At 38.4% G+C, this 115,343-nt stretch carries 97 protein-coding genes (1 of these 97 cut by a window edge); 52 read left to right on the forward strand and 45 right to left on the reverse strand.

Annotation, left to right across the window (positions count from 1 at the left end; translation table 11 throughout):
• From AC1DNH_RS10955 to AC1DNH_RS11000, 10 genes are all read left to right on the forward strand, one after another.
• Positions 1-811: the 3' portion of a fasciclin domain-containing protein gene (locus AC1DNH_RS10955; RefSeq protein WP_477608361.1), read on the forward strand. 299 nt of this gene lie to the left of the window's left edge; 811 of the gene's 1,110 nt are visible here — the last part of the coding sequence; its start codon lies off the left edge, out of view; the stop codon is at positions 809-811.
• 35 nt (positions 812-846) lie between these two features.
• Complete coding sequence (locus AC1DNH_RS10960; protein ID WP_477580360.1) at positions 847-1,938, forward strand: DUF5007 domain-containing protein; 1,092 nt, start codon at positions 847-849, stop codon at positions 1,936-1,938.
• A 21-nt stretch (positions 1,939-1,959) separates the two neighbouring features.
• The gene (locus AC1DNH_RS10965; RefSeq protein WP_477625378.1) at positions 1,960-5,106 is read left to right on the forward strand and encodes a SusC/RagA family TonB-linked outer membrane protein; all 3,147 of its coding nucleotides are present in this window, start codon (positions 1,960-1,962) and stop codon (positions 5,104-5,106) included.
• A gap of 11 nt (positions 5,107-5,117) precedes the next feature.
• Positions 5,118-6,638, forward strand: a complete 1,521-nt coding sequence (locus tag AC1DNH_RS10970) for a RagB/SusD family nutrient uptake outer membrane protein (RefSeq protein WP_477580365.1) — start codon at positions 5,118-5,120, stop codon at positions 6,636-6,638.
• Positions 6,639-6,657: 19 nt separating this feature from the next.
• Positions 6,658-7,401, forward strand: a complete 744-nt coding sequence (locus AC1DNH_RS10975; protein WP_477580367.1) for a hypothetical protein — start codon at positions 6,658-6,660, stop codon at positions 7,399-7,401.
• A 34-nt stretch (positions 7,402-7,435) separates the two neighbouring features.
• Positions 7,436-9,055: a DUF5008 domain-containing protein gene (locus tag AC1DNH_RS10980; protein WP_477580368.1), complete on the forward strand. Its 1,620-nt coding sequence runs from the start codon at positions 7,436-7,438 to the stop codon at positions 9,053-9,055.
• A 36-nt stretch (positions 9,056-9,091) separates the two neighbouring features.
• Positions 9,092-10,789, forward strand: coding sequence for a DUF4983 domain-containing protein (locus tag AC1DNH_RS10985; protein WP_477625379.1), 1,698 nt, complete (start codon positions 9,092-9,094; stop codon positions 10,787-10,789).
• Between the two features lie 31 nt (positions 10,790-10,820).
• Positions 10,821-12,257: a PA14 domain-containing protein gene (locus tag AC1DNH_RS10990; RefSeq protein ID WP_477580372.1), complete on the forward strand. Its 1,437-nt coding sequence runs from the start codon at positions 10,821-10,823 to the stop codon at positions 12,255-12,257.
• 13 nt (positions 12,258-12,270) lie between these two features.
• On the forward strand, positions 12,271-13,104 hold the full coding sequence (locus AC1DNH_RS10995; RefSeq protein WP_477580374.1) for a PKD domain-containing protein: 834 nt from the start codon (positions 12,271-12,273) through the stop codon (positions 13,102-13,104).
• Positions 13,105-13,307: 203 nt separating this feature from the next.
• Entirely contained in the window at positions 13,308-15,782 is a 2,475-nt protein-coding gene (locus tag AC1DNH_RS11000; protein WP_477608476.1) for a glutaminase family protein, read from the forward strand.
• 1,024 nt (positions 15,783-16,806) lie between these two features.
• Here AC1DNH_RS11000 and dinB read toward each other — a convergent pair.
• Complete coding sequence (dinB, locus tag AC1DNH_RS11005) at positions 16,807-17,907, reverse strand: DNA polymerase IV (RefSeq protein ID WP_477608474.1); 1,101 nt, start codon at positions 17,905-17,907, stop codon at positions 16,807-16,809.
• A gap of 65 nt (positions 17,908-17,972) precedes the next feature.
• Here dinB and AC1DNH_RS11010 point away from each other — a divergent pair, with 65 nt between their 5' ends.
• Complete coding sequence (locus AC1DNH_RS11010) at positions 17,973-18,326, forward strand: DUF6717 family protein (RefSeq protein ID WP_477608472.1); 354 nt, start codon at positions 17,973-17,975, stop codon at positions 18,324-18,326.
• A 243-nt stretch (positions 18,327-18,569) separates the two neighbouring features.
• Here the strand turns inward: AC1DNH_RS11010 and AC1DNH_RS11015 are convergent, their stop codons facing one another.
• Positions 18,570-18,929 carry a response regulator gene (locus tag AC1DNH_RS11015; protein ID WP_477578171.1) on the reverse strand — a complete coding sequence of 120 codons (360 nt, stop codon included), beginning with the start codon at positions 18,927-18,929 and terminating at the stop codon, positions 18,570-18,572.
• 294 nt (positions 18,930-19,223) lie between these two features.
• On the opposite strand from AC1DNH_RS11015, the gene AC1DNH_RS11020 reads away from it, so the two are divergent.
• The 18 genes from AC1DNH_RS11020 (at position 19,224) to AC1DNH_RS11105 (ending at position 51,134) form a co-directional block, all read left to right on the forward strand.
• The gene (locus AC1DNH_RS11020; RefSeq protein ID WP_477578170.1) at positions 19,224-20,237 is read left to right on the forward strand and encodes a LacI family DNA-binding transcriptional regulator; all 1,014 of its coding nucleotides are present in this window, start codon (positions 19,224-19,226) and stop codon (positions 20,235-20,237) included.
• 433 nt (positions 20,238-20,670) lie between these two features.
• The gene (locus AC1DNH_RS11025; protein ID WP_477625380.1) at positions 20,671-23,646 is read left to right on the forward strand and encodes a SusC/RagA family TonB-linked outer membrane protein; all 2,976 of its coding nucleotides are present in this window, start codon (positions 20,671-20,673) and stop codon (positions 23,644-23,646) included.
• A 14-nt stretch (positions 23,647-23,660) separates the two neighbouring features.
• On the forward strand, positions 23,661-25,250 hold the full coding sequence (locus AC1DNH_RS11030) for a RagB/SusD family nutrient uptake outer membrane protein (protein ID WP_477578167.1): 1,590 nt from the start codon (positions 23,661-23,663) through the stop codon (positions 25,248-25,250).
• A gap of 20 nt (positions 25,251-25,270) precedes the next feature.
• Entirely contained in the window at positions 25,271-26,287 is a 1,017-nt protein-coding gene (locus AC1DNH_RS11035; RefSeq protein WP_477578165.1) for a SusE domain-containing protein, read from the forward strand.
• Positions 26,288-26,350: 63 nt separating this feature from the next.
• Positions 26,351-28,267, forward strand: a complete 1,917-nt coding sequence (locus AC1DNH_RS11040) for a glycoside hydrolase family 13 protein (RefSeq protein ID WP_477578163.1) — start codon at positions 26,351-26,353, stop codon at positions 28,265-28,267.
• A gap of 91 nt (positions 28,268-28,358) precedes the next feature.
• The gene (pgmB, locus tag AC1DNH_RS11045) at positions 28,359-29,057 is read left to right on the forward strand and encodes a beta-phosphoglucomutase (RefSeq protein ID WP_477578161.1); all 699 of its coding nucleotides are present in this window, start codon (positions 28,359-28,361) and stop codon (positions 29,055-29,057) included.
• A gap of 123 nt (positions 29,058-29,180) precedes the next feature.
• Entirely contained in the window at positions 29,181-31,499 is a 2,319-nt protein-coding gene (locus tag AC1DNH_RS11050) for a glycoside hydrolase family 65 protein (RefSeq protein WP_477578159.1), read from the forward strand.
• Positions 31,496-33,340: an alpha-amylase family protein gene (locus tag AC1DNH_RS11055; protein ID WP_477625381.1), complete on the forward strand. Its 1,845-nt coding sequence runs from the start codon at positions 31,496-31,498 to the stop codon at positions 33,338-33,340. The genes AC1DNH_RS11050 and AC1DNH_RS11055 overlap by 4 nt, the downstream gene beginning before the upstream one ends.
• Positions 33,341-33,446: 106 nt before the next feature.
• Complete coding sequence (locus tag AC1DNH_RS11060) at positions 33,447-34,823, forward strand: MFS transporter (RefSeq protein WP_477578155.1); 1,377 nt, start codon at positions 33,447-33,449, stop codon at positions 34,821-34,823.
• Positions 34,824-34,930: 107 nt separating this feature from the next.
• Complete coding sequence (locus AC1DNH_RS11065; protein ID WP_477607561.1) at positions 34,931-36,814, forward strand: alpha-amylase family glycosyl hydrolase; 1,884 nt, start codon at positions 34,931-34,933, stop codon at positions 36,812-36,814.
• Between the two features lie 193 nt (positions 36,815-37,007).
• Positions 37,008-37,562 (forward strand): RNA polymerase sigma factor, encoded by a 555-nt coding sequence (locus AC1DNH_RS11070; RefSeq protein ID WP_477578152.1) that lies wholly within the window; start codon positions 37,008-37,010, stop codon positions 37,560-37,562.
• Between the two features lie 752 nt (positions 37,563-38,314).
• Positions 38,315-39,382, forward strand: a complete 1,068-nt coding sequence (locus AC1DNH_RS11075; protein WP_477578150.1) for a FecR family protein — start codon at positions 38,315-38,317, stop codon at positions 39,380-39,382.
• A 186-nt stretch (positions 39,383-39,568) separates the two neighbouring features.
• Positions 39,569-42,847 (forward strand): SusC/RagA family TonB-linked outer membrane protein, encoded by a 3,279-nt coding sequence (locus tag AC1DNH_RS11080; RefSeq protein WP_477578149.1) that lies wholly within the window; start codon positions 39,569-39,571, stop codon positions 42,845-42,847.
• Positions 42,848-42,865: 18 nt separating this feature from the next.
• The gene (locus AC1DNH_RS11085; RefSeq protein WP_477607557.1) at positions 42,866-44,461 is read left to right on the forward strand and encodes a SusD/RagB family nutrient-binding outer membrane lipoprotein; all 1,596 of its coding nucleotides are present in this window, start codon (positions 42,866-42,868) and stop codon (positions 44,459-44,461) included.
• Positions 44,462-44,689: 228 nt separating this feature from the next.
• The gene (locus AC1DNH_RS11090; protein ID WP_477584839.1) at positions 44,690-47,029 is read left to right on the forward strand and encodes a family 20 glycosylhydrolase; all 2,340 of its coding nucleotides are present in this window, start codon (positions 44,690-44,692) and stop codon (positions 47,027-47,029) included.
• A 429-nt stretch (positions 47,030-47,458) separates the two neighbouring features.
• Positions 47,459-47,860, forward strand: coding sequence for a hypothetical protein (locus AC1DNH_RS11095; protein ID WP_477584838.1), 402 nt, complete (start codon positions 47,459-47,461; stop codon positions 47,858-47,860).
• A 158-nt stretch (positions 47,861-48,018) separates the two neighbouring features.
• On the forward strand, positions 48,019-49,578 hold the full coding sequence (locus AC1DNH_RS11100; RefSeq protein WP_477625382.1) for a S10 family peptidase: 1,560 nt from the start codon (positions 48,019-48,021) through the stop codon (positions 49,576-49,578).
• Between the two features lie 593 nt (positions 49,579-50,171).
• Positions 50,172-51,134 (forward strand): acetyl-CoA carboxylase carboxyltransferase subunit alpha, encoded by a 963-nt coding sequence (locus AC1DNH_RS11105; RefSeq protein ID WP_477607972.1) that lies wholly within the window; start codon positions 50,172-50,174, stop codon positions 51,132-51,134.
• 360 nt (positions 51,135-51,494) lie between these two features.
• Here AC1DNH_RS11105 and AC1DNH_RS11110 read toward each other — a convergent pair whose 3' ends face one another.
• On the reverse strand, positions 51,495-54,536 hold the full coding sequence (locus AC1DNH_RS11110; RefSeq protein WP_477607970.1) for a glycosyltransferase family 117 protein: 3,042 nt from the start codon (positions 54,534-54,536) through the stop codon (positions 51,495-51,497).
• Between the two features lie 216 nt (positions 54,537-54,752).
• A complete protein-coding gene (locus tag AC1DNH_RS11115; RefSeq protein WP_477607968.1) occupies positions 54,753-57,779 on the reverse strand; it encodes a protein O-mannosyl-transferase family in 3,027 nt (1,008 codons plus the stop codon).
• A gap of 370 nt (positions 57,780-58,149) precedes the next feature.
• On the opposite strand from AC1DNH_RS11115, the gene AC1DNH_RS11120 reads away from it, so the two are divergent.
• The 3 genes from AC1DNH_RS11120 (at position 58,150) to pth (ending at position 60,617) form a co-directional block, all read left to right on the forward strand.
• Positions 58,150-59,091 carry a ribose-phosphate pyrophosphokinase gene (locus tag AC1DNH_RS11120; RefSeq protein ID WP_029278327.1) on the forward strand — a complete coding sequence of 314 codons (942 nt, stop codon included), beginning with the start codon at positions 58,150-58,152 and terminating at the stop codon, positions 59,089-59,091.
• A gap of 157 nt (positions 59,092-59,248) precedes the next feature.
• On the forward strand, positions 59,249-59,833 hold the full coding sequence (locus tag AC1DNH_RS11125; RefSeq protein ID WP_029278329.1) for a 50S ribosomal protein L25/general stress protein Ctc: 585 nt from the start codon (positions 59,249-59,251) through the stop codon (positions 59,831-59,833).
• A 223-nt stretch (positions 59,834-60,056) separates the two neighbouring features.
• Entirely contained in the window at positions 60,057-60,617 is a 561-nt protein-coding gene (gene pth, locus AC1DNH_RS11130) for an aminoacyl-tRNA hydrolase (RefSeq protein WP_029278331.1), read from the forward strand.
• An 828-nt stretch (positions 60,618-61,445) separates the two neighbouring features.
• Here the strand turns inward: pth and AC1DNH_RS11135 are convergent.
• Together AC1DNH_RS11135 and AC1DNH_RS11140 are read right to left on the reverse strand one after the other, a co-directional pair.
• On the reverse strand, positions 61,446-62,111 hold the full coding sequence (locus AC1DNH_RS11135) for a tetratricopeptide repeat protein (RefSeq protein ID WP_108197625.1): 666 nt from the start codon (positions 62,109-62,111) through the stop codon (positions 61,446-61,448).
• A gap of 123 nt (positions 62,112-62,234) precedes the next feature.
• On the reverse strand, positions 62,235-62,627 hold the full coding sequence (locus AC1DNH_RS11140) for a hypothetical protein (protein ID WP_477625383.1): 393 nt from the start codon (positions 62,625-62,627) through the stop codon (positions 62,235-62,237).
• A gap of 120 nt (positions 62,628-62,747) precedes the next feature.
• Between AC1DNH_RS11140 and recF the strand changes: the two genes are divergently transcribed.
• On the forward strand, positions 62,748-63,851 hold the full coding sequence (gene recF, locus AC1DNH_RS11145) for a DNA replication/repair protein RecF (protein ID WP_477579393.1): 1,104 nt from the start codon (positions 62,748-62,750) through the stop codon (positions 63,849-63,851).
• Positions 63,844-64,134 carry a DciA family protein gene (locus AC1DNH_RS11150; protein ID WP_276900801.1) on the forward strand — a complete coding sequence of 97 codons (291 nt, stop codon included), beginning with the start codon at positions 63,844-63,846 and terminating at the stop codon, positions 64,132-64,134. Before recF ends, AC1DNH_RS11150 begins: the two co-directional genes overlap by 8 nt.
• A gap of 141 nt (positions 64,135-64,275) precedes the next feature.
• Here the strand turns inward: AC1DNH_RS11150 and AC1DNH_RS11155 are convergent, their stop codons facing one another.
• The 3 genes from AC1DNH_RS11155 to AC1DNH_RS11165 form a co-directional block, all read right to left on the reverse strand.
• Complete coding sequence (locus AC1DNH_RS11155; RefSeq protein WP_477579395.1) at positions 64,276-64,449, reverse strand: hypothetical protein; 174 nt, start codon at positions 64,447-64,449, stop codon at positions 64,276-64,278.
• A 318-nt stretch (positions 64,450-64,767) separates the two neighbouring features.
• Positions 64,768-65,541, reverse strand: a complete 774-nt coding sequence (locus tag AC1DNH_RS11160; protein ID WP_477579397.1) for an FKBP-type peptidyl-prolyl cis-trans isomerase — start codon at positions 65,539-65,541, stop codon at positions 64,768-64,770.
• A gap of 202 nt (positions 65,542-65,743) precedes the next feature.
• The gene (locus tag AC1DNH_RS11165; RefSeq protein WP_477579399.1) at positions 65,744-66,163 is read right to left on the reverse strand and encodes a nucleoside-diphosphate kinase; all 420 of its coding nucleotides are present in this window, start codon (positions 66,161-66,163) and stop codon (positions 65,744-65,746) included.
• 242 nt (positions 66,164-66,405) lie between these two features.
• Between AC1DNH_RS11165 and AC1DNH_RS11170 the strand changes: the two genes are divergently transcribed.
• The 4 genes from AC1DNH_RS11170 to AC1DNH_RS11185 all read left to right on the forward strand — a co-directional run bounded on the left by AC1DNH_RS11170 (position 66,406) and on the right by AC1DNH_RS11185 (position 70,779).
• A complete protein-coding gene (locus AC1DNH_RS11170; protein ID WP_477579401.1) occupies positions 66,406-67,416 on the forward strand; it encodes a DHH family phosphoesterase in 1,011 nt (336 codons plus the stop codon).
• Positions 67,417-67,461: 45 nt separating this feature from the next.
• Entirely contained in the window at positions 67,462-68,457 is a 996-nt protein-coding gene (locus AC1DNH_RS11175; protein ID WP_215125285.1) for an FKBP-type peptidyl-prolyl cis-trans isomerase, read from the forward strand.
• Positions 68,458-68,655: 198 nt separating this feature from the next.
• The gene (locus AC1DNH_RS11180) at positions 68,656-69,624 is read left to right on the forward strand and encodes an FKBP-type peptidyl-prolyl cis-trans isomerase (RefSeq protein WP_477579403.1); all 969 of its coding nucleotides are present in this window, start codon (positions 68,656-68,658) and stop codon (positions 69,622-69,624) included.
• Positions 69,625-70,143: 519 nt separating this feature from the next.
• Positions 70,144-70,779, forward strand: coding sequence for a response regulator (locus tag AC1DNH_RS11185; RefSeq protein ID WP_477579405.1), 636 nt, complete (start codon positions 70,144-70,146; stop codon positions 70,777-70,779).
• A gap of 51 nt (positions 70,780-70,830) precedes the next feature.
• Here AC1DNH_RS11185 and AC1DNH_RS11190 read toward each other — a convergent pair whose 3' ends face one another.
• From AC1DNH_RS11190 to yiaA, 15 genes are all read right to left on the reverse strand, one after another.
• A complete protein-coding gene (locus AC1DNH_RS11190) occupies positions 70,831-71,253 on the reverse strand; it encodes an SH3 domain-containing protein (protein ID WP_215125288.1) in 423 nt (140 codons plus the stop codon).
• Between the two features lie 7 nt (positions 71,254-71,260).
• Entirely contained in the window at positions 71,261-71,725 is a 465-nt protein-coding gene (locus tag AC1DNH_RS11195) for a BON domain-containing protein (protein ID WP_477579407.1), read from the reverse strand.
• Between the two features lie 279 nt (positions 71,726-72,004).
• Complete coding sequence (locus tag AC1DNH_RS11200; RefSeq protein WP_477579409.1) at positions 72,005-72,475, reverse strand: CYTH domain-containing protein; 471 nt, start codon at positions 72,473-72,475, stop codon at positions 72,005-72,007.
• A gap of 15 nt (positions 72,476-72,490) precedes the next feature.
• Positions 72,491-74,440, reverse strand: a complete 1,950-nt coding sequence (locus AC1DNH_RS11205; RefSeq protein ID WP_477625384.1) for a beta-N-acetylhexosaminidase — start codon at positions 74,438-74,440, stop codon at positions 72,491-72,493.
• Between the two features lie 335 nt (positions 74,441-74,775).
• Positions 74,776-75,420: a hypothetical protein gene (locus tag AC1DNH_RS11210; protein ID WP_477579415.1), complete on the reverse strand. Its 645-nt coding sequence runs from the start codon at positions 75,418-75,420 to the stop codon at positions 74,776-74,778.
• Between the two features lie 33 nt (positions 75,421-75,453).
• On the reverse strand, positions 75,454-76,056 hold the full coding sequence (locus AC1DNH_RS11215; RefSeq protein ID WP_477579417.1) for a hypothetical protein: 603 nt from the start codon (positions 76,054-76,056) through the stop codon (positions 75,454-75,456).
• A complete protein-coding gene (locus tag AC1DNH_RS11220) occupies positions 76,053-76,661 on the reverse strand; it encodes a hypothetical protein (RefSeq protein WP_477579419.1) in 609 nt (202 codons plus the stop codon). The genes AC1DNH_RS11215 and AC1DNH_RS11220 overlap by 4 nt, the downstream gene beginning before the upstream one ends.
• Before the next feature lie 115 nt (positions 76,662-76,776).
• Entirely contained in the window at positions 76,777-77,157 is a 381-nt protein-coding gene (locus tag AC1DNH_RS11225; protein WP_477579421.1) for a SpoIIAA family protein, read from the reverse strand.
• Between the two features lie 36 nt (positions 77,158-77,193).
• Positions 77,194-77,661 (reverse strand): hypothetical protein, encoded by a 468-nt coding sequence (locus AC1DNH_RS11230; RefSeq protein WP_477579423.1) that lies wholly within the window; start codon positions 77,659-77,661, stop codon positions 77,194-77,196.
• A 4-nt stretch (positions 77,662-77,665) separates the two neighbouring features.
• Positions 77,666-79,030, reverse strand: a complete 1,365-nt coding sequence (locus tag AC1DNH_RS11235) for an aldehyde dehydrogenase family protein (RefSeq protein WP_477625385.1) — start codon at positions 79,028-79,030, stop codon at positions 77,666-77,668.
• Between the two features lie 110 nt (positions 79,031-79,140).
• A complete protein-coding gene (locus AC1DNH_RS11240; protein WP_477608249.1) occupies positions 79,141-79,854 on the reverse strand; it encodes a gamma-glutamyl-gamma-aminobutyrate hydrolase family protein in 714 nt (237 codons plus the stop codon).
• Between the two features lie 115 nt (positions 79,855-79,969).
• Positions 79,970-81,118, reverse strand: coding sequence for an iron-containing alcohol dehydrogenase (locus AC1DNH_RS11245; RefSeq protein ID WP_477579426.1), 1,149 nt, complete (start codon positions 81,116-81,118; stop codon positions 79,970-79,972).
• Between the two features lie 126 nt (positions 81,119-81,244).
• Positions 81,245-82,606: a glutamine synthetase family protein gene (locus tag AC1DNH_RS11250; protein WP_477579428.1), complete on the reverse strand. Its 1,362-nt coding sequence runs from the start codon at positions 82,604-82,606 to the stop codon at positions 81,245-81,247.
• On the reverse strand, positions 82,606-83,919 hold the full coding sequence (gene eat / locus AC1DNH_RS11255; protein WP_477579430.1) for an ethanolamine permease: 1,314 nt from the start codon (positions 83,917-83,919) through the stop codon (positions 82,606-82,608). The genes AC1DNH_RS11250 and eat overlap by 1 nt, the downstream gene beginning before the upstream one ends.
• Positions 83,920-84,115: 196 nt before the next feature.
• Positions 84,116-84,523, reverse strand: a complete 408-nt coding sequence (gene yiaA, locus AC1DNH_RS11260; RefSeq protein WP_029278495.1) for an inner membrane protein YiaA — start codon at positions 84,521-84,523, stop codon at positions 84,116-84,118.
• A gap of 168 nt (positions 84,524-84,691) precedes the next feature.
• Between yiaA and AC1DNH_RS11265 the strand changes: the two genes are divergently transcribed.
• Together AC1DNH_RS11265 and AC1DNH_RS11270 are read left to right on the forward strand one after the other, a co-directional pair.
• On the forward strand, positions 84,692-86,188 hold the full coding sequence (locus AC1DNH_RS11265) for an NAD(P)H-hydrate dehydratase (protein ID WP_477579432.1): 1,497 nt from the start codon (positions 84,692-84,694) through the stop codon (positions 86,186-86,188).
• Between the two features lie 134 nt (positions 86,189-86,322).
• On the forward strand, positions 86,323-87,024 hold the full coding sequence (locus AC1DNH_RS11270; RefSeq protein ID WP_215125302.1) for an AIM24 family protein: 702 nt from the start codon (positions 86,323-86,325) through the stop codon (positions 87,022-87,024).
• Positions 87,025-87,574: 550 nt separating this feature from the next.
• Here the strand turns inward: AC1DNH_RS11270 and AC1DNH_RS11275 are convergent.
• The 4 genes from AC1DNH_RS11275 to AC1DNH_RS11290 all read right to left on the reverse strand — a co-directional run bounded on the left by AC1DNH_RS11275 (position 87,575) and on the right by AC1DNH_RS11290 (position 90,619).
• Positions 87,575-88,432, reverse strand: coding sequence for an anti-sigma factor (locus tag AC1DNH_RS11275; protein ID WP_477581765.1), 858 nt, complete (start codon positions 88,430-88,432; stop codon positions 87,575-87,577).
• 2 nt (positions 88,433-88,434) lie between these two features.
• On the reverse strand, positions 88,435-88,986 hold the full coding sequence (locus tag AC1DNH_RS11280; protein WP_131027860.1) for an RNA polymerase sigma factor: 552 nt from the start codon (positions 88,984-88,986) through the stop codon (positions 88,435-88,437).
• A gap of 113 nt (positions 88,987-89,099) precedes the next feature.
• The gene (gene lipA, locus AC1DNH_RS11285; protein ID WP_029278501.1) at positions 89,100-89,993 is read right to left on the reverse strand and encodes a lipoyl synthase; all 894 of its coding nucleotides are present in this window, start codon (positions 89,991-89,993) and stop codon (positions 89,100-89,102) included.
• A 194-nt stretch (positions 89,994-90,187) separates the two neighbouring features.
• Positions 90,188-90,619, reverse strand: a complete 432-nt coding sequence (locus AC1DNH_RS11290; protein WP_477581767.1) for a GNAT family N-acetyltransferase — start codon at positions 90,617-90,619, stop codon at positions 90,188-90,190.
• Positions 90,620-91,069: 450 nt separating this feature from the next.
• Here AC1DNH_RS11290 and cysS point away from each other — a divergent pair, with 450 nt between their 5' ends.
• The 6 genes from cysS (at position 91,070) to AC1DNH_RS11320 (ending at position 96,994) form a co-directional block, all read left to right on the forward strand.
• A complete protein-coding gene (gene cysS, locus AC1DNH_RS11295; RefSeq protein WP_477607481.1) occupies positions 91,070-92,530 on the forward strand; it encodes a cysteine--tRNA ligase in 1,461 nt (486 codons plus the stop codon).
• Between the two features lie 44 nt (positions 92,531-92,574).
• Entirely contained in the window at positions 92,575-93,255 is a 681-nt protein-coding gene (locus AC1DNH_RS11300; protein WP_477581771.1) for an aspartate/glutamate racemase family protein, read from the forward strand.
• Between the two features lie 215 nt (positions 93,256-93,470).
• Positions 93,471-93,860, forward strand: coding sequence for an endonuclease domain-containing protein (locus tag AC1DNH_RS11305; RefSeq protein WP_477581773.1), 390 nt, complete (start codon positions 93,471-93,473; stop codon positions 93,858-93,860).
• Between the two features lie 141 nt (positions 93,861-94,001).
• Positions 94,002-94,970 carry a M28 family peptidase gene (locus tag AC1DNH_RS11310; RefSeq protein WP_477625386.1) on the forward strand — a complete coding sequence of 323 codons (969 nt, stop codon included), beginning with the start codon at positions 94,002-94,004 and terminating at the stop codon, positions 94,968-94,970.
• 89 nt (positions 94,971-95,059) lie between these two features.
• Positions 95,060-95,917, forward strand: a complete 858-nt coding sequence (locus tag AC1DNH_RS11315; protein WP_215125308.1) for a nuclear transport factor 2 family protein — start codon at positions 95,060-95,062, stop codon at positions 95,915-95,917.
• A gap of 192 nt (positions 95,918-96,109) precedes the next feature.
• The gene (locus AC1DNH_RS11320) at positions 96,110-96,994 is read left to right on the forward strand and encodes a glycerophosphodiester phosphodiesterase family protein (protein WP_477585333.1); all 885 of its coding nucleotides are present in this window, start codon (positions 96,110-96,112) and stop codon (positions 96,992-96,994) included.
• 227 nt (positions 96,995-97,221) lie between these two features.
• Here AC1DNH_RS11320 and AC1DNH_RS11325 read toward each other — a convergent pair whose 3' ends face one another.
• From AC1DNH_RS11325 to AC1DNH_RS11370, 10 genes are all read right to left on the reverse strand, one after another.
• Positions 97,222-97,410, reverse strand: a complete 189-nt coding sequence (locus AC1DNH_RS11325; RefSeq protein ID WP_029280597.1) for a hypothetical protein — start codon at positions 97,408-97,410, stop codon at positions 97,222-97,224.
• A gap of 139 nt (positions 97,411-97,549) precedes the next feature.
• Entirely contained in the window at positions 97,550-98,071 is a 522-nt protein-coding gene (locus tag AC1DNH_RS11330; protein ID WP_029279989.1) for a hypothetical protein, read from the reverse strand.
• A gap of 260 nt (positions 98,072-98,331) precedes the next feature.
• Entirely contained in the window at positions 98,332-98,835 is a 504-nt protein-coding gene (locus AC1DNH_RS11335) for a hypothetical protein (RefSeq protein ID WP_477625387.1), read from the reverse strand.
• Positions 98,832-99,437, reverse strand: a complete 606-nt coding sequence (locus AC1DNH_RS11340) for a class I SAM-dependent methyltransferase (protein WP_477578256.1) — start codon at positions 99,435-99,437, stop codon at positions 98,832-98,834. The genes AC1DNH_RS11335 and AC1DNH_RS11340 overlap by 4 nt, the downstream gene beginning before the upstream one ends.
• Positions 99,430-99,915 carry a DinB family protein gene (locus AC1DNH_RS11345; RefSeq protein WP_477578258.1) on the reverse strand — a complete coding sequence of 162 codons (486 nt, stop codon included), beginning with the start codon at positions 99,913-99,915 and terminating at the stop codon, positions 99,430-99,432. The genes AC1DNH_RS11340 and AC1DNH_RS11345 overlap by 8 nt, the downstream gene beginning before the upstream one ends.
• A 49-nt stretch (positions 99,916-99,964) precedes the next feature.
• The gene (locus tag AC1DNH_RS11350) at positions 99,965-100,261 is read right to left on the reverse strand and encodes a hypothetical protein (RefSeq protein WP_477578260.1); all 297 of its coding nucleotides are present in this window, start codon (positions 100,259-100,261) and stop codon (positions 99,965-99,967) included.
• Between the two features lie 121 nt (positions 100,262-100,382).
• Positions 100,383-100,772: an RDD family protein gene (locus tag AC1DNH_RS11355; protein ID WP_477578262.1), complete on the reverse strand. Its 390-nt coding sequence runs from the start codon at positions 100,770-100,772 to the stop codon at positions 100,383-100,385.
• Between the two features lie 215 nt (positions 100,773-100,987).
• On the reverse strand, positions 100,988-101,950 hold the full coding sequence (locus AC1DNH_RS11360; RefSeq protein ID WP_029279992.1) for an AAA family ATPase: 963 nt from the start codon (positions 101,948-101,950) through the stop codon (positions 100,988-100,990).
• 5 nt (positions 101,951-101,955) lie between these two features.
• Positions 101,956-103,314 carry a peptidylprolyl isomerase gene (locus AC1DNH_RS11365; RefSeq protein ID WP_215125317.1) on the reverse strand — a complete coding sequence of 453 codons (1,359 nt, stop codon included), beginning with the start codon at positions 103,312-103,314 and terminating at the stop codon, positions 101,956-101,958.
• Between the two features lie 54 nt (positions 103,315-103,368).
• Positions 103,369-103,956 (reverse strand): hypothetical protein, encoded by a 588-nt coding sequence (locus AC1DNH_RS11370; RefSeq protein ID WP_477607485.1) that lies wholly within the window; start codon positions 103,954-103,956, stop codon positions 103,369-103,371.
• Between the two features lie 104 nt (positions 103,957-104,060).
• On the opposite strand from AC1DNH_RS11370, the gene AC1DNH_RS11375 reads away from it, so the two are divergent.
• Both AC1DNH_RS11375 and AC1DNH_RS11380 read left to right on the forward strand, forming a co-directional pair.
• Positions 104,061-104,714, forward strand: a complete 654-nt coding sequence (locus tag AC1DNH_RS11375; RefSeq protein ID WP_477578267.1) for a hypothetical protein — start codon at positions 104,061-104,063, stop codon at positions 104,712-104,714.
• A 71-nt stretch (positions 104,715-104,785) separates the two neighbouring features.
• The gene (locus tag AC1DNH_RS11380; protein ID WP_477578269.1) at positions 104,786-105,367 is read left to right on the forward strand and encodes a non-canonical purine NTP diphosphatase; all 582 of its coding nucleotides are present in this window, start codon (positions 104,786-104,788) and stop codon (positions 105,365-105,367) included.
• On the opposite strand, the gene AC1DNH_RS11385 is transcribed toward AC1DNH_RS11380, so the two are convergent.
• Genes AC1DNH_RS11385 through AC1DNH_RS11395 form a run of 3 tightly spaced genes read right to left on the reverse strand, consistent with a single transcriptional unit; the run spans position 105,362 to position 108,340 of the window.
• On the reverse strand, positions 105,362-105,664 hold the full coding sequence (locus tag AC1DNH_RS11385; protein ID WP_477578271.1) for a type II toxin-antitoxin system RelE/ParE family toxin: 303 nt from the start codon (positions 105,662-105,664) through the stop codon (positions 105,362-105,364). The two genes, AC1DNH_RS11380 and AC1DNH_RS11385, sit on opposite strands and share 6 nt — an antisense overlap.
• Positions 105,664-105,885 (reverse strand): hypothetical protein, encoded by a 222-nt coding sequence (locus AC1DNH_RS11390; protein ID WP_477578273.1) that lies wholly within the window; start codon positions 105,883-105,885, stop codon positions 105,664-105,666. Before AC1DNH_RS11390 ends, AC1DNH_RS11385 begins: the two co-directional genes overlap by 1 nt.
• A gap of 37 nt (positions 105,886-105,922) precedes the next feature.
• On the reverse strand, positions 105,923-108,340 hold the full coding sequence (locus AC1DNH_RS11395; RefSeq protein WP_477578275.1) for an OstA-like protein: 2,418 nt from the start codon (positions 108,338-108,340) through the stop codon (positions 105,923-105,925).
• Between the two features lie 65 nt (positions 108,341-108,405).
• Here AC1DNH_RS11395 and tilS point away from each other — a divergent pair, with 65 nt between their 5' ends.
• The 4 genes from tilS (at position 108,406) to AC1DNH_RS11415 (ending at position 112,208) form a co-directional block, all read left to right on the forward strand.
• Positions 108,406-109,737 (forward strand): tRNA lysidine(34) synthetase TilS, encoded by a 1,332-nt coding sequence (gene tilS / locus AC1DNH_RS11400; protein ID WP_477578277.1) that lies wholly within the window; start codon positions 108,406-108,408, stop codon positions 109,735-109,737.
• Positions 109,738-110,226, forward strand: a complete 489-nt coding sequence (locus AC1DNH_RS11405) for a hypothetical protein (RefSeq protein WP_029282618.1) — start codon at positions 109,738-109,740, stop codon at positions 110,224-110,226.
• 135 nt (positions 110,227-110,361) lie between these two features.
• Positions 110,362-111,504: an N-acetyl-alpha-D-glucosaminyl L-malate synthase BshA gene (gene bshA, locus AC1DNH_RS11410; protein ID WP_057931188.1), complete on the forward strand. Its 1,143-nt coding sequence runs from the start codon at positions 110,362-110,364 to the stop codon at positions 111,502-111,504.
• 257 nt (positions 111,505-111,761) lie between these two features.
• The gene (locus AC1DNH_RS11415) at positions 111,762-112,208 is read left to right on the forward strand and encodes a KTSC domain-containing protein (protein ID WP_029279950.1); all 447 of its coding nucleotides are present in this window, start codon (positions 111,762-111,764) and stop codon (positions 112,206-112,208) included.
• Positions 112,209-112,262: 54 nt separating this feature from the next.
• On the opposite strand, the gene AC1DNH_RS11420 is transcribed toward AC1DNH_RS11415, so the two are convergent.
• The 4 genes from AC1DNH_RS11420 to AC1DNH_RS11435 form a co-directional block, all read right to left on the reverse strand.
• A complete protein-coding gene (locus AC1DNH_RS11420; protein WP_477578280.1) occupies positions 112,263-112,451 on the reverse strand; it encodes a hypothetical protein in 189 nt (62 codons plus the stop codon).
• 680 nt (positions 112,452-113,131) lie between these two features.
• The gene (locus AC1DNH_RS11425) at positions 113,132-113,425 is read right to left on the reverse strand and encodes a GIY-YIG nuclease family protein (protein ID WP_477578282.1); all 294 of its coding nucleotides are present in this window, start codon (positions 113,423-113,425) and stop codon (positions 113,132-113,134) included.
• Positions 113,426-113,647: 222 nt separating this feature from the next.
• Positions 113,648-114,142 carry an SRPBCC family protein gene (locus AC1DNH_RS11430; protein WP_477578284.1) on the reverse strand — a complete coding sequence of 165 codons (495 nt, stop codon included), beginning with the start codon at positions 114,140-114,142 and terminating at the stop codon, positions 113,648-113,650.
• A gap of 18 nt (positions 114,143-114,160) precedes the next feature.
• Positions 114,161-115,270, reverse strand: coding sequence for a lactonase family protein (locus AC1DNH_RS11435; RefSeq protein ID WP_477578286.1), 1,110 nt, complete (start codon positions 115,268-115,270; stop codon positions 114,161-114,163).
• Positions 115,271-115,343 lie beyond the last annotated feature (73 nt).

Consider the following 115,343-nt stretch of genomic DNA (forward strand, 5'->3'; position numbering starts at 1 on the left):
TGATAAAGATCCACTTTTTTTGGCCAATATTGATGCCGTTCAGTTAGATACGATGACCTCGTACTACATTATTAGAGGTAAGAAAACAACCGATTCATTAAAACTTCAAGATGGTTTAGACTTGAAAAGTGTACATATTGGTTATCCAATGCATGCGAGTGTAACCAAAATATCGGCTTCTGGTCAGGTTGGTGCCGGACCGGAGGTTATTAATTTCGATAATACCAAAAAAAGCAAATTCGTTCGCAACTGGGCAACCAGTACAACATCATCAAATAACATTAAAACCAAAAATGGGGTCGTACACGTTATCAGTGCCGATCACGTATTTGGCTTTAACGAATTCGTTACCCGGTTAACTTTTGTACCACCACCACCAAACCTTTACCTTGAAATTGGCGGTATATTTTCATCAAACCGCGAAAATGGTGGAGGTATAACCAGTGGGGAAAATTCGAGAAAAGTAATCGATGGTGATGATCACACTAAATTTCTGGCCGACTTACAAGGCGAACTATGGATGAGGTTTGAGCTTAAAACACCTGCTGTTTCATCCGTATATACCTTAACATCTGCAAATGATGCCAACGAAAGAGATCCAAAAGCATGGACTTATGAAGGCTCGATGGATGGTTCAAGCTGGGTAGAATTGGATAGAAGGTCTAACTTCTTCTTTGAAGAAAGATATCAGCAAAAAGTATTTAGGTGTACAAATACGGTTGCCTACAAATTTTACCGCGTTGTTATTACCGAGCTCAGAAACAGTGGTACATTCCAGTTGGCTGAGTTTACCATAAACAAAACGAAATAGTGATGCGAAATAGAAACATTAAAATAAATAGCCCGATGAAATCGATCATATATAAATATTTTGCGCTCCTTTTACTTGCTGTAACCCTTTGCAGTAGCTGTAAAAAGGTTTTCGATTTACCCGATGAGAAAGATTATATCAGTAATAATGTGAATTTTAGCAATAAAATTCTGGAGCCAATAATTGGAAGAACCAATCTTATCGGTGGCTTTAATAGCGATAACTCAACCAATCCTATTACGTTCGAAATTGTAAACGTTAGGTTTGGAGATGGAAAGCCCGTGAGCGATCTTTTTACAACCGCGCCAACTTACGTATGGACAGCCCCTTATACCGGTTTGGAAAAAAGCCTGGCTGAAATTGAGGCCAAAAGAAAAATCGAAACACATCCAATATTTGAAATACGTTCATCAGGTGAATTCATCTTATGGCCATCAGCAACCAACCAGATATTAAAACCCCGTCCGATTGATAGTACCAACTTTTCTCAGGATACACGGTTTTTTGATGTAAAGGTTAAAAATACCGGTGGCGAGCGCCTGATCAGAGATTTTCAGATCAGACCTTTTAGAGAGCGCCCTTACGAACCATCGAATGATTTTAATGCTTATACAGGTTTGCCTGCCCCTGATCCGAAATTTCCGTTAGACAAAAAACTGAGAGATTACATCCGTCCTTATCTGAATAATGTTATCGGTGCTACTTCTAATTTAAACCTGGTGAGCAACAATGATAAAAAGGATGCAATTGTTTACATCCGTCCACTAACCTCAGGAGGTAATGGACATTCGTTACGCATTGTGGTTTTGGGTAAAGATTCTTTACCAATCGATCCTAAGTTTTTCAATGAAACGGTTTGGGATAAAATGATCCATGGTTTCAATATCCAAAAAACCGATAAATATGTTCAGTATGATGTTGCTTATCCAATTCCATTGGTAGAAATCCCTACATCTTATGCTAAAGGCGGATCGAGGGCAAAAGCAGAGTTGAGTTACTCCCGGATTGGTTTTGGGGGTGCGCGCACGGTGGCCAATTTCGGTGTCGATTTCGCTATTTATAAGGCTGGCGACTGGGAAATCGTCTTTTATTTCAAAAATGAGAACCCAAAATTTGCTAACGAATAGTTAATCAATAAAGCTAATATTATGAAAAGAAATATACTTTTATATACATTACTTATTGTATGTATAATATGTGGTACAAATGCCTATTCGCAAGAAAAAAATATTATTGTAAATGGCAGGGTTCTGGATAAAGATACCAAACAGGGGGTGCCAGGCGTATCTGTTATTCTGCAAAGCACAAATAAAGGCTTAACGCAAACAAATGGCGATGGAAAGTTTTCGGTTAACGTACCTGTTGGAGGAACACTTTTATTTAAATTTTTAGGATACAATACCTCATCAGTTAAAATTACCAATCAAACCAATATCACAGTAACCATTAGCGAGGATCGTAAAGATTTGAGTGAGATTATTATTGTAGCTTATCAAAACAGGCCAAAGGAAACTTCTACTGGCTCTTCAACTTCACTCTCAGCTAAAGATGTAGCAGATGTTCCTGTATCAAATATTGAAACCCTTTTACAGGGTAAAGTACCGGGGTTAAATATCCAAAACAATACTGGTGCCCCTGGTTTTAGGGGATCGGTACAGCTTCGTGGTTTATCAAGCTTAAGTATTTCGGGTAGTGGTAACGATTCATTTTTACAACCTACATCGCCATTGTATATTATTGATGGTGTGCCTTTAGATGCAGATAAGGCAGCAGAGTTTGGTTTTCAAACGCAAGGTCCTGGGGTAAGTCCGCTTTCGCTAATCCCTCAGGAGGACATCGAAAATATCCAAATCCTGAAAGATGCACAGGCAACTTCCATGTATGGATCCAGAGGTGCTTATGGGGTAATCATCATTACCACAAAAAGAGGTAATTCTAAAGTGCCGCGTATTAAATATGTAACGAACTTTTTCGTTAATGCTCCGCCTAAATTACGCGAAACATTAGGAGGTAATTCAGAACGCCAATTAAAAATTCAGCAAATTATTTTAAACGCAGAGACCATTAATCAGATCAGGGGAATTAGCAATACACCTTTTCTTGCCGATAGTTTAAATGCGTACTATAATAACTCTACCGATTGGCAGGATGTATTTTATCAAACTACCTTTAACCAAAGTCATAACCTGGCTTTAGATGGTGGCGACCAAAAATTTAATTACAAAGCCAATATGGGTTATTATGCCGAAAAAGGTGTAATTAAAAACACGGGTTATAACCGTTACAATTTAAACATGAACATGGAGTTTAAACCGAACGATAAATTTAGATTTTTCGGTTTCGTTAATGGTTCGGTAGGTAAGCAGAATAAAGGTAACGGTGCAGGCTTACTTCAATCCGGTGTAGCTTCAAACGGTCAGGCGTCAACACTTTTGCCTCCTCCGTCTTTTTATCAGGCATCTGGTGGGGTATTATCTGCTTTGCAAACGCTAAACGATAATAATTCCAGAAATTTAAGAGCAAATATCGATGCCCGTTACGAATTTATACCAGGTTTCGCAGCATCTTCTACCTTGAGTTATGATTATACCTCAGATACTGAAACTACATTTACACCAGCTGCGGCCAATGGATCATTTGCGAAACTTTATGATTATAATGGCAGAAATTTCCAGTTATATAATAGAAATGCAATCACCTACGCCAAAACATTAGGTGAAAAGCATAATTTCTTTATCAATACATTTAACGAAATTTATAAACAAGGTTCCCAATCATCAATAAGCCGGCAGGAAAGAATTCCAAACGATCAGCTTCAGGGGCCAGTAGGGTTCGATGGTTATTACTCAAGAGGTGGCGGGGTTTTAAGTAGCTATAAAAATGCTACAATTGCCTCTTTCGCTGGATCGCTGTCTTACGATTACGACAAAAAATACGTAGCCGAGTTCTCTTACCGTTTAGATGGTACCTCATCAAGCGGTTTGGAAAATCCATATTCTAAAAACTCTTCAATAGGTTTAAGATGGAATTTCAACAAAGAAAACTGGTTGACCGATCAAAAATGGTTAGACTATGGTAGTTTAAGGTTAACGTGGGGCCAAAATATTGTGCCAACAGGTAATCTTCAAAGTATTTATGGTATTTATAACCTAAATGGAAATTACAACAATACGCAAACCATTGGTATCAATTACGATTTAATTCCAAATCCGGCCTTAAAGCCAACCACTACAAGCCAGTATAACCTTGGTTTCGACATTGGTTTCTTAAACAGATTTTCGATCGTTGTGGATAGTTATTTTAAAAAGGTAGATAATTTATTGTTCGATCGTATTTTATCAAATATTACAGGTTTTAATAAACTATCGAGTAACGATTTGGGTATCGCCAACTATGGTACCGAGATTAGCTTAAATGTAAAAGCCATTACCAGCAAGGATTTCGATTTATCTTTTTCGATAAACGGTGCTTATAACCGCGATGTGCTGTTAAAATTGCCTGAAGAGTATAATGGGCAATATATCCGCTTTGATGGTTCTGGTTATCTGCAGCATAATGTTTTCCGAGTAGGCAGAAATACCCTATCAAACTATTTAAGAATTAACCAAGGGGTTTACAAAACAGATGCGGATGTACCTGTAGATCCGGTTACCGGAAAAAGATACCAAACAAATAATACGTTCTTTTACGGAGGAGACCCGATCTTAAAGGATGTAAATGGCGATTATATTCTGGATGGCAGAGATTACGAAATTACCGGAAACTCACAACCATTGTTAACAGGTGGTTTATCGTTCACCGTGAGGTATAAAAAATGGGGCCTAAACATGTACGCCAGTTATACAGCCGATAGAACAATCTTAAATAATGCGCTTGCAGATCGTATTGCCATCATGAGAGATCCTTATGCACTAAATGCTGTAGTACCATTAGGCGATTTAAATATCTGGCAGAAACCTGGCGATGTTGCTAAATATCCATACCCTTATGATTTTAGCCGTTATGGAAATATTCAACCATTAAGAGCCGATCAAACCTTATGGCAGGAAACGGGTACGTATCTGAAAATTAACAACTTAACGCTTTCTTATATGTTCGATAAGAAGTTGATACGCAGATTCGGACTGGCTAATTTAAGGATATTTGGTTCTACCAATAACTTAATTACATTTTCTAAGTATAGTGGCCCTAATCCAGAAAACGTAACCGCATTAGGTCGCGATATTTCTAACGGATATCCTGTACCACGTACTTATAATATAGGTTTAAACTTAGAACTTAATACAGGCAACTAAAAATATTTATTATGAAAAAAGTTATCATTTATACTTTAGTTATTGCAGCATCCTTTTGCTTGCCTGCATGTAAAAAGTTTTTAAACGTACAACCATTAGATAAGTTGACTGGAAATAATTTTTTCCAATCCAAAGAGGATGTTGTTGCTAACATTTATGATCTATCGAGGATTGTTTTTAGCAAAATTAATGAAACACATTATGTTGGTGCGGTTGGAGAATACAGATCGGGCGAGGTATTGCACGAAAGCCAGTCTGACAATGCCGCATCCCGCGAATATGTGGAGTTCTTAGGTCGAAATGATCTATTAAACCTGATCAGAAGAGGGCAGCCTTGGGACTATTATAATTTTGATAGAATAACAGATTGGACCGGTTATTACAGGGCAATTCAAGGTGCCAATATCTTGATCGCGAAATTAGATGAGGGTGTTCCAGGTGTTACTGAAACAGAAAAAGGACAGTTTAAGGCCGAAGCCGCATTTATTCGCTCACTTTGCTACTTTACCATGGTGCGGTTATTTGGCGATGTAGTGTATTATACTGATGCATTTCATTCTACACCCTTACCCCGCGAAAATTTTGTATCCGTATTAAATAAATGTATTGCCGATTTAAATAGTTATAAAAATCAAATTCCATTTACCTATAGCGATCCTGCTTTAAAAGGCGTTCGGGCAAGTAGAGGCAGCATCATTGCCTTAATGATGGAGATGAATATGTGGAACGCAGGCTTTGACGGCGCTAACGCAAGAAAATATTATCAGGCTACTGCAGATCTGGGTAAGGAATTGGTTGCAAGTAATGCCTATCGGTTATTGCCACTTTCAGACTGGTCCACAGTGATCAAGGGGCGTTCGGATGAAAGCTTATTCGAATTTTATCAAAGTATAAATTATGGAGATGCCGTATTGAATGTTGCACCAATTGCCGATATGTTTTTGCACTACCCATACAAAAGACCCGAATATACCCACCGCGTAAGTTTTGCTTATTACAGGGGCGAATATATGCAGAAACTTTTTCAGGATGGAGGCGACAAAAGGATCACAACCTGGTTTAATGAAGATATTTTTGCCGACAATGGCAAGTTCATGTTATTAAAATATGCAAAGAACTCATTCATTGTAGGTGAGGAAGATGCCAATCCGGATAATACCTTTATGATTTTTAGATATGGTGGAGAACTCCTGCTGGCGGCAGAAGCGCTTGCAAATATAGATGAAAATACAGAAGCCATAAAACTGGTAAATATGGTAAGAGGCCGTGCTGGCGCATCTCCATATACATCTTCAAATGGAGATCTTAAAGAATTTATTTTTTACGAACGTTCAAGAGAACTTATCGGTGAGGGGCACCACTACTTCGATTTGGTTAGAACGAAGAGAATTTTAAATAGTCAGTATTCTTACAACGTGCTTACATCTGATAAATTTAGTCGTGGTGCCTGGACCTGGCCAATTAGCTCGGGTGCGCTAAACAACAACCCATTTATGAAATTGAATGATTATTGGGTTAACGGTGGTAATTAATTATTATAACAAAAGATATATGAAAAAGCTAATTTTTGCTTGTGCTGCTGTACTGCTGATATTAAATGCTTGTAAACGCGATGAGTATTACCGTGATGGAGGCTTGGCTAATCCTAACTTTGAAGGCAATATGCTTCAATATTTACAGGCTAAAAAAGTACCTTTTGATACCATAGCCAAAATTGTAAAGCTGGCGGGTATGGAAGGCACCTTTTCTAATGAGGACTTTACTTTTTTTGCACCCGATGATGATGTAATCAAAAGAACAATTGGAACAATTAGAACAGATGGTGGGTTAAATAATTTTCTTTTTTACGCAGGAAAAGATACCGTTAAAACACTGGATCAGATTAGTCCGTTAATTTGGAGGAAATATCTGCAGCGCTACATGTTTAAAGGTGTGAACAGATTAAAAGACTATCAGCAAATAGATTTTGATGTTAAAAGTGTTTATCCGGGTGGTTTGTATTATTCTCTTGGTGGTAATATCTCAAACATCGGTGTAACCTATGCTACTGCCAACAACATCAAATATATTGGTTACCGCCAATTGGTTTTAACTTACATTCCAGATGCCTCAAAACCGAATGATAATTGGTACATCAATAAGGTATCATCATCTGATATAAAACCCACCAACGGTGTAGTACATGCTTTGGCCTTTAACGATTTGATAGGTGGTGCTTATTTTGGATTTAACCGAAGTGATTTTTTTAGTGATGTGTATTATAGCGGGTTATTGCCTTCTGATTCTTCGAAATAAAATCACATCTGGTGTTACCTCAAGAAATTAAACGATGAAAAAAATTAAATTAATATTCGCAATAATCACTTTGATTGCTTTTAGCTTTCAAGGATGTAAAAAGGCAGATGATGTGATCCCTGATCCTTATGCTGATGCTAAATCACCCTTAGGTGTGGCCATTTCGCAAACTGATGTACCTGTTCCTACTGTTGGAATTGTAGGTACATCTGTAGTCATCAAAGCTGCAGGCTTTGATAAATATAAAAATCAATTAACCTTTATGTTTAACGGCGAAAAGGCTGAGGTAGTTAGTGTAACTGCCACAGAGATTACGGTTAAAGTTCCAGAAACCGGAAGTACGGGTGTAACATCAATCGCCATTGGCGACCAGTTATTTATTGGTCCAACCTTTACCGTAACGGGGCTGATTCAGATCGACCCTACTTTCAAAGCTATAGCAGGTACCAACGGTTATGTAAGTCAGGTATACGAAATGCTTGATGGAAGGAACATTGTGGTTGGTAATTTTACAAATTTTGATAACAAAGGAGGTGTCGTTCCCATCAATCGGATCGCTAGAACATCATTAGACGGAGAATACGACCGTACTTTCCGTACAGGAAGAGGATCCAATGGTCCCCTAGCCAGGATTGTAGAAATTGGTGGCCGTTTTATTATAGCAGGTGGCTTTACCGGATTTAACCAACGTACCGAAAATATCAGCAACATTACCAGTTTGTTCACCAGCGGCGCAATTGACACTATAAAAATTCAAACAAAAAGGAAGCCAACACTCACCGATACCGTTACGCAGAAATGGTTTCCGAGGTTTAACGGTGGTACAAATGGTTTTATTAACCGTGTATACCCGCACCAGGGAAAAATTTTAGCAACCGGTGATTTTAGGTATTATGTAAAAAGAACTTACGATAAGTTTAATTACGATTTATCAAGGGATACTGTAATATTGGACAGTACAGAAATCCGACAGATTTTGCGCTTTAATTTAGATGGTAGTCTCGATAAAACATTCCGTTTTAACACCGCTACCAATAAAGGAAAAGAAAGTGCAAATGGACGTGTAGACACTTACATGCATACTGATGCAGAAAAGTTAGAAAAACTGGTTGTGTTTGGTAATTTTACCACATTCGACGGTCAGCCGGCCAATCGCATTATTAGGCTAAATCCTGACGGAAGCGTCGATCCAACTTTTACGCCAGGTTCGGGGACAGATAATGTGATTTCATCATGTACTTATAACACCACTACAAAAAAATACGTAATTACAGGAAACTTTACGCAATACAATGGCAAATCTGCGCTCGGTGTAGCTGTTTTAAATGATAATGGCACTTTAGATGAAACATTTGTTTCCAAATCATTTGAAAGTGGCATACCAGGTTTTGCTAAACAGCTTAATAATGGGTTAATTGTAGTAAGCGGCTATTTTATTAAATATAATGGCATCACCAGAAATGGTTTTATGGTTTTAACGCCAACAGGATCATTGGCAAAAGGATACAATTCTACAGGTCCTTTTAATGGTAGCCTATCTGATGTAATCGAAACCAAATCGGCAGATGGTAAAAAAGCACTATTGTTAATCGGCGACTTTAACCGTTTTGATAATTTACCATTATACAACATTATTAGAGTAACTATCGAATAAGAGATTAAGCTAACCAGGATATAAATTAAGATGAGTATGATTAAAAAATATAAATTATTGATTGGCTTAGTCGCAACAATAATTACCACGGCCATATTTTCTTGTAATAAAGAATTCGAAAGAACAATTGGAGATAAGAATGCCAGCGACACAACAACTGTTAAATACGGTAACCGTAAGGTACTTTATTTAGTTGTTGATGGAGCAAGGGGGCAATCGGTTTTAGATGCGAATACACCAAATATCGATGCGATTTTACCGCACGCTATCTACTCATGGGTAGGTTTAAGTGATCCCGAGGCAACCGCAAATGCAACCAATTGGGCAAACATGTTAACCGGCGTTAAAAAGGAGAAACATAAAGTTACCACTGATGCATTAACGAATAACAATCTGCAGAATTACCCAATTATCTTCAACAGGATCAAAGAGGCAAGTGCAAAATCGAAAATTGTTACCTATACCTCATCGGCGGTTTTTAAATCATTAAATACAGGAGCTGATGTGAGTAGCCTGGTGGCAGATGATGATGCTGTTAAAGCTGGATTGATAAGCAATTTAACAAGTGATACTTCAACGGTTGTTGTAGGCCATTTTACAGGGGTTAATGCGGCAGGTGCAGCCTCTGGATATGATGTTTCTTTTCCGGCCTATAAAGCAGCTATCGAAAAATTCGATACTTCTGTAGGTGAAATCCTCGCGGCACTCAAAAAACGTCCTAATTATAACAATGAGCAATGGCTTGTTGTTATTGCATCAAGTGCAGGTGGGCAATATACCTTACCCTCAAATGCCGATGACCAAACTATTTTTAGCCAGCCAAAAGTAAATTCATTTGTAATTTATTATGCGCCAACCTACAACAAACGAATTTTAACAAAGCCATTTACAGGTAACAGGTATTTAGGCAAAACAATCCGTTTTAAAGGGGAAGATGTGAGGGCACAGGTTGATGCTGCTGACGCAAATGTTTACAATATAGATGACACGACAAAAGTGACCATAGAACTTAAGGTTAAAAAGAACGAAGACAAATTTTTCTGGCCGAGTGTTTTAGGTAAACGTAACGAGTGGTCTGGTGGCCACCCAAGCGTAGGTTGGGTAATTTATTTAGAAGAAGACTATTGGTATTTTGAGTGGCGAGGTACCAAAGATGGAGATTACCACCAATGTAGGGGGGGGAGCTTTGGCAAGGGGAAATGGACAAATTTAACTGCAAAAATAGAGGTGCGTAATGGCCAAAGATTTGTTCGTACCTATACCAATGGTAGCTTTAATAATGAACTCGAAATTACGGGTTCAGGGTCGTTGGCAAATTCGAATCCTTTAAAATTGGGATTTTTAAACGGAAATGGACACGGAGTACCAGATGTATATGTAAGTGACATCCGCTTTTTTAAAATTTCTGTTCCAGATGGAATGATCGGCAATTATGCCTGTCAAACTTCAATCGATCAAAGTCATCCATACTTTAATTTTCTGGTGGGGTATTGGCCCGCAACGGATGGTAATGGTAATATCATGGCAGATATAAGTTCTCAGGCACATGATTTTAAATTTCAGGGGACCTATGCCTGGGAGAATTTTAACGATTTAATCTGCCCTCCGGCGCCAGAAACACTGGCCATATTTGTTCCTCAAACATCAGATATACCCGCACAGATTATAAACTGGTTAAAGATTGCCAATAAACAAGCATGGGGGCTTGACGGACGGGTTTGGTTAGATCAATAACAGATTTGCTGATCATTTAAAATATCATAAAATGAAAAAAATTATATATATCGCATTGATAAGTTTAGCCATAGTGGGTATTTATTCTTGTCGCAAATCACAAATAGATGATTTAAAATTGCCAGATCCTAATACCAGGAGTATAACAGGAGAAGGTATTGTTGCCGGAAATGTTTCCATAGATAACGAATACATTAAAGTTCCTTTTAAAATTTCTTTAACTGGCGTTGCAGAAGAGGCCTTTCAGGTAGGTTTAACTTTAAATAACGATACCGTTACGCAGTTAATTAATAAAGGAACCATTACAAATGCAATCCTAATGCCATCTGCGGGGGTAGAGTATCCCAATGTGATCAATGTGGCTTATGGGACCGATAACAGCGAAGGTATCGCTATTGTTCGCCGGTCAGTATTGGAGCGTAATTATGGTAAAAAAGTTGTTTTTGCCTTAAAGCTTTCAGCTCCTGGTAAAGGAAATAAAATTGCTGCTGGCAAATCTACCATTATGGTTATTATCAATACTGCCGATCTGTTAAAACCTACCGATCTACACTATTTAACTTTAAATGGCGGTGGTACCTATAATGTAGTGTACCAGGGCGATTACATTGTGGGCCCTGCCGGGGTAACGATTCCACTTATTGTAAGTTTAGAAAACCAACCATCAACAGCTTTCAATATTAAAATCAAAGAGAACATAGATACCATTGCTACTTTAGTTGGCAACGGAACTTTGCCTGCAGATGCAATACATTTGGCTGCCAAAGATTATAGCATTGATACTTTGGTTCGGTTTGCTACAGGAGCTTCGAGTGCGATCGTCAGACTTCAGATCCCATGGCCGGTTTTTGATGCCAACATTGTTGCAAATAAGAAATTTGCATTCGCCTTCAGTATTGGTGAGGCAAGCAATCATGTTATTCACCCAACTAAGAGTAAATTAATAGTGGTTGTAGATCCTAATGTAAATTTGGATAATAACTCTTACATCACCGGGAACGGTACTGGCTTAACAGCAAAATATTATACCAATACGCAATTGGATCCGGACGACGGACGTGCTCCATTTGTGACAAGGATTGATGAAACCATAAACTTTAGTGGCGATGGATGGCCAGACAATGTAAAAAATGATAGCGGAACTAAGTTAAGCAGGGATAACTTTGCAAGTAGATGGAAAGGCGAATTTTTAGCTCCGGTACGCGGCACATATACTTTCTACCAAACCCGTTGGGATGATGGATCAAGATTATATGTAAACGGAATTCCTTTGGTGAACGATTATACCACCCAGTGGGATAAGGATACGCGTAAGGGTACCATATTTTTAGAACGCGGAAAACGTTATACCATTGAAGCACATCATCGCGAAAACGTAGGTGGGCAACAAGCCTATCTGGAAATTGAAGTGCCAAATATTTTATCAAAAAGAGTAATACCAAAATCTCAATTATTTCCAACACCTTAAATATTAATAAGATATGAAAAATAACACAAAAAGATTATTCAGTATTCTATCTCTTTTAATACTTATTGTAATTACAACAGTAAAGTGTAAGAAAGATGCAGAAGAGATTATTCCTGTGGTAGACGAACCTAAACCAACTGCAGGTTTTTCATTTGCAAGGCCGGATACGGTAAAGTTTTTAGAATACCAGTTTACGGGTTCTTCTACAAACTATAAAACTTTGTTATGGCAATTTGGCGATGACAGTACATCTGTAGCGGTTAATCCAAAACACGTGTATCGTTTTCCAGGTAAATATAAAGTTACTTTAACAACCAGAAATGGGCAGGGCTATTCTGCTGCAAAAGAAGTCTTGTTAAATATTGTAGATCCTAATTTTGACCCAACCAAAATTGGAGAGAATTATATGCAAACCATTGGTGGAATATTCTCTGTAAATTTGGAAGCTGGCGCTGGGCCTAACTCTGATGAAGGATCGAAAAAGCTGGTTGATGGCGATATTACCACCAAATTTTTGCAGGCAGGTTTTGATGGTACGCAGAGATGTACTTTCGAACTTGCAACACCACAGGTAGTTGGCGCCTATACCTTAACTTCAGGAAACGACGCTGAGGATAGAGACCCTAGGTACTGGATTTTACAGGGATCGGTAGATGGTATTCAGTATACCGATTTACATACTGTAACCACTTGCCCATGGGCAAACTCAAATGAAAGACGAGTGACCAAAAGGTATTATTTTGACAACTTTGTAGCCTATAAATTCTATCGTCTTTATATTAAAGCAAACAGGGGAAGCAGGGTTTTCCAATTATCTGAGTGGACCATCAACAAAAAACAGCCTTAGTTTATAAATCTTATACACCCTTTGAAAATACATGGAGCTAATCACTTCATGTATTTTTTTGAGGATCGATTTTAAATGTCACTTAGACAATTAAAAAATCGGCTTCTCTTGCAAAAAGTAAATTATATTTTATACTTTAGTAAAACGTTTAACTAACGTTAAATCTAACCAAAATATACGATCAGATTTCAACACACACAATTATGAACAAAACCAACATTTTAAAATTCTTAGGCATACTGGGCTGCATGTTTGTAGGCGGTTTGCTAAAGGCACAGGAGCGGAAAGCCCCGGCTTATCCCTTAATTACGCACAATACCTATTTTAGCATCTGGTCTAACACCGATAAATTAAACGAATCTGCTACCCAACATTGGACGGGTGCCGACCATTCACTACTGGGTTTGATTAATGTTGATGGTGGTATCTATCGTTTTTTAGGTAAAGAGAGTACCAGTTATAAAACAGTTGTGCCTACTTCTGATGAGAAAGGGTTCGAAGTTAACTATACAGAAACCGAGCCTCAGGGCGATTGGAAAGCTGCAAACTATGCGGCAGGCAACTGGCAAACAGGTAATGCACCAATAGGAGATGATGCTAAAAATGTGAAAACATTATGGAAATCGCATGATATCTGGGTAAGAAGAACCTTTAACGTAGCTAATCCCGCATCAATAAACGAACTGTTTTTAAAAATAAACCACGATGATAATATTGAGGTTTACCTAAATGGGAAGAAAATCTATACCAAAGAAGGCTGGACCAATAATTTCCAATATATTGCCTTAAGTAATAGTGATAAAAGTGCTTTAAAATCCGGACCGAATGTAATCGCCATCCACCTCATTAATACTGCAGGTGGCCGTTTTCTCGATTTTGGTTTAGTAGAAAAGCTAAAAGACAATGCAGAAAAAGTACAGATAGCCAAACAGAAAAGCGTTGATATTAATGCCACACAAACCATTTATAACTTTACCTGCGGGAAGGTTGATTTAAAATTAACTTTTACCTCTCCCTTGTTAATGAACGATTTGGGTTTATTTGCCCGTCCGGTTTCTTACGTTTCCTATCAGGTAAAAGCAAATGATGGTAAAACCCACCAGGTAAAAGTATACCTCAGTGCATCGTCAAACATTGCGGTTTATCGTCCTACGCAAGAAGTTACAGCAAGCAAATACAGCACGGCCAAATTATCGGTATTAAAAACGGGAACGGTTGAGCAGCCGGTTCTTCAAAAAGCAAGTGACGATATGCGGATCGATTGGGGTTACTTTTACGTAGCTGCACCAAAAACCAGCAACGCCATCCAGTTTGTAACAGCCGAAAAAGATGCTGCCGATGCTTTTAGAAAAGGAAATTCAGCTTCAACCGCTAAGCAGGGCAAAATGCTCGCATTAAATACTGTTATCCCGTTTGGAACAGTGGGTAAAGCTGCGGTAGAAAAATATGTTGAACTGGGCTATGATGAAATTTATGCTGTTCAATACTTCAATAAAAATTTAAGGCCATGGTGGAATACCTCAGGTAAAGAAACCATCGAAGCGCAACTAACCGCGGCTGCAGACGAGTATAAAAACGTGATTCAGAAGTGTGAAGCTTTTAACAAAACTTTGTATGCCGATGCCTTAAAATCAGGTGGTAAAGAGTATGCCGATTTATGTGTTTTAGGTTATCGCCAGAGCATTGCTGCACATACCTTGGTAAAGAGCCCGCAGGGTGAAATTTTATGGTTATCTAAGGAAAACAACAGTGGTGGTTTTATCAATACGGTTGATGTAACTTACCCTTCGGCACCATTGTACCTGATTTATAATCCTGAACTGTTACAGGGCATGTTGAATGGTATTTTCTATTTCAGCGAAAGCGGAAAATATCCTCACCCTTGGGCAGCTCACGATCTGGGAACCTATCCGTTAGCAAACGGACAAACTTATGGCGAGCCAATGCCTGTAGAAGAATCGGGCAACATGATTATTTTAACTGCAGCAATTGCCAAAGCACAGGGGAATGCCAATTATGCCAAAGCGCATTGGAAAACCTTAACCACCTGGGTTGATTATTTAACCAAAGAGGGCTTAGATCCAAAAACGCAGTTATGTACCGATGATTTTGCTGGTCATCTGGCCCGTAATGCCAACTTATCGGTAAAAGCGATTGTAGGTATAGCCTGTTATGCGCAGATGGCCAAAACATTAGGTTATGATGATGTAGCCCAAAAATATAGGGCTATTGCCGAAAGTATGGTGCCAAAATGGATAGAAATGGCCGATGCTGGCGATCACTACGCCTTAACTTTTGATAATAAAAATACATGGAGCCAGAAGTATAACCTGGTTTGGGATAAGGTGCTGAAGTTAAACCTGTTTCCGCAAAAGATATACGAAACCGAAACCAAATATTACCTGACTAAACAAAATAGATATGGTATTCCGTTGGATAGCAGAAAGGCCTACACTAAAAATGACTGGATCTTGTGGACTGCTACTTTTGCACCTACACAAAGAGAATTCGAAGCTTTGGTTCACCCGGTTTACAAACACGCTATCGAAACTGAGTCGAGAGTGCCTTTAAACGATTTTTATGATTCAAATACCGGTATCCGCGATAATTTTAAAGCCCGGAGTGTAGTAGGCGGTTTTTACATGAAAATGCTTGCCGATAAATTAGCTGGCAAATAAATTTTACCCCTTAAAATTAACAATTAAAGGCTCTGCATTTTTGTAGGGCCTTTTTTATGTTTGATAAGAGCGCGATCGTCATGCTGTCCCGAATGTTCGGGATCAGCATCTTTCCCGCTATAAAGATCCTGAAATGAATTCAGGGTGACGGCACGAATGGAAAAATGCATAAACTTAATGTAGGGTTGGCCATAGCAATCTATTCCTTAGTCTGTGTTCTCACAAACCGAATAAACAGCTTATGTATACAAGCAAAAAAAGCTATTTGAGTAGCTATTAGAATTAGAAAATGACTGGCCTGTGGTTCTTGGAGGCGGTTAGTCCTGCTTTACGCTTTACTCCGTTGCAATCGTGTTCGCTCCAATCAGGTTTAGGAACAAGGGTTTCTGCACCCAACAACCCCGAAAATGAAATGCTGTTTTGGCCCAATAGCCCCGGTTGCAGCGTTACCCTGCAGCAACGAGGCACGAGGAAGCGAAGCGTATAAGCGTAAAACGGGAAGAAACTTATTGATTTGTACTGGCCTTGCGCTCCAAATGAAAATTGGTGTTTTTAAACTAGGAAATTATCCTATCGGTTGGTGTCTCACCGACCGAAATAAATTCAGACTGACAAATTATAAGAGAGATCTATTAAATTAGGAAATGAGTGGCTTGTGGTTCTTGGAGGCCATTGGTCCCGCTTTACGCTTTACTCCGTTGCAATCGTGTTCGCTCCAATCAGGTTTAGGAACAAGGGTTTCTGCACCCAACAACCCCGAAAATGAAATGCTGTTTTGGGCCAATAGCCCTGGTTGCAGCGTTACCCTGCAGCAACGAGGAACGAGGAAGCGAAGCGTATAAGCGTAAAACGGGAAGAAACTTATTGATTTGTACTGGCCTCGCGCTCCAAATGAAAATTGGTGTTTTTAAACTAGGAAATTATCCTATCGGTTGGTGTCTCACCGACCGAAATAAAATCATAGCGTTTGTTGTAAGATTACTTCTTCGGCTGAAATAGCTCATCACAATAATGATTTATCTGATCAAAACTCAAACTCCAGCTGATTACTTTCTGGCTTTTCAATCTCTACATCATCATAAAAACGCGATAAGGTAATGCCCAAAAGCCTCACCTGCGTTGTGCCGATAGCGGCCTCTTCCAAAAGTTTAATCGCTTCAGCATAAATTACCTCTGCTTTGTTTATCGGTTGGGCAAAAGACCGGCTGCGCGTAATCAGTTTAAAATCGGCAAACTTGATTTTTAGGGTTACCGTTTTTCCACTGAGTTGATATTTTTCCAAACGTTTGGCCACGGTTTCACTGATCTGTTTTAACAGATCGTGCATCACCGAATCTTCATTGGTATCTTCCGAAAAGGTATCTTCTGCACCAACTGATTTGGTTTCGCGATTCGACTGAACGGGGCGTTCATCAATACCACGAACAATTTTATAATAAAATCTTCCCGATTTCCCGAATTGGGCAACAAGCTGGGCTTCAGTTAATTTTTTTAAATCTGCACCTGTATTAATCTGCATGGCCTTCATTTTGGCGCCGGTAACTTTGCCTACCCCAAAAAATTTTTCAACCGGGAGTTTTTCCATAAAAGACTCAATTTTCGATGGGCCAATAAAAGTTAAACCATCCGGTTTGTTCATATCTGAAGCTACTTTGGCCACAAATTTATTGATCGATACGCCTGCCGAAGCCGTTAAGTTTAACTCATTTTTAATCGCATCTTTAATGGATTGAGCAATATCAATAGCCGATCCGATTCCGAGCTTGTCTTCCGTTACATCAAGGTAAGCTTCATCCAGCGAAAGGGGTTCTATAATATCGGTGTACCGGCTAAAAATTTCCCTAAGCGCTTTCGAAACCGCGGTATAGGCATCAAAACGGGGGTATACGAAAATTGCTGTCGGGCAAAGCTGGTAAGCTTTACTGCTCGACATTGCAGAGCGGATTCCATATTGCCGCGCTTCGTAACTGGCTGTAGAAACTACGCCTCGGCTATCGGGCTTGCCACCAACTACTAAGGGCTTTCCCCGGTATTCAGGAAAATCGCGTTGCTCTACAGATGCATAAAAAGCATCCATATCGATATGAATTATTTTTCTTAAAACCGGTAGAGTTGAATCAGACATGCAATGATCTAAATTTCGTGATTTTTATCAGGATTATTGATCTAGATTTTTTTTCTTTACAAAATATGGAGAGAGCAATTCGTTTTTATAAAAATGCAAAGCACGAATGGTATGCCGATATACCGGAATGGGGAGGAGATATAGCCGATCTGCAAATGGTAGAGGGTGCCGATGAATTATTGAACTGGATAGCGATTGCCGGGGATGAATGCAAATTACTGATGGCTGATGTGCCTATTGAAAATGCCGAAATTTTAGATCTTGTTTATGTCCGGGAAGAGAATTTGGGCGGTGGTGGCGACTATCTGTTAGAAAAATTTAGAGGAGAATTTAAGAACCATAAACTTTGGCTTTGCCAGGTAACGGAATTTGTTTTTAAGCAATTGCCTGAACGGATTTATTTTAAGGAGATTAGTTAAGTGTGATCATTAAGATTCTATTATGTAAACCTCCCTTACGTTCGTCATCCTGAACTTGTTTCAGGATCCATTTAACTGCAATTCTTTTAATATTGATTCACCATTATTAATTTTTCCCTAACAGGATCATCATGCAAAAGACCCTGAAATAAATTACCTTCGGTGAGCTAGCTTAAGGCTCGGTTTACTCAGTAGCTTTCCGCTTCGCTACAGGTCAGGGTGACGGTTCTAGGTAATATCAAACTAATCTAACAATACCTCTACTTTATTAAGTAAGGAGTCCATCTCGAATGGTTTTTCCATAAAATCATTGGCACCGGCATCTAGCGCAGATTGTCTGATGTCTCTACTGGCCGAGATCATTAAAATAGGGATTTCCTTAAACTGAGGGTCGTTTTTAAGCTGTTTGCATATATCCCTGCCATCGTGTCCACTCATCCAGATATCGAGCATAATTAGATCTGGCTTATTTTTTACTGCATCTATTACCGCCCCGCCATCATATGTAAATTCAACATCATAACCCATCACTTCTAAAATCATCGTCACAGCATCAACAATTCCTTCGTCGTCATCGGCTATGAGTATTTTCTTATTTGCCATTTTGTAAATTTTATTTCATATTGTTTTGTTTTTCAATCGGTAAATGAGAAGATGGTTAAGAGCGTATAATTATTAAAGCGGTAAAGATGCTTTTTGTTTTAAAAAAAATGAATATTTATTTAAACAATTTTACCATTGGCCGATTAAAGATTTTGAGGCTGAATTTCACAGCCGATTATCTGGCCATATAAATTGGACACGAAATGTATAATTTTAAAGCTTATAAAATATTTCGGATATTTAAAGTTTATATTTACAGCATTAATTCAAATTAATTGGGTTCAATGGCCAAAAATGGATAGTATTAATATTAAGAAGTTAGCAGAAGCTTTAAAATTATCTACTTCTACAATTTCGAGGGCTTTTAGGGATAATAGTGACATTAATGCGGCTACCAAAGCGCGTATATTAGCCAAAGCAAAAGAATTAAACTATCAGCCCAACCACTACGCCAGTAATTTAAGGGAGCAAAAAAGTAAAACCATTGCCGTTATTGTACCCGAATTGGCCAATAATTATTTCTCACAGGCCATTCACGGTATTGAACGCGTAGCCAGAGAAAATGGCTACCATATTCTGATTTACGTAACGGATGATGATTATAAAAAAGAAGTAACTTTTATCCGCCATTTGCACAATGGTAGGGCCGATGGTATTGTAATGTCGGTTTCAGGAGAAGCTAACGATCATAATTACCTTAATAAATTTGGAAGTAAAAGGCTGCCTTTGGTGTTTTTCGATCGGATTTACGAAGATATTGATACGCCAAGGGTAATTACAAATGATTATAACAGCAGTTTTCTGGCAACTGAGCATTTAATAGAGCAGGGCTGCAGTAGAATTGCCTACCTGGTGGTGAATAAAAGTTTATCGATAGGTAAAACACGCATGCAGGGCTATCTTGATGCATTGGCTAAACATCAGATTCCTTTCGAAGAAAACCTGATAGTTGATTGCAGTAACAGTTACGAAGAAAATAGCATTATCATTAAAGAGGCGTTAACGCAATTGAAACCGGATGGTGTTTTTACCTCAGTAGAACGTTTGGCCTTTGCCACTTACTATGCGTGTTACGATCTCAATATCAACATCCCAAAAGATTTAAAGGTGATCAGTTTCTCCAGTTTGGAAATTGCTCCTTTGTTAAATCCCTCACTCACTACAATCACTCAACCCGCTACCGAAATAGGAGAGGAAGCGGCTAAATTACTGTTTACTATTTTAGATGATCATGCCGATAAGAACCTACCAAATGAGGTGGTTTTAGAGTCTAAAATTATCAAGCGGAATTCGACCGTAAACGGGTAAAAAAAGCCCTTAAAAAGGGGGTGATTTTCAGCTTAAAATTTTCAAAAATTTTTGTCACTTAGTGTAAAATACGCAGAATTCTGACTTATTTTCGGGAACGTTCCCGAAAGATGTTTGAATTTCGCTCCAATTTTTTCGGGAACGTTCCCGAAAAAAGCTTCAAAAATGACTTAGTGTAATATTTACACTTTAAATTAAAATTTAACATTTTTAATTTATTGATTATCAGATTATTGGAAATTTAAAAATTATTTAATATAGATTTTTATTTGGGGCGAAAAGCTGATTTTTACATTGATTTTCTTGTTGATATTTTGGCCCGAAATATATTTTTTAAATAAATTTTGAAATATCATTAACAGCTGTAAATTAGGCCTATGTGTAAATCACTATAATATTTAACCAAATTTTTATACTTAAACGAGCTTCAAATATGAGAGTATTTTACCTGTTAAAACAGGGGCTTTTGGTGCTGTTAGTTTTTTCAGCATTAATGGTAAAAGCACAAACCGGATCGGTATCTGGTAAAGTGCTTGATGAAACCGGCCTGCCATTACCTGGCGCTTCTGTAGTTGTAAAAGGAACAACAAGAAGTACATCAACAGATGCTAATGGTAATTATAAACTAGCAGGTTTATCGAATGGTTCGATAACGCTATCTGCAAGTTTTATCGGTTATCAAACCCTTGATAAAGCTGTAAGCATTTCAGTAAATGCTACTGTTAATTTTCAATTGGCCCCCGATGCACAAAAACTGAATGAAGTTGTGGTAATCGGTTATGGTACTGCAGAAAAGAAAAACCTAACCGGGTCTATTACCACAGTAAACTCGAAAGATTTTCAGAAAGGTACCATTACTACGCCTGAACAATTGATCCAGGGTAAGGTAGCAGGGGTGAACATTATCTCTAATAGTGGTCAACCTGGAGTAGGTAGCCAAATCCGTATCCGTGGTGGGGCATCATTAAATGCAAGTAACGATCCTCTTATCGTAATTGACGGGGTTCCCTTCAGTGGTAACGCTATTGGTAATGCGCCAAGCCCTTTATCATTGGTCAACCCGAACGATATCGAAACCTTTACCGTTTTAAAGGATGCAAATGCAACAGCTATTTATGGTTCGAGGGCATCGAACGGGGTAATTTTAATTACGACCAAAAAAGGTGCATCAGGTGCACCGGTGTTTAATTTTAGCACCAACAATTCTATCGCCACGGTTGCTAAAAAGGTGGATATCCTTTCTTCAGGCCAGATCCGTGATTTCGTAAATGCGAACCCCAATGCCAGTTATGACGATGGTAAAAAATTTACTTCGTTACTGGGCAGTTCAAATACCGATTGGCAGGATGAAATTTATCAGAACGCATTTTCTACCGATAATAGTTTAAGCATTGCAGGCTCATTTAAAGGGGTTCCTTACCGTGTTTCTGCTGGTTATTTAGATCAGCAAGGCCTTTTGATTACCGATCATTTTTCTCGTGGAACCGGTGCAATCAGCATTTCGCCAAAATTATTCCAGGATCATTTAAAAATCGACTTAAACTTAAAAGGTGCGTTAACCCAGTCGCATTTTGCCAATGCCGGTGCTGTTGGTGCTGCTATCCAGTTCGATCCAACACAATCAGTAAACGCAAGTAATAGCTTTGGTAACTACTTCGAATGGTTAAGAAGCGATGGTACGGTAAATCCGAATGCACCTCGCAACCCGGTAGGTTTAATCAGGCTGAACGATAACAATGGTAATGCCGAAAGAAGTTTTGGTAACGCACGTTTCGATTACTCTTTCCACTTTTTACCAGAATTGCACGCTAATTTAAATTTAGGTTACGATCTGTCTAAAGGTTATGGTGATGTGCGTATTCCGGTTTATGCTGCACAGAGCATTTCAACTTTAGGATCATACACCCATTCTTTGAATACAGAAACCAACAAACTTTCTGAGTTTTATTTAAACTATGCACACACTGTAGAGAGCATTAAAAGCCGTTTTGATGTAACTGCAGGTTACGGATATTACGATAACTCGAAAACCGGTTTCAACTTTACTTCTTACAAAGGCACCGGAGAGGCGTTGGTAACACCTGTTTTCCCTTTCTCTACCGATCGTGATAAATTACTTTCTTACTACGGAAGGTTTATTTATACTTTGGCAGATAAATATATTTTATCTGGAACATTAAGGGCTGATGCTTCTTCAAAATTTGCAGCGCAAAACCGTTGGGGCTATTTTCCTTCAGCTGCTTTTACCTGGAGAATTTCAAACGAGAATTTCTTGAAAAACAGCTCATCGGTTTCTGATTTAAAACTCCGTTTAAGTTATGGTCAAACAGGTAATAAAGATGGTATTGGCTATTACGATTACCTATCTAAATATTATGCCAATAGCAATACCGGCCAATACCAGATCGGTAATACTTTTTATAACTATTATACTCCGGCAGCTTACGATCCTGATCTGAAATGGGAAACTACTACCACCTATAATGCAGGTTTGGATTATGGCTTTATGAAAGGCCGTTTATACGGAAGTATCGATGTGTATTACAAAAAGACTTCTGATCTTTTAAGCAAAATCAATATTCCCGTAGGTACGAACTTTAACAACGAGTTAACAACGAATGTGGGTAATATGGATGTTAAAGGTGTTGAGGGAAGCTTAAACTTCTCGGCAATCAAAACCGAAAATACYAGCTGGGATTTTGGTGTAAACATTGCATACAACAAAAGAAAAGTAACCAATTTAACCTTAAATCCAGATCCTGCTTCGAAAGTTGGTGCAGGCGATATTACAGGTGGTACCGGTGTTACCTTAAAATACAATGCCGTTAACCAAATCCCCGGATCTTTTTTCGTATACAAACAAGTGTATAACACAGATGGAAAACCTTTAGAAGGTGTTTATGAAGATCTAAACAAAGATGGCGTGATCAATACCAGCGATCAGTATTTTTATAAATCACCTGATCCAAATATTACCCTGGGTTTCAATACGTCCTTTTCGTACAAGAAATGGAGTTTTACCACGTCGCTTAGGGCTAACTTTGGTAACTACATATATGATAACGTTTCATCAAACTTTGGTGTCAGAGCGAATATCTTAAGTCCGGCAGGTGTAATCAACAATGCATCAACAGATTTTCTGGCAACCAATTTCCAGAACAACCAGTTCTTAAGTGATTATTATATTAAAAACGCTTCATTCCTGAAAATGGACAATGCAGGTATTTCTTACAACGCCGGCAAGTTATCTAAAACCGGAACAGCATCGTTAAGGATATCCGCAAACTGCCAAAATGTTTTTACCGTAACCAAGTACAATGGTATAGATCCTGAGTTGAGCGGTGGTATTGATTATAACCTATATCCGCGTCCGCGCACGTATACTTTAGGTTTTAATGTTGGTTTTTAATAAGGAGACAAAAAATGAAAAACTCATTTAAAATAATATTGGCATCAGGTGTTTTATTGTTGTCATTAAATTCATGCAAAAAAGGAGATTTAAACGTATTGCCCACCAATGATGTTACTGCGGCAACCGTTTATGCTACTCCGGCAGGTTATAAACAAGGTTTGGTTAAATTATATGCGGCTTATGCATTAACCAGTTCTACAGGATCGGATAATAGTGATATCGGTGGATTGAACTCGGGTTTTGCAGATTTCCTGCGTTTATTCTGGACTTCACAAGAGTTGGTAACCGATGAGGCGATCTGTGCCTGGGGAGATACCGGTATTCCGGAATTAGATTATGGTACACCAAGTGTGGATAACCAATTTTTAAGAGGATTATACTCGAGAAGTATTTTACAGATTACGGTTTGTAACGAATTTATTCGCGAAAGTACAGCCGATAAATTGGCTTCACGCAACATTACAGGTACCGATGCTGCAGATATTACCAGATATCGTGCAGAAGCCCGTTTTTTACGTGCTTATCAATATTGGGTGCTTTTAGATGCCTTTGGTAATCCTCCTTTTGTTACCGAAAATGATGAAATCGGTAAAGTAGCCCCAAAGCAGATCCAAAGGGCTGCCCTTTTTAGCTATATCGAATCAGAACTTAAAGCAATTGAGGGTGATTTAGCCAATGCGCGTGGCAACGAATATGGCCGTGCAGATAAAGGCGCTGATTGGGCTTTATTGGCCAGGTTATATTTAAATGCACAGGTGTATACCGGAACTGCAAAGTATACAGAAGCCATTACTTACTCGGGCAAGGTGATTGCTGCGGGTTATAGCTTAAAATCCAATTATATGGATCTTTTTAAAGCGGATAATAACATTAACAATACCGAGAATATTTTAACCATTAATTACGATGGAGTAACAGGTACCAATTATGGAGGCACCACATTCCTGATCAACGCAGGTATTAATGCCGATATGGGTACAGCATCATATGGTGTGCCGAACGGCGGTTGGGGCGGCAACAGGACCCGTCAGAATTTGCCTGCATTATTTCCAGATGCAAATGGAACTTTAGATAAACGCGGTACTTTCTTCGGTGCAAAAAATACAGTTGATGAAATTGGCGTATTTACAGATGGATTGCGTGTTACAAAATTTAAAAACATCATTGGTAACAGCACCATACCTCCATCATTAAACGGAACATTCAGCTCTTTGGATTTTGCCATTTTCCGCTTGGCTGAACAGTATTTAATTTACGGAGAAGCAGTTGCCCGTGGTGGTTCAGGTGGTGATGCAGGGAAAGCGCTCGAATATGTCAATGCCTTACGTCAACGTGCTTATGGCAATGCATCAGGTAATCTGACTCCAGCTGCATTAACCGTCGATTTTTATTTGGATGAGCGTGCCCGTGAATTATACTGGGAAGGTCACCGCCGTACCGATTTGGTGCGTTATGGTAAATTTACCGGTGGTACTTACTTATGGCCATTTAAAGGTGGAGTTAAAGCCGGAACATCTATTCCTGCCTACCGCAACATTTATCCGATTCCAGCGGCAGATTTAATTGCCAATCCGAATCTGGTTCAAAACACAGGTTATTAATCTTAATATTTTAATAAGATATGAAATCAATATTTTTCAAAACCTTGGCCTTTTGCTTTGTAGCACTGTCGCTTTGGTCGTGTAAAAAAGACGAAACACAAACGGTTTCAATTATTGGGGCAGCAGGCACACTTACCGCTTCTACCAATACATTGAGTTTGGTACAGGCAAATGGTGCGCAGGCCGCATTAACATTAAGCTATCCACTGGCTACGTCATCAGGTTATGTGGTGCCAGTAAACTCAACCTTACAGTTCGCGTTAAAGGGCACTAACTTTGCTGCTCCAAAAGAAGTAGTGGTTACCGCAAAAACTTATGCACCAACCGTAACCGAAATCAACAACATGATTTTGGCTTTAGGTGGAAAAGTTGGCGTTGCCGCCCAGGTTGAAGTAAGGTTGAAATCGGGAGCAGCCGTAAACGATTTAACTTACTCAAACGTGATCACTTTAACAGCTACACCTTATTTGGCTTCAGCATGGATTTATGTTCCAGGGGCTTATCAAGGATGGGATCCTGCTACTGCTGACAGTTTAATTTCGCTATCAAGCAATGGTATTTATACCGGAATGATTGCTTATACCGCCGGAAACCTGGAGTTTAAAATCACTCCTGCCAAAAAATGGGATATTGCCTATGGCGATGCTGGTGCGGGTAAAATCAGCAGTAGTGCAGGCGATAACTTAAAATCGCCAGATGCCATAGTAAAACAGGTAACCGTTGATTTAAATGCCAAAACCATAGCTTTTTCAACACCGAACGAATGGTCGATTATTGGAGACGCAACTTTGGGTGGCTGGAACAATGATACCGACATGAAAGTGGTAAATGATGGAAAATCAAATAATTACTCCGTTAAAACAACCTTAACCGCTGGTGCATTGAAATTCAGGTTCAAACACGATTGGACAGTTAATCTCGGTGGTAGTATAACTGCTTTAACCAATAATGGCGATAACATTGCCGTAACCGTTCCCGGAACTTATACCATTACTTTAGATGTAGCCGCTAAAAAAGCTACAATGGTTAAAAACTAATCCTTATTATCTGCCCTGCAGTTACATACTGCGGGGCTTTTTTAAAATCTTTAAAGTTTTAGCATGAACAGATCTCATACCCATCCAAATTATCCGTTTCCAATTCATAATCATACTAATACTTCCTTTTTTAAAAGGATAACAACCATTTTTACCCTACTGGTTGTTTTTCTAACAAACAATCTATTTGCCCAAAAGCTGGAGCGGATAGAACCAATGTTCTGGTTTACAGGCATGCACAACCCTAAATTACAACTGCTGGTGCATGGCGATAATATTGCCAATACCACAGTGGCCTTAAGTTATCCAGGGGTTAAGCTCATTAAGGTAAATAAAGTAGAAAATCCAAATTATCTATTCCTCGATTTAACAATTGCTGCGGCAGCCAAAGCCGGCAAATTCCCGATTAACTTTGTCGTTAATGGAAAAAAAATATTCAGTTACACTTACGAATTAAAAAACCGCGATAGAAGTGCGGGAAGGATTCAGGGCGTAACCAACAAAGATTTAATTTACTTGCTTATGCCCGATCGTTTTTCGAACGGCGATAAAAGCAACGATGTGGTTCAGGGTTTAACCGAAACTGCATTAAACCGCGATAGCATGTACTACCGCCATGGCGGCGATATACAAGGTGTAATCAACCACCTCGATTACCTGAAAGATTTAGGCGTAACTACAGTTTGGATGACACCAGAGGTAGAAAACGATATGCCACAAGCTTCATATCATGGCTACGCAGTAACCGATCATTATAAGATAGATCCACGTTATGGAACAAATGCGCTTTATAAAAAGTATGTAGAGATTGCCCATGCCAAAGGATTAAAAGTGATTAAAGATATTGTACATAACCACATTGGCACCCAACATTGGTTTTATAAAGATTTACCGATGAAAAGCTGGTTAAACCAATGGCCAAAGTATACGCAAACGAGTTACCGCGATCAGACCGTTATGGATGTACACGCCGCTGCGGCAGATCGTAAACAGATGTTAGATGGTTGGTTTGTACCTTCAATGCCCGATTTAAACCAGACCAATCCTTATGTACAGAATTACCTGACTCAAAATCACATCTGGTGGATCGAATATGCTGGTATTGATGGTTTACGTTTGGATACTTATGGATATAACGATCCGGTTTATATGGCCGATTGGGCTGTAAAAGTTCAGGCAGAATTCCCACATTTATCCGTTTTTGGCGAAACACTGGTAACTGCTGTGGCGAACCAGGCCTTTTTTACTGGTGGCAATACGGTTAACCGCGGTTTTGATACCCATTTGCAAGGAATTACCGATGCCACTTTAAAAGATGCAATTTACGAAGGAATAAACGGCAAAAACGGTTGGGTAGACGGAATTAACCGTTTGTATGCCACCTTAGCGCACGATTTTCTCTATAAAAACCCAAATACCAACTGCATCTTTTTAGATAATCACGATATGAGCCGCTTCTATTCGATGGTTGGCGAAGATTTCGATAAATACAAAATGGGAATGAGCATTCTCTTAACCATGCGGGGCATTCCCGAGATGTATTACGGAACAGAAATTTTAATGAAAAACTTTTCCAATCCCGATGGACTGATCCGTTCCGATTTTCCCGGTGGCTGGGAAGGTGATAAAAAGGATAAATTTATAGCCGATGGCCGTACAGGCAAAGAAAATGAAGCTTTCAATTTTGTTAAAACATTGGCCAATTTCCGCAAGAACAGCGCAGCATTACAAACCGGTAAATTGATGCAGTTTGTACCGCAAGATGATATTTACGTTTATTTCCGCTACAATACAGAACCAAAAGGGACAGTAATGGTTATTGTAAACAACACTGAAAAAGAAAAAACATTAAATACCGATCGTTTTGCCGAAAGAACGGCAGGAATTACAACTGCCAAAAATGTAATTACCGGCGAAAACATCAATTTTCAAAATATAACAGTGCCAGCCAAGACCACTTTGGTGCTCGAATTAAGGTAGAAGGTTGAGGGTTTAAGGCGGAAGGTAATTGCCACTTGCCAAAAAAATGCTACGCCTTGAAACCTGATACGTACTAAAAAATATAATAAAGATGCAAAATAATAGTCATATAGAACCTTCTGCCTTCAACCTTACGCCTTCTGCCTCAATAAAGGCCTGTCTCTTCGATTTAGATGGCGTACTTGTAGATACTGCAGTTTACCATTATAAAGCCTGGAAACGTTTGGCCAATACCATGAGTTTCGATTTTACAGAAGAGCAGAACGAACAGTTGAAAGGCGTTAGTCGGGTAGAAAGTTTAAATAAGATTCTCGTTTGGGGTGGTGTAGATAAAACCGATGCCGAAAAAGAAGAGCTTGCCAGTTTAAAAAACAGCTGGTATGTAGATATGATCACTAAAATGACACCGGCCGAAGTTTTGCCCGGAACGGTTGATTTCTTAACAGCGATTCACAAGGCCGGTTACAAATTGGCCTTGGGCTCGGCAAGTAAAAACTCAGGGATTATTTTAGAGAAGACAGACCTTGCTCATTTCTTCGATGAAATAGTTGATGGAAACATGGTCACCAAATCAAAACCTGATCCGGAAGTATTTTTAAAAGGAGCCGAACTTTTAGGTTTTGCACCTGATGAATGTGTGGTTTTTGAAGATGCTGTTGCGGGTGTAGAAGCTGCAAAAAGAGGCGGAATGAAAGCCATCGGTATCGGCGAAAAAAGCGTGCTTAGCCAGGCAGATGTGGTAGTAAGCGGATTAGACAAATTAACAGTTAAAGATTTAGAGAATTTATAGGCCTATGGCCGTCATTGCGAGGTACGAAGCAATCTTAAAACGAAAGAAATTCAAATCAATTGTGAGGATGAAAGCGCTGAAAGGAGATTGCTTCGTGCCTCGCAATGACGAAAGTAAAAAAGGATGAAAAATTACATTAAAGCAGATGAGTGGAATATTATCGAAGAAGGCTTTGATCCACATTTAAATAAAATTTCGGAAAGTATTTTCAGTTTGGGTAATGGCCGTATGGGCCAACGCGCCAACTTTGAAGAAACTTATACTGGAGATACTTTACCTGGGAATTACGTTGCAGGTGTTTATTATCCAGATAAAACCCGTGTGGGATGGTGGAAAAACGGATATCCGGAATATTTTGCAAAAGTATTGAACGCGGCTAACTGGGTAGGTATCGAAGTAAAAATAGATGAGGAAATCCTTGATCTGGCAACAGCTGAGGTAAGCGATTTTAAACGTGTGTTGAATATGCATGCCGGATACCTGGAGCGTACCTTCACTGCAAAATTAAAAAGCGGTAAAACCTTAAAAGTTAAATCAACCCGTTTTTGCAGCATTGCTGAGGATGAAGTTGGCGCCATCCGTTATAACATTACGCCATTAAATTTCGATGGTAAATTAACATTAACGCCTTTTATTGATGGCGATGTTAAAAATCAGGACAGCAACTACGACGAAAAATTCTGGGATAAGGTAGCGGACGAAATTTCTGGAACAGAAGCTTACATTAAATTAAGAACTAAGAAAACTGAATTTGAGGTTTGTACCGGGAGTAATATTGAACTATATAAAAATGCGGAGAAATTAGACATCAACCCTGAGGCTGTCCACAAAGAGAAATTTGTGGGACAAACTATCTCTCTTAATGTTAAAGCAAATGAAGAGATCACTTTGGTTAAAATCGCAGCGAATTTATCTTCAGAAAATTACCCGAAAGAATCACTTTTAAAAGAAACAAAATCGGTAATTGCCAAAGCATCTGGTAAAGGATTCGATACCTTGTTAAAAGAACAAACTAAAGCCTGGGCGAGCAAGTGGGAAGAAAGCGATATCATTATCGAAGGTGATGTTTCGGCTCAACAGGCCATTCGTTTCAATATTTTTCAGCTTTTTCAAACCTATACTGGTAAAGATGACCGGTTGAACATTGGTCCGAAGGGTTTTACGGGCGAAAAATACGGGGGCTCAACCTATTGGGATACAGAGGCTTATTGTGTGCCGTTTTATCTGGCAACTGCTCCACAGGAAGTGAGCAAAAACCTGTTAGTTTATCGCCATAAGCAATTGGGTAAAGCGATTGAAAATGCAGCAAAATTAGGTTTTAAAGACGGTGCAGCATTGTATCCTATGGTAACGATGAACGGTGAGGAATGCCACAACGAATGGGAAATTACCTTCGAAGAAATCCACCGTAATGGCGCCATCGCTTTTGCCATTTTCAATTACATCCGCTATACTGGTGACGAAAGCTACCTGACTGATTTTGGTTTAGAAGTGTTGATCGGTATTGTCCGATTCTGGAAACAACGCGTTAACTGGAGCAATGATAAACAGCAATATGTAATGCTTGGGGTAACCGGACCAAACGAATATGAGAACAATGTAAACAACAACTGGTACACCAATATTTTGGCTACCTGGTGTATGAAATATGCTACCGAAGCTGCCGGAATCGTGAAAACGCAGCAGCCCGAAAAATACAACAGTCTGTTAAAAAGCTTAAATTTCGATCAAAAGGAATTTACTGACTGGGCCGATATCATCGAGAAAATGTATTATCCACAAGATGAAAAACTGGGCATTTTCTTACAACAGGATGGATATTTAGATAAAGAACAAACTTTGGTGAAAGATCTTCCTGCCAGCGAACGTCCAATTAATCAAAAATGGAGCTGGGACAGGATTTTACGCTCGTGTTTCATTAAACAGGCCGACGTTTTACAGGGATTATATTTCTTTGAAGAAGATTACGATCTGGATACATTGAAACGCAACTTCGATTTTTATGAGCCACGTACCGTACACGAAAGTTCATTGTCTCCTTGTGTGCACAGTATTTTAGCGGCAAAATTAAATGATGAATCACGTGCATACGAATTCTACTTGCGTACCGCCCGTTTAGATCTGGATGATTATAACAATGATACCGAAGATGGTTTACACATCACTTCGATGGCTGGAACCTGGATGAGTGTGGTAGAAGGTTTTGCGGGCATGCGTGTGCGTGATGGTAAATTGCAGTTTAATCCTTTCTTGCCAGGCAAATGGAAATCTTTTTCGTTTACCATCGGCTTTAGGGGAGCTACCTTAAAGATTAATATTACCGAGAACGGTATCAGCATCAAAAACAATGCAGCCATTGATTTAGAAATCGGTATCAGAAACCAGTTTTATAAATTGGCCGGAAATACCGAAATTGAAGTAAATAACGCAGCGTTGGTATGATTGTAGAGGTAAAATGTAAAATGGAAAACGGATGGAGATTTGCCTCGACTGATCGTCATTGCGAGGAACGAAGCAATCTTAATGCGGTAGCCTATATTGTGGCAATTTTCTTTTTACTTATTTCATCACCATCCTTTGCACAAAAACAGCGTACAAAAATGAACGATAAACAGATCGTTATTTATCAGTTATTACCCCGTTTATTTGGGAATAAAAACAGCACAAATACGCCCTACGGTACCATTGAGCAGAACGGTTCTGGTAAGTTTAACGATATTACCGATAAAGCTTTAGATGGTATAAAAGAGCTCAGTGTTAATTATGTTTGGTACACAGGTGCACTTGCCCACGCAAGTTTAACCGATTATTCTGCCTATGGGATTAAACCTGATGATGCCGATGTGGTAAAGGGTAGAGCGGGCTCGCCTTATGCCATCCGCGATTATTACGATGTAGATCCCGATCTGGCTGTTGACGTTAAAAGTAGAATGAAGGAGTTTGAAGCACTGGTGAAAAGAACACATGCCAAAAACTTAAAAGTGCTGATCGATTTTGTGCCCAATCACGTAGCCAGAAGTTATCACTCTTATGCAAAACCAAAAAATATAATCGATTTTGGTGCCCAGGATGATGTAACCAAAGCTTTTAGTGCCAGAAACGATTTTTATTATAACCCTGGCCAGCCATTTGCAGTGCCAACAAGTGGTGCAAAGCAAACACCTATTTCTATTTTACAGGATGGTAAGTTTAATGAAAACCCTGCAAAAGCTACCGGTAACAATGTATTTTCTGCACAGCCTAAATATGACGACTGGTATGAAACCATTAAGCTGAATTATGGCGTAGATTATCAGAATGGCGAAAAGCAATATTTCGATCCCATTCCGCCGGTTTGGCTAAAAATGCGCAATATTTTAACTTATTGGGCCAATAAAGGGGTGGATGGTTTTAGGTGTGATATGGCCGAAATGGTGCCTATTGCTTTCTGGAACTGGGTAATTCCACAGGTTAAAAAAGTGAATCCTGATTTAATTTTTATCGGAGAAGCCTACAACCCAAAAGTTTACAAACAATATTTAGACGAAGGTAAATTCGATTATTTGTATGATAAAGTGGGTTTGTACGATGGACTTAAAAAACTGATCAGAAATGAACCAACTGCAGATGTGGCTGCGATTAAACAGGTGTGGCAGGTAGAAAGTGCTGGTTTTGGCAAACACATGTTGCGCTTTTTAGAAAACCACGATGAAGAACGCATTGCATCAGCAGGATTTGCAGGGAAAGCCGAACTCGCTTTACCTGCAATGGTTGTTTCGGCAACATTAGGCTCGGGGCCGGTGATGCTTTATTTCGGTCAGGAAGTTGGCGAACCTGGAAAAGGTCAGGAAGGATTTGGCGGCGACGACAACAGAACCACTATTTTTGATTATTGGGGTGTTCCCAATCACCAGAAATGGATGAATAATGGCGCTTTTGATGGTAAGCAATTAAGTGAAAACGAGCAGAAATTACGTGCTTACTACCAACAGTTATTAAAAGTTACTTCAACCAGCGATGCCGTAATGAATGGCGAAATTTATGAGGTGCCGGTTACAGGTAATATGAATAAGCACATGTATGCTTTTATCCGTTACTCTGGCAAACAGCGTTTATTGGTAGTGGCCAATTTTGATCGGACACAAACCTTAACCGCCAATATCGAAATCCCTGATCAGGTTTTAAAAGTTAAACATTCAGTTCCGGTTACAGATCTGTTAACAGACAGAAAATTAAATATCCCGGCAGGAACAAGTATACCCGTAACCGTTACGCCCGTTAGCGCACAGGTAATAGCGTTTTAACCACTAGTGGTGCGTCAAGCGGCGTGCGGTTAGCGATTGAACATTAATTGTATAATCAAAATATATAACGCCATGCGCCCTGCGCTTAGCGCTTAAACAATGCAAAATGAGCTTAAAAACAGTATTCGAGAACCCGAAATTAACACTCGTACAGATCATCAACATGAGCGTTGGTTTTTTTGGGATTCAGTTCGGTTGGGATTTACAGCGCGCAAACATGGGCCGTATTTACGAAAACCTTGGCGCTAATCCCGATCAGGTTCCGTTATTGTTTTTGGCCGCGCCCTTAACCGGCTTATTGGTACAACCTATTATTGGTTACCTGAGCGACCGTACCTGGCACCCAAAATGGGGTAGAAGAAGACCCTATTTTATGATCGGGGCCATTGTAAGCAGTATTGCATTAATTTTTATGCCACATAGCAGTGTGTTGTGGATGGCCGCTGGTTTACTTTGGATTCTGGATGTTTTTGGGAATATTGCAATGGAACCTTTCCGCGCTTTTGTTACCGATAAATTACCCGATAGTCAGGTTAACCGCGGGTTCATTATGCAGAGTATGATGATCGGTTTAGGTGGAAGTGTAGCATCAGCATTGCCATGGATTATGAACAACGTATTCCACTTAACCAATACTGCAGAACAGGGGAGTATTCCTGAAAATGTAAAGTTTTCTTTTTATATCGGTGCATTTTTCTTTTTCGCCGCGGTATTGTGGACGGTTTTTACCACTAAAGAATACCCACCTCAGGATGTAGATTTTAAAGAAAAAGTAAAAGAAAGCAATAAAGGTTTTGGTGGTGGTGCGAGAGAAATTTTTCATGCCTTAAGGAATATGCCAAAAAGAATGCAGATTGTTTCTTTGGTGCAGTTTTTTACTTGGCCAGGTTTGTTTTTAATGTGGTTTTATTATACCACAGCCGTTGCCGTGAATGTTTTTGGTGGAAAAGATGCTGCTGATCCGGTTTATGCGCATGGTGCAGATTTTGGAAGTTTAACACTCGCGTACTACAGTGTTATTACTTTTCTTTTCGCACTGGTGCTGCCAAAAATTGCCGATGCGCTGGGCCGTAAAATCACACATGCCCTTTGTTTAATCTGTGGAGCCATTGGTTTAATCAGCGTAGCCTGGGTGCACGATAAAAATATGCTGTATTTATGCATGACTGGTGTGGGGATTGCCTGGGCCAGTATACTTTCTATGCCCTATGCCATGCTGAGCGGTTCTCTGCCCAAAGATAAAATCGGGATCTACATGGGCATTTTCAACTTTTTTATCGTACTGCCAGAGATTATGGCCTCATTAGGCTTTGGTTGGTTAATGCGTAATGTGTTAAATAACGATAGGCTTTTGGCAGTTCAATTGGGTGGGGGTTTAATGATTCTGGCTGCTGTAATCTGTTTTGTATTTATCCGTGAACCAAAGAAAACAGACGAGGTCTTGGCTTCTAAACTTGGGTTAGAAGAAAATAGATCGGTGTAATATTCCGTGGTCTGTGTCCCCACAGACCACTATAATAGTATTTCGGTCTGTGGGGACACAGACCGAGGAGATAAACTGTGCCTGGAAATTGTAAAATCCCTAACCAAATGAAAAAAATAATTTACCTATTGTTATTGGTAGTAGCGTTTAATAGCGCCTGTAAAAAAGCATCTACAGATGTTAGCCTAGAACCAACGCCAACAAATCAAACAGCGGCTTTACCTGCCGGGGCGAGAGATGGCGTGGTATTTATCAACAACGGAACATCGGCGATAGTAACATTATATGCACCAGGTAAAAAGTCAGTCTCGCTAATTGGAGAGTTTAACGATTGGTCTACCACAACGCTAGCTATGAAAAATACACCAGATGGGGGTTATTGGTGGATTCAGGTAGATAATTTAAACCCCAATACAGAATATGCCTACCAGTTTTATGTAGATGGAAACTTAAAAGTTGCCGATCCTTATTGCGAGAAAATACTCGATCCAGATTATGATAAATACATTACTGCAGCAACGTACTCAAACTTAAAAGCCTATCCAGCGGGTAAAACAACCGGTATTGTAAGTGTAATGCAGGCCAATCAGTCAACTTACACCTGGAAAAACACCAGTTTTTCCCGCCCGGCTAAAGATAACCTGGTGATTTATGAATTGTTGATTCGCGATTTTACCACCGATCATAACTACGCCTCAACACTGGCCAAACTCGATTATCTGATCGGTTTGGGCATAAACGCAATTGAGTTAATGCCAGTAAACGAATTTGAAGGTAATTTGAGCTGGGGCTACAATCCGTCGTTTTATTTTGCCCCTGATAAATATTATGGGACTAAAACCGCGCTACAAAACTTTATTGATGAATGCCACGGAAAAGGAATTGCGGTAATTATGGATATGGTGCTAAACCACTCTTTCGGTCAATCGCCTATGGTGCAATTGTATTTTGATGGCGCTAAGCCAACCAATGCTAGTCCATGGTTTAATGTTGATGCAAAACATCCATTTAATGTGGGGTATGATTTTAACCATGAAAATTTGGCTACTAAAAAGTTCTCGAAAGATGTGATGAAATTTTGGATGCAGCAATATAAAATTGATGGTTTCCGTTTCGATCTGTCGAAAGGATTTACACAGAAATCGTCAACTAGTGATGACCAGTTTAGATTGTACGATGCCGGGCGGATTGCAATTTGGAAAGATTATAATGGTTTTATCAAAAGTTTAGATCCTAATTTTTATGTGATTTTGGAGCACTTTGCTGAGGAAGCTGAAGAAAAAGTTTTGGCCGATGAGGGTATGATGCTTTGGAACAACATGAATTACAACATGAACGAAGCAACCATGGGCTGGTTAGATAATTCTAATTTTCAGTGGGGTTTTTATGCCAATCATGGGTTTGCCAAGTCAGAGAATTTGGTTGGCTATGGCGAAAGTCACGACGAAGAGCGATTAAATTTTAAGAATATTACTTATGGAAATGCTTCAGGCAGTTATGTAATTAAAGGAAATTTAGCCACTTCATTAAAAAGAGAAGAATTAACAGCCGCATTTTTATTTAGTATCCCCGGACCAAAAATGATCTGGCAGTTTGGAGAATTGGGTTACGATGTAAGTATCGATTTTAATGGAAGAACAGGCGAAAAACCAATTAAATGGGATTATTACGCCGATCCGAATCGTAAAGCATTATATGATGTTTACGCTAAATTTATCAGATTGAAAAAGAACAATACCATTTTTAATTCAACAAGCTCAACCTATAGTCTTGCTGGTGGAATCAAGTTCATTAAATTAACAGAAGGTGCGAATACGGTTGTAGTGGTTGGGAATTTTGATGTAGTGCACCAGATAGCCAATATTGATTTTGGTTCATCAGGAACTTGGGTGGATGCGGTTGGAAGCAGCATAAACCTTTCATCAAATAGCTATAACAGAACTTTAGCACCGGGAGAATATCACATTTTCAGTAAAACAGCTTTAAAGTAAAATCGTTGGTCGGAATTTGTAATCCCGTCCTCCTTAGAACTAAGGATTTTTAATCCTTTGGCAGATTGTCAATAAACTGTAATAAAATCGAGATTATAAATCTCCACCAACAAACTTTTTTCACATTGATAAAAATCGGCGCGTAATAATCTTGTTGTTTTTAGTTAATATTGCGATAACAACTAACAGGCTAATGAACAGTAAACTAGCGCATCACTTATTATGGGAACGGTTACGGGTTGGCGATAAAGATGCGTTTTTTGACCTTTATTCAGCACTTTATTACTCGCTCGTAAATTTCGGGATCAGGGTTTGTGCCGATGCCGATACTTCAAGTGAAGCTACCGACCTTGTTTTTACCACCATTTGGGAGAAACACGAAAGCCTAACCCGTGTTGATAATGTTGAAGCCTATCTGCGTACCTTCCTTAAACGCAAACTGCTCAGAATATTAGAAAGAAAGCGTAAAATTAACGATGCACTTTTTAATGCAGGGGCCGATGGCGATTGGATGGAAATGAGCTACGAAGAGTTTATTGTTAAGGTACAAAGCGACGAACTGGTACAACATCAGCTCAAAAATGCGCTAGAAAAATTAACCTTCCGTCAAAAACAGTTGATCCATTTAAAATTTTTTGACGGACTAAGCTACGAACAGATTGCCGAGCAGAGCAACCAAACCATAAAAACGGCATATAATACCATCTACGACGCCCTTAAAATCCTAAGGAAAGAATTTAATGCGTAAATCTCCGCATTTCGTCATCTCGATCGCAGCGCAGCGGAATAGAGAGATCTTTTGCAGTTAGTTCAATTCCTTTATAAACTTCTGATTTGGGCAGAAAATCTGCGTTAACGATAGGAGCGGCATCCTTTTGGTGTCATCCTGAGCCCGTAAAAGGAAAGCCAAAAGATACAGCGGATAGCGTGTTAAAACGTCCAAAAAATTAATACTTAAAACTTCTGAAGCCTTTCTATCCTCACAGTCTGCCAGTTTGAGATAGTGGATTTTATATTTTGAAAAACGAACATTCCTGTCTCCGTAGGTGCTGTAGTCCCGTTATGCACTCCAATCTTTTTATTGCAAATAAACGTTATAGTTAATATGGTTTTTAAGCAATAAAAAGGATTTCCGTTACTACCAGGTTTAGGGAACTGGGTGTGTGGTTCTTGGCATTTAATCCTTCTGCTCCCTGCAACCTTCAATAGTAATACAGCCTCGGCCACCTAAACCTGATAGGAGCGATATGAAATAAAGCGGATAGCAGGACTATCAAACCCAAATGCTTCTGTAATTGCTTTCGCAGAAAAAAAACATAAAAACTGCTTGAACCTTGAGCGGATTAACTCCTTTGTATTTCTTAATCGGCATTCCTACAAATTAAATTTCTTCGTTCTATCTATATTCAGGGCACATATTCCGCTATCTTAAAAAAAAGTTAAAATTTCCTTAGGAAAAAGTAAAGCTTTTGGGCACTGATATATAAAAGGCAAATTAGAATGGTTGATAGAAGTAAATTCAATGCAGAAGATTTTCTTGTCGATAGTACTTTTCAGCAGTATTGTGCTGAAACAGATAAGCTTTGCGTTGGATATTGGGAGAAGTACATTAATGCCCACCCTGAGCAGGCTGTAGTAATTGCAGAAGCAAAAAAACTTTATGTGATATTGAGCGGGAATAAACGCCCATTAAATAAACAAACAGAAAGCCTGAAGGAAAGTATGTTTCCAGCAGAAAAAGTAGTTAAACTGAACCGTTATTTATGGCTTAAAATAGCTGCAGCATTAGCTTTAGTGCTTGGCTCAGTATTGGTTTATAACACATACTTTAAGTATAACAATACAAAAAATGCTGTAACGGAGGTTTACACCTTTACCACAAAAAGTGGTGAGCGTAAAAAAATTAAACTTCAGGATGGAACATCTGTATTATTAAACGCAAAAAGTTCTTTATCTATAACCAAAGGTTTCAACGATCAATTCAGAGAGGTTACCCTAAGGGGTGAGGCTTTTTTTGATGTGGCTCACGATAAAAATAAACCTTTTAAAGTGCACACGGCCGATTTTAACATCAATGTACTGGGTACTGCTTTTAATGTGAAAGCATATCCCGATGAAACAACTTCAGAAGCAACTTTAATCCGTGGCTTAATTACCATGGAAGCCGTAAATGGAAATGGCGGAACCATTACTTTAAAACCAAGTCAGAAAGTTACTTTTTATAAGAGCGTTGCTCCGCAACAAAAAAGCAAATTGCTTAAACCTACTGCTTTACAGCCCGAAATTACCATTAACCATTACACAAAGATTAAAGACAGCACCATTGTAGAAACCGCCTGGACGCAGAACCGGATCGAAATATACGATCAGGATTTTGATGAGATTAGGAATGTTCTAGAAAAATGGTATAACGTAGAAATCAGATTTACAGATCCTTCAATAGAAAAATACCGCTTTACAGCGACCATAACAAACGAAAGTATCGAACAGGTTTTACAAGCTTTAAAAGACACTGAAAATAATTTTAAATATGAGATAAAAGGAAAACAGGTAACCATCTCGAAATAGAAAGAAAAAAGGACGGTGTTGGAGCACCGCCCTTAACAATTTCTCTTTTGATTAATTAATGGCAGTTTATGCGCAAACAGATTGCTGCCAAGAACTTTATGCAACCAAAAAAACAAAAATATGATTTATTATTACTTACTGCAAGGGCGCCCAAAATATAAAGCGCTTCTAAAATTCATTATGCTAATGAAACTAGCCTGTATTATGGTTTTCATTACCTGTCTTAATGTTTCGGCATCGGTTTTTTCTCAGGAAAAAATTTCTTTGGATGTTAAGAAAACAAAACTGGCCAGGGTATTACAGATTATTGAGCAGCAAAGCAGTTACCATTTTGTTTACAGCTCTTCTTACGTACCGGTAAACAAGGATGTAAGCATTACTGTAACCAATACTTTGGTAACAGATGTATTGGCAGCCATTTTAAACAGAACCAACCTGAAATATTCTGTTTCGGATGGTGGCTTAATTGTAATTAGCAAAAATAAAGAAGTCCCGATTTCAGGAACCGTTAAAGATGCCCTTGGAGGGGTTTTGCCTGGCGCAAGTGTTAGGGTAAAAGGAACAGGCATTGGTACTTCTACCGATGTGAATGGTAAATTTGCATTAAATGCGCCTGAAAATGCAATTCTGGTAATTTCTTATGCTGGTTTTCAAACCAAGGAAATTGCCATCGGTTCGCAGACCAATATCGATATCGTATTATCAGAAGATACCAAACAGCTTACCGATGTGGTGGTTACTGCTTTGGGTATCAAAAAAGAAAGAAGGGCCTTAGGTTACTCTGTTACGCAAGTTAGTGGTGAAACGCTAACCCAGGCAAGGGAAAATAATGTGGCCAACTCTTTGGTTGGTAAAGTGGCTGGTCTGGATATCAGTTCTACCTCTGGTGGCGCGGGAGCAGCAACCAGTGTAACCATCCGTGGTGTTTCTAGTTTAAGTCAAACTAATCAACCCTTATATGTAATTAATGGGGTGCCGATGGAGAATAAACCGGTGGGTTTAAATAATCTCAATGGCAATGGTAACTCTGGCGGCCAATACGATAATGCTCCAGATTTAGGAGATGCTGTTGGGAACTTAAATCCTGACGATATTGAAAGTATTTCAGTGCTGAAAGGTGCAGCAGCATCGGCATTGTATGGCTATCGTGCAAAAGCAGGTGTAATTTTAATTACCACAAAAAGTGGAAAGGGAAACAGCATAGAATTTAATAGTAATTATGTAGCAGAACAGGTTATGGACAGAACCAACTGGCAATATGTTTATGGACAGGGAGCCAATGGTGTAAAGCCCGTTGATGCCGCTGCAGCGGCACAGGTGGGTGGTTCCAGCTGGGGAGCAAAATTAGATGGATCTAATGTAATCCAGTTTGATGGTGTTTCCAGACCTTATACTGCACAGAAAAACAACATCGAAGATTTTTACCGTACTGGGGGTACATGGTCTAATACTGTGGCATTGAACAAAAGTTTTGATGGCGGTACCATCCGCTTATCAGCTAACGATGTTCATAATAATTCGGTTGTTCCAAATTCAGGTTTAAGTAGGCAGTCTTTTAATTTTACAGGTACTTTTAATCCGGTTAAACGCTTAACTATCGATGCCCGCATGAATTACATTTTAGAGCAGGCGAAAAACAGGCCAATGGTTTCAGACGGTGCAGGTAATGCCAATTATAATGTTGCTTTTTTACCAACAAGCGTAAGCGTAAATGATCTTAAGCCATGGAAAGACGCAAATGGCAATGAAATCCAATACAATAAAGGCAATGCTTATGCAACCAATCCTTGGTTCGCTGCAAACGAGTTTGTAAACGATACCAAACGCGACCGTTTAATCAGTTCGTTCAGTGCTAAATATACTTTTGATAGTGGGCTGTTTTTACAGGGGCGTGCCGGACGTGACGCCTATACTGACAGCTATAAAAACGTGGTACCATCAGGTACCGCTTATTATGCACCCGGTAAAATTGTAGAACAGGCAACTAAGTTTGCCGATGTGAATGTGGATGTTTTAGTAGGTAAACCTTTTAAAATAGATGAAGATTTTGCTGTTACACCGAATGTTGGAGCGAGTTATCGTAGAACAAACGTTAATCAGACAACAAACAGTGGGGCAGATTTTGCAGTTTTCGGTGTTTATAATATTCTAAATGCCAAGAATAAATCTGTGGCATATGTAGCATCCGTAGCCGAAACCCAATCTGTATATGGTACTTTAGAACTTGCCTATAAAGACATTTTTTATTTAACAGGAAGTGGTCGTACCGATTGGTTCTCTACGTTGGCAACGCCAGGTAAAGACAATAAATTGAGTGTATTTTACCCGTCGGTTAGTGGCTCATTTGTTTTCTCCGAACTTTGGAAACCATCTTTCTTAACTTTTGGTAAAGTGAGGGCTGGCTACGCAGTTGTTGGTCAGGCAACAGATCCTTATCAAACTTTATTAACTTACAGTTTAAGGAGTGAAGTGTTAAATGGTTTGCCGTTAGGCACTATTTCTAATGTAAATATTCCAAATTCGGCATTAAAAGCATCAAAAGCAACCGAATTGGAAGTTGGTACCGAAATGCGTTTTTTAGGAGATCGCTTGAACCTCGATCTCACCTGGTATAAAAAAACCTCTAAAGATGAAATCACCTTTGTTACTACATCGACATCAACCGGTTATAGTGGAGCCGTTTTAAATTCTGGTAAGATCGAAAACAAAGGTGTTGAATTATTGCTATCCGGACAGGTGTTAAAAAGTAAAGATTTTGTGTGGACATCATCTTTAAACGGATCTTACAATGATAATAAAGTAATTTCTCTTGCTGATGGTGTAACCTCAAACCTTATTGCAACCTCACGGCCAGGTGTTGGCTTTTTACAAAACATTCCAGGCAAAGCCGCCTCGCAGGTAATGGCATATGATTACAAATATGATGCGGCAGGAAAAGTCATGCTTGGTGCAAACGGTGCACCTCAACGAGGCGATCTTGTTGCATACGGTTCTGCTTACAATAAATGGTTTGCCGGTTGGAACAACGAGTTTAATTATAAAGGTGCAACATTATCATTTTTGATTGATGGTAAATGGGGAGGAAAAGTATTCTCTGCTACTGATTATTATGGCTATGTGTTCGGTTTGCATCAAGCTACACTGGAAAACCGTGAGGCCTTGGGCAATACCGCAGCAACTTACTATCAGCTGTCAGCAGATAATGTTTCAAATAAATTTGTACAGGATGCCAGTTTCATTAAGCTCAGACAGATGACCTTAGGTTATAACTTTCCAGCCAAAATGTTCAAGAACAAAATACATGGTTTAAATGTAAGTTTTGTCGGTCGAAATTTATTTATCCTGATGAAAAAGACGGATAACATCGACCCTGAGTCCAGTTACAATGCTACTTTTCCAGGATTGGAACTAGGTGGTGTGCCGCCGGTTAGAACATTTGGCGTAAACCTTAGTGTGAAGCTTTAATTTTAAACAGACAGAACAATGAAAACAAACATATTAAAAAAATATAGCCTGTTACTTTGTATCGGCATGTTAATAATCTCTGGTTGCACCAAAGATTTCGAAGATATCAATACCAACCCTTCTGCATATGGGGCAGCTACTTTCGATCCTAATTTTACCTTAACTACCGCTCAGCTTACTTACACTGGGAGCATCGATTTCGCTTACGATACCTGGAGAGGGAATTTGATTTATTCATCTACTATGATGCAGGGGCTTTCTACTGTTGTAAGCTATTGGGCAGGAGATAAGTATCTGCTTAATGAAGGTTATACTGCAGCTTATTGGGGCAGTACCTCCGTTGGTGCTTATGTAGAACAAGTTAAACCTATTGTTGATATTGTTGAATTTACAAAAGGATCTTCCAAGTATAATAACGTACGCCAGGTTGCACGTTTATGGAAAGCTTTAATTTTTGAACGTATTACCGATCTGTATGGTGATGTGCCTTATTCGGAAGCAGGACAAGGTTATTATACAGGTAATTTAGCACCTAAATATGATAAGCAACAGGCAATTTATACCGATTTATTAAAAGAGGTAGAAGAAGCAACAAATGCATTGGATGTGAATGGTGATAAGGTTACTGGAGATGCCATTTATAAAGGAGACATCAATAAATGGAAAAGATTCGGTAACACTTTATTATTGCGTATAGCCATGCGCTTAACCAAGGTTGATGAAAATACAGCTAAAGCCTATGCACAAAAGGTAATTGGTAAAACCATGGCCAGCAATGATGATAATGCCTTCGTTAAACACGATGTATCAGGCGCAAGGGTTACGCAGAACCGCAACAGTCAGGTATTGGCTGGCGATGGTGGACAAGAAAATTATTATGTGAAGTGGTCACAAAATTTTATTAATAAATTAAAATCAGCAAACGACCCACGTTTAGGAAAAGTTGCCGTTACAGGGCTTTTTCTTGATGAAAACACGAAGACACAAAATCCTAATTACAGTTCCGACCCACTTGTTCAAAAAGGAATGCCTAACGGGAAAGATTTAAGTGGTATTGCTGGTAGGGATATTAGGCAAGATGCTTCTTATACAACTTTTCCTGCTTATTCATCACCTAACCCGGCAATGATTAAGAAAGATGGTATTACCTTTATCTTAACTTATACCGAAAGTGAATTGTTATTGGCAGAAGCTGCGCAAAGATGGGCAATTGGTGGATCAGCCGCGGCCCACTATGCTAATGGTTTATCTGCTGGTATCACTTTCTTATCTCAATACGATGCCAGTCTGGCGATATCAAGCACTGTAGCCGATGCCTATGCCATTGCCAATCCGTACATCGCAGCTAATGGTTTGGAAATGATTAATACCCAATATTGGCTACACACATGCACCATGTTGGATTTTTACGAAACATGGTCTAATTGGCGCAGGTCTGGATTCCCGACTTTAACGCCTGTGGTTTATCCTGGGAATGCTACTAACGGAACTATTCCCCGTCGTTTCCCTTATCCAGTAGAGGAAGCAGCTAAAAATGGTGTTAACTACAAGGCCGCTTCCGCAGCTGTACCAGGTGGCGATAACCTTGCAGGTAGAGTTTGGTGGGATAAATAATTTATATCATCCCGGTTTTTTACCAGCCGACATTGCTTATGCAGTGTCGGCTTTTTTATTCAATTGGTTTCTATTGCATTTTCATCAAACGTTTGCGCAAAACTTACTTGAGCGTATAAAGAAGTTTAGTTTATCTTTAACTCATAAGTGTATCATCTTCAGTATTAAAACTGTAATGTGCTTAACGGAATACGCTAAACGCAAATTATAATAATTCATCATTTACACATGAAAAGCATTCTATTTACTCTTGGTTTCGTTATTGTCATTCAAGGTCTTTTATTCGGTCAAACCGACAGCACGGTTATTCAATCAGTACCTAACATTAAAGAAATAAAGGCCGGCGACAAGAAAATTATTTTTCCCGAAAGCCCAAAAGGTTATTCCTTGGTATTTAAGGGAAGTAATCGTGAACCAATAGTAAATCCATCTGGCGATATTAATACCCCACTGGTTGCAACAAATGTCAACTTGTACTTCGAGCTGATTAGTCAGGTAAGTGATTCGATACGGTATGATGTATCTAAACAGATCGTTGTGCCTGGGAAATTTTCAGACGGTGGCATTAACCCACAACCTTTTGTAATCCCCGCTTTACGCGAATGGCATGGTGGTAAAGGCAATTTCTCTTTAACGGCCACCAGTAGAATTGTTTTAAATACAGCGAATGAGAAACGGCTGCAGAACGCTGCCAGCATTTTAAAACAAGAGTTGAAAGATCAGTTGGGTTTTAACCTGTTAATTGTGAAAGGTAAGGCTAAAAAAGGCGATATTTTTTTATCGTTAGGTGCAACAGATAAAAGCATTGGCGAAGAAGGATACTACTTTAATGCAGATGAATATATTACCATTAGTGCAGTAAAATATCAGGGATTATTCTGGGGAACCAGAACTTTGCTACAGTTATTGGAACAGAAAAATTCCATTCCAAAAGGGCTGGCAAGAGATTACCCTGAATTTAAAGTACGCGGATTTGTGCTCGATGTTGGCCGTAAGTTCTTTAGTTTACAGTTTTTAAGAGATTATGTGAAATTCATGTCTTACTACAAATTGAACGATTTTCAGATCCACCTAAATGACAATGGCTTTAAAAAATACTTCAATAATAATTGGGCTGATACTTATTCGGCTTTCCGTTTGGAAAATACAACCTACCCAGGGCTGACGGCAAAAGATGGTTCTTATACCAAAAAGGAATTTATGGCGCTACAACAGTTAGCCGATAATTATGCGGTCCGCATTATTCCAGAAATTGATGCACCGGCGCATGCGCTGGCCTTTACCAAGGTAGTCCCCGAAATTGGCAGTAAAGCATATGGTATGGATCACCTCGATCTCCATAATCCACTTAGTTATACGGTTATGGAAAATGTATTTAAAGAATATATTTCTGGTAACACACCAGTGTTTACGGGTAAAGCGGTTCACATTGGTACAGATGAATATGCTAAAAAAGATGCAGAAGTTTTTAGGGCTTTTACCGATCGCATGATTAAATATGTAGAAAGTTTTGGAAAAGATGTTAGGCTGTGGGGAGCATTAACACACGCAAAAGGTACCACTCCTGTAAAAGTAGAAAATGTGGTGATGAACACCTGGTATAACGGTTATGCCAACCCTGTTGAAATGAAGAAACTGGGCTATAAGCAAATCAGTACGCCTGATGGATGGCTATATATTGTACCTGCAGCAGGCTACTATTATGATTACCTGAACATTAAAAATCTTTATAACAAATGGACCCCTTCTATGATCGGAAATGTTCAGTTTACACCTGGCGATCCTACTATATTAGGTGGCTCTTTTGCCGTGTGGAATGATATTGTAGGCAACGGAATTACAGAAAAAGATGTACATGACAGGGTATTTCCCGCCATGCAGGTATTAGCACAAAAGATGTGGGGAGGAAGTAATACAACTTTAACCTTCGACGATTTTAACGTTTTGAGCAAGAAGATAGGTGAAGGCCCATCATTAAACATAAGTGGAAAGCTATCTAAAAACGATGCACCATTTACAGCCCAGTTTAATTTCGATAAAAAGGACAAACAAATCAAAACTACTGATGCAACTTATACAGAAGGATATTTAAAGAACGCTTTATCATTTTCAGGAAAAGATAGTTATGCCAGGTTACCATACGCTGAAATAGGTTATAATTATACGGTTTCTTTTTGGGTAAACCCTGCCAGTAACAATTTGGATGGTGCGCTGTTATTCAAATCGCCTAACGCTACTGTAAAATTAAAACAGACAGGTACGGGCAAACTTGGGTTTTCAAGGGAAGGTTATGATATCGATTTTGGATATGCTTTGCCCGAAAATAGCTGGACACACGTGGTCATAACCGGAACCAATAAGGGCACCAGTCTTTATGTGAATGGTAAACTCGAAAAACGATTGTACGATAACTGGATCACGTTTACAGACAAAGACAAAACGAAAGTGCGTAAATCGGAAACTTTGTTTTTTCCGCTTCAAACAGTTGGCGGATTTAAAGGAAAGTTAGATGAATTGCAAGTTTGGAACAAGGTATTGTCAGATGAAGAGATTCTGGCCTTAAAGTGATAAAAAAGAATTAAACAATAACCCGTCTCGATTAAATCAGTTTTTATTAGCCGATACCGCAAATGCGGTATCGGCTTTTTTGTCTCCCGTATTTTGAATAATATTTTAAGCAAACGTTTGTGCTGTGTCGGTTTTAGACTTTGTTTTCTTAGGCTTAAAGTAGATTCAAACTGTAATATTAAACAGTCGTAGTTGTTTGATTTAGTTATTTTCTGTGATTTTGTATTTGCTTATTAATCAAACGTTTGCGCGTAGGTTTAGCGAGGCATCTCCTCAACAAAGCATTATCTTTAACTAACAAGCTACTGTAATCTCACCTGTAATTTAATAGTTATTCACTTTTACTACCGCGTAAGATTGTAGTTGTATTTTCTGGCGCTATACACAAATGATTTTTAATTAATATTTAACCCATTTAAACCAAAGAAAATGAAAAAAACAATTGCTTTACTTGTAGCTTCTTTAGCTTTTACAGTTTGTCTGTTTAGTAGTTTTACGCCCGAAAAAGTTGCCCTTTCCCCTAAAAAGGTTATGCGCCGGGGTGTAGTTACGGTTACAAAAAATTTCACGACCAGTAATGGCCTGGCTGCAGTGGCAACACTTCAGTATACCACCGGGCAGGTTTATTCGAGCATTACAGTAAGCATAGAAGGAGAGGGCAACGTTCCGCTAACTTCGGTGTCCCATTCCTCAGGCCCAATTTATGCCGATACTTTTGAAGGTTATAAGGCCGGATCTTATTATGAATATTTTGTAGATGTATTGGTAACCGGAAACCCGACTATTGGCTGGCAAATTTCAGATGCAAGCGCCGAAGCGGTGGTGATTTAAATCGCCAGCCTAAATAAAGAGTCTACTGCTTCATTGCAGCAGTTTTTTGCAGAACCGGCATTGCCAAAAGCAGTGCTGGTTTTTTTTATGGTAACATTTCTAATGCGCTTTTTGATTAACGCCACAATAGTTTGATATTTAGAAACCAAACTCAAACAATGAAATTCAGATTTATACTCGCTACATTTTTAAGCATGGGCATTTTTGCATATGCACAACAAGAACCAAGAAAAAGCCAATCTAAAGAAACCGTAACCACTACCCAGGTTACCGTTAAAGATGAACCTAAATCTTCAGCAAACGAAAGGACAATTAAAGTAGAAAGTTCTGTTGTTACCAATCATACTGTAAATATCGATGGCAAATCCGTTCCTTATAAGGCCACAACAGGTACATTACCGGTTTGGGATGAAGACGGAAAACCGATTGCAGGCTTGTTTTATACTTATTACGAACGCAGTGATGTGCAAAATCGCGATAAACGACCTTTAGTAATCTCTTTTAACGGCGGCCCGGGTTCAGCTTCAGTTTGGATGCACATCGCCTATACTGGCCCTGTGGTTTTAAATATTGATGACGAAGGTTATCCTGTGCAACCTTATGGTTATAAAGAGAATCCATATTCTATTTTAGATGTTGCCGATATTATTTACGTCGATCCGGTTAACACTGGCTATTCAAGAGCGGTGAGTAAAGATATTCCAACCAATAAGTTCTTTGGAGTACGTGCCGATATTAAATATCTGGCTGAGTGGATCAATACTTTTGTAACCCGCAATAACCGATGGGCCTCTCCAAAATTTTTAATTGGCGAGAGTTATGGTACCACACGCGTTTCGGGTTTGGCTTTAGAGCTGCAAAACAGTCAATGGATGTATTTAAACGGTGTGGTTTTGGTTTCGCCAACAGAACTTGGTATTGAGCGTAGTGGCCCTGTTGATGCGGCTTTGCGTTTGCCATATTTTGCAGCTACAGCCTGGTATCATAAGGCGCTTGCGGCCGATTTACAAGGCAAAGATTTAACAGCCATGCTTCCTGAGGTTGAAAATTTTACCATTAATGAATTAATCCCAGCTATTTCGCAGGGCGGGATGTTAAGTGCTGATAAAAAGAAAGCCATTGCCACAAAAATGGCGCATTACTCCGGTCTTTCAGAAAAAGTGATATTAGATTACAACCTCAATGTACCAACCGATTTCTTTTGGAAAGAACTGCTGAGAGATAAAGGTTTTACAGTAGGTAGATTAGATTCGCGCTATCGTGGTATCGATAAAATGAGTGCCGGCGAAGGACCCGATTATAATGCAGAGCTAACCTCTTGGCTACATTCCTTTACACCAGCCATTAATATGTACATCCGCAACGAGCTGAATTATAAAACCGATTTAAAGTACAATATGTTCGGTTCCGTTTACCCATGGGATAAAGCAGGTGATCAGACTGGCGATAACCTCCGCCAGGCCATGGCACAGAATCCATATCTGCACTTATTGGTGCAATCAGGTTATTACGATGGTGCCTGCGATTATTTCAATGCGAAATACAGCATGTGGCAGTTAGATGCGGCAGGTAAACTGCAAGACCGTATGAGCTGGGAAGGTTACCGGAGCGGACACATGATGTATTTACGTAAAGATGATCTGAAAACGGCCAATAACCATATCCGTGAATTTATCAAAAAAGCATTACCAAAAGCAGGCGAGGCAGCTAAGTTCTAAAATTGGTCGTCATTTCGACTGAAGTGCAATCCCGAATTTTCGGGAGAGAAATCTTTAAGCGAGTTCAGATAAATCGCTTAAAGATTTCATCGCCAAACTAATTATTTGTCAACTCTTTTAGGTTTATTGGAGCGCAGGTGCAGTGTAATAATTATCGTTCGTCCTGCTTTGCGCTATATCTTTTTTATTGTTCATGTCATGCTGAGGCACGAAGCATCTCACCCCGATGAAACAGATGCTTCGTGCCTCAGCATGACAGCAATTTTAAGGTAGTGCTGTAAAAAAGTATGCCGCTTCAATCAGGGCTAGGTAGGTTAGGGCGGTGGCAAGGAAACCCCTCATAGTTGCAGGAACAGGTGTAATCTAAACCCGACCGGAGTGAGATGCTCCCGATTTTACATCGGGAGCAGAAACGGGGGCGGGACAGAACCAAACCAAAGCACCACTGCAATTGCTTTCCAAATCATGAAGAATAAAAAACTATTTACAATGCTAATTTTCCTTTACGCTGGTTCGATTTATTCCCGCAAAAACGCAAACAAAAAACTGTTCACTGCAAACTAAAAATAATTACTTATTTTTGTGGTTCAATTATGCAGCAAATAAAAACATCATTCGATTTTGAAAAACCTATTGCCGATTTAGTTCAGCAGATAGAAAAGGTTAAGCAAGTTGCCGAAAAAACTAAGGTAGATATGTCTGCCACTTTAGATGAGCTTGATGGTAAATTAGATGAAACTACCAATAACTTATATAAAAATTTAACCGGTTGGAACAAGGTTCAGATGAGCCGTCATCCCGATCGCCCGCAAACACTCGATTACATCAATATGATCTGCGATGATTTTATTGAAATGCACGGCGATAGAACGGTTAAAGATGATAAAGCGATTATTGGCGGTTTTGCTACCATAAATGGCCAAACGGTAATGGTTATTGGTCACCAAAAAGGTAAAAACACCAAAGAGCGCCAGTTCCGTAATTTCGGTATGGCCAACCCTGAAGGTTACCGTAAAGCTTTGCGTTTAATGCGTTTGGCTGAAAAATTTAATAAACCGGTTGTTTCTTTTATCGATACTATGGGGGCTTACCCTGGTTTAGAGGCCGAAGAACGCGGACAAGGTGAGGCCATTGCCAGAAACTTATTGGAAATGTCTATTCTTCGCGTGCCAATTATCTGCATTGTTGTAGGTGAAGGTGCTTCTGGAGGTGCTTTGGGTATTGGTATCGGCGATAAAGTTTATATGTTAGAGCATACCTGGTACTCGGTAATCTCTCCTGAATCCTGCTCATCTATTTTATGGAGAAGCTGGGATTTTAAAGAGAAAGCTGCTGAATGTTTAAAGTTGACTTCTGATGATATGTTTGGCAACAAACTAATCGATGGTATTATTCCAGAACCACTTGGAGGTGCGCATCAGGATCCGGAGTTAATGGGCCGAACTTTAAAAGATTACCTTATTAAAGATTTAGCTGCCTTAGGTAAACTAAAAACCGATAAACTGATCGAACAAAGGATTGAAAAATTCTGTGCGATGGGTGTTGTAAACGAATAATCATTAAAAAAATAAATTTGAATCCTGTTTGGCAACGCTGAACAGGATTTTTTTGTGGATAAATCCCAAACTTTTAAGGGTATCACTAGATATACGTCACCCTGAATTTATTTCAGGGTCTTTGTAGCGTGATAGATGCTGACCACGAAGTACCTATTAGGCCATTAAAACAATACAAAATGCTAATAAAATAAATTCAGCATGACGATTGCACGGATAACCGAGTGGAAAATTAATCATTATTAAGCCAACTTAGGCTATGATTTAAACCTCGCAGGTTTTAAAAACCTGCGAGGTTTGGTCAATAAAAAAGCAGCTACAAATTAATGCAGCTGCTTTGTAAGCTATTTTCAGATCCGTTTACTGTTGTGGCCCCTGTTGTGGGAAAAACATCGATAAACGGCCTTCTAAACTGTTAAATGTTTTCTGCAGCTTATCACTCAGTTTATCCTGACCTGCAGCTTTACTCGTTTTAATCATTCTGTCTAGGTAGTATAATCCCGTTTGAATGTTCTGTGATCCGGTTAAACCTTTTGATTGAGATATGTCAGCCAGGTAGTTTAATTCTTTATTGATATAATCGCCAGATTTGTCTAAAATATCATTAGCTCGGGCGGTTTCTCCTAGTTTATATAGGTTTTCAGCCATGTAAAATTTCACAACAACCGTACGGATGCCGAAGAATTTATCAGGCATTACAGCAAAATATTTATCTACTACTTTTTTGGCATCAGCTATTTTACCTTCTTTAATTAAGCTGTTGGTTAAGCTACTGAAGAGATTGGTGAAAATGAAAGTATCATCTGATGACTGTGGATCTAAATATTTAGCGGTTTTCATATTTCCCCACTTAAATTTAGTCATCACATTATTATACAATACAGGCGTATTTAATTGCTCCGGCCTATCATCAGATGCTGTTGTGTCAGCTTTAAGCGGTAATAAACGCATGGCCAAACCTTCGCTGTATAAATATTTGTCTAAGCCGTTATATTGCTCAGAAGGTACTGTAGAAGCGAAATAAATCGGGCGTTTCCAGTTGTTATGTGCAAGAATATCGAACATGGCCAAAGTTCCTTTAGTAACATAACCTTTATTAAACTTCCAATCCATTGTGGTGGCGATTTTTGAAGCATCAGCTGCAGGTACTGTTCCTGTACTTACTACTTGCTGCGGATCTACTGTAATTTTAAGGTTTTTAGTTGGCAGGAAGTTAGATTTTGATCCATCCTGCATAGGTACTTTGTCGCTTTCATCGTTTGATAGCAACAAATCAACTACGTTTTTAAGCTCAACACTACCTGCAATTTTGTAATCATCGTATGGCATTACATCTCTTTCTCCCTGTACATATTGCTCAGGTTTCATTGAAATTGGTAATGGAGCCGATTCATTTTGTTTTTGCCTTAAACCGTTAATGTACCAATCTGTATCGAATAAACTTAAGTTTACAATACGCACATCAGGACGAACATTTTCTACCTCCTGGATATACCAAAGTGGGTAGGTGTCATTATCGCCATAAGTAAATAAGATGGCATTTGGCGCACAGGATTGTAGGTAATCCAAGGCAATATCATGCGGAACCATTTTTGTAGAGCGGTCATGATCATCCCATCCCTGCTCGGCCATAATTACCGGTGCAGCCAGTAATCCAATTACCGTTGCACCAATGGCACCGGCAGTTGGCGTTAGTTTTTTAAACAACCACTCTTTAATGGCGAGTGCCCCGAGCCCGATCCATATTACAAAGGCATAGAACGATCCTACATAAGCATAATCCCTTTCGCGGGGTTCTAATGGTTTTTGATTTAAGTATAATACAATGGCAATACCGGTAAAGAAGAATAGTAATGCTACAACTCCCGCATCTTTTTGGTTACGTTTAAAATGCCAAAGTGCACCAATAACGCCTAAAATTAATGGTAAAAAGAAGAAACGGTTATACGCTTTATTATCGACGGTTGATGGTGGCAGATTGCTTTGATTGCCTCTCAACATGGCATCGATTGGTTTAATGCCGCTAATCCAGGTACCTTCATGTCCGCTACCCTGACCTTGCTCGTCATTCTGGCGGCCAGCAAAATTCCACATGAAATAACGCATGTACATGTAGCCAATCTGATAGCTGAACAAGAAACCAACGTTATCCACCAGATTAGGATTTTTAGAATCATCTAAGCGCATCCACTCTTTATAAAAAGCAGCATGTTTAGGATCATCGCTATACATACGTGGCAGTAAAGTGTTGTTGTTATACTCGTAATCGGTTTTTTTACCCGCTACCTCATATTTGTCTTTTCCTTTTCTCCAGATGGTTTTTCCTTCAGTTACACCTACTCTTTCAGAGTTATAGTTAGGACCGTAACCCAATGGCCTGTCGCCATATTGCTCACGGTTTAAGTAGCTTAAGAAAGAGAAAGCATCTTTCGGTGCACTGTTATTTAAGTTCGGATCTGCCTTTGCCCTGATGATAATCATCGAGAATGATGCATAACCGAAAATGATTAATACAGTAGAGATTAAACCTAGGTTTAATAATTTCTTTTGGTGCTGGATAGAATAACGGATTCCCCAAACCAGGGCGCCGATTAATAAAATAGCGAAGAATAAAACGCCTGTTCCAAAACCCAGACCTAATGTGTTAACAAAGAATAAATCGAAATAAGCACCAAACGAAACCAGGTATTGGATAATACCATATTGGATTACCGCTAAGATTAGAATACCAACAATAAGGGTTTTAATAATTCCCGATGTTGTTGCTTTATCTGTTCTTTTGAAATAATAAATAAAAGCAAGTGCTGGGATGGTTAGTAGGTTTAACAAGTGGATACCAATTGATAAACCCATAATATAGGCAATAAACAATAACCAACGATCGGCACGTGGCTCATCGGCATGTGCTTCCCATTTAAGGATAGCCCAGAATACAATCGCTGTAAATAACGATGATTGTGCGTAAACTTCTGATTCTACTGCCGAAAACCAAAAACTATCAGAGAAAGTATAAGCCAAAGCACCAACGGCACCTGCACCCATAATGCTGATCAATTTACCGGTTGTTAACTCTTCGCCGGCTTTTAACACCGTTTTTTTAGCCAATGCAGTGATGGTCCAAAATAAGAATAAGATAGTTGCCCCGCTCGATACAGCCGAACCAACATTCATCCAGTAAGCGATTTTGGTCAAATCTCCAGCTGCAAAAATAGAGAAGAAACGTTGGAGCATTAAGAACAAAGGCGCACCAGGCTGGTGAACAACCTGCATTCTAAATGCCGATGCGATAAATTCACCGCAATCCCAAAAACTGGCAGAAGGCTCTAAGGTTAAAACGTAAGTTAGTGTAGCAATTAAAAAGCAGATCCAGCCTACTATATTATTAACTTTTGAATAATTCATTGGTTTGTTTAATGATATTAAAAATTGTTTTCACATAAAAATGCTGCCGAAATTAACTATTCTAGTCGATAAAACAGGTAAATTTTTAGATTGATTTAACAATTTTTAACGGCTTAAGGCCTTTAACATAAAGGATTTTAATTTATTTGAGAAGCAAAAACCCATAAGCAGAAAGGTGAAATCTGCCTATGGGTTAAAATTTAGAATGTTTTTAGCTTAACCCGCTGCAAATGGGGTAAACCTTACAATCAGATCATTGTATTTTTTTTCAAGGCTTTTGCTTAGCTCAGCTTGTTTAAAAACCTCGGTTAATTTTACCATTTGTCCTAAATAGCCAAGGTAGAAACGTACATCCTGCTCAGATGATAGCTGGTTTTTGCTTTCTGAAACATCAGCAAGATGGATTAATTCCCTGCCCACGTAATCGGCAGTTTTTTTGATCATTGCATTTGCACGGTTTAAATCATTTAAACGATAAAGGTTTTCGGTGAAATAATAAGTGCTCATTACCTGGCGCATACTGTAAAATTTAGCAGGAATTACCTCAAAATATTTATTAGCCAATTTTTTGCTTTCGGTAATTTTACCTTCGTTTATCAGGCCGGTTAATAAACCGTTAAATATATTCGAGAACATGGTTACATCATCAGCAGATTGCCTGTCTAAATGGTTGGCGTATTTAATGTTGCCAAAACCATAAACATTCATCATATTGTTGTACATCGGTTTCAGGTTTACACGGTCAAAATCTTGTGTAATTGCCGTATCTGGTTTCAAAGGCAATAATCTTTTATTTAATCCTTCCACATAAAGGTATTTGTTTAGCCCAACGTATTGCTCATCTGGCATTGCCCCAGTAAAATAAATCGGTCGCTCCCAATTATTGTGTACCAAAATATCAAACAAGGCCAATGTCCCTTTCGTAACATAATTTTGGTTAAAAGCCCACTCCATACTGCTTGCAATTTTGCCTGCATCTTCTTTGGGCACGGTTCCGGTATCCAAAACCTGCTGTGGACTTACCGCCAGTTTAAGGTTTTTGGTTGGTAACACATTGTATTTAGAACCATCGTTCATGGTTACTTTATCTTCGTCATGATCAGATAGAAGCACGTCTAAAATTTCCTGTAACTCAATATGCTGGGCGATTTTATAATCCTGATAGTACATAATATCGCGTGTACCAGCAACATATTGATTGCGCTTAATCGTTAAAGGAAGCGGCGCTGATTGATTTTGCTTTCTTTTCATTCCGTCTATGTACCAATCGGCAGTGAATAAACTTAGATTTACCACACGCACATCCGGACGGATGTTTTCTACTTCCTGCGCATACCAAACCGGATAGGTATCATTGTCGCCATAAGTGAACAAAATTGCATTGGGCGCGCACGATTTTAGGTAATTGACAGACATATCTCTGGCTACATGGCTATCAGAACGGTCGTGATCGTCCCATCCCTGATTGGCCATAATAATCGGCGCACCGAACAAGGCAATAATCGAAGCAAAAATACTGGCCCGCACAGGCGTTAGTTTTTTGAAGATAAAGTCTTTTAATCCAAATACACCTAAACCGATCCAGATGGCAAAGGCATAAAACGAACCAACATAGGCATAATCCCTTTCACGTGGCTCAATCGGAACTGAGTTGAGATAAACTACAATGGCAATACCAGTAAAAACAAATAGTAAACCAATAATACCTGCATCCTTCTGGTTACGTTTAAAGTGCCAAACCGCGCCGATCAAACCGATAATCAGCGGCAAAAAGAAAAACCTGTTGTACGCTTTGTTTTCTACAATCGATGGCGGAAGGTTTTTCTGATCACCAAGCCTGATCGCATCCAAAGGTTTAATGCCACTGAGCCAATTGCCATCTTTCCCGCCAAATTGCCCATCTTCATTGTCTTGCCTGCCCACAAAATTCCACATGAAATAACGCATGTACATTTGTCCCGTTTGAAAAGATAACATATATTTTAAGTTGTCCATCAAGGTAGGTTTGTACTCATCATCAAAACCCATGTAACTTTTGTAAAACCTAATGTGTTCGGGTTTATCACTGTACATGCGTGGAGCTAAAGTTTTATCTCCAAAAACATAGTCGGATTTTGTTCCTGCTGATTCATATTTTGTTTCTCCTTTTCTGTAAAGTTTTCCGCTTTCTTTAATGTCGATCTTTTCAGAATTATAATTTTCGCCATATAATAAAGGCCTGTCTCCGTATTGCGAACGGTTTACATAACTCAGAAAATTAAAAGCATTCTCTGGATCGGTATTGTTTAAATTTGGTTTGGCCTGTGCCCTGATAATGAGTAGGGCAAAAGAGCTGTATCCAAATAGCAATAAAACAGTGAACAACATGGCCAGGTTTAAAACCCTTTTATTTTTGAGGATGGAATAGCGGATGCCGTAAACCAGACTTCCAATTACTAAAATGGCAAAAAATAATACACCCGATCCAAAACCCAGGCCCATTGTATTCACAAAAAAGTAATCGAAATTTGCCGCAAAAGATACCACGTACTGAATAATGCCGAACTGTACCACTGCCAATACAGCGATTGAAATAAGAAATACTTTTAACACACTTTGCCAGTTAGGAGAAGGATTCTTTTTAAAATAATAAACAAATATCAATGCAGGGATGGTTAGCAGATTTAGAATATGTACACCGATAGAAATGCCCATGATGTATGCCACAAAAAGCAACCACCGGTCTGATTTAGGTTCATCAGCCTGCGATTCCCATTTTAATATGCCCCAAAATACAATGGCGCTACAAAGCGACGACATGGCGTAAACCTCTGCTTCCACTGCCGAAAACCAAAAACTATCAGAAAAGGCATAAGCCAAGGCCCCAACAAAACCTGCACCCATAATGCCGATGATTTTTTGGTTGGTGATTTCTTCGCTTTTTTTAATGACCGTTTTCTTGGCCAGTGCGGTAATGGTCCAAAACAAAAAGAGGATGGTGCCTGCGCTGGCAAGTGCCGAAGATATATTAACAAAATAGGCAACTTTAGTTTTATCGCCAAAAGCGAGTGCCGAAAACAACCTCTGGATCATGGAGACTATTGGAGCACCGGGCTGGTGAACTACCTCCATTCGGAAAGCCGAAGAAATAAATTCGCCACAATCCCAGAAACTTACAGATTGATCTAAAGTTAAGATGTAGGTGAGCGCGGCAACGATAAAACAGAGCCAGCCTCCAATGGTGTTGATCCTTGAGTAATTCATAGTTTAATTTTAGTCTTTGATAATAAATGATTTAAGTGGTTCGTAGTAAAAAAAGTCGCATAAAAAAAGAAAATGTTGCACGCTATATGATGATTTTTTTATCTTTGCATCGCAAACAGGAACAGCAGGAAAGAAATTAAAAATATTTTAAAATCACTCTTGCATATTTAAAATAAGGTTCCTACATTTGCATTCCCTTTCGAGGAGAATATCCTTGATAAGTTTTTGTCCGATAGTATAAGGGTAGTACAACGGTTTTTGGTACCGTTTGTCTTGGTTCGAATCCAGGTCGGACAACTAAAATTTAATGTCGGATCATGTTTTAAATAGACATGATCCGATTTTTTTTAACCGTAAACTACACGAACCCATGCCATTGCAGTTTAACCCGGTAAAGCTTTTTTCCGGAACAGGTTCTAAGGGATTATCACTTAAGATTGCCGAACATTACGGCAAGCCACTTGGTAGCGTAACCATTCACAAATTCAGTGATGGAGAGTTTCAGCCTTCCTTTGATGAGTCAATCCGTGGTAGCGATGTTTTTCTAATCCAATCTACTTATCAGCCCAGCGATAATTTAATGGAGCTTTTGCTAATGGTTGATGCTGCGAAAAGAGCATCGGCACATTATATTACGGCAGTTGTTCCTTATTATGGTTTGGCCCGCCAGGATAGAAAAGATAAACCACGTGTAGCAATCGGTGCTAAATTGGTAGCTAACTTATTAAAATCAGCAGGTATACACCGCATTATGACGATGGATTTACATGCTGCACAGATACAGGGTTTCTTCGATATCCCGGTTGATCACTTAGATGGATCGGTAATCTTTGTGCCTTATATCAAAAGCTTGGGCTTAAAAAACTTAACTATTGCATCGCCAGATATGGGCGGTTCGTACAGGGCACGTACTTTTGCCAAGTTTTTTAACGCTGAGGTAATTATTTGCGATAAACGCCGTAAACGTGCCAACGAAATCGAATCGATGTCGATTATTGGTGATGTAACCGGACAGGATGTGGTATTGATCGATGATATTTGCGATACTGCCGGAACCTTATCAAAAGCTGCGGCTTTGATTATGGAAAACGGTGCCGCAAGTGTTAGAGCGGTTTGTACACACGCTGTATTATCAGGCAAAGCAATAGAAACGGTAGAAAATTCGGTATTAACCGAGTTAATCGTTACGGACACTATCCCGTTGAAACAGGAAAGTCCGAAAATTAGGGTGCTAAGCACAGCCAGTTTATTTGCAAGGGCAATTGCCAATGTAAACGAGCACGGTTCAATTAGTGATCTGTTTAGAGTATAACGTTGAGCGTTATTGCGATGAGCGCTTAAAACGCCAGCCGCCGAACGCCAAGCAATAAAAAGAGTTTAAATAAGGTGGAAGGTAGCGGGTTGAAGGCTTAAGGTCTTGAAACTCGATACTTAATACTGACTACTAATAAATATAAAATAAAAATAAAATGAAAACAATCGCAATTAGCGGTTCTCCAAGAGAGAACGTAGGGAAACGCGATGCCAAGGAACTTCGTTACGAAGGTAAAGTTCCGGCGGTATTGTATGGTGGAAAAGAGCAACAACACTTTGCTGTAGTTATTGCTGACTTAAGAGATGTTATTTATACCCCGGATGTAAACTTTGTGGAGATTGATGTTAACGGTACTAAAACTAAAGCTATCGTAAAAGACACTCAATTTCATCCACTTACCGACGTATTAATGCACATCGATTTTCTTCAGTTGTTTGACGAGAAAGAAATCGTTATGGAGATCCCGGTTAAATTAACAGGAACTTCTCCAGGTGTTAAAATGGGGGGTAAATTAATCCAGAAATTACGTAAACTACGTGTTAAAGCATTACCAGCTGATATGCCACAAAACGTAGAAGTAAGCTTAGAGAAATTAGAGGTAGGTAGTTTATTCCGTGTTCGCGATCTTAAAGGTCAAAAATATGTGATCACTAACACTCCTGAAGATACTATCGTTTCTGTTGCAATGTCTAGAGCATTAAAACAAGCAGAAACTGAAGCTGCTAAAGGTAAAAAATAATCAGGATTCTTAGGATTTCTTGATTTCAAGATGAAGCGTTCCGAATTAATTCGGAACGCTTTTTTTATTTATATTAAGGTTAATCCGCTAATCGCCCAACGCTAACAGCTCCGCTATCCATTAAGAAGCTGTTTGAAAATAAATGAATAAATTCGCGGCATGGACTTCCGACTTTTCGCTTTAGTCTTTGGTCTTTTCGCTTTAAGCTTCTACCTTTGCCCCCATGAAATATCTTATAGTTGGCTTAGGGAATATCGGACCAGATTATGCACATACCAGACATAACATTGGTTTTGATATCGCCGATGAACTGGTTAAAAATTTAGACGGAAGTTTCGAGAATATCCGCTTGGCTTATTATTCGGAAGTAAGCTTTAAAGGACGTAAACTCCATGTAATTAAACCAACTACTTTTATGAACTTAAGTGGTAAAGCCGTAAACTATTGGATGAAGGAGTTAAAAATAGCACCAGAAAATGTTTTGGTGATTGTTGACGACCTTGCATTGCCTCTCGGTAAGCTGAGGCTAAAGCTACAGGGCTCTAGCGCTGGTCACAATGGTTTAAAAAGCATCGAAGAGGTTTGTGGCGGACAAAATTATGCACGCTTGCGCTTCGGTATCGGTAGCGATTATCCGAAAGGTAGACAGGTTGATTTTGTTTTGGGTTTGTTTGATAAGAATGAGCAATTAGAGCTCCCTGCATTGATTGATAAAAGCGTAGAGCTGATTAAAAGCTATGTAACCGTTGGGCCCGCCCACACCATGACGGCTTTTAATAAGTAAGAGGTTCATTAGTCATTCGTTAATTGGCCATTGGTTTACTAGCATTTCGTTCATTCTTCATGTACGCCGTCATTTCGACCGTAGCGGAGAAATCTTACTGATAGTCCTGTTTTTGCTAAAATGTTGTCATCCTGAGCGCAGCGAAGGATCTTTTATAATTTAAATTCAAGGTAATATAGTCCAAAAAGATCATTTGAAGAACAATTACAGTAGTTCTTTTTAATGTTCGTCCTGCTTTTCATTACAAGTCCTCGCTGTGCTGTGGGCTTTGCATTTCAATCAGGTCTAAAAGGCAACATTTGTACTGCTATTGAGGGTAGAATAACACAGTTTTGTATAGATTTTATTTCCATGGTATGAAACAGTTCAATAAAGGCAATTTCCTTTTTCTGCATCATGCAACCCCAAATAGTATTGCTGGCTGCGCCACCTAAACCCGATCGAAGTGGTCCCGACTTTACGTCGGGAGGAACGGAGAGCGGGACTACACTAACCAAAAGCACCTGCACTTGATTTCCAGAAAAAAAATAATGATTAGTGGGGGAGGATGCCTATTGTTTGGTGAGAATGGTGTCTCGGAGTGTCGTCATTTCGAGCGGAGTGCAACGCAGCCGAGAACCCGAAGGCTCAGCGAAGCTAAATCTATTCTTCTAGTTCATAGATCTCTCCATTCCGCGATGCTTCAGTCGAAAGACGACTTTTTCTATGAGAGATAATGCTAATGGGTAGCATAGTCGAAGGGCCAGCTATCGCAATTAAGAAAAGTTTTTAAACAAAAAAAAAGACCATCTTTCGATGATCTTTTCATAAATATGTTTTAGTTAATGATTATTTAACTTTTTCTTGAGCTCTTGCAATGTAAGCATCAATTAATTGCGCTTCTGCACTCTCAGGGTATTGTGTTTTTACTTTAGTATAAGCTTCAACAGCACCTTTAAAATCATTTTGGCTTTCGTTAACCAGTCCTAATTTCTTTAAAAACATTGGTGAAGTAAATTTACTTGCTTTATCTGCTGCTTTTTTATAGTAAGTAGCCGCTTGTTTAAAGTCTTTCAATTCGCTGTAAGCATCACCTAATAAGCCTAAAGCCAATGGGTCTGCAACTGGGCTACCGGTAGCGCTATATTTGCTTAATGCCTCTATAGCTTGTTTGTATTCGCCTTTACGCAAGTAAATACCACCCAAGTAAAGGTTAGCTAAGTTTGCCGATTTTGTGTTATCATATTCTTTAGCAATCTGCTCTAAGCCCGGGTAACCACCTTCGCCTTTAACAGCTCTGTTTGATAATGAATCTACGCCAACAAATTGTTCTGCTTTGTACATTTTGCTAGCGGCTTCTTCAGCACGACCTTTTAAATACACGCCTTGATACCAAAGATATATTAAAACTAATAAAACTACAGCACCTGCAATAAACAGTAAGCTCTTATTATTCTCTTGTAAAAATGAACCTTTTTTAGTTGGTTGAATTGTCTGGTTATCTGTTGTAGACATGTTTGTTTAAAAAATTTAAGATTGCAAAAATACATTTTTCAATCAAAGTATCAATCTTTATTTTGAAGTATTTGATTAAACATTAGTTATTTAGGCGTGTAGATTATAAAATCGTCATGATAATTAGCGTAACAAGCTAATCAGTGTGTTAAACCAGGTTTGGTTGTCGCTAAAAATACCAGTGTGGTTAATCACCAGGTACACCGTTTGGCTTTCGGAGCGGCTCACCGTAGATCTAATTCTAATGGGTTGCCAGAATGCGCCGAAGTTTTTTGCCGATGAAGCTGGAAATAAATCGTCGAAGCCCATGTAAACTTCTTCTATATGAGATAATGGGAGTTCCAATTGTTCATCTCCGGTGATGAAAAGGCCATTCGAGGCCAATAGAATATTGCCTTCGTGATTGTGAATTGGCTTTAAAAACGAAAATAAGCCTGCGATTTTTTTAATCCAGCTTGAACTTTCTTCATTGGTTAGTTCATGATCGTAAGACCATAGAACATTCCCTTCTAACATTTTTTGTGCAACCATCTAATTTTCCTTGCTATGAAAGTACAATTTTTTTAAGTGTTATTAACGTTTATTTTAAACAATGGGTGTTAAGAGGCTAAAAAACGGTAAATTTGTGACATATTTATGTGGTTAAAAAATATTACCCTTCTAAATTTCAAGAACTATACCGATGCAGATCTCCATTTCTCGGAAACGGTAAACGTTTTTACGGGTAATAACGGTTCTGGCAAGACGAACATGCTTGATGCTATTCACTATCTTTGTCTATGTAAAAGTTACTTTAATCCCATCGATAGCCAGCAGATCAAAACCAATGAAGAGGTGTTTATGATCCAGGGCGATTTTGATCGTAACGAAAAGAACGAAAAAATTTCCTGCGGGGTAAAACGCAACCAAAAAAAACAGTTTAAACGCAATAAAAAAGAATACGATAAATTGGCTGATCATGTTGGCCTTTTTCCGGTGGTGATGGTTTCGCCTTATGATGTAAACCTGATTATGGAAGGCAGTGAGGAGCGTAGAAAGTTTATAGACAATGTTATTTCGCAAACAGACGCACATTATCTGGATCAGCTGATTACCTATAACCGCATTCTGTTAAACCGGAATGCTTTGCTAAAACAAATTGCGATTACCAGAAAGTACGATCCTACGCTGCTCGAAATTTTGGATGAGCAATTGATTATAGCCGGCAATAAGATATTCACTATTCGTAAGGCATTTATGGATGAGTTTATTCCATTGTTTAACCAATATTATACCTACCTTACCGAAAACAGGGAAATTGTAGCGCTGAATTATCAATCGCAATTGAATGAGGCTACTTTCGAAGAGCTGTTAAAGAAATCGGTAGAGAAAGACCGTGTACTGGAGCGTACCACAACTGGTATCCATAAAGATGAACTGGCTTTTGTGATCAGCGGCATGCCGTTAAAGAAGTTTGGTTCCCAAGGTCAGCAGAAATCTTTTTTAATTGCTTTGAAGATTGCCCAATATGCTTACCTCGCCAAAAACAAGGGATTTAAACCTTTGCTTTTGTTGGATGATATTTTTGATAAGCTGGATGATAACCGGGTTCAAAAATTGATGCAAATGGTTTCCCACCATGATTTTGGGCAGATATTTATTACAGATACAGGAAGAGAAAGGGTAAAATCAATTTTTGAAAAAATAGAAGTTGATGTAACTTTGTTCGAAGTAGATAACGGAACTATACAAAATGCGTAAACCCAATGATGTTACAGTAAAAGATGCCATCAGCAAAATGCTGGATGTATACCGTTTGCGCCGTAAATTCGACGAAACTTCAATCTTGTCTATCTGGCCAGAGATTATGGGCACCGCCATAGCCAACAGGACCAAGCAGATCTACATCCACGATAAGAAATTGTTCCTACGCATCGAATCTTCGGTAATCAAAAATGAATTGGTTATGGTTCGCCAGGGCATTATCCAAAAACTGAATGAACACGCCGGTAGTGTGGTAATTACCGATATGGTTTTTTTATAAGTATAAAGAAACGGTAGAGTTAATATAAAATTGTCGTCCTGGGCCTGTCGAAAGACCTGTTTAATGCAGTTTCAAGCGTTTCGACAAGCTCAACGTGACAGATTCGAATTGGATTAAGACTCAAGAGTTTGGGCTGAGAAATTAGCCCCTTCCTCCAAATACCTTCGATAAAATCCAGATCAGCAGTGCAACCACTACTACAACTACAATTACGCCCACCCAAACGCCGGCTTTAAATATACCTTCTACGAGTTCACAACTGCTTAAGGTAGTGCATAAAAATGCGATCAGTACTAAAGGGAATGCTCTTTTCATATTCATATTATTTGTAATAGCTAACATTGAATACAGGAGAAAGTTTTGGTAAATGACTTATTTGCCTGGAATCGTCCTGGTCGTGGTGTAAGATGTTACCATCTTTCACGTTACTGATCCTACTATTGCAGTTTTGAAATATTTTAAATAAAAAACGGCCAGATGGTAACATCTGACCGCACATTCAAATCTACTTTTTTTGTGGTGTCAGATGTTACCATCTGACACGGTATTCAACATGCTTTTTGACTGAACTGTTTTAATTCCAGTTCAAAAAAACAGCCAGATGGTAATATCCGACTGCATAAATATAAATTTTTATTTCCCGTTTACTTTTAACAATTCAACCTCGAAGATTAAAGTGCTGTAAGGAGGAATATCCTGTCCGGCACCACGCGCTCCATATGCTAAATCATATGGAATGAAAAATTTGTATTTAGAACCGGCAGGCATTAATTGTACACCTTCTGTCCAGCCTTTAATTACCTGGTTTAGTGGGAAAGAAATCGGTTCGCCTCTATCATAAGAGCTGTCAAATTGTTTTCCATTTAATAATGTTCCTTTGTAATGTACCAGTACCGAATCGGTAGCCTGTGGTTTAACGCCAGTACCAGCAGTTAAAACTTCGTATTGTAAGCCGCTTGCAGTTGTTTGTACACCTGCACGTTTTTTGTTTTGTTCTAAGAAATCTTGTCCTTCTTTCATAATTGGTGCATATTTAATTTTATTTGCTGCTTCTTCAGCTTTATTTTTTACTGATGATGCTTTGGCTAATGCCTCATTAATACATTGTTGCGCCTGCTGCTGCGTTAAAATAACCTTGCCTCCTGTAAATGCATCTTTTAGTCCTTTTAACAGTACTTCGTAGTTTAAGGTAGAAAGGCCAGTTGTTTTTAATCCCGCACCAATAGAAGTACCAAAAGCATAACTGGTAGAATCTAAAGTAGATTTTAAACCCGCTGTAAAGGTTGATGTTTTACTTGCGGCTGTGGTTGGTTTTTTTGCAACAGCTTTCTTTGCTGCTGTTTTGGTTTGTGCATAAGATGCAGCAGCGATACCGGATAGACATACCGCTAAAAAAATTCTTTTCATTCGTATTAAATTGTTTTCATTTGTGATGAAGCGATCATGGGTTATTTGTAAATCATGATGGTTTCATTGGTTATTTTATGTGTAATTAATTCAAACGGGTTTAAAATGGTGGATTATATTTTAAGGCCGAAAGATACAAAATAGATAAAACAATAAAACCCCGAATATTCGGGGTTTTATTGTAAGTTTTTTGTGTTGAAAACTAGAAACGTTCGTCTGCTTTGAAGAAGAAGTTACCTTCAATTTCTGCATTCTCATCAGAATCTGAACCGTGAACCGCATTAGCATCGATTGATTTTGCATATTTCTGGCGGATTGTACCTTCTGCAGCCTCAGCTGGGTTAGTAGCACCGATCAATTTTCTGAAATCTTCAATGGCGTTGTCTTTTTCTAAAATAGCAGCAACAATAGGTCCTGAAGACATAAAGCTTACTAAATCTTTGTAAAAAGGACGCTCAGCGTGAACAGCATAGAACTGACCAGCAGTTTCGTCTGTAAGTTTAGTATATTTTAATGCGATGATTTTGAAACCAGCATTAGTAATGTCGTTAATGATCAATCCGATATGGCCGTTTGCTACTGCATCAGGCTTGATCATGGTAAAAGTTCTGTTAGTGCTCATTGTGCTTTTGATATCAAATTTTTTGCAAAAATACGTTTTAATTGATGAATAATCAATAAACATTGTTTTTCGGTCGCGAATCGAGGTTAGTAATGGATAATTAGGCTTCAAATGGCTAACTGAGCTTTTTTTATGCTGTATAATCCTGTTAATCTCCATCTCTTTTAAAACTATGATCCTACTAATCTTAAAATCCTTTAATCCTAATCTAAATTTACTTAGCTTTGCAGCGCAAAAAATATATGCTTACACTAACTGAATTAAAAACATTATTGGCTACGCCACAACGAATTGTGATCACCACGCATCACAAACCCGATGGCGATGCGATGGGTTCATCTCTGGGGTTATATGGATATTTAATTCAAAAAGGCCATCATGTTAAGGTAATCACACCAACAGATTATCCTACCTTTCTACATTGGATGCCAGATAATGGTGATGTAATTATTTTTACAGAAGAGCAAGAAAAGGCAGCCAAGTTAGTGGATGAAGCCTCGCTCATTTTTTGCCTTGATTTTAATGCCCTAAGTAGGATTAATGAATTAGGCGAATTGGTTAGAGCAGCAGGAGCAAAAAAAATCATGATCGATCATCACCTCGAACCTGAAGATTTTGATGATTACCGCCACTGGGATATTAACGCCTGTGCTGCTGCGCAGTTGGTTTACGATTTTATTGTTAACCAATTGGAGGATAAAGCTGGCATCAACAAAGATGTTGCAGCCTGTTTGTACACCGGTATCATGACCGATTCTGGATCTTTCCGTTTTCCATCAGCTACAGCCGAGGTATACCGTATTGCAGCTGATCTGATAGATCTTGGTGCCGAGCACTGGAAAATCCATCAATTGGTATACGATAATGCAAGCGAAAATCGTTTGCGCTTTTTGGGTTATTGCCTGTCGAACAAGTTAGAAGTTATAAGAGAATACAATACCGCCATTATTTCCGTTACAAAAGAAGAACTGGCACAATACCATAGTGCAACCGGCGATACAGAGGGCGTGGTAAACTACGCATTATCGATTAATGGCATCCGTTTAGCCGCATTAATTATTGAGCGTCCGGATAAAGTTAAATTATCTGTTAGGTCTACAGGCGATTTTCCGGCCAACGAAATCTGTAAAAAATATTTTAATGGCGGTGGACATAGGAATGCAGCAGGTGGCGCAACAGAAAAACCCTTGGCTGATGTAGTAAACGAATTTAAAACGATATTAGCAGAATATAAAGAACAATTGATTGCTTAAACACAAGAAATAAAACAATAAACTTAAAAAAGTCAAATTAAATAAATGAAAAAGGGAATTATTATTCTAGCAGCAGCCACCTTAGGTTTAGCGGCATGTAACAAAGAGAAAAAGGGAGCCGGTGGGTTATTGTATACCATTCACCACTCAGCTGGTAACGAGAAAATCAAAGAAGGCGATATCGTTAAAATGAATTTTATCCAGAAAAACGATAAAGATTCAGTTTTATCAAGCACTTTCGATAGTGAAACTCCTGCAGTATTTCCTGCACAGAAAAAAATGTATGCTGGTGATATGAACGATGTTTTAACATTGTTTGGAGAAGGCGATAGTGCTACTTTTAAAGTAAACTTAGATACTATGGCACTTCATAGTAAACAACCTAAACCAGAGCAGTTCAAAAATGATAAGTACATCACTTTTACGGTGAAAATCGAAAAAGTATTCAAGAAAAAAACTGGTGAAGCTGATTCTACTTTTAACAAAAGAGCTCAGGAGTTTTTCCAGGCCGATTACAAAGCTACTTCAGAAAAAAAGAAAGCTGCCGAACCTGCTAAATTAAAAAGTTATTTAGAAGATACTAAATTAGAAACCAAAACTACTGCGAGTGGATTACACTACATTATAGAAAAACCAGGCAGTGCAGAAAAACCAGCTTTAGGCGATACCGTATTAATTGATTATACTGGTAGAGTAACTAAAAAAGGTAAAGATGGTAAATATAAAATCTTCGATACAAGTGATGAGAAATTGGCTAAAGCAGAAAACGAATTTAAACCAGGTAAACCTTACGGTCCTCAAAAAATGCCAGTTGGCGGTACAATCCCAGGATTTACTGAAGCTTTACAGTTAATTGGTAAAGGTGGTAAAATTAAAGTAATTATCCCTTCTAACTTAGGTTATGGCGAGCAAGGTGCACCTCAGGTAGGTATCATGCCTTTCAGCCCAATTGCTTTCGATTTAGAAATCAAAGATATTATCAAAGGAAAACCAGCTGCAGCAGCTCCAGTTCAAATGCCTGCTCCTGTAGTTAAAAAATAATTTCTTAAAAATATTTTAAAATCCTGCTTATTATTTAAGCAGGATTTTTTTTGTTTATTATTTTTTAATACTGAGCCAAGAAATAAAACGTTTCAAAGATTTATAAAAACTTATTATAACCTATCTTTGTAGTGATCTAATAAAATAGTGGGCATTTTGAAAAAGATCTAACTGCTGTTTTTTAATAAATAAATTTAAATGAGGAACGGAATTATTATTCTCTTGGCGGCGGCACTAGGCCTGTCGGCCTGTAACAAATTCGAAAAGGGTGAAGGAGATATGACTTACAAGATCTATAAAAGTGAAGGTAAGCCGAAAATTCAGGATGGCGATTATGTAAAGTTAAATGGTGTTCAAACAGTAGAAACCAATACCAATCCCGATTCGGTAATGGTAAATACTTACGATAATGAGCGCCCGGCTTTCTTTGCCATTAGCAAATCGATGTTTAAAGGCGATTTAGCTTCAGGATTGAAACTGCTCGGTGAAGGAGACAGTGCAGTTTTTAAATTGAACCTGGATTCTATGGAGAAATATTCAGGCCAGCCTAAGCCAAAAGGACTAAAATCAAACATTGCTTCTTTTACGATTAAAATTGAGAAAGTATTGCATAAAGGGAAAGATCCTGATTCTATTTTCGAAGCGAAGAAACGACTTTTCTTTGAGTCGGAGTACAAAGCGCTAAATGAAAAAAATAAAGTGGTAGAGCCTGCTAAAATTGCAAAATACGTGGCCGAGAATGATTTAAAGGTAACTACTGCGCCATCTGGATTGCAATATGTAATTTCTGCTCCGGGTAATTCTGAAAGAGCAACTTTAACCGATACGGTATTAATGGACTACACAGGCCAGTTTACCAATAAAAAATCGAATGGAACATTAAATGTTTTTGATACTTCGAATGCTAAAATCGCAAAAGAAGCCGGAATCTTCTCCGAAAGTGTACAATATGTGCCGCGTAGCCTGCCATTAGGGCAATTGCCGCAAGGCGTTATTCAGGGTATCCAACTTATTGGTGTGGGCGGTAAGATCAAAATGATTTTGCCATCGAGATTGGGTTTTGGTGAAAACGGCGGCGGGCCAATTAATCCATTTACGCCATTGGTGTTTGATGTAGAACTGAAAGGTATTATTAAACCAAATGTGGCAATACCGCTAAGCAAATAAGATACTTATCACAATATAAAAGCGCAAGGATCAGTAAAATTCAATACTGGCTTTGCGCTTTTTTGTATTAAGAAATTGATAATTATAGTAGCAAAATGAAATTTTTGTTTAAATTAGATTAACAAAACAATTAACCATCTTTATTATTACTATGCGCTCAAGCAGTACTATTGTGTTTCTGGGCCTGAAATTGATGCTGTTTAGCATATTTTTCAATCTGTTTATAAAGGATGGATATTGCAGGCATGTAACGGCTTCTTATCGTTTCCCAACATGCAATAGAAATAACCGCAGTATTTCTAAATGGCTTCACTCAACCGTTATGCAAAAACAGGGGGCTAATTTATTGGAATATGTTAAGAACAAAATGCAACCTACCTTAGTTAAAAACATAAAATTTAAAGCTTTTGATAGAATATTGGGTAGGTTTTGAATAGCGATTAACCTTTTGTTTAAAACCTCTTCAAACTGTTTTGCCTGAATTTCTGGTGAAAATAGTTAACGTTAAAACTAAACTTTATGGAAAAGATCAAGGTCTTTTTAATTCACGATTATGATGCATTAATGGATAATGTTGAATCCATTCTAAGTGATTCAGAAAGTATTGTTGTTGTTGGCGAGGCCAATTCTGCTGCACTTGCCGAACAATTGATCAGGGCTAAAACGCCAGATATTGTGGTAGCCGATGTGAGTGTTAACGAGAAGATCGGAGCCGATTTAACCAAATTGATTAAAAGAGAATTTCCCAAAATAAAAGTTATTGTGCTTTCCATGCAGGATGATTTTATCAATATTTCTAAAATGATCAAGTTTGGAGCAAATGGCTATCTTTTAAAAAATGTAAAGTTTCACGAACTGCATAAAGCAATTAATAAGGTTATGCTCGGCGAAACCTATATACAAAATTCCATTACGGCTAAATTTATTAATGGTTACCAGCGTGAAAACCATACAAGAGAAGCGAATATTTTATCACCTCGAGAAGTAGAAATTATTAGGTTAATTGCCAAAGAATACACTTCTGCAGATATTGGCAAGATGTTATTTATTTCGGAACATACAGTAGAAACCCATCGTAAAAATATATGGCGTAAAACTGGCGTTAAATCAATTGTTGGTTTGCTGAATTTTGCGCACGAGCATCAGCTGATTTAATTTTAAAACAGGCCTCACAGTTTCAGAACCCTGCGAGACCTGTTCGCGTTTTTAAGCCTGCGCTTCTAAATATTGCGCATAACAATAGCCTTCTTCGCCATCGTTAGTTCGTACCAGCCACCATAAATCGTTACTTCTGTTTACAAGGGTAATTACTTCGCCATGTGCAGCCTTACCTACAATTGGTTGATCGGTTCCCGGACCTTTACGAATATTTAGATTACTGCTCTCTGTGATAACTTTTGCGTGCGTAACCGCTGCATCAATGGCCACGTTTACATTCAGAACCAGATCACCTGAAGTAAAATTTGGATCAATCTGATTGTAAACTTCCCAAAGGTGGTCTTTAGTCGCGCCATCGGCAGCGGTTCCATCTATGTATAAAATCCCATCCTGCTCCCTTACTGCTAAATCTGCTATACCTGCCGCAGTTGCTGCGTCAGTTAGTGTTTTATATTTATCTGCTAATGCCATGGTCGGGTTATTTAACGGTTAATTTATTGTCGATTTTTTTAGGTTTTAATGCGCTCAAATGTTGCATTAAAGTTATTAGAGAAGCTTTTTTTATCTCCCCGGTTAAGAGAACCACACCGTCTTTAACCTCAGCTTTCACCGTTGGGAAGTCTTTGGTTGCATCAGCAACATTTTTAATTAAAGCGGAGTCTTCGGCAATTACCACTGGTACATCTGCTGGTTTCACTGTTAAATTGTTGATTACAGCTTTCACTCCTTTTTCTGCCTTTGCGATTTCTTCTGCTTTGGCCTTTGTGGCTTCATTATCAACTTCACCAGTTAAAGTTACTTCGCCTTTGGCAACGGCCACCGTAATACCTGCTACTTCTTTGGCTTGAATTGCAGCTTGGATGGCCGCATCGTTTGGTTTGCAGCCTACAAAAAATAGTGTAGTTGCAATAACCATGCTCATTAATAATTTAGTTGTTTTCATCCTTTTGGTTTTATATTGATATTATTTGACAATACAATGCTTAGAAATTAAAGTAATTTCCTTTTTTTATCGGCGGGATGACTTCGATAAAGCTAATATATGAAATGCGTTTAACTAGAAAGTGAATTTCTTTAATTATTTATGAATAATTTTTAAACAGCCTTTGGTTAGTGGAAAGTAGGCTAGTCGAGATTTAATATTGTAACCCATTAGCGCGAATGAAATGATAAATCATTCTAATAACCCTCGCAGGTGTAAAAAAAAGGCGAGAGCTGAAAATTAAATCCAATCTTTAAAAGGAATAACTGTTAAATTGGAATTATAATATTTTTCTTCTTCAGTAACTTCTTTGCTTACCCAATCTGGAAGATCGAATATTTCGTCTTCACTATCAAGTTCAATTTCGGCGACAGTTAGACCTTTATTATCGCCTAAGAATACGTCTACTTCCCAAACCTTACCGCTAAACGGAATTTCGTAACGGGTTTTCGAAAGTTCAGATAAGGAGAAATTATCTAATAATTCTGTGGCCTCGGCAACTGGGATTTCATATTCGTATTCCATTCGTGTAGCACCAATCGTTTGACCTTTTATGGTTAAAAAGCCTTTGGTTTCGGTTGCCCTTACACGCACTGTTTTATCTTTATCGCTAAGTAAATAACCTTGTCTAAAAAGCTTTCCTTCTGGTTTGCTCAGGTTATCCCACTGCTGCTGATCGATCAAAAATTTGCGCTCTATTTCTTTACCCATTATAATTTGTTGTATTTATCTTGCTCTTTTTTGTAAATCGGCTATAGGCATACTGATCAATCTTCCAATGGGTTGTTTACCACGATAAGTAATTACACGTAACATACTGGCATCTTTTGGCACCTGTAATGCGGCTGTATATTTCGGATAAAAGCGATCGGGAGTAGAGTTGTCGAAGCTATAGTAGATATCCAGACCGTCTATTTCTGGAGTTAACTCGATCATTAATTGTTTATCTGCACTGCGTTTCACCGTAAAAATCGGATCGTAAATAGCAGGGGAATACTTAATCTCTGCCAAATCTAATCGTTTGAAATGCTGTTGTGTACGATCAACGAAATTTGCCCAGTTTTTCTTTTCAATCGGACTCCAGATCGATTCGGCAATGGCAAATGCACGTGGCCAAACCATATATTCTACCTGGCGGAAAGTAAATACCTGTTCTGTCCAAAGGTTAGCCTGTGCACCAATTACATATTGTGCATTTACGCCAGCTGGAATAGGGTTAAACTGATAGGCTTTATTTAACCTTAACGAGGCATAAACTTTTGGTTCGGTAATCTGATCCGCCTGCATATAATCCAGATATGCAAAATCAGTCGGACTCATTACCACATTGTGTTTTTCGTTCGCTGCCTGGATACCATATTTCATTCCTCTCCAGCTCATTACGGCCGCTGTTGGCGATACACCACCTTCAAGAATTTCGTCCCAGCCCATAAATTTTTTGCCTTTCGAAATTACGATCTGTTCTACACGTTTTTCAAAATATGCCTGAACCTGAGGGATGGTTTTTAAACCTTCTCTTTGCATTAAGGCTTTAACCTGGTCGTTCTTTTCCCAGAAATTATGAGGTGCTTCGTCACCACCCATATGGATGTACTCAAAAGGAAAAAGTTTCGCTACCTGGGTAAGTACCGAATCTAAGAACACGTAAACTTTTTCGTTTGCCGGGCAAAGCGTATTATCAAGTAAAGCTGTTGGAGGCGCACCACGGCTCCAATCCATTATTTTCTCGCCTGAGCGCACTTTATAATTAACGGCATCGGGTGTGCAGGATAATTCAGGGTAAGAAGCGATAATAGCTAAACTATGCCCCGGGACATCGATTTCTGGTAATATGTTTACAAAACGTTCTTGTGCATACTGAACAAGTTCCTTAATATCTTCTTGTGTGTAAAAGCCACCGTAAGTACGGGGTTCATCCGCCGTTGGTGGCGTAAAATCACCAAAAGTCCCGGTTTTTTTAACACTCCATGCACCTACTTCGGTTAATTTAGGCAAGCCTTTAATTTCGATTCTCCAGCCTTCATCATCTGCAAGGTGCAAATGCAACAGGTTAAATTTATAACGCACCATGTCATCAATAAACTGCTTTACTTCTTGCTTAGTAAAAAAATGACGGGCTACATCGAACATTAAACCTCTCCAACCCAATTTCGGATAATCTATTACATCAACGCAAGGCGCCTTCCATTTGATGCCGCTTACCTGTTCTTTACTTTCTATTTCGGCCGGGAAAAGTTGAAGCAATGACTGAACACCATAAAAAATACCCGCAGGCTGGTTAGCTGTAATTACAACCTGAGTAGGGTTAACATTTAGTCTGTAGCCTTCTTTACCGAGTTGAGTATCTTCCTGGGTGTTTAAAATCAGTTTAATAGTAGGGTGACTTGAATTACTTACTGTGCTTACAAATTTCCCTGTAGCGGTAGTAATCCGGTCAGAAAGGTAAGCGATAGATTGTTTTAATTCTCCACTTTTAACAGTCTGGATGGTTACATTTTCTGGCAAGGTAAAAGTACCTGCCTTTTTCATTAAGGATACAGGCTCGGGGATGATGGCAATTGGTGTTTGCACAACCGCGCTTTCGGAATCGCCGATTTCAGTTTCTGTAACAATAGATTGAGCGAAGGTATTGGCTGAAAAAAAACAGCAGGAGATAATCAGGAATAATTTTTTCATTAAAATAATTAAAGCGGGTTAACCGAATAAGTATAATCCGCAATTTATTAAAAAAGATTTTAATAGGAGGTATTTGTGCGGAAGGAAATGTACAAGAAGCAAAGCGCGGAGCGCATAACGTTTGGTTTGGATAAAAATTGTGATTGAATTTATGCCATAATTAGAGATTTGTCAGCCTGAGCGGAGTAGAAGACTTAACCACAAATGGGTTGCATTACTAGGCGATGAGCTAAGTTTACGATGGTTCGTGAAGACACGTAAATTTTTTTGTCATTCTGAACGCAGTGAAGAATCTTTTAGAATAAATAGTGTTGTTTATTGATTCCTTTTTGAGACTATTTTGCCTCAAATCCTTTTAATATCGTTTCAATAACACTATATAAAACTCCCGTATTCCAATCATCTAAATAACTATATCCTTTATTGATATTTGATGGGTTTTGTTTTGAAAAGATGGCAAAATAGGTGCGGTAATTTTTGGTGCCTACATCAGGCCAAAGCAACGACTTTTCTTCTTCCTTAATAAAGTTTGCGGATTTAATTTTGATGCCAGATTCCTCGAAAGTCACATTTGCCAAAATGAATGGTGTTTTTTGACTAAACAGTGCTAAATAATGGTCCACTAACCCATCGAAATAGCTTTCCCATAATTGGTTTAATATTTCGGCATATTGATTATACAAATGGACTTTATTGATGCCATAATAAGAACCGAAACTTATTTTGATCATTTCCCCATCGCTGTTCTTAATCAATAATTGATACTTTCTCCCTACGATAAATTCAAATCCTCTAATCCATTTAATTCCAAAACGGTATTCTAAAGGCTCTTCTTTAGATAAATCAGTTATTGTGGGGACTGATAATTTTTGACTACCAAATAGTATTGATTGTGGCGTAAATGATAAATTTTTAGGCTTTCGATCAAAATAGCTCTGTTTAATTAACCAATTCTTCTGATTGCTATCTGGAGTGATCATGCATTAAATTTATTAATAGTGTAATAGCAAATTTTAGTCTTCTGATTCTACCTTTTTTTGGTTAAATTTCTTAATAAGAGCTGTTAGCATACCTTTTCCTTTTTCCATACGTCTGATTTTTCCAGTATTTTCATCAATGAAATAGTCGATTACCCGCTGGCTGTACTTTTCCTTTCTGAAGATTTCTATGAGATCTGAAATAAGTGTGGCAGGCGTACCAAAAAGGCCTGGCCTCGACCACCAGCCTAATGCAAGTGTGGTGAGCATACTCTTTAAACGAAAACTTTTTGCACATGTTGAACATATGATTTGAAGTTTTTGTTCATGATTATACCAAATCAGGTAGGATATTATCGTATTAAAGGTATAGCCATATAATTCGTTTTCATTGTTACAATGGGTACAAACAGAATTCTTGATCTCGTTAATTAAGTTCGTCCTTTCGACTCCCTCGTAAAGGTTAGTTTCTTCTTCTACAAATTTGATCAGTTTAGTATCTAAATTCCTTTTTATGATTTCATCGTTCAATAAGGCTACAACTTCTTTTCGTAACCCTTTAGCTCCTGAAATAATTTTTAGAATTGTAGTATCATCATACTTTTCATAGTTTTTGCGGATGTCTTCTAAGGGGATCATTGTGTCTTCTTCTTGTAAAGTGTATCGGCAAGTTTAATGGTTTGATCAATTTTGGATGATAAATTTAAAATAGATTTATTACCCGGTAGATTTTCTTTCTGATATTTTTCTATTAATGGTAGTGTTCTAGAAATTTTTAAAGCTAGCGACAAGTCGTTAAGTGATGATGCTTTAGTATCAATCGAACGGGCTAATTTTTTGTATTGAAGAGTTCTTACCTTATATGCTTCCATGTTTTTAGCGATTAAAGCTGTTAAGGTTTTTCTTAAAACGGAGTCTTGAATTTCTTTTACATGGGCATTTGCTGAGACAAAATAATCTTGGTTTTTTTCATCGTAGCTATTGAATTTTTTTAAGGAGTCGCTTTGGCCATCTTCAATTTCCCTAATGTTATCATCAACTTTTTTTAATGCTAAATCTTTAGCTATTATTTCAGCATAAAGGTTGTCGATCAGGTCTTCTCTGCCCCGCTTCGAAACGATATTATAAGATTCTTCATCTGCCAGTGCAGGAGGGGTGTCATCTTTACTTTTTGTAGGCCTTTCTGCATCTTGGCAGGAAAACGCCGTACAGATTAAAAGACAATATGCGATATTTTTTTTCATGAGCGTTAATTATCGGTGAATTTAATAAAATAGCATTAAACGCCTTGAAAATATTGTTTTTCGTTATAGAAACCAAGGTAATTAACCAAAGCAAATTATATTATTAAAGTTTAAATTACAAAAACTTTTTCAACCACTCCATAGCTTTCTCGTCATCCGTAAATGATTTAATTGGGATAGGAGGGGTTTGAAACTTAAAGAGGATCTTCATAATCAATTGGGCTAAACCGGGTTTCGAAACCATCGCCATAGCCGTATAAATTTGAGGCAATTGCTCCGTAGAAAACTTTCGTGTTTCTTTGTCTGGAACAGGAGAATTTTTTAAGTAAATTAACAGTGGAACTTTCTTATTCGCAGTAATTTTCTTCACCAGTTCAACATTGGCCGAAATATTTTCTACCGTACGTAAAATGCTTTTACTGTAAGAAATGAGTATTCCATCATCTGTTAACAAATAATCGGCAATTTCGCCTTCAATAAGTTGTTTGTCTTCCATCAGAATACAGCTAGATTTTTTGACATCGTATTAACATCATTTGTCAGGATTTGTAATCTTATAAATTCTGTTTCTTGTAATCTTCAACTCCAGTAAAATGAATAAAAAATAAATTAAGGATAATATCGTAGTTATTAAAAAAGCTTCGGCATTTTTCTGATTTATTACTACATCTAAAAAAGAAGTGAACAATAAAAGGGAAAGCACCCCTAGAGTAACAGTTGATAGAATAGACAATCTAAATTTATAATATTTTGTAGCTGTTTCTTTAGGGAAGCTTATAATAATCTTTGGGAAAAAACTTTCGAAGGAGGTTTTAATCCGCGTTAATTTTAGATCTTTTTTGCCTTCGTTACCCAAAAAATATTTATCGGTACCAATGTTTGATGTCTCGAAAACAAAATCTAACATCTGACTTCTTTTCAGACTTTTGCTTCTTAATCCTTTTTCCAGATTTTGCTGCTCTGACTCATCGAGAAGATGTATCTTTTTAAAATAGAACATTTTGTTATCCCCTTAAATGATAGCCTTTTGGTTTAGTAAAAGCTCTTAATCCCTGATGCGATAATGTAGCCCCTATGCCCGAATATTTTCTTCCGCTCCAGGGCAGTGCTGCACTCACTCTATCGCAGCAATTCCAATAACCCGAACCCGTGTCAAGCTGAGACAGTATTTTTTCAGCCCTTGCCTGATCGGCTGTATAAACCGATGCCGTTAAGCCATAGTCCGTATCTTTCATCATATTTAAGGCCTCTGCATCGTCTTTCACCTTCATAATTCCGATAATCGGTCCGAAACTTTCTTCCTGCATCACCAGCATATCATTGGTAACATCTGTTAGCACTGTTGGTTCAAAATAATAGCCCTTTCCTGCAATGGCCTTTCCGCCAGTTAATAATGTTGCACCTTTACTTAAGGCATCCTTAATTTGGTTTTCCAATACCAAAATCTGCTCTTTCCGTGTTAAGGCGCCAATATATACACCATCGGTTGTTGGTTGGCCCATTTTCCAGCTCTTAACTTCGGTAACAAAGGCATTTAAGTAATTTTCATAATTTTTCTCATGCACATAAATGCGCTCAACTGAACAACAACTTTGTCCGTTATTGTAAAAAGCGCCATCGGCCGTACCAACTGCAGCAGAAGCAACATCGGTTACATCTTCGGCAATGTACAATGGATCTTTTCCACCTAATTCCAATTGACAGGGAACCATTTTCGATGCTACTTTTTCGTAGATAAATTTTCCTGTTTTATAAGAGCCAGTAAAGAAATAACCATCAAAACCCATTTCTAATAATGCCGCTCCCGTTTCTTTTGCGCCAATAGCGATATGGAAAACATCATCAGGTACCCCTGCTTTTTTTAACATTTTTTCAATCTCGATTCCGGTTAAAGTGGCATATTCTGAGGGTTTGTACATTACAGCATTGCCACTCAATAAAGCTGGGATAAATACATTTACCCCAACAAGATAAGGGTAATTCCAGGCTGAGATATTACAAACTACACCCAGCGGTTCGTATTTAATGATTTCTTTGAGTCCTGGTTCATCGGTCATTATTTCATCGGCCAGGTATTTTTCGGCATTGGTCAACATCCATTTGATGCGGGCTCTTGCGCCATTAATTTCGTTGCGCGATTGTTGGAGTGGCTTGCCTACTTCGCTCGTTAATACCGATGCCAATTCTTCTATGCCAGCTTCTAGTAAATCACTAAACCGAGCAATAGCCGAAATCCTTTCGCCAAGGGTTTTGTTGGCCCACTGTGGTTGAGCTTTTTTTAAAGCATCTAATTTAGTTTGAAGCGTAGATGAGTTATCTTCCGCTAAACTGGTAATAATTTCTGCTGTTGCTGGGTTGATGATCTGCATGTTATTCATTTTCTTACCACAGATTTTCACAGATGAACACAGATTTTTAAAAAGGGTTTAGGGCTAACATCCTAAATTAGCTTAATGACTACAATCTGTGTTTATCCTTTTTATCTGTGGTTGATATTTAACTTTATCGCATTAATAAAAGCCTCATGTATGTTTTTGCTAAAGGGTCCTTGCTGGTCTTTTAACCGTTCGGGATGCCATTGTACAAATAACAGAAAGGATTTTCCTTCGGGTTCCATCCGCTCCATGGCTTCTGTAACACCATCTGGTGATATTGCGCTCACCACCAAACTTTTCCCTGTTTTATCGGTGCTCTGGTGATGGTTACTGTTCACTAAGCCTTTATCTGTATTCACAATCTGGTTCAGCCATGAGGAAGGATTGACGATGATTTCGTGATATCGATCTGATTTATCGTGCATTTTTGAATGATCGAATTTTCCCCAGGCTGGGATATCAGGGATTAAAGTTCCGCCAAAAAATACGTTACCCACCTGCATGCCTCTACAAATGCCTAAAACAGGGACAGAATTGGCTTCGGTATAGGTTAAAACCTTAAATTCAAACTCGTCACGTTTTTCATCAATATCATCTTCATAACAATAAGGATAATATTCAGGCTGATTGTAAAAACGGGGATGAACGTCTTCTCCTCCAGTTAAAACGATACCATTGCATTTTCTGACCTCATCGAAATTGTTGAGCTTGTACCCCAGTTGGATTACCTCCACACTTTTGTTGTAGGATAAAACCCAATCCCGATAGATGTCGAATTTACTACAGTCGGTAACACCAATTATTATTTTATCAGACATATTAATTAATTCCACTGATTTATTTTTTTCCTTTGGGGTGATTACACCGATTTTTAGATTACACTGATTTTAATGGGTTAATAATTCTAAAATCCTATAATCAAGCAATCCTAATCTATAGTGCGGTTAAATACAATTGTTTAAAATCTTCTCTGCTTACCGGTTTAGGATTGTTTGGATGTGCAAAATCTGCAAAGGCTAAATCGGCAAGTGTTTCTATATGTTCATTTTTAACGCCAATATCACTCAATTTATGCGGAATATTCACTTTTGTATTTAAATCGAACAGATATTTTACAACGGCTTCACCATTTTCATCCTTGAGATCCAACGTACGGGCAATTTTTTTAAAACGATCTTCAAAACCAGCAACATTGAACTGCATACCGTAAGGAATATTCACTGCATTAGCCAATCCGTGATGGGTATCTAACAATGAAGAAAGCGGATGCGCAAGTGAATGCACTACACCCAAACCTTTTTGAAAAGCAATTGCGCCCATCATCGAAGCCATTAACATTTTACTGCGGCTTTCTAAATCAGGATTGTTGGTTGCCCGTTCCAAAGCATCTTTGATTAACGAAATTCCCTCCAGCGCGATTCCATCACACATCGGGTGGAAATTTTTAGCCAGATAAGCTTCCATATTATGTGTCAATGCATCCATACCTGTTGCGGCAGTGATAAAGGGCGGCAAATCCATAGTTAACTCCGGGTCTGCAAAGACAATCTGCGCCATTAATTTTGGCGAGAATAGGATTTTTTTCTGGTGGGTTTCATCATCGGCAATAATTGCGCTTCGGCCAACCTCACTTCCTGTACCTGATGTAGTTGGAATGGTGATGAAATGTGGAACATCGTTCGTTACGTAGATATCGCCGCCGATTAAATCATCATACTTGAATAAATCCTCGCGGTGATTAACGCGGAGTACAATTGCACGGGCAACATCTAAAGCTGCACCACCACCAATACCAACTATACTGTCGCGATTGGTAGCATCCCAAACATCAGTACCTTTGTAAACATCACTTTTTACCGGGTTTTTGTGGATGTCGTTAAAAACCTCGACAGCAATACCCTTTGCCTTTAAATCTTCAACAATGGTTTTAAAAAAGGGAAGTTGCGAGATGGTGGGGTCGGTTACAATTAATGGGGCCTTTAAATTGTTCTTGCTTAAGTAGGCGGGTAACTCTTTTACTGCGCCAGCGCCAAAACGGATGGTTGTAGGGAAATTAAACTGATGGATTTTATCAAATATCATGACAATTGTTTTTTGTTACCTTTTGTTTTCTCAAGTTCGCGTTTTGCTGTCACATCTATCCCGAAAACGATTCTGAGTCAAGTTCAGAATGATGGCTATTAATGTTCAGAATAACGATTCTACAAACTAAATAATTTCTAAATATCTTTTTAGCTCCCAATCGGTTACTACTTTAGCATATTGCTTGCATTCCCATTCGCGGGTCATGGTAAAATGATCAACGAAATCTCCGCCCAACAATGCTGCGGCCAGATCAGAATTTTTCATCTTTTGCGTTGCTTCAAATAAATTACGCGATAGTGTGCCGTTCGATAAATCGGTATATCCGTTTCCTTTGGTGGCCGGTTGTTCGAGTTTTAATTTATTTTTAACACCGTACATTCCAGCCGCCAAACAGGCCGAAAGTGCTAAATAAGGATTGGTATCCGAACCCACTATCCGGGTTTCTAAACGCGAAGCCTTTTTGCTTCCTGGTAGCGCACGTAATGCCGTTGTACGGTTATCGATTCCCCATGTTACCGTAGTTGGTGCCCATGCGCCTTCAACTAAACGTTTGTAACTGTTTATGGTAGGGGCAATCATTGGTAAAAGGTATGGAAGGCAATGCAATTGACCAGCGATATAACTTTTCATTATTTCGCTCATTTTATCTGCATCTTTTTCATCATAGAACAAATTGATCTTCTTGTCTGCATCCCAGAGGCTTTGGTGCACATGACCACTGCATCCCGGTAAGTTTTCGCTTATTTTGGCCATAAATGTGGCAAGGATACCGTGTTTATATGCGATTTCTTTTACGGCTGTTTTAAATAATATAGCCTGGTCTGCAGCTTGCAAAGCAGGAGCATATTTGATGGCTGCTTCGTAAACCCCGGGCCCGGTTTCGGTATGCAAACCTTCAATCGGGATATCGAATTTATTTAGCAGTTCGAACAGATCGCTCATAAACTCGTTTCGGTAGGTGCTCCTTAAAATGGAGTAACCAAACATGCCTGGGCTTAAAGGTTTTAAATTAACGAAACCTTTCTCCTGGATTGTTTCCGGCGTTTCCGAAAAATTGAACCATTCAAATTCCTGTGCAAAAAGGGGCGAAAATCCTTCACTTTCGCATTCTGCAATTACTTTCTTTAGCAACTGCCTCGGACAGACAAAATTTGCCTGATCCTGATCGTTAATAAAATCGCCCAAAAAGAACGGCACGTCATTTTCCCAGGGAATTTTCCGAAAGGTACTCAAGTCGATTTTAACCTGTGCATCGGGATAGCCGGTATGCCAACCTGTATATTTTCCGTTTTCATAAGCCACATCACCTGCATCCCAACCAAAGGTAACATCACAGAAACCCAATCGGCCTTCAACCAGGGATGCGAATTTTTCGGCAGCTACATATTTCCCCCTTAAAATACCGTCGATATCGGCAACGGCTAATTTTACTTTTCCAGAAGGATGATTTTTAACATAATCTAGAATTTCTTTGCTCGTATTCATTAATCTGCCTTTTTAAATATTTTATATAGAAGAAATATGCCCAAAACGATACCCGAATAAATTAAACCCAATTTAAGATTATAAATCAGCATTGCGATGAAAGAAACGCAGGAAATAATTAAGGCAATAATGGGAAATAACGGATAAATTGGCGTTTTGAAAGGCCGTGCCATTTCTGGTTTGTTTTTCCTAAGTACCATTACCGAAATCATCGAGATGATGTATAAAGTTAATGCGCCAAATACAGAAATGATAATAATTTCGGCAGTTTTACCTGATAAAAGTGCAATGATACCAATCACCATATTGCCAACTAATGCATTTGCAGGTGTTTGGAATTTAGGAGAAATTTTTCCGAGGATAGCTGGGATACTTTTTACACGGCCCATCTCGTAAGTAGAACGGCCGGCTGCTAAAACCAATCCATGAAAGGAGGCTACCAGGCCAAATAACCCAACCGTGATGAGTAAATGATACATCAGGTGGTTATCGCCTGTGATCATCGAAAGGGCGAGTGGTAAAGGCGAATCAGAGGTTTCGCCCGATTTTCCATTTTTATACACAATGGCTTCCCAACCGCCAATGCCAATGGTGGAGATAAAAACAAGCACACATAAAACAACCAAAGTAAATATGCCCCAACCAAAACCCTTGCCGATATCTCGCTGTGGGTTCTTGGTTTCTTCGGCTACATTTGCAACGCCTTCAATACCCAGGAAAAACCAGATGGCAAAGGGGATGGCAGCAAAAACACCGCTCCAGCCATTCGGGAAATTGTTATTGACCAGGTTTTCTGCATGAAATTTAGGCAATGTAATGCCTGAGAACAATAACAGCTCACCAACGGCCAAAATGGTAATAATTACTTCGAACGAAGCTGCAGCTTTTACACCGTATATATTTAGGGCAGTAAAGATAAAGTACACCGCAATTGCACTGGTAAGAATGGGTACCTGTGGAAAGAAGGCATTAAAATAAGCGCCAATGGCAAATGCAATAGCGGGTGGTGCAAATATAAATTCGACCATTTGGGCAATACCGACAATAAAACCGATGTTTTTGCCCAATGCTGTATTGGCATAATCGAAAACACCACCAGCCTTTGGTATAGCACAGGCCAGTTCGGCATAGCTAAAGCTAAAGGTAACATACATCACCATAATGGCAACCGTTGCAATGGCCATACCCAGTGTGCCACCTTTTTCGAGGCCTAAGTTCCAACCGAAATACATTCCCGAAATCACATATCCAACGCCAAGTCCCCACAACATAAAAGGGGTAAGTGTTTTTTTTAAGCTATCTTTTTGTTCCATTGGCAGGATTTACAAGATTTAAATAGGTTTATATTATTTGCTCGAAAATGATAAACTATTAGCTTCGGTATCTGATGTTTAAAGTAGTAATTATTTTTTAGTTAAGGGGATAATATATTTCGTTTTTGGTTAAAAATAAAAAACCAATGCCTGGGCATTGGTTTTAATAAAATTCGTTAAGAATAAGCTGTTTTGGCTATTCCGAATCGCGGTTTTTATTCACGATCTGGCTGTCTCTCGTATTTTTCTGCACTGTAATGGCACCAAATAAGGAGAGTAAAAAGGCAAAGGCATAAAATCCTTTTTCGCTGGGCAGCAAAGTAGCATTCCACAAACCGATTACCAATAAGGTGATGGTTAAGAGCGTAGAAAACCAACTGATACCATAATAAATTTCAGTAACCGGAATTCCTTCCAATTTATCGCGAACAGCTTTTTGTAAAGAGATTACGGCGAAAAGGCCAAACATCAATACGGTAAAATAATATCCTTTTTCATTAAGAAGCATATCAGAACGCCATAGGCCTACAATAAAGCCGATCATTCCGATACCTAATGCAATCCAGGCAGCTGCCACGAATGCATTCGATGGTTTTTGATTCATTGTTTTGAGATTTAATTTAATTCAATAGACAACGCTAAAGATTGGCAAAAGGTATAAAAATTAAAAGACAGTACCTTAAATTATTTTGGAATACTAGCACCCTGGGTATAAAAAATCAAACAAAATCCCATCTTTGGCATTATAGCTGTATAACCTTATCTTAGTTATATGCGAACATTGCTTACTTCTGCCCAAATGCGTAATGCCGATCAGTTTACGATTGCGAATAAACCAATAGCATCAATCGATCTGTTGGAAAAAGCTGCGAGGGCTTTTGTTCAAACTTTTTTGAGAGATGAGTTCGATACCAATAAAAGCGTAGCTATATTCTGCGGGAAAGGAAATAATGGTGGAGATGGATTAGCCATTGCCCATTTGCTTATCGCTAACGGATACGAGAATATAAAAGTTTACATCATCAACTTCAGTAAAAAACAAAGCGATGATTTTGCCATCAACCTACAACGGATTGAAGAAACGAGATGCAAAAAAACGATTGTCAACCAGGTTTCTGACGTAAAGAATCTGAAAGCCGATTTAATTATCGACGCCATTTTAGGCTCTGGTTTAAATAAACCTTTAAGCGGAGAATATGAACAACTGGTTCAGGTCATTAACAAGCTGAATAAAAAAGTGTATGCAGTTGATGTACCTACTGGTTTTTTTGCGGAAGGCAAGCTGCCTAAAGATTACAACGGTATAAAAGCCTATAAAACAATTTGTTTTCAACGGCCGAAGATTAACTTTTTCTTCCCTGAGTCGGCCATGGCGGCTGAAAAATATGAGGTGGTTGATATTGATCTGGATGAGGCTTTTATCCAAAAACAAGAGGCAGATTTTTATTTGGTGGAAGAAAGTGATATTGAAAAGATCCTGAATCCCCGAAAATTGTTCAGCCATAAAGGTACTTACGGCCACGCATTGATTATCGCGGGAAATACCAATACCATGGGTGCGGCTTTATTGTCTTCGATGGCCTGTTTACACGCAGGGGCGGGATTAACCACAGCCTGTATCCCGCAAAGTGGATTAATCGCCTTAAATACAACCTTACCAGAAGTAATGGCACTACCAAGAGACGAATACACGCGGATAGAGAACCCCAAGAAATATCAGGCAATTGCTATTGGCCCAGGTTTAGGTACAGAGGCTGAGAATGAAAAACTGCTCGAAAGCTTGGTCATGGCCAACCAAGCAATGATTATTGATGCCGATGCTTTAAATATTCTGGGCGAAAGGCCCGATCTAATGGATAAACTTGCCGCAAATACCATTCTTACCCCACACATGAAAGAGTTCGATCGGTTATTCGGTGAACATGATAATTGGTGGGACAGGGTGCAAAAGGCTATAGAACAGGCCAGACAACGGAAGATCGTTATCGTGCTTAAAAACCAGTATACTTTTATCTGCCTGCCTACAGGTAAGGTACTCATCAATCCTACGGGCAATGCGGCAATGGCGCAAGGGGGAATGGGCGATATTCTTACGGGCATTATTGCAGGCTTTGTAGCACAGAAATATACCGCAACAGATGCCGCTATTTTAGCTTGTTATATTCATGGAAAAGCAGGCGATGCTTTAGCGCACGAACACTTTGTGGTTACCGCCTCTCAGGTTGCGGCCAGGGTGTCTAAAGAAATTAAAGTGCTCATATCCAATTAGTTTGTTTGTTGTGTGCAGTTAGCCACAATTGTGGAGAAAAATCGGCATTAATCTACTATACTTCTAGTTTATAATTTATAGTTTAAGGGAATATTTAAAATAACAGATATCTTAAAAACGGAAAACAAATTATTATGGCACAAAAAGAGTACACGCTGAATGAATTAATTCAGGAATCGGCAGAGAATCCAAATGAAAACGATTTTTTCGAATTAGAGAAACCTGCGATGCTGGAGGTAAACCTAAAAAATCAAAAAATATTGGCAAAAGCAGGTTCGATGGTTGCTTACATTGGAAATATCGATTTTAAAAGAGAAGGACTATTGAGCAAAGGTTTGGGTGGTTTGTTAAAGAAAGCCATATCTGGCGAAGGTACTTCGCTGATGCACGCCACTGGAACAGGTAAACTATATTTGGCGGATGAGGGCAAGAAAGTAAAGATCATCAAACTCCAAAACGAAGCGGTTTTTGTAAACGGTAATGATGTATTGGCTTTAGAAGACAATATTAAAAACGAAATAAAAATGCTAAAAAGCATTGCAGGGATGATGAGCGGTGGTTTATTTCAGGTTAAATTATCGGGCAGTGGCTATATTGCCATTACCACACATGGCGAACCTATTTTATTAAGGGTTACCGGCAATCAGCCTGTGTACACTGATCCTAATGCTACAGTAGCCTGGTCTGAAAACTTAACACCAAACATTAAAACCAATTTAACTTTCGGGTCTTTTATCGGAAGAGGAAGTGGCGAATCTTTCCAATTAGAATTTTTTGGCGAGGGATGGGTTTTGGTACAGCCTTATGAAGAGGTGAAATACGCGGCGAAATCTTAATGGTCGAATCGTCATCTCGACCGCAGCGTTCCAAAGGAACTCCTTTGGAGGAGAGATCTTTATGACAAGGTCTCTCTGCATGTGTTAATCAGGTATTGCGCTTCTTTCAGCAGAATATTTATCCACTTTTTTGGAAAGCACATACAGAAGCATTTGGGGTTAGGTAGTCCTGCCATTCGCTTTATCCCGACTTTACGTCGGGATGTTCGCTGCTGTCAGGTTTAGGCGGCGCGGCCATTCATCCTATTTAGGGCTGCAGGGTGCAAAAACTATGACTTAATAGGCTATCCTCTTATTTGCAAGAGGGGATTGGTACAGCCTTACGAAGAGGTGAAGTACGCAGCGAAATCTTAATGTTATGTTTGGTTTGCTGGGAAACAAACCAAGGCACCAGTAAATGCGAAGGGCGTCATGCTGAATTTATTTCAGCATCTTTATTGCAGTTAAGACCCTGAAATAAATTCAGGGTGACGATTCAGAAGGTATAAAAAACAAAAATCCCGACATTGATAAATGCCGGGATTTAATATTTTGATTTAATATTTTCTGTTTAAACACCGCCCATTACGGTTAATTTATCCATTGTTGGATTTACACTTCCACCCATAGGCTCTATAGTTACAGCAAAAGCCTGTGCTTCCTGAATGGTCTGCATTTTTACCAATGCCTCGTTATTAGTCGAATCCGTTTTGCCGAATACGCCTAAACTTACCGGTTTGCCGTTTACCAAAGCCCATAACTGATATTGATGTGCTGCATCGGTTTTTGGTAAATCCATAGCTACATAGTTGATCAGCACACTTTTATCTTTTTTGTTCCAGTAAACTTTCATTTTCGAGCTCGGGCTAAAAGCCTGACCAGCCATTCTGATGGTTGCCCATTCTTTGCTGTCGGCCATTGCAGCCATATTATCTAAACCCTGGTTTTCAAATTCTAACTTGCTTACTACGCCAGCAAATTTTTGTTTATCCAGGTTCAAACTCGCAATTTGGTCGTGTGCGGCATTTAGCTTGTTATAGGTAATAAACAATGCCGCGGTACTTACTACCAATAAAGCTATACAAGCAACTAAGGCGTAACGTAAAGTTCTTACTTTGGCATCACTTCCATCTAAACGTATAATTCTTGGTTCTTCAGTATAAATTGGTTCGGGTTGAATATTCACATGCTCTTCAGCTTCACTTAACCCCAACTTTTCGAATAATCTTGTTTCTACATCTGCAGATGGTTCTACAGCATTTTGCATAGCATATTGCTCCATAGCTTGCTCAATAGCAGCTATTTCATCTCTTACCTCAGGGTGTTGAGATGCCATTTCCTCAACCTGCAACGCTTCTTCGGGTGATAAATCACCTAAAACGTACAGCTCAAGTACTCCAGATTCGATATATGCTTTTAAATTTTCCACGCTCAATTAAAATTCCTTCTCAATTCAATAATAGCCAACCGGATCCGGGTTTTCACCGTACCTAATGGCAAATCTAACTTTTCTGCGGCTTCCACATGGGTGAAACCCTTGTAATAAACTAAATCAAGAACTGCTTGTAAATCCGGTTTAAGGTTCTCTACAAGTTGTTTAACTCCAAGAATATCAGGATTAAACGTTACCTTGTTTTGTTCATCAACGAAACTTACGTTATTTTCTATATCTTGGTTTTTGAGTGAATTCTTAAAGTCTTTAGAACGTAGTTTGTCAATCGATAAATTGCGGGCAATGTTCATCATCCACGTAAACAAACGTCCTTTGGTATTGTCATAGTGTGCAGCAGACTGCCAGATTTTTACAAAAGTTTCTTGTAGTACATCTTCAGCAAGCTCTGTATGGGTGATAATGCGCGAAATAACGCCATAAAGCGCTGACGAATACATGCTGTACAGTGTTTTCAGAACCGCGGGATCTTTCGATTGCAGTGCTTGAACAAGTTCAGGCTCAGTTAGGGTTAATTTTTTTAATGCAGTCACTATTGGTTACTAAGATACAATACAGAACAGTAAAAGCAAAAAAATGTTTTAGAAAGGCACTCCAGGAAGGAGTGCAACTTTTAAAGCGTTGTTAACCCTGCGTTGCCAGTAAATTAAGCAATCCCCTCAATTGGAAAAAGGTGTTTTTCTGCATGATAAGATGAACGTACCAGCGGGCCGCTTTCTACATACTTTAAACCTTTTGCTAAACCAGCTTCTTTATACATCGCGAAAGTATCCGGATGGATCCAGTCTACAACAGGGTGGTGATTACGTGTAGGTTGTAAGTATTGCCCTAAGGTTAAGATATGCACACCATTTGCAACTAAATCGTCCATGGCTTCGAAAATATCTTCTTCGGTTTCGCCTAAACCGAGCATAATACCTGTTTTTGTTCTTAAACCAAATTCAGAAATTCTTTTTAAAGCCTCTAAACTTCTGTCGTATTTAGCCTGGATCCGCACTTGTTTGGTTAAACGCTTAACCGTTTCCATATTGTGCGAAACTACTTCTGGTCTTTCTTCCAATACGCGGTATAAATTATCCCACTGGCCTTTAAAATCGGGGATTAAGGTTTCTAAAGTAGTAATTGGACTTTCTCTGCGGATAGCCTGTAAGGTTTCTGCCCAGATGATTGAGCCGCCATCTTTTAAATCATCGCGATCTACCGAAGTAATTACACAATGTTTAACGCCCATTAATCTTACCGAATCGGCAATGCGGTTAGGCTCGTCAACATCAACTGCTAAAGGGCGGCCCGTGGCTACAGCACAGAAAGAACAGCTACGGGTACAGATGTTACCCAAAATCATGAATGTTGCCGTGCCTGCACCCCAACATTCGCCCATATTAGGACAATTTCCGCTTTCGCAGATGGTATGGAGCTTGTGCGTATCTACTAAACTGCGAACTTGTGCATATTCTTTACCAACGGGTAATTTTACACGTAACCAATCTGGTTTACGTTTTACTTCAGTTACAGCAGGTACTACCGGTAAATCAATCATGGTACAAAGTTAATGAATAGGATTGAAATGTTACAATGCAGAAATGTTTGAAGGTTGTAATAATTGGGGTGATTGTTAATTGCGGGTTGGCTAACTTGCGAAGTCTGGCCGGGCAGGGGCGGAGCTAGACTTCGCAAGTTTAGCAAGGACCTGCTTGTGGTGTCAGATATTTCTATCTGACACCACAGAAGTAATTAAATCACATTCATTTCGAACGTGATCTGTTGTTTATTTTCCTTAAAGCCAAGCCGCTCGTAAAATTTGTGGCTTTCGGTGCGTTTGATGTTACACCTTACTTTTAGTTTTTTTACTTGATGCTTTTTCGCCCAAATGTTTACATTTTCGATCAACTGCTTCCCGATTTTTAGGTTTCGGTAATTTTCATCGACAATTAAGCCTCCAATTTCGATAAATGGTTCAGATTCTATCCTTAAGGTATAAAAACCGTGAATCCAGCCTACTACTTCGCCATCAACTAAAGCAACAAATGCGCAGTTTTCGTTACTGTTATTTATGCGTTTAATTCTGGCTGATGTTTGCTTGATGTCACTTTCGTAACCCAGTTGTGTAGAAAGTGTGGCTACGCTTTCGGCATCTTTTTCCGAAATTTCTCTGATCTGAACCATTTTTTACTGATGTTTTGATAGATGAAGCTAAAATTAAAGATTAAATTTTGTTTTTACCGTCAGATGATAACATCTGACAGCACACCACATGCCAGGCCAACTTGCGAAGTCTCACAAGGGCAGACGCTGACGGACTTCGCAAGTTAGCGACGGTTTTTCAAGCCAAAAGCACAGAAATAGCCAAGCTAAACCCTATTGAAGCGGCAGCCTGAGCCCCTTCGGCGAAGCTACAGCGGAAAGAGGGACTGCTGTACCCGATGAGCAGTAATGCACCTTTTCTAGTGTTTGAGAAAAATAAACACTATAAATAATTTTTTTTACTGTCAGATGGTAACATCTGACAGCGCGGATACTGCACGGAACCTGTTTATAAATGTTAGTTAAAAATCATAAGCGAAACATTGCAACTTTTAACGTTTTAACTTTCTAACTTAATATTACATTTGCAATATGAATACTGGCTTACAGCTTTATAATACGCTTTCGCGCAAAAAAGAACTTTTTCTACCCTTAAATGCACCCAATGTTGGAATGTATGTTTGCGGTCCTACTGTTTATAGTGATGTGCACTTGGGCAATTGCCGCACGTTTATATCTTTCGATTTAATTTTCAGGTACCTTAAATATGCTGGTTATAAGGTGCGTTATGTGCGTAATATTACAGACGCAGGTCACTTAGAGGGCGATAGGGATGAGGGCGACGATAAGTTTGCAAAACGTGCAAAATTAGAGCAGCTTGAGCCAATGGAAATTGTACAGAAGTACACTTTAGGTTTCCATGATGTAATGCGCATGTTCAACACGTTGCCGCCAAGTATCGAACCTACCGCTACAGGGCACATTATTGAGCAGATCGAAATGATTAAAGTAATTATAGCTAACGGTTACGGTTATGAGATTGATGGCAATGTGTACTTTGATGTAGAAAAATATAGCAAGGAATATAATTATACCATTTTAACCAACCGCAATCTTGAAGACATGCTGAACAATACCCGCGAACTGGGTGGACAGGATGAGAAACGTGGAAGGTTAGACTTTGCGCTTTGGATAAAAGCGAAACCAGAAACCCTGATGCAATGGCAATCGCCATGGGGCATGGGTTTTCCGGGCTGGCATATCGAATGTTCGGCCATGAGTGCTAAATATTTGGGCGCCGAATTTGATATTCATGGTGGTGGAATGGATTTGGCGGCAACACACCATACCAACGAAATTGCACAATCTGAGGCTTGCAGCCATAAACAGCCTGCCCGCTATTGGATGCATACCAATATGCTTACCGTAAACGGTACGCGGATGTCTAAATCGGCCGGCAATGGTTTTCTTCCTTTAGAGTTATTTACGGGTGATCACGCTTTATTGAAAAAAGGCTTTAGCCCGATGACGGTTAAGTTTTTCATGTTGCAGGCACACTACCGCAGTACATTGGATTTCTCGAATGAAGCTTTAGATGCTTCGGAAAAAGGATTCCGCCGCTTAATGGCTGCTATTGGTTTGTTAGATAAGTTAACGGTTTCTGAACAGAACGATTTCGATATCGATGCATTGAAAGAGAAATGCATCCATGCGATGAATGACGATTTTAACAGCCCGATTTTAATTGCCGAACTGTTTGAAGCGGTAAGGATTATCAATACCGTTTACGATGGTAAGGGCAAAATCTCTGCAGAAGCATTAGAAAAGTTGAAGCAATTGGTTAACGATTTCGTATTCGATATATTAGGACTGAAAGATGAAGATGCCGGAGGTAACGACTTAAATGGCGTTCTGGATATGGTGATTAACTTAAGGACTGAAGCAAAAGCGAATAAAGATTACGCCACTTCCGATCGTATCCGTATTGGCTTGCAAGAGCTGGGAATCCAGCTTAAAGACGGCAAAGAGGGAACGACTTGGAGTAAAGCGTAGTTAGTCCTGAGTCTACATTCCAAAGTCACAAGTCGATTTTAACAATGAGAAAAATTGGTTTAGTAGGCGGCATTAGCTGGGTATCTACTATAGATTACTACCGTTTTATAAATGAGGGTGTAAATGAGCGTTTGGGTGGGTTAAATTTCGCTGAATGTTTAATTTATTCCCTTAATTTTGGCGATGTTCAGGATAAAACCTGGGAAGGATCGTTTGATCTTTTGCTCAATGCTTGCGAAAGCTTAAAACGAAGTGGGGCAGAAGCAATTGTACTCTGCGCCAATACTGCACATCTTTTTGCCGATCAGCTACAAGAAAAAATAGCTTTGCCAATTATCCATATCGGTACCGAAACTGCTAAAGCCATAAATGTTACTGGAATTAAAAATATAGGACTCCTGGGGACCGTATTTACCATGGAAAAGGACTTTTATGTAAAAAAGTTCGAAGACCATGGATTACGTGTTTTAATGCCTTCAAAGAAAGAAACCCGCGATTATATACAGTTTACCCTTAAAGAAGAATTAGGTAGAGGTGTGATATTGGAAGAAACCAGGGCACAGTATATCCAGATAATTAATGATCTGATCAAGGAAGGAGCTGAGGGGGTAATTCTGGGATGTACCGAAATTCCAATGTTGATTAGTCAGGATGATTTTGATATTCCCGTTTTTGATACTACTAAAATCCATTGCGAGGCCATTGTGGATTATATGCTTTCGTAACTATTCATTCATTTATTGCGCGTTCAAAGGGCGATGAGTTAAGGGCAGGAAAACAAACCTCATAGGTTTTTAGGCTCATCAAGAAATCCGTCCCCCTTTGAAGGGGGCAGGGGGATGAGGAAGATCACATTTAATTTTAAAGATGAATAAAACAGCAAATTGTTTGCTATATTCATTTTTCGACTTTTTACTGCTAAGAAAAGGTTTAAGATATCATGGATAACAATCACTATAATTCTAAATTAAAAACTTTTGCGAGAGGACATCGAAATGATAGTACCAAAGCAGAGATAAGAATGTGGTGTGAATTGTTGAGGAATAAAAAAATGCTGGGATATTCTTTCTTAAGACAGCGACCGATCGCGAATTATATTGCGGATTTTTTCTCAAAGGATTTAAAGTTGGTTATCGAGGTTGATGGCCTTAGTCATGAGTGGGAGGGACAATTTGAAAAAGACAAAGCACGCGAAGATATTTTAAAAGTATTGGGTTTTCATGTTCTGAGGTTTAGCGATGATGAGGTAATGAACGATATCGAGAATGTAGATAGGACAATTCAGCAATATATTGTAGAATGGGAGCAAGATCATCCCCGGATCCTTTGAAATGAAAGATTTTTGCAAGATCATCCCCCCGCCCCCTTCAAAGGGGGAATGGACTATTCTCTAGCATTTAATTCGTCCCCCTTTGAAGGGGGGATGAGAGATAATTACACTACTTCAAACAATTTTCCGTTACATTAAACAATGAATAAAAAACTTTTATTACTGCCTTTATTCGCTTTAATTGCATTTCAGGCTTGTAGGAATAAAACAAACCAAAATGCTGATGAAAATGGAGAAAAGGCACTGCCTTTAGTTTCTCCAGATTTTAATGCCGATAGTGCTTATGCCTATACCAAGGCTCAGGTAGATTTTGGGCCACGGATTCCTGGAACAGCAGCGCACCAAAAATGCGCCGATTATTTAGTGGCTAAACTCAAATCGTTCGGCGCCGATGTAACTGTTCAGGGGGAGAAAACACAAACTTATGATGGCAAAAACTTTCAGTTGAAAAATATTGTTGCCGCGTTTAATCCAGATCAAAAAAAGAGGGTTTTAATTACGGCACACTGGGATGCCCGGCCGTTTTCTGATCAGGATACCGACCCTGCAAATCATGCGAAACCTTTCGATGCGGCAAATGATGGTGCGAGTGGGGTGGCGGTGATTTTGGAAATGGCACGTCAGATTCAGAAGAAACAGCCAGATGTTGGAGTCGAKTTTGTATTGTGGGATTTAGAAGATTATGGCAAGGCCAATGATGAAACACCCGATGAAACTACATGGTGTTTAGGCTCTCAATACTGGGCTAAAAAAGCAATCGCGGCAGGATATAAAGCTTTGTACGGCATTAATCTTGATATGGTTGGCGGCGGTAGCGCGCAGTTTACGCAGGATGAAATCTCCCGTCAGGCTGCTCCAAACGTAGTAAACAAGGTTTGGGAAATTGGTAATGCTTCTTACTTTACGAAAATTCCGAGCGGAAAATTGGTTGATGATCATTTTTGGATGAACAAAGCAGGTGTTCCTTCTATCGATATTATCCATTACAACGATAATAGTGGTTTTTATATCAATTGGCACACGCAATTGGATAACTTGGCTAATATTGATAAAAATACATTGAAGGCCGCCGGGCAAACTGTTTTAGAAACCATTTATAGAGAAAAATAAGTAGCCTTAATGTGTAATTGTTAATTACTTTTAAGGCCATACATTAAAGAAAATTTTATATTCGCCAAACAATATTATCTTAATTAATAATGAAACAATTATTTTCAACTGCAATAGCTTCGCTTTTAGCCCTAGGTGCTTTTGCCCAAAAAAGCGACGGAACAACCAAATCTCTAGTAAATGCTGAGAAGGATTTTGCTAAGTCGATTGCCAAAAATGGAGATAAAGAAGCTTTTATAGACTATTCATCAACGAGCACTTTAGTGTTCAGACCAAATCCGGTTAATGCCAAAACTTTTTATGCGGGTAAAGCGAATGCTGAAAACGATGTGACCTGGACTCCAAACCTGGCGAAAGTATCACGCAGTGGCGATTTAGGTTTTACTACAGGGCCATATGAAGTTGGTACTTCAGAGAAAAAATACGGTCAATACTTATCGATCTGGAAACCAGAAAATGGCAGATGGAAATTGGCTATTGATTTAGGAACGGAAAGCAATAAACCTTTGGCCAAGGTTACGCCACAGTTTATTGAACCTAAAGATCATGTTGCACCAAAGTTCTTAAACGAAAAAGAAATTAAGGCTGGGAAAGAAATTATCTTAACCACCGAGAAAACTTTAAATACTTTGTTAAAAACGCATGGAATTGCGGCATTTGGAGGTTTTTTAACCAGCGATGCACGTTTGCTTTTCCCAGGTAACGAAGCCATTGACGGAAAAGGAAAAATTATTGCATTCTATAACGGAATGATCAGCAAAATTAACTTAAAAACAACAGGTGTAGATAAAGCAATCGGTAGCGATTTGGCTTATACCTATGGTGTGGCTACTATTGATTACAAGGCCGATTTACGCGAAAGTTTTAATTATGTTTTCGTTTATGAAAAGGGAGCTGATGCAAGCTGGAACTTAATTGTACAGGCCTTTGTACCAGCAGAAAGATAAATAACAAATGTGAATTAAAGAGGGCTCTCCATAAAAAGAAGCCCTTTTTTTATTTCTATAATTTTGTCTTTACCTGCAGTTAGGTTGGCTCAATGCTTATACTGCGGTAGAACTTTGACAACTTTCCTTTTCAAGTTGGTTATTAAAGTTGTCAACGCACAAATAAAACTATCCATTTTACGTTTAAAATTCATGCATAAAAAATTACTTTTACTCTCCACGCTCATTTTACTTTTCTTAAACGTTTCTGCCCAAAAGAAGAAATTCGATGTACAGGGAAAAGCCGGTGCACGCGGTATCATGCCCGAAAATACCATTGAGGGAATGTTAAAAGCGATCGATTTAGGCGTTACTACCTTAGAAATGGATGCCGTGATTTCGAAAGATAAACAAGTGGTGCTTTCGCAAGAACCCTATTTCAATAACGAGATTTCTTTGCTGCCCAACGGAAAGCCGATTACGCTGAAAGACCAAAAGAATTATAACATCTACAAGATGGATTATGAGGAAATTAAAAAGTTTGATGTAGGCAGCAAAGTCCATAACCGCTTTCCTGGGCAGATGAAGTTTAAAGCTTACAAACCGCTGCTTTCTGAAACAATAGACGCGGTTGAGGCTTATGTTAAAGCACACAAGCTCGCCAAACCTGTATATAGCATCGAAACGAAAACGATTAAAAAGGGCGATAACGAATTTCATCCGGAACCTGCAGAATTTGTAGAACTCATTATGGATGTAATTAATTCGAAAAAACTCGCCAAAAGAGTCATTATCGAATCATTTGATATGCGTACGTTGCAATACCTGCACGAGAAATATCCAAAAATACAAACCTCATTATTGATTGATGAAAAGGAACCTTTTGAAGATTATATTGAGAAATTAGGTTTTAAACCGACTATTTATAGCCCTTACTCGGTTTTGGTCGGTAAGGGTTTGGTAGACCGCTGCCACGAAATGGGTATTAAAATTATCCCTTGGACGGTGAATACGGTAAAGGAAGTGAATTATTTTATGAGCCTTGGGGTAGACGGCATCATTACCGATTTTCCAAACATTATGGGCCAGCTCAAATAATTAATATCAGCGGCATAAAAAAGCATCCTAATGTAATGGGTACGCTTTTTTATGCTTTAACCTATCGGTTGGTGTCTCACCGACCGAAATGAACATAGGGACAAGCTGTTTGGTGTGACACCAAACAGTAGATGTAACTTAAATAGCAAGAAAATAGACGGGCATAAAAAAAGCGTTCAGATTTTAAATCCAAACGCTTTTTTTTATGCTTTTATAACTGGAAAATCCTAGTGGTGTGCTTCTGGTTTTTCGTGTGCTGCTTCAGTTTTTTCATGATGAGCAGGTGCTTCTTCGTGGTTAAAGATTGGTCTGGTGAAATAAACAACCAATAATAAAACCAGAATCCATGCCGTTAATGGTAAAGCCCAAATGCCTTTTGTTTGCTGAACCGGTGCGTGTGAATCGTGAGCTGACATATCGAATATTTTGATTTAAAGATTTATGCTTTGTAATTGTGCGGTAAAGATAGTAACAAAATTAAAATAACAAGGGCAATTCGGTGAATTGTATTATAAGATTAATCGGCCAGTAAAAAAGGATAAAAGGCAATGCCTTTTATCCTTGTAAATCGTAAATCATTGCTTTTGTGCTGTTCATTTTGCTTTTAATACGGTTTTGGTGCTCCTGTAAAGTGCTTTGCTCATCCTGAACAGCATTAAACAGTTCTGCTTTTTTGAAATAATTTGCCGCCTCTGCAAAATTTTGCTGTTGTTCGGCATGTAGGCCCAAACATTCGTAAATGTGTGCTTCACAAACACCAGGTACAAGTAAAGCCTTTTCTGCAACCTGTTTCACCAATTTGTGCATTTTAAGCGTAATAACAAGTTCCAGATAGGGTTTATAAACCTCTGGGAAATCGGCATCTAGCTCAATGCAACGTTTGTAATAATAACCTGCAGTTTTATAATCTTTAAAATGATTCTGATAAATATCGCCCAACTGAAAATAAGCTCTTGCATAATCAGGATCGAAAACAATAATTTCATTAAAATACTGAAGTGCCTTAGGTAATTCGCCCCAGTGCAGTTCTTCAATGGCCTGTAGATACTTTTCTTCTACAGTGGTATAAATGTCCATAACGGATATAATTAATTTTGATAAGCGGTTAAATGCTTAGCAAATGCGTAATAAATTGATTTTTAAATGTGGGTTTTGTTTGTTGAAACTTAAAACCGCGTTAAGGGTTGGGAAGGAAATTTAAGTCAATACCCAAGCCCTTTATGCCACAAGACGGGCTAAAGCTTAATTGTTGGATATGTAGTTGAAGTAGCATTTCTGTAAATTTTGATGCAAAGATATTTATTTTCAGTGAATTGCAAATTTTAAAATAAAATTTTCTAATGGATTACGTGTGCGAGATAAATAATGCAATAACTAAGTAAACAAAATGCACTATTATAATTTAACGAATGGAACAGATTTTTTAAACGTTGCTGCGTATCGATAATTTTAGCCGCTATAAACCAAAAAAACAAGGAGATGCCAATATCGAAAAAGTCGAAACGGCCATTGGTGATATGGAATAATTGAAATAATTCGAGTGCTATAACGAATAAAAGTGGAATGAAAACACAATTGATGCGTTTTTTGAAAAGATCAAAATAAAATTCTTTTGAGGTTAAGGTGATGCAGAAAACCCATAAACCCTCAGGAAGTGAATAGACCAGGTACTCGTTTAATGGCAAGCTTGCTGTGATGGTCTGTTTCAAGCTTTGGTAGGTTTTGAAAGAGATCAATTGAATGATAATCTGGTTTACCAAGGTTTTATCAGTCCTGTAAAATACATATATGAACAGGCTGATTATCAAGGCAAAGAAAATATACCAATAGTGCTTTTTCAAGGTTTGGTGAAAATTAGAATTTTAAAATAGGAGAATGGTTTTAAAGCGATTTCTTTTTCAAGTTTAAACTGATTAATCGCTTTAATATTCTCTATGTAAAATAAAGATTTTAAATGGAACCATCCAGAACAAAAATTAAATAGCCGATCTAGGTATTTTAAGGAATTATTTGGCGTAAAGTGGTTTAGAATTAAGAGTTTTCCTCCTGGTTTTAAAACATTGTGGCATTGCATCAGTAATTTTTCAGGTTGATCTGCAACGGCAATTACATGCGATAATACCACATAATCGAAACTATTCTCTGCAAACTCGAGCTGCTCGCCATTCATTTGAAATAATTCGATATCATTTGTTGCATTTTTTTCAGCCACATTTAACATCGAAGAAGAAATTTCTATCCCGGTAATTTTGTGGTTTTTATAAAGTGGAAAATGAGAGCCATTACCAACACCGATTTCGAGTAGGTTTCCACAGGGCAATTGATTAATCTCATCGAAAAACTTTTCCTTTTGAGGTTTAAGAAAAACATCGACCAGTGGATATAAAAATGAAAACCGGTTATAGAAATTGGTTTGAGCACTCAATTTTTTAGTTTTAAGCATTAAATTGAATTAAAGCATTTTTAATCTGCCGCCTATGCCTTAAAATATGAACGATGGCATGTTCTAACATTTGTTCTACATCATATTGCTGTCCCCACCCTGTATTTATCTTTTTGGATTGATCGAACTCTTCCATGGTGATGTCGGGATTTCTGGTGAAAAAGTCCTCGTTATATTTAAGCGCTTCCCGTATCCTTGAGATATAAGGTGTGATATGGTCAAACTGCAATCGTTCCGGCCTGACTGTTTTCAATCCAATAGAATTTTCAATATACACCGCATAACTAAACATCGAAGCAGTTACATGCGTTAAGATAGTTTGAATGGAAATGCAATCTGAATTTGAACTTTCTGGCTCAATGGTTTTAATCAGTTGATGTGGGCTAATTGGTTCGATTACTGCAATCAGTTCGTTAATCGCCTTTTTATATTCATCCATTAGTGCGGCTATAGCACCGGTAAGTTTATTCGCATCCATCTTAAAACAAATATAATTGTTTGTGCTGGATTTATATTGGCCTGTACTTTTAGGTTGCTAGGTCTATAACAGCAATCAATAAAGGTAAATACGTGATGAAAAGTATTGTTATAAAATCTCTGCGTTTCTGTCCTTTACTGATAAGACTAAAGACAAGGAATATTACAGTCGTAGATGCCATGGCAAACGACATCATAACTAGCATTCCACCATTGGCAGCACCACAACTGCTTTTTGGGTTCTCTGCAACCAAATGGAAAAAGTTAAAGCAAAGACCCCAAAGAGCAAAATAAGGTAATAATGAAATAAGCGCAATATAACGTCTTTTGATAAAATCGAGGATCATGTTTGATACATCCGTATTTGAACGGAACTTACAAACTTTAATACCATATTTTATAAAAGGTAACCAATTTTCGCTAGTTGGGATTGTAAACCACGATTAGCGGAAGCTAAAATGAGGAAAATTAAAGTTTTATCATTACGCTACCTGAAGCCAGATCGTGAATAGCTCTTCTGCGTAGATTTGAGTTAATCGTTAGAAAGGAGATCCAGCCTAAAGCAAACTTTATAGGGTATCTGATTATAGATTGGCCGATATTGATTTTTTGGTGAATATCCTCATTTTTCCTTACTCTTATTCCTTTAATGTAATTACCGATGGTGCAGCCAAATGTCATGAAAAGTGGTTCATAAATCACAAATAAAAATGCAAATAATAAGATCCGTACCCATTCTGGTACATTGTTAAAGCCGTCTAATACATTTGAAAAACACACCATAAGAATGATGATAATTATGGTGTCGATAAATGTAGATTGTAATCTTTCTACCAGACTTGGGTATTTTTCTTCCATTTTGAGCGTGATAATTTATTGTAGAATATTAAGTTTAAAAATAATAATATTTTTCGTTAGTCTGGATTTGCAATCCACAATGTAAGGATTAAAAATTCCGTTGGTCGAGATTTGCAATCTCGACCTGCTGTATTGTGGATTTGTAATCTACTAATAGAAGTTAAAAATTCTGGCTCATCAAGGCGGGATTGCAAATCCCGACTAGCTTAATGCTACTACAATAAATCTTTAATGATTTTCTCGATTGATAAGCCTTCAGCTTCTGCGCGGTAGTTACGCACAATGCGGTGGCGTAAAATAGGCTCAGCAACTGCTTTAACATCTTCAATGTCTGGCGAGTATTTCCCCGTTACGGCGGCGTGGCATTTTGCACCCAACACTAAAAACTGCGAGGCACGCGGACCAGCACCCCAACTGATGTATTTATTAACGGCATCGGTAGCAAACTCGCTATTAGGACGGGTTTTAGCAGCCAGTTTTACGGCATATTCCAAAACATTATCGGTAATAGGAATATCGCGGATCAGTTTCTGGAAATATTGAATATCATCTGCATGGATAATTTTCTGCAGTTGAACGGTTTTATTGCTGGTCGTGTTTTTTACAATGTTCAATTCATCTGCAAAGGCAGGGTAATTTAATTGAATATTGAACATGAAACGATCTAACTGAGCTTCGGGTAGGGGGTAAGTTCCTTCCTGCTCAATAGGGTTTTGTGTGGCCAGAACGAAAAACGGTTTTGGTAAAATATGGGTTTGCCCAGCTGCGGTAACCGATTTCTCCTGCATGGCTTCTAATAAAGCAGCCTGGGTTTTTGGTGGTGTACGGTTAATCTCATCAGCGAGGATAATATTAGAAAAAACAGGCCCTTTTATAAATTTAAAGTGCCTGTCTTCTCCTAAAATCTCTGCGCCAATAATATCACTTGGCATTAAATCGGGTGTAAACTGGATGCGGTTAAAATCGAGGTCTAAAACAGAAGCCACCGTTTGTACAAGTAACGTTTTTGCCAATCCTGGTACGCCAACCAACAGACAGTGTCCGTTACTAAAAATGGCGATTAAAACAGATTTTATGATGTCATCTTGTCCAACTACTACTTTGCTTATTTCGGCTTTAATGTTGTTGAAAGATTGATGAAGTGCATCAACAGCTTCTACTTCGTTCTTATACTGCATTGGTATTATTTTGCGGCTGTGGTTTTAGTCCAAATTTTTAATTCATCACAGGTGTTAAATTCATCGTCGATTTTAATGTAAGTGCTTTCGCGACGTTTTTCAAACCATTCGCTTAAAGTACGATTAATTTTATCACTTTGTGCGGCATCTCTGATTTTTGGGAAATCTTGAGCTAAGTTTGCTTTGTGCGGTGGAATTTTAGATTTTAAATATAAAATGCGGTACCCTTGTTTTCCATCAGCTGCTGTAAATAAATCTGGTTTAGAAATACCACCGATTTTCATGCTATCGATTACCAAGAACACCGACGGATCTAATTTATCAACCGGGATAAAAGTACTTCTTGCCTGAACATTTTCGGCATTGAGCATCATACCACCATTATATTTACTCTCTTTATTATCTGAATAAAGGTTTGCAGCAGCGGCGAAACTTAATTTTTTACCGATAATGTTGTTGTAAATGCTATCTGCATGCAATTTTAAACGGGTTAAACTTTCTGGTGTAGTTTTAGGCATAATTAAAATATGTCTAACGTGTACTTGTTCGCCTCTGCGCTCTAAAACCTGTAAAAAGTGGAAACCATAATCTGTTTCGAACACTGGTGAAATTTCTCCAGCTTTCAGTTTAAATGCCCAGGCAGTAAATTCTTTAACCATGGTATTCCTGTCGATAAAACCATAGTCACCACCATCGGCGGCAGAACCTGGATCTTCAGAATAGGTTTTAGCTAACACACCCATATCTTCGCCACTTTTAACCCTTAAACGAAGGGCTTCAATTTTATCGCGGAATTTTTGTTTTTCTGCTCGGGTTAACTGCGGGTTTAAAATCACTTCACCAACTTCTACCTCTGTATTAAATTGAGGAACACTATCGCCCAAAGTTTTGAAGTATTTTTCAACCTCCATTGGTGTAACGTTAATGTTCTCAGTGATTTTTTGTTGCATTTTTTGTGCAATCAACTCATCTTTTACCGATGGTCTGATCTCATCTTTATACTGCAGAACAGATTTATTTAAAAATTGCTCTAAACGCTCCTGACCACCTGCACGCTGCATGCTATAACGCATACGTTTGTTCACCTCATCATCAACTGCACCATCTTCAACCATTACCGAATCGATTTCGGCCTGTTGTTTAAGCAGCTTTTGCGTTAAGGTTTGTTGTAAGAGTTTACATTTAATCTCGTTGTTAGGCTGGTTACCCTGATAAAGATATTGTGTGTATTGTTGGTTTAAATCTGATAGCAGGATAATATTATTTCCTACAACAGCAGCAACTTTATCTACAGTATGCTTTTGAGCGAAACTGTTTAAAAACAGGCAAATTAAAGCGGTTGCTACTAAAAAAACTTTCTTCATTCTATTTGTTATATTTTGCAAATTTAATACTTATGGCCAAAAAAATCAGGTTGGCTATAACTTGGCAAGCTTTTTTAACTCGTTTTCGTTAATTTTGATCTGATATTTTTGTTTAAGGCTTTTTAGCCATTTTTCTTCTAAACTTAGTTGGTAATCGGCAATTACCTCTCCTCTAACTTCGCTTAAAGGTTTATTGTAATTTTGTTGGTTTTTTGTGTAAAATTCATTTATCGCCTGCTCGTCTTCCTGTGCTTTGTTCCATATTTTTTGTTCCGAAACATTGAACATTAAAACACCTTCGCGGTATTCATTCAATAAAAAATCGCGGTCTTTATTGCTGACCCCAACTTTTTTATGGGTGGTTAATGCGTCTTCATAAGTTTTGATTTCTTCCTGGTAGCTGGCGTTTTTGTCCAATCCCATCTCCCGGGCATCTAAAACTTTAAGCTTAAAATTTATATACAAGTTTAAATATGCTTGTAAAGTATCGTATGCTGCACTAACGTTTCCGTTATGGCTTTTTTTGTATGCCCACATAAATTCTTTGGTACTTATTGATTTACCGTTTACCACAGCCACGTTTTGTGCAAACGAAATGCTATAAATAAAGCTAAAAACAAATAAGCAGTAAGCTTTCCTCACACAGAGCACTCTATAAATTTTAAGGGATAAAAGTAACAATTAGCGACGCTATTATAAGATATTTAACTAATTTTAACAGAAATTATTATCCAACAAAAATACGAATGGAAAACCAGGTTACCAACAATGCGAATGCTTTACGTTTATTTTTTACTGAAGAGGTTTTCTTGGTAAAGGATGAAAGCGTAGAAATTCTGCCTTTACGTAATCCAGAGCCAGTTTTTGCTGTCGAAAATGTTTCCGTTGTGGAAGCAAAAGAACCTGTTTTAAAACAAGAAACAACACAAATTCCTGGAATTAATCCTACAAATGTACCTAAAGTTTATACGCAAGGTCCTGAAATTCCGCATATTGTGGCCGAACCAGCGCCAGAAAAAACGTTTAAATTTTTAGGTGGAAATAAAAAATCGGTTCTGATTTTGGTAAACGATAATCAGAATGATGTAAGCACCGAGCAGGGCAGGGAACTGCTGCGGAAAATTGTGAAGGCAGTAGATTTGGGCACACCTGATTTTGCCATTTTAAATTATGCAAATTATAGCGGAACTGACTATGCAGAACTGCATAGGTTTTTTAAACCTGCCATTATGTTGTCTTTTGGAGTAGAGATTGCCGACTTGAGACTGAACCTTACCTGGCAGAATGAAATCATCGTTCACGAAACCACCAGGATTATATTTGCCCCAAACCTCCATCATCTGGATAGCGATTTAACTGCGAAGAAAACACTTTGGGGGCATCTTCAAAAAATTAAATAAGCAGGTAACAAAGAAACAGTTAATCTTTCAAACCCTACACCCTACACCCTACACCTTTTACCTTCCTTAAAATGAAAAAACTTGTATTTGCGACCAATAATCAACATAAAACCGAAGAAATACGGGCTGCACTTGAAGGTAAATATGAGGTGCTGAATCTGGAAGATATTGGTTGTTTAGTTGATATTCCTGAAACTGCAGATACCTTTGAAGGAAATGCTACTTTAAAAAGCAGCTATGTAGTTGAACATTTTAATTTAGATTGTTTTGCCGACGATAGCGGTTTAGAGGTAGATGCTTTGAATAACGAACCAGGAGTTTACTCTGCCCGATATTCTGGAAGCAGGGATAGTTTAGAAAATATTCAATTGGTTTTAGCTAAACTTGAGGGCAACTCCAACAGAAAAGCAAGGTTTAAAACAGTGATTTCTTTAATGCAGGATGGTAAAAACCATATTTTTGAAGGCATAATAGAAGGAACCATCAGAACAGAATTATCAGGTTCGAAGGGGTTCGGTTACGATCCCATTTTTCAGCCGGATGGTTATGATATCACTTTTGCCGAAATGGACATGACAGAGAAGAATAAAATCAGTCACAGGGCTATTGCACTAAAAAAGATGTTGGCGTTTTTGAAAAGGACTGAGCTATAAAAATCTTTTTTTCTTTTTGCTACTTTGTCGATTATCTATAAAGGTCACAATCTCTAAAGTGTTGGTTTTTGGTTTAATTCGGTACACAACTGATATGTGCGGTATGATCATGCCTATATGTGTATTCTTTGTTTTATAAGTTTTTCTTGAGATTAATGGTTCTTCAGATAGTGTTTCGAGATAACTAAAAACCCTTGTTATAAATTTTTTTACTTCTACTTCTGTCCAATTTTCTTTTAGATAATCAATATTTTTTTGGAAAGTTTCGCCAGCCTTTTTAGACCAAATAATATCCATTACACGCTAAATCTTTTTTTTGCCTCTTCATGGCTAAAACTTTCGCCGCGATCAAGTTGATTTATGCCTTCCATAATATCGTTTTGCTGGTTACTATTTAATCCATCAAACCAATCAAAGTCCCTTGCGGTAATTAGTGATTTAATATCTCTAATTAAACTTTCATCATTCGAATTAATGATCTGTTGAAGTACATTTAGTTTTTCTGATTGTAAATCCATAAATAAATTTAACCATTAATTCAGTGAATAACAAAAACTACATTTTACCAACCACTTTTTTCACCTGTACTGAGTCCTTTTTGGGTAAAATGGGTTTAATGCCAAAATTGGTGGTGTCTGCCGGTTTGGTTTGTGGCAATTTCTTATCCACATTTAAGCTGTCTTTTCCCAATGTGATTTTCGGCTTAACCACAGGTGCTGCTGTTGCTGATTTATTTGTAGGGGCTGTGGTTTTAGCGCCGGCTACAGTTTTACCAGCAACTGCTTTTGCCTTTGCTTTGGGTTTAGGTTTTCCAGACGAGCCAATGGCATCTTTTTTTGATTTTGGGCGTTCGGTAGGTTTCCACGAAAATCCTTTTAAAACATGATCTTTTGCAATCGTGTTTTCCGGATTCAAAGCTCCTTCTATTCCCTTGATATAAACAATTTCCTCAATTGCATTTTCCTTGTCCTTGAAGATGAATTTTATCCTGCTGCTTAGGGTTTGATTCATTTCTTTATACACCTTTGTACTGTCATCCTGGGTATAATAAATACTTTCGGCATTGCCATCCACATATAGGTTCTTGAATTTTCCGTTGGTAAAGAAACCAGTCATTAACCTTCCTTTTATTTGGTTAAATCTTAGCGAATCTTTTGGTGTATTTACTAAAAATGCATTTCTAAATGCCTGTAAATTATTAAGTTTTTTATTCTTGAACTGAACAAAGATGGTATCGCCAACCTGTTGAGAACCTTCTGACCAGATAATCGGATTACTGTAGCAACGTAGCGTAGAATCGGCACTGGTGTAAAAAAGGCTGTCGGTTTTAGCCTGTATATTCGTTTTAAAAATCTTAACGCCGTGGTAAGCCTTAATGATACGCGTTTGAACGGTATCAGCTGGGTTAAATTTGGCTGTATCAGTCTTTAATGCGCCGGTTTTTAAGTTTCCTAGCGCTTTTGTTAAACTATCTTTAATGCCGAATTTTGTTATCTTTTTTTGCAGGCTATCGATTTTTGTTTTTGAAATATCCTTTACAATAGGAGAAGCTTTATCGGCGGTCTTCTTTTGCAGGCTATCGACTTTTGTTTTCGATACATCCTTTACTATCGAATTGGCTTTATCAGTCAGCTTTTTCAGACTATCTGTTTTAAGTTTAGGCAGATTTTTGATAATAGAATCAGCCTTGTTCTTTAAAAGATTGTTTTTCTGCAAACTATCAATGTTAAGCTTGGGCAGATCTTTGCCAAGCGAATCTACTTTCGATTTTACACTATCAATGCTTTTATCCTTCAGGTTAAGCGGATCTTCCGCCACCGCCTCACCCTTATTCTTTTTCTTCCTATCAGCCCTGCTTATTTTTGCGGTGTTGCGTTTGTTTCGGTCGTCTTTTAATGTGCTTTGTGTTTCAGGCTTCTCCTTAGGTTCTGTGGTTCCCTTTTTCTCACCGGTATCTTCATCATCTTCGCCAACCTGGTTGTCGGCTTTAATCGAAATTTTAGGGATTAGCTTTAAGGTTTTTTGTAGCACCATCTGCGTTTCTAAAGTATCGGCACCCATCCATAAACTATCTGGCCTTTTTTTATTCTTCACCATTATAGAATCTTCCGTGCCAATGCCAAGATATGCATTTCGGGTAACCAATGTTCTTTGATCCAGTTTATAATAATAGCCCAAATCACCGAACATCTTCATCTTATCTTTCGTGTCAGAAAAAACAATGTTTTTTACTGCTTTACCAATTCCTTTTTTTCCGAAATAATACAAACTATCACCTTTTAAAGATCTGGTGCCTTGCGTGTATAGGTTTTTCTTTCCAAAAAAAGCATCCTCAGTCATCGTATTATACTGGCCATTTTCGGTGTAAAGATTATCGTCTTTTCCCTTGATATTTGTAGGACCATAAAAATAGGTCCATTTATCCTGAGTATTATAGCTCATCGTATCCGATTTTATGACCGATTGAGGTGTAACTACTACCACATCATATTTAAAGTAGGCTACGTTTCTTTGACTAAAATAATAGCCATTTTTACTCGTTACTGTTACCTCTTGATTTACAATTTTTCCTCCACTGGTATAAGTGCCTATCTTGCTAAGGGTATTGTAGTCTAAAATATTGGTGGTTAAAGTGGATGTTGGGTCTTTCATCACCACATTTCCGGTTAAATGCGCATGTTTTTTATTCCCATCATACTCCAATTGATCTGAATAAATATCAGTGGTAAGCTGGTTGATATGTACATTTTTAAAAGCTTCGAAATAGTTTCGCTCGCTATAAAATACAGCACTATCGCAGGTTAAAGTTGCATTATCTTGTTGGAAAACAGGGTTTCGTAGGTAGTTTACCTTATTCTTAAGATCGCCTGTTATTTTTGTGAACGATACGATTTTAATCTTCGAAGCGGGTCGCTGACCGAATAAAAATACTGGACTGATTAAAAGAAATAAAAAGACAAATAGTTTTTGCACACTACAAAGTTAGTTTTTTGTTCCGAACGTTCGGAATACCAGTTAAAATTAAATATTTTTGGTGGATGTTACCCGTAAAACAATTTCAGGATTTTATTGAACAGCACCAGCTGTTTGTTCGGGCTAACAAGATCCTTTTGGCCGTAAGTGGAGGAAAAGACTCGGTATTAATGTTGCATTTGTTTAAAGCAATAGGCGTTGATATTGGTGTGGCACATTGTAATTTTAATTTACGGGCTGATGAGGCACAACGTGATGAAAGTTTTGTTGCGCTACTGGCCAAAAGTTTAGGATTACCTTTTTATATAACGCATTTTGATACCAAAAAATATGCAGCCGAAAATAAAATTTCTACCCAGATGGCAGCACGCGATCTGCGCTATAACTGGTTTGAAGAAATTAGGCGTAAAGAAGGTTACGATTATATAGCCCTGGCCCAACACCAAAACGATGCGGTAGAAACCGTACTCATTAACCTTACCCGTGGCACAGGCATAAGTGGATTGCATGGCATTTTACCTAAACGTGATTTACTGATCAGACCCTTGCTCTTTTTGAACCGACAGCAGATTGATGAAATTGTAAGGACAAATAACATCGATTTTGTAGAAGATAGCTCGAACGCAAGTACAAATTATACACGGAATAAAATCAGACTACAGGTAGTACCACATCTGCAGGAGATTAACCCTAATCTCGAAAAAACATTTGCCGAAAATATCTCACGCTTTGCTGAATTGGAAGCTTTTTTAAATATCCAGGTTGAGAAACTTGCAAATAAAATCCTAAATAAAAGGAATGATGGCATTTATATTCCTTTGGAGGAGGTTTCGAAATTAAACCCGCAAAAGCTCTTGCTTTACGAGTTACTTAAGCCTTTTAATTTTGGCGAAAATGTAGTGCAGGAAATTTTAGACAGTTTAAAGGCTTTAAGTGGTACACATTTTTTTAGCGCCACACATCAGGCCATTATCAATAGAAGTGATCTGGTTATCGTTGAAAAAAACACATCGGTTACTGCTAATCAGTTTATCCACCCAACAACAGAAAACATTGCTTTTGCTAATGATGAAATATCGTTGAGGTTTACAGATGAAGTGAAATTCGAAATTAACTCGAATAAAGCGTTTGTAAATGCTGATAAATTAATTTTCCCTTTGGTGTTGAGGAATTGGCAAAATGGAGATAAATTTATTCCATTGGGTATGCGTAATCCCAAAAAAGTGAGCGATTATTTTATTGACGAGAAAGTTCCCCTACATTTGAAAAGCGTTACGCCGATTTTGGTTAACGGCAATGGTGAAATTGTTTGGATTGCAGGTATGCGGCAGGATAACCGATATAAATTAACTACAGCAACAAAAAAAGTTGCTATATTCGAACTCAAAATTAAATAAGTGGAAAGCAAATACGCCTATATCGAAAAACAGTACATCGGCCGTGATTATGTCCGTATTTTCATTAGGCTTATTATGGCTGCGTTCTGTTTTGCAGCCTATGTTTATGAGCGGGATCGTGACAATACACAAGACTTGTTCCTCGTTGTAGGCTTCGGGATCATCGGTGTTTCTATGCTTTTACTTTTCCTTATCCAGTACAAAATTGTAGTAGATAATGGCAGTATGATTTTGGATGGTCTTTGGACAACCAAACGTGTTAAGATAGACCTGAATAGTATTGTTGATGTACGTAAGGCAACTTATAGCCGTTATTTTTTCAATAACCCGGTTTACAACCTGCACACAAAAGGTACGATCCGTTTTTATTCATCGGGTAAAGATGCGGTTGTTTTAACCGATCGCGATGGCTTGGAATATTTTATTGGTACCCAAAGGCCTAACGAACTTTTTCTTGTAATAAAAGAAGAAATGCGAAATCTCAAATAATAATTTGAGTGCAATAATTTTCCTACAATCTCTTATAAAATCTCTACTCAATATCTCGTCTTTTTTATTGCAATAAGCCGACACGCATTATAGATTAAAATCGGGTACATTTGCGATAACAACAATACATGTACAATGAAGATAGGAATTGTTTGCTACCCCACTTTTGGCGGTAGTGGAGTAGTTGCAACAGAACTTGGTAAAGCACTTGCTAACGAGGGACATCAGGTTCACTTTATTACTTATAGTCAGCCTGCCAGGCTCGATTTCTTTTCTGCCAACCTGTTTTATCACGAGGTTTCGGTAAGAGATTATCCACTTTTTGATTATGCTCCTTACGAATCGGCACTGGCCAGCAAACTGGTAGATGTTGTCCGTTTTGAACAATTGGATGTATTACACGTTCATTATGCCATTCCACATGCTTCTGCTGCTTTTATGGCGAAACAGATTTTGGCAAGTTATGGTATTCATATTCCGGTGGTAACAACTTTGCATGGTACCGATATTACTTTGGTGGGTAAAGATCCAACTTATAAACCCGTGGTTACCTTTTCTATTAATCAAAGCGACGGTGTAACTACAGTATCAGAAGATTTAAAAGAAGATACTTATAATCATTTCGAGATTACAAAAGAAATTAAGGTAATCCCAAATTTTATAGATTTTTCGCGCTTCAGTTTGCAGGCAAAAGGTCACTTCAAAAAAGCGATCGCGCCAAATAACGAAAGGATTTTAATCCACACCAGTAATTTCAGGAAAGTAAAACGTACGGCTGACGTGATTAGGATTTTCGAAAAAGTACAAGCGGTTATTCCGTCGAAACTATTAATGGTAGGCGATGGGCCAGAGCGTGCTTACGATGAGCAGCTTTGCAGATCGTTGAATATTTGCGAAAATGTAAGGTTTTTAGGTAAGCAAGATGCGGTTGAAGAAATCTTATCGGTTTCAGATCTTTTCTTAATGCCATCAGAATCTGAAAGCTTCGGTTTAGCTGCATTAGAGGCAATGGCTTGTAAAGTGCCGGCAATTACTACAAATGCGGGTGGTTTGCCTGAGCTGAACGTTGACGGATTTTGTGGCTACATGAGCAATGTTGGAGATGTAGATGCAATGGCAGCCCATGCCATTGAAATATTAAAGGATGATGAAACCCTGAATCGTTTCAAAGAAAATGCTTTTGCAAGGGCACAAGATTTTGACCTGAAAAAGATCCTACCTGTTTATGTTAACTATTATAAGGAAGTAATCGAAAACTCATTACAAGCTAAATATTAACAATTTAAGTATCACGTTATATTTAACCACAGATAAAAGGATGCACACAGATGATAAATCCGTGTGCATCTGTTGTTAAAAAACTTAAGTAAGATACAGGAGAACTCGTTAGTTGATGAATCATATCAGCAATATTTAACAAATTAAACTTTCTCAAAATCAAATGATTATAAATCGTATCTTTGCGGCTTGAAACGGTTTTGCAGATAAAGATCCCTAAAATCATTTCGACAAAATTAAAAAAGAGGTTATCCCAAATGAAGAAAATAGTTGATTACAGAAAGCTTTTGAGCGTAGATAAAAATGCTGAGTTAAAAGAGCTTAAATCTGTGTACCGCACATTGATGAAAGATTGTCACCCTGATAAATTTCAGCAGGAAGAAGAGAAATTAGATGCAGAAGCTAGAAGTAAAGAAATTATCGAAGCTTACCATTTCTTGGTAAGTATTGCGCCAGAAACACGCGAACAGAATATCGAAACGTACACGCAAACTACAACATTGTCGAATATTCAGGATTTCGAATACAAACAACAGGTTTTAAATATCCAGTTTTTTGATGGAAGTGCTTACGAATATTTCGATGTGCCAAAAGCAATCTACGTGAAATTGGTTAACGCCGATTCTCCAGGCCGTTTTGCCCGCAGACATATCTTTAATGAATTCCCATATCGCAATGTAGCCAGAGTTGCAGAACCGGCATAATAAGCGACAATATAATATTTGAATGGCCCCAATGAAAATCGGGGCCATTTTTCTTTATTCCCTGATAGCTGATAAAGTTAGTTTTTCTTTATCTTCTGCTTCTTTTAACTCTATTTTTATTTCAATATGGTTTTCTCTTCTATTAGGTGGAGGAATAGGAACACCTCCTCCAAGTCCAAAAGAGGCTAAAAGAATCAGCAATACCAATCCTGTTAGCCTCAGGGCTTTTTTGAACTGTTTCATGTTTCGATAGAATGATGGCTTGTCGGTTAAATAACCAATAGACCTGTAAGTACTAATTAAATAGCCTGATAATGGCTAAAGCTTCAATTAGCTGGTAGGGATTTCAGTGGGGTATTGTGAGATTGTTTCCTGAACAAAAAAGCTTGAAGTATTTGACGTAGGTAAGAATGCTTTAGCGAGTTTTGTTAATTTGGTTTTTACTAACTCATTAAAAGCAGAAATCTGCAGATCGTATTCATTTATCGAAGTGCATGTTTTTCTTGTTGACTTGTTGAAAACACTTGAAGTAGAAAAACTCTTTTGTAATCCAGATACCCATTCTGTTTGAAAAACTGGATTCGATTGAAGGGTGACTGAATTGGCCTGGTTGCTCGAAAATGTGAACAAACTCAGAAACAGGACTAATATTGCCGTCCATTTTAAATGATTTTTTTCTAAGTATGTTGATTTACAATTCATTTCCTTAGCAAAGGTAATATATTTCCGAGATTCGTCATACTGAACTTGTTTCAGTATCTATCATGCTAGTTTGTTGTCATTAAGCCCCTGAAATGAATTCAGAGCGACGGGGAGTGGGCGTTTCGTTATATTGAACTTGTTTCAGTATCTATCATGCTAGTTTGTTGTCATTAAGACCCTGAAATGAATTCAGGGTGACGGATCGAATGGGTATTTCAGCTTTATTCTAGGGTTTCAAACAAATCCTCCCAATTTGAGTTATTTTGATTAATCAGATTAATCTTCCAGGCCCGCTTCCAGTTTTTCAATTGTTTTTCTTTCGCAATGGCTTCTTCAATAGAATCAAACTGCTCGTAATAAACAAGTTTGATACAATTGTATTTGGCTGTAAATGAATCTGGATATTTCTTCTCCCTGTGCTCAACTATCCTGAAATATAAATCGGATGTTACGCCGATATACAAAACCGTATGTGTGTGATTCGTTAATATGTAAACGCAGCCGCCTCGTTCCATAACCTCTGTTGTTCTATTTCATTTCGTTTTCTGGCAATAAAGATGTTGAAATAAATTCAGCAGGACGCTCGCGTAAGATAATGGAACTTAATTTATTTACGCGTTTACTCATATCGTCATACTGAACTTGTTTCAGTATCTATCATGCTATAAAGATCCTCGGCTGAACTCAGGATGACGATCGTGTTTGGTGTTTTTTCTGCTAAAATTGTTTTTCAGTTCTCAATTATTCAGCATGGGCTTAAAGCGGTTATCCTTATTTCTTAAGTCCAAACCACCTTCGTAAACAGATTTTAAATTAACCAAATAAAAACTCCAACCATTATGACAACCTAAGCGAATATTTCTTTTTGCATTTTCATCTAAAGGAATATTCTTTTGCGTCAACTCTACAACTACATACTCAAACTCTTCTCTGAGTTTAATGTCGACCAAACATTCGCCTGCAAAAGTAAATTGAAGTTCATTTTTGTCATTGGCTTCAGTTATGCTCCCTTTTTCAATATCATCATACAGATACCAGATCCATTTGTATTTATCGCCTTTCAATACGTTTTGCGTTTTGTTGAGCAATATGCCGTTTTCGTCAGAGAATTCCGCCTCGCTTAAAAACCATTTCTCAATTTCGCTGGCTTTTGTCCAGGCATTGTACATGTCTTCAAGTTTCGCTTTAACAGCAATCTTGATGGTGAATCTGGTCCAATCGAAGTTTTCCATTGGCTTAATTTTAGGTGATTAATTAAAAACTAAACAAACTGGCGCGCCAACATCAATGCGTTTACCGCTATCGGTTAATTTGCCAGTAATTTTATTTCGCTTGAAGATAACGATGTTGTTGGTGTATTGATGACCGATCAATAGGAAATTTCCAGTCGGATCAATCGTGAAGTTTCTTGGCCCTTTGCCGAGTGTACTGACTGTTTCGATGAATTTCAATTTTCCGGTCGACAGAATTGAAAAGGCAGAAATGCTATTGGCATCTCCGCGGTTGGTTTCGTAAAGAAATTTTCCATCAGCCGAAACATGGATGTCGGCACCATCAATTTTTCCGGTAAAATCTTTTGGCGTAGTACCAATTTCCTGGATTTTGGTTAAACTTCCATTCGAATAGGCGAAAACGGTTATGCTGCCATTAAATTCGTGCGCTAAATAGGCAAATTTCCCATTTGGACTAAAAGTGATGTGCCTAGGACCAGTGCCTGCATTGGTTTTAATTACCGACTTAACGGTTAATATTTTTTCTTTTGAGGTAGGGTTATAGTTGTAGATGTAAGTTTGATCTTCACCCAGATCGTTAACAATTAAATATTTGTGATCTGGCGTAAATTTAACCATATGTACATGCGCACTCTCTTGTCTGCCTTTAGGATCAATGCTTTTTCCGGTATGTTTAATCACTTGCAAAGCTTCTGTTAAGGCACCGTCAGTCTTGCGTGCGAATACCGCTAAACTGCCTCCACTATAATTCGCAACAATAACATTTTTGGCATCAACGGTAATAAAACAAGGATCGGCACCGTGGCTGTCTACCTTATTTAAAAAAGTTAAAGCACCTGTTGTTGCGTTGTATTTAAAAGCACTGACTGTGCTGGTGGCTCCGGTTTCATTAACCACGTAAACAAATTTCTGATCTGGAGAAACGGCCAGATAACTCGGGTTGGCTGTGTTTTTTGTGATGCTTTTTACCGTTGTAGCTGCGGTTGAACTATTAAAGTTGTAAGTATAGATTCCTTCGCTTTTTCCAGGTGCGGTATAGGTGCCAACAATAAGGTTGTAATTGGTTTTTTGCGCAAATGTTAGCGTTGATAGTATAGAAAGTATAAATACTGAACTAATTTTTTTCATGAAAAACGATGTTGATTTTGACAAATATGGGGAATTAAAATGTAATTAGCCACGGAGGCACGGAAGAGCACGG

The sequence above is a fragment of the Pedobacter sp. 01N310 genome (assembly GCF_056399805.1).

What these genes read in the sequence shown, in the direction of transcription:
- AC1DNH_RS10990 (WP_477580372.1), top strand. Translation starts at nt 10,821, where the DNA reads ATGAAAAAAATTATATATATCGCATTGATAAGTTTAGCCATAGTGGGT.
- tilS (WP_477578277.1), top strand. Translation starts at nt 108,406, where the DNA reads ATGTTACCCGTAAAACAATTTCAGGATTTTATTGAACAGCACCAGCTG.
- AC1DNH_RS11150 (WP_276900801.1), top strand. Translation starts at nt 63,844, where the DNA reads ATGCGTAAACCCAATGATGTTACAGTAAAAGATGCCATCAGCAAAATG.
- AC1DNH_RS11430 (WP_477578284.1), bottom strand. Translation starts at nt 114,142, where the DNA reads ATGGAAAACTTCGATTGGACCAGATTCACCATCAAGATTGCTGTTAAA.
- AC1DNH_RS11100 (WP_477625382.1), top strand. Translation starts at nt 48,019, where the DNA reads ATGAAATTCAGATTTATACTCGCTACATTTTTAAGCATGGGCATTTTT.
- AC1DNH_RS11050 (WP_477578159.1), top strand. Translation starts at nt 29,181, where the DNA reads ATGAAAAATTACATTAAAGCAGATGAGTGGAATATTATCGAAGAAGGC.
- AC1DNH_RS11105 (WP_477607972.1), top strand. Translation starts at nt 50,172, where the DNA reads ATGCAGCAAATAAAAACATCATTCGATTTTGAAAAACCTATTGCCGAT.
- AC1DNH_RS11175 (WP_215125285.1), top strand. Translation starts at nt 67,462, where the DNA reads ATGAAAAAGGGAATTATTATTCTAGCAGCAGCCACCTTAGGTTTAGCG.
- AC1DNH_RS11185 (WP_477579405.1), top strand. Translation starts at nt 70,144, where the DNA reads ATGGAAAAGATCAAGGTCTTTTTAATTCACGATTATGATGCATTAATG.
- AC1DNH_RS11330 (WP_029279989.1), bottom strand. Translation starts at nt 98,071, where the DNA reads ATGGACATTTATACCACTGTAGAAGAAAAGTATCTACAGGCCATTGAA.
- AC1DNH_RS11365 (WP_215125317.1), bottom strand. Translation starts at nt 103,314, where the DNA reads ATGAAGAAAGTTTTTTTAGTAGCAACCGCTTTAATTTGCCTGTTTTTA.
- AC1DNH_RS11270 (WP_215125302.1), top strand. Translation starts at nt 86,323, where the DNA reads ATGGCACAAAAAGAGTACACGCTGAATGAATTAATTCAGGAATCGGCA.
- AC1DNH_RS11115 (WP_477607968.1), bottom strand. Translation starts at nt 57,779, where the DNA reads ATGAATTACTCAAGGATCAACACCATTGGAGGCTGGCTCTGTTTTATC.
- AC1DNH_RS11190 (WP_215125288.1), bottom strand. Translation starts at nt 71,253, where the DNA reads ATGGCATTAGCAGATAAATATAAAACACTAACTGACGCAGCAACTGCG.
- AC1DNH_RS11195 (WP_477579407.1), bottom strand. Translation starts at nt 71,725, where the DNA reads ATGAAAACAACTAAATTATTAATGAGCATGGTTATTGCAACTACACTA.
- AC1DNH_RS11300 (WP_477581771.1), top strand. Translation starts at nt 92,575, where the DNA reads ATGAGAAAAATTGGTTTAGTAGGCGGCATTAGCTGGGTATCTACTATA.
- AC1DNH_RS10960 (WP_477580360.1), top strand. Translation starts at nt 847, where the DNA reads ATGAAATCGATCATATATAAATATTTTGCGCTCCTTTTACTTGCTGTA.
- AC1DNH_RS11355 (WP_477578262.1), bottom strand. Translation starts at nt 100,772, where the DNA reads ATGGAAGAAAAATACCCAAGTCTGGTAGAAAGATTACAATCTACATTT.
- AC1DNH_RS11180 (WP_477579403.1), top strand. Translation starts at nt 68,656, where the DNA reads ATGAGGAACGGAATTATTATTCTCTTGGCGGCGGCACTAGGCCTGTCG.
- AC1DNH_RS10985 (WP_477625379.1), top strand. Translation starts at nt 9,092, where the DNA reads ATGATTAAAAAATATAAATTATTGATTGGCTTAGTCGCAACAATAATT.
- AC1DNH_RS11110 (WP_477607970.1), bottom strand. Translation starts at nt 54,536, where the DNA reads ATGAATTATTCAAAAGTTAATAATATAGTAGGCTGGATCTGCTTTTTA.
- AC1DNH_RS10970 (WP_477580365.1), top strand. Translation starts at nt 5,118, where the DNA reads ATGAAAAAAGTTATCATTTATACTTTAGTTATTGCAGCATCCTTTTGC.
- AC1DNH_RS11085 (WP_477607557.1), top strand. Translation starts at nt 42,866, where the DNA reads ATGAAAACAAACATATTAAAAAAATATAGCCTGTTACTTTGTATCGGC.
- dinB (WP_477608474.1), bottom strand. Translation starts at nt 17,907, where the DNA reads ATGTCTGATTCAACTCTACCGGTTTTAAGAAAAATAATTCATATCGAT.
- AC1DNH_RS10975 (WP_477580367.1), top strand. Translation starts at nt 6,658, where the DNA reads ATGAAAAAGCTAATTTTTGCTTGTGCTGCTGTACTGCTGATATTAAAT.
- pth (WP_029278331.1), top strand. Translation starts at nt 60,057, where the DNA reads ATGAAATATCTTATAGTTGGCTTAGGGAATATCGGACCAGATTATGCA.
- AC1DNH_RS11010 (WP_477608472.1), top strand. Translation starts at nt 17,973, where the DNA reads ATGGAGAGAGCAATTCGTTTTTATAAAAATGCAAAGCACGAATGGTAT.
- AC1DNH_RS11155 (WP_477579395.1), bottom strand. Translation starts at nt 64,449, where the DNA reads ATGAAAAGAGCATTCCCTTTAGTACTGATCGCATTTTTATGCACTACC.
- AC1DNH_RS11340 (WP_477578256.1), bottom strand. Translation starts at nt 99,437, where the DNA reads ATGCTTAAAACTAAAAAATTGAGTGCTCAAACCAATTTCTATAACCGG.
- yiaA (WP_029278495.1), bottom strand. Translation starts at nt 84,523, where the DNA reads ATGAATCAAAAACCATCGAATGCATTCGTGGCAGCTGCCTGGATTGCA.
- AC1DNH_RS11225 (WP_477579421.1), bottom strand. Translation starts at nt 77,157, where the DNA reads ATGGAAGACAAACAACTTATTGAAGGCGAAATTGCCGATTATTTGTTA.
- AC1DNH_RS10965 (WP_477625378.1), top strand. Translation starts at nt 1,960, where the DNA reads ATGAAAAGAAATATACTTTTATATACATTACTTATTGTATGTATAATA.
- AC1DNH_RS11140 (WP_477625383.1), bottom strand. Translation starts at nt 62,627, where the DNA reads ATGTTAGAAGGGAATGTTCTATGGTCTTACGATCATGAACTAACCAAT.
- AC1DNH_RS11205 (WP_477625384.1), bottom strand. Translation starts at nt 74,440, where the DNA reads ATGAAAAAATTATTCCTGATTATCTCCTGCTGTTTTTTTTCAGCCAAT.
- AC1DNH_RS10995 (WP_477580374.1), top strand. Translation starts at nt 12,271, where the DNA reads ATGAAAAATAACACAAAAAGATTATTCAGTATTCTATCTCTTTTAATA.
- AC1DNH_RS11065 (WP_477607561.1), top strand. Translation starts at nt 34,931, where the DNA reads ATGAAAAAAATAATTTACCTATTGTTATTGGTAGTAGCGTTTAATAGC.
- AC1DNH_RS11030 (WP_477578167.1), top strand. Translation starts at nt 23,661, where the DNA reads ATGAAAAACTCATTTAAAATAATATTGGCATCAGGTGTTTTATTGTTG.
- AC1DNH_RS11035 (WP_477578165.1), top strand. Translation starts at nt 25,271, where the DNA reads ATGAAATCAATATTTTTCAAAACCTTGGCCTTTTGCTTTGTAGCACTG.
- AC1DNH_RS11210 (WP_477579415.1), bottom strand. Translation starts at nt 75,420, where the DNA reads ATGATCACTCCAGATAGCAATCAGAAGAATTGGTTAATTAAACAGAGC.
- AC1DNH_RS11000 (WP_477608476.1), top strand. Translation starts at nt 13,308, where the DNA reads ATGAACAAAACCAACATTTTAAAATTCTTAGGCATACTGGGCTGCATG.
- AC1DNH_RS11420 (WP_477578280.1), bottom strand. Translation starts at nt 112,451, where the DNA reads ATGAAACAGTTCAAAAAAGCCCTGAGGCTAACAGGATTGGTATTGCTG.
- AC1DNH_RS11415 (WP_029279950.1), top strand. Translation starts at nt 111,762, where the DNA reads ATGAAGAAAATAGTTGATTACAGAAAGCTTTTGAGCGTAGATAAAAAT.
- AC1DNH_RS11435 (WP_477578286.1), bottom strand. Translation starts at nt 115,270, where the DNA reads ATGAAAAAAATTAGTTCAGTATTTATACTTTCTATACTATCAACGCTA.
- AC1DNH_RS11250 (WP_477579428.1), bottom strand. Translation starts at nt 82,606, where the DNA reads ATGAATACGAGCAAAGAAATTCTAGATTATGTTAAAAATCATCCTTCT.
- pgmB (WP_477578161.1), top strand. Translation starts at nt 28,359, where the DNA reads ATGCAAAATAATAGTCATATAGAACCTTCTGCCTTCAACCTTACGCCT.
- AC1DNH_RS11055 (WP_477625381.1), top strand. Translation starts at nt 31,496, where the DNA reads ATGATTGTAGAGGTAAAATGTAAAATGGAAAACGGATGGAGATTTGCC.
- AC1DNH_RS11320 (WP_477585333.1), top strand. Translation starts at nt 96,110, where the DNA reads ATGCATAAAAAATTACTTTTACTCTCCACGCTCATTTTACTTTTCTTA.
- AC1DNH_RS11235 (WP_477625385.1), bottom strand. Translation starts at nt 79,030, where the DNA reads ATGCAGATCATCAACCCAGCAACAGCAGAAATTATTACCAGTTTAGCG.
- AC1DNH_RS11160 (WP_477579397.1), bottom strand. Translation starts at nt 65,541, where the DNA reads ATGAAAAGAATTTTTTTAGCGGTATGTCTATCCGGTATCGCTGCTGCA.
- AC1DNH_RS11080 (WP_477578149.1), top strand. Translation starts at nt 39,569, where the DNA reads ATGAAACTAGCCTGTATTATGGTTTTCATTACCTGTCTTAATGTTTCG.
- AC1DNH_RS11070 (WP_477578152.1), top strand. Translation starts at nt 37,008, where the DNA reads ATGAACAGTAAACTAGCGCATCACTTATTATGGGAACGGTTACGGGTT.
- AC1DNH_RS11040 (WP_477578163.1), top strand. Translation starts at nt 26,351, where the DNA reads ATGAACAGATCTCATACCCATCCAAATTATCCGTTTCCAATTCATAAT.
- AC1DNH_RS11125 (WP_029278329.1), top strand. Translation starts at nt 59,249, where the DNA reads ATGAAAACAATCGCAATTAGCGGTTCTCCAAGAGAGAACGTAGGGAAA.
- recF (WP_477579393.1), top strand. Translation starts at nt 62,748, where the DNA reads ATGTGGTTAAAAAATATTACCCTTCTAAATTTCAAGAACTATACCGAT.
- AC1DNH_RS11015 (WP_477578171.1), bottom strand. Translation starts at nt 18,929, where the DNA reads ATGGCAAATAAGAAAATACTCATAGCCGATGACGACGAAGGAATTGTT.
- AC1DNH_RS11385 (WP_477578271.1), bottom strand. Translation starts at nt 105,664, where the DNA reads ATGGATATTATTTGGTCTAAAAAGGCTGGCGAAACTTTCCAAAAAAAT.
- AC1DNH_RS11305 (WP_477581773.1), top strand. Translation starts at nt 93,471, where the DNA reads ATGGATAACAATCACTATAATTCTAAATTAAAAACTTTTGCGAGAGGA.
- AC1DNH_RS11325 (WP_029280597.1), bottom strand. Translation starts at nt 97,410, where the DNA reads ATGTCAGCTCACGATTCACACGCACCGGTTCAGCAAACAAAAGGCATT.
- AC1DNH_RS11095 (WP_477584838.1), top strand. Translation starts at nt 47,459, where the DNA reads ATGAAAAAAACAATTGCTTTACTTGTAGCTTCTTTAGCTTTTACAGTT.
- AC1DNH_RS11090 (WP_477584839.1), top strand. Translation starts at nt 44,690, where the DNA reads ATGAAAAGCATTCTATTTACTCTTGGTTTCGTTATTGTCATTCAAGGT.
- AC1DNH_RS11020 (WP_477578170.1), top strand. Translation starts at nt 19,224, where the DNA reads ATGGATAGTATTAATATTAAGAAGTTAGCAGAAGCTTTAAAATTATCT.
- AC1DNH_RS11265 (WP_477579432.1), top strand. Translation starts at nt 84,692, where the DNA reads ATGCGAACATTGCTTACTTCTGCCCAAATGCGTAATGCCGATCAGTTT.
- AC1DNH_RS11200 (WP_477579409.1), bottom strand. Translation starts at nt 72,475, where the DNA reads ATGGGTAAAGAAATAGAGCGCAAATTTTTGATCGATCAGCAGCAGTGG.
- AC1DNH_RS11350 (WP_477578260.1), bottom strand. Translation starts at nt 100,261, where the DNA reads ATGATCCTCGATTTTATCAAAAGACGTTATATTGCGCTTATTTCATTA.
- AC1DNH_RS11360 (WP_029279992.1), bottom strand. Translation starts at nt 101,950, where the DNA reads ATGCAGTATAAGAACGAAGTAGAAGCTGTTGATGCACTTCATCAATCT.
- AC1DNH_RS11290 (WP_477581767.1), bottom strand. Translation starts at nt 90,619, where the DNA reads ATGGTTCAGATCAGAGAAATTTCGGAAAAAGATGCCGAAAGCGTAGCC.
- AC1DNH_RS11425 (WP_477578282.1), bottom strand. Translation starts at nt 113,425, where the DNA reads ATGGAACGAGGCGGCTGCGTTTACATATTAACGAATCACACACATACG.
- AC1DNH_RS10980 (WP_477580368.1), top strand. Translation starts at nt 7,436, where the DNA reads ATGAAAAAAATTAAATTAATATTCGCAATAATCACTTTGATTGCTTTT.
- AC1DNH_RS11240 (WP_477608249.1), bottom strand. Translation starts at nt 79,854, where the DNA reads ATGTCTGATAAAATAATAATTGGTGTTACCGACTGTAGTAAATTCGAC.
- AC1DNH_RS11215 (WP_477579417.1), bottom strand. Translation starts at nt 76,056, where the DNA reads ATGATCCCCTTAGAAGACATCCGCAAAAACTATGAAAAGTATGATGAT.
- AC1DNH_RS11345 (WP_477578258.1), bottom strand. Translation starts at nt 99,915, where the DNA reads ATGGATGCGAATAAACTTACCGGTGCTATAGCCGCACTAATGGATGAA.
- AC1DNH_RS11165 (WP_477579399.1), bottom strand. Translation starts at nt 66,163, where the DNA reads ATGAGCACTAACAGAACTTTTACCATGATCAAGCCTGATGCAGTAGCA.
- AC1DNH_RS11060 (WP_477578155.1), top strand. Translation starts at nt 33,447, where the DNA reads ATGAGCTTAAAAACAGTATTCGAGAACCCGAAATTAACACTCGTACAG.
- AC1DNH_RS11230 (WP_477579423.1), bottom strand. Translation starts at nt 77,661, where the DNA reads ATGTTCTATTTTAAAAAGATACATCTTCTCGATGAGTCAGAGCAGCAA.
- AC1DNH_RS11135 (WP_108197625.1), bottom strand. Translation starts at nt 62,111, where the DNA reads ATGTCTACAACAGATAACCAGACAATTCAACCAACTAAAAAAGGTTCA.
- AC1DNH_RS11245 (WP_477579426.1), bottom strand. Translation starts at nt 81,118, where the DNA reads ATGATATTTGATAAAATCCATCAGTTTAATTTCCCTACAACCATCCGT.
- AC1DNH_RS11075 (WP_477578150.1), top strand. Translation starts at nt 38,315, where the DNA reads ATGGTTGATAGAAGTAAATTCAATGCAGAAGATTTTCTTGTCGATAGT.
- eat (WP_477579430.1), bottom strand. Translation starts at nt 83,919, where the DNA reads ATGGAACAAAAAGATAGCTTAAAAAAAACACTTACCCCTTTTATGTTG.
- lipA (WP_029278501.1), bottom strand. Translation starts at nt 89,993, where the DNA reads ATGATTGATTTACCGGTAGTACCTGCTGTAACTGAAGTAAAACGTAAA.
- AC1DNH_RS11170 (WP_477579401.1), top strand. Translation starts at nt 66,406, where the DNA reads ATGCTTACACTAACTGAATTAAAAACATTATTGGCTACGCCACAACGA.
- AC1DNH_RS11120 (WP_029278327.1), top strand. Translation starts at nt 58,150, where the DNA reads ATGCCATTGCAGTTTAACCCGGTAAAGCTTTTTTCCGGAACAGGTTCT.
- AC1DNH_RS11315 (WP_215125308.1), top strand. Translation starts at nt 95,060, where the DNA reads ATGAAACAATTATTTTCAACTGCAATAGCTTCGCTTTTAGCCCTAGGT.
- cysS (WP_477607481.1), top strand. Translation starts at nt 91,070, where the DNA reads ATGAATACTGGCTTACAGCTTTATAATACGCTTTCGCGCAAAAAAGAA.
- AC1DNH_RS11390 (WP_477578273.1), bottom strand. Translation starts at nt 105,885, where the DNA reads ATGGATTTACAATCAGAAAAACTAAATGTACTTCAACAGATCATTAAT.
- AC1DNH_RS11380 (WP_477578269.1), top strand. Translation starts at nt 104,786, where the DNA reads ATGAAAAAACTTGTATTTGCGACCAATAATCAACATAAAACCGAAGAA.
- AC1DNH_RS11220 (WP_477579419.1), bottom strand. Translation starts at nt 76,661, where the DNA reads ATGAAAAAAAATATCGCATATTGTCTTTTAATCTGTACGGCGTTTTCC.
- bshA (WP_057931188.1), top strand. Translation starts at nt 110,362, where the DNA reads ATGAAGATAGGAATTGTTTGCTACCCCACTTTTGGCGGTAGTGGAGTA.
- AC1DNH_RS11375 (WP_477578267.1), top strand. Translation starts at nt 104,061, where the DNA reads ATGGAAAACCAGGTTACCAACAATGCGAATGCTTTACGTTTATTTTTT.